The 115,343-nt window shown below is 56.5% G+C and carries 114 protein-coding genes (1 of these 114 only partly in view); 67 read left to right on the top strand and 47 right to left on the bottom strand.

Annotation, left to right across the window (positions count from 1 at the left end; genetic code table 11):
• Positions 1 to 57: 57 nt before the first annotated feature.
• The 3 genes from P0119_01645 to hypD form a co-directional block, all read right to left on the bottom strand.
• Positions 58 to 195, bottom strand: a complete 138-nt coding sequence (locus P0119_01645) for a hypothetical protein (GenBank protein MDF0664756.1) — start codon at positions 193 to 195, stop codon at positions 58 to 60.
• A 265-nt stretch (positions 196 to 460) separates the two neighbouring features.
• On the bottom strand, positions 461 to 1,516 hold the full coding sequence (gene hypE / locus P0119_01640; protein MDF0664755.1) for a hydrogenase expression/formation protein HypE: 1,056 nt from the start codon (positions 1,514 to 1,516) through the stop codon (positions 461 to 463).
• 23 nt (positions 1,517 to 1,539) lie between these two features.
• Positions 1,540 to 2,649 (bottom strand): hydrogenase formation protein HypD, encoded by a 1,110-nt coding sequence (hypD, locus tag P0119_01635; GenBank protein ID MDF0664754.1) that lies wholly within the window; start codon positions 2,647 to 2,649, stop codon positions 1,540 to 1,542.
• Positions 2,650 to 3,446: 797 nt separating this feature from the next.
• On the opposite strand from hypD, the gene P0119_01630 reads away from it, so the two are divergent.
• The 3 genes from P0119_01630 (at position 3,447) to P0119_01620 (ending at position 4,336) form a co-directional block, all read left to right on the top strand.
• Positions 3,447 to 3,698 carry a type II toxin-antitoxin system prevent-host-death family antitoxin gene (locus P0119_01630; protein ID MDF0664753.1) on the top strand — a complete coding sequence of 84 codons (252 nt, stop codon included), beginning with the start codon at positions 3,447 to 3,449 and terminating at the stop codon, positions 3,696 to 3,698.
• The gene (locus tag P0119_01625; GenBank protein MDF0664752.1) at positions 3,695 to 3,949 is read left to right on the top strand and encodes a Txe/YoeB family addiction module toxin; all 255 of its coding nucleotides are present in this window, start codon (positions 3,695 to 3,697) and stop codon (positions 3,947 to 3,949) included. The genes P0119_01630 and P0119_01625 overlap by 4 nt, the downstream gene beginning before the upstream one ends.
• An 81-nt stretch (positions 3,950 to 4,030) precedes the next feature.
• Positions 4,031 to 4,336 carry a hypothetical protein gene (locus tag P0119_01620; protein ID MDF0664751.1) on the top strand — a complete coding sequence of 102 codons (306 nt, stop codon included), beginning with the start codon at positions 4,031 to 4,033 and terminating at the stop codon, positions 4,334 to 4,336.
• A gap of 170 nt (positions 4,337 to 4,506) precedes the next feature.
• Here the strand turns inward: P0119_01620 and P0119_01615 are convergent, their stop codons facing one another.
• The 11 genes from P0119_01615 to treZ all read right to left on the bottom strand — a co-directional run bounded on the left by P0119_01615 (position 4,507) and on the right by treZ (position 17,465).
• Positions 4,507 to 4,830 (bottom strand): hypothetical protein, encoded by a 324-nt coding sequence (locus P0119_01615; GenBank protein MDF0664750.1) that lies wholly within the window; start codon positions 4,828 to 4,830, stop codon positions 4,507 to 4,509.
• A 67-nt stretch (positions 4,831 to 4,897) separates the two neighbouring features.
• Positions 4,898 to 5,146, bottom strand: a complete 249-nt coding sequence (locus P0119_01610) for a HypC/HybG/HupF family hydrogenase formation chaperone (GenBank protein MDF0664749.1) — start codon at positions 5,144 to 5,146, stop codon at positions 4,898 to 4,900.
• Between the two features lie 18 nt (positions 5,147 to 5,164).
• Positions 5,165 to 7,543 carry a carbamoyltransferase HypF gene (hypF, locus tag P0119_01605; GenBank protein MDF0664748.1) on the bottom strand — a complete coding sequence of 793 codons (2,379 nt, stop codon included), beginning with the start codon at positions 7,541 to 7,543 and terminating at the stop codon, positions 5,165 to 5,167.
• Positions 7,540 to 7,893 (bottom strand): hydrogenase maturation nickel metallochaperone HypA, encoded by a 354-nt coding sequence (locus P0119_01600; GenBank protein MDF0664747.1) that lies wholly within the window; start codon positions 7,891 to 7,893, stop codon positions 7,540 to 7,542. Before P0119_01600 ends, hypF begins: the two co-directional genes overlap by 4 nt.
• Positions 7,886 to 8,365: a hydrogenase maturation protease gene (locus P0119_01595; GenBank protein MDF0664746.1), complete on the bottom strand. Its 480-nt coding sequence runs from the start codon at positions 8,363 to 8,365 to the stop codon at positions 7,886 to 7,888. Before P0119_01595 ends, P0119_01600 begins: the two co-directional genes overlap by 8 nt.
• On the bottom strand, positions 8,362 to 9,672 hold the full coding sequence (locus tag P0119_01590; GenBank protein MDF0664745.1) for a Ni/Fe hydrogenase subunit alpha: 1,311 nt from the start codon (positions 9,670 to 9,672) through the stop codon (positions 8,362 to 8,364). The genes P0119_01595 and P0119_01590 overlap by 4 nt, the downstream gene beginning before the upstream one ends.
• Positions 9,673 to 9,711: 39 nt before the next feature.
• Positions 9,712 to 10,533: a hypothetical protein gene (locus tag P0119_01585; protein ID MDF0664744.1), complete on the bottom strand. Its 822-nt coding sequence runs from the start codon at positions 10,531 to 10,533 to the stop codon at positions 9,712 to 9,714.
• Positions 10,534 to 10,542: 9 nt separating this feature from the next.
• Positions 10,543 to 11,376, bottom strand: a complete 834-nt coding sequence (locus P0119_01580) for an FAD/NAD(P)-binding protein (GenBank protein ID MDF0664743.1) — start codon at positions 11,374 to 11,376, stop codon at positions 10,543 to 10,545.
• Positions 11,377 to 11,399: 23 nt separating this feature from the next.
• Positions 11,400 to 12,542 carry a 4Fe-4S dicluster domain-containing protein gene (locus P0119_01575; protein ID MDF0664742.1) on the bottom strand — a complete coding sequence of 381 codons (1,143 nt, stop codon included), beginning with the start codon at positions 12,540 to 12,542 and terminating at the stop codon, positions 11,400 to 11,402.
• A gap of 134 nt (positions 12,543 to 12,676) precedes the next feature.
• Entirely contained in the window at positions 12,677 to 15,565 is a 2,889-nt protein-coding gene (gene treY, locus P0119_01570; protein MDF0664741.1) for a malto-oligosyltrehalose synthase, read from the bottom strand.
• Positions 15,566 to 15,587: 22 nt separating this feature from the next.
• A complete protein-coding gene (treZ, locus tag P0119_01565) occupies positions 15,588 to 17,465 on the bottom strand; it encodes a malto-oligosyltrehalose trehalohydrolase (protein ID MDF0664740.1) in 1,878 nt (625 codons plus the stop codon).
• Positions 17,466 to 17,623: 158 nt separating this feature from the next.
• Between treZ and glgX the strand changes: the two genes are divergently transcribed.
• Positions 17,624 to 19,777 (top strand): glycogen debranching protein GlgX, encoded by a 2,154-nt coding sequence (glgX, locus tag P0119_01560; GenBank protein MDF0664739.1) that lies wholly within the window; start codon positions 17,624 to 17,626, stop codon positions 19,775 to 19,777.
• On the opposite strand, the gene P0119_01555 is transcribed toward glgX, so the two are convergent.
• From P0119_01555 to P0119_01525, 7 genes are all read right to left on the bottom strand, one after another.
• A complete protein-coding gene (locus P0119_01555) occupies positions 19,778 to 20,026 on the bottom strand; it encodes a DUF2934 domain-containing protein (protein MDF0664738.1) in 249 nt (82 codons plus the stop codon).
• Between the two features lie 542 nt (positions 20,027 to 20,568).
• Positions 20,569 to 20,748, bottom strand: coding sequence for a hypothetical protein (locus P0119_01550; GenBank protein ID MDF0664737.1), 180 nt, complete (start codon positions 20,746 to 20,748; stop codon positions 20,569 to 20,571).
• 166 nt (positions 20,749 to 20,914) lie between these two features.
• Positions 20,915 to 21,157: a hypothetical protein gene (locus P0119_01545; GenBank protein MDF0664736.1), complete on the bottom strand. Its 243-nt coding sequence runs from the start codon at positions 21,155 to 21,157 to the stop codon at positions 20,915 to 20,917.
• 145 nt (positions 21,158 to 21,302) lie between these two features.
• Positions 21,303 to 21,950, bottom strand: coding sequence for a response regulator transcription factor (locus P0119_01540; protein ID MDF0664735.1), 648 nt, complete (start codon positions 21,948 to 21,950; stop codon positions 21,303 to 21,305).
• Between the two features lie 204 nt (positions 21,951 to 22,154).
• Positions 22,155 to 22,937, bottom strand: coding sequence for an IS21-like element helper ATPase IstB (gene istB / locus P0119_01535; GenBank protein MDF0664734.1), 783 nt, complete (start codon positions 22,935 to 22,937; stop codon positions 22,155 to 22,157).
• The gene (gene istA / locus P0119_01530; protein ID MDF0664733.1) at positions 22,934 to 24,202 is read right to left on the bottom strand and encodes an IS21 family transposase; all 1,269 of its coding nucleotides are present in this window, start codon (positions 24,200 to 24,202) and stop codon (positions 22,934 to 22,936) included. The genes istB and istA overlap by 4 nt, the downstream gene beginning before the upstream one ends.
• 123 nt (positions 24,203 to 24,325) lie before the next feature.
• On the bottom strand, positions 24,326 to 25,369 hold the full coding sequence (locus P0119_01525) for a PAS domain S-box protein (GenBank protein MDF0664732.1): 1,044 nt from the start codon (positions 25,367 to 25,369) through the stop codon (positions 24,326 to 24,328).
• Between the two features lie 888 nt (positions 25,370 to 26,257).
• On the opposite strand from P0119_01525, the gene P0119_01520 reads away from it, so the two are divergent.
• The 7 genes from P0119_01520 to P0119_01490 all read left to right on the top strand — a co-directional run bounded on the left by P0119_01520 (position 26,258) and on the right by P0119_01490 (position 32,825).
• Positions 26,258 to 26,728, top strand: coding sequence for an Hsp20/alpha crystallin family protein (locus tag P0119_01520; GenBank protein ID MDF0664731.1), 471 nt, complete (start codon positions 26,258 to 26,260; stop codon positions 26,726 to 26,728).
• Between the two features lie 40 nt (positions 26,729 to 26,768).
• Positions 26,769 to 26,921, top strand: coding sequence for a hypothetical protein (locus P0119_01515; protein ID MDF0664730.1), 153 nt, complete (start codon positions 26,769 to 26,771; stop codon positions 26,919 to 26,921).
• Positions 26,922 to 26,954: 33 nt separating this feature from the next.
• Entirely contained in the window at positions 26,955 to 27,623 is a 669-nt protein-coding gene (locus tag P0119_01510) for a phosphoribosyltransferase (protein ID MDF0664729.1), read from the top strand.
• 24 nt (positions 27,624 to 27,647) lie between these two features.
• Positions 27,648 to 28,505: a universal stress protein gene (locus P0119_01505; protein ID MDF0664728.1), complete on the top strand. Its 858-nt coding sequence runs from the start codon at positions 27,648 to 27,650 to the stop codon at positions 28,503 to 28,505.
• 11 nt (positions 28,506 to 28,516) lie between these two features.
• Complete coding sequence (locus tag P0119_01500) at positions 28,517 to 28,876, top strand: cytochrome c (GenBank protein ID MDF0664727.1); 360 nt, start codon at positions 28,517 to 28,519, stop codon at positions 28,874 to 28,876.
• Positions 28,877 to 29,001: 125 nt separating this feature from the next.
• Complete coding sequence (locus P0119_01495; GenBank protein MDF0664726.1) at positions 29,002 to 30,039, top strand: NrdH-redoxin; 1,038 nt, start codon at positions 29,002 to 29,004, stop codon at positions 30,037 to 30,039.
• An 8-nt stretch (positions 30,040 to 30,047) separates the two neighbouring features.
• Positions 30,048 to 32,825 (top strand): GNAT family N-acetyltransferase, encoded by a 2,778-nt coding sequence (locus tag P0119_01490; GenBank protein MDF0664725.1) that lies wholly within the window; start codon positions 30,048 to 30,050, stop codon positions 32,823 to 32,825.
• On the opposite strand, the gene P0119_01485 is transcribed toward P0119_01490, so the two are convergent.
• Positions 32,819 to 33,391, bottom strand: coding sequence for an IS630 family transposase (locus P0119_01485; protein MDF0664724.1), 573 nt, complete (start codon positions 33,389 to 33,391; stop codon positions 32,819 to 32,821). The two genes, P0119_01490 and P0119_01485, sit on opposite strands and share 7 nt — an antisense overlap.
• A 453-nt stretch (positions 33,392 to 33,844) precedes the next feature.
• On the opposite strand from P0119_01485, the gene P0119_01480 reads away from it, so the two are divergent.
• From P0119_01480 to P0119_01470, 3 genes are all read left to right on the top strand, one after another.
• A complete protein-coding gene (locus tag P0119_01480; protein ID MDF0664723.1) occupies positions 33,845 to 34,390 on the top strand; it encodes a hypothetical protein in 546 nt (181 codons plus the stop codon).
• A 7-nt stretch (positions 34,391 to 34,397) separates the two neighbouring features.
• Positions 34,398 to 34,577: a transposase gene (locus P0119_01475; protein MDF0664722.1), complete on the top strand. Its 180-nt coding sequence runs from the start codon at positions 34,398 to 34,400 to the stop codon at positions 34,575 to 34,577.
• Between the two features lie 180 nt (positions 34,578 to 34,757).
• Positions 34,758 to 35,915, top strand: a complete 1,158-nt coding sequence (locus P0119_01470; GenBank protein ID MDF0664721.1) for an aminotransferase class I/II-fold pyridoxal phosphate-dependent enzyme — start codon at positions 34,758 to 34,760, stop codon at positions 35,913 to 35,915.
• On the opposite strand, the gene P0119_01465 is transcribed toward P0119_01470, so the two are convergent.
• Positions 35,912 to 36,727, bottom strand: coding sequence for a 3'(2'),5'-bisphosphate nucleotidase CysQ (locus tag P0119_01465; protein ID MDF0664720.1), 816 nt, complete (start codon positions 36,725 to 36,727; stop codon positions 35,912 to 35,914). The genes P0119_01470 and P0119_01465 overlap by 4 nt on opposite strands.
• Positions 36,728 to 36,819: 92 nt before the next feature.
• Between P0119_01465 and corA the strand changes: the two genes are divergently transcribed.
• Positions 36,820 to 37,875, top strand: a complete 1,056-nt coding sequence (gene corA / locus P0119_01460; protein MDF0664719.1) for a magnesium/cobalt transporter CorA — start codon at positions 36,820 to 36,822, stop codon at positions 37,873 to 37,875.
• A 13-nt stretch (positions 37,876 to 37,888) separates the two neighbouring features.
• Here the strand turns inward: corA and P0119_01455 are convergent, their stop codons facing one another.
• From P0119_01455 to leuC, 3 genes are read right to left on the bottom strand one after another with little or no spacing between them, the layout of a single operon-like run.
• Positions 37,889 to 38,236: a hypothetical protein gene (locus tag P0119_01455; GenBank protein ID MDF0664718.1), complete on the bottom strand. Its 348-nt coding sequence runs from the start codon at positions 38,234 to 38,236 to the stop codon at positions 37,889 to 37,891.
• Positions 38,237 to 38,247: 11 nt separating this feature from the next.
• Positions 38,248 to 38,871, bottom strand: a complete 624-nt coding sequence (gene leuD, locus P0119_01450) for a 3-isopropylmalate dehydratase small subunit (GenBank protein MDF0664717.1) — start codon at positions 38,869 to 38,871, stop codon at positions 38,248 to 38,250.
• 7 nt (positions 38,872 to 38,878) lie between these two features.
• Entirely contained in the window at positions 38,879 to 40,282 is a 1,404-nt protein-coding gene (gene leuC / locus P0119_01445) for a 3-isopropylmalate dehydratase large subunit (protein MDF0664716.1), read from the bottom strand.
• Between the two features lie 236 nt (positions 40,283 to 40,518).
• Here leuC and P0119_01440 point away from each other — a divergent pair, with 236 nt between their 5' ends.
• Positions 40,519 to 40,998, top strand: a complete 480-nt coding sequence (locus tag P0119_01440; GenBank protein ID MDF0664715.1) for an MEKHLA domain-containing protein — start codon at positions 40,519 to 40,521, stop codon at positions 40,996 to 40,998.
• A gap of 35 nt (positions 40,999 to 41,033) precedes the next feature.
• On the opposite strand, the gene P0119_01435 is transcribed toward P0119_01440, so the two are convergent.
• Positions 41,034 to 41,648 carry a CBS domain-containing protein gene (locus P0119_01435; GenBank protein MDF0664714.1) on the bottom strand — a complete coding sequence of 205 codons (615 nt, stop codon included), beginning with the start codon at positions 41,646 to 41,648 and terminating at the stop codon, positions 41,034 to 41,036.
• Between the two features lie 393 nt (positions 41,649 to 42,041).
• Between P0119_01435 and P0119_01430 the strand changes: the two genes are divergently transcribed.
• On the top strand, positions 42,042 to 42,518 hold the full coding sequence (locus P0119_01430; protein ID MDF0664713.1) for a hypothetical protein: 477 nt from the start codon (positions 42,042 to 42,044) through the stop codon (positions 42,516 to 42,518).
• A gap of 144 nt (positions 42,519 to 42,662) precedes the next feature.
• Here the strand turns inward: P0119_01430 and P0119_01425 are convergent, their stop codons facing one another.
• Positions 42,663 to 43,010 (bottom strand): 4Fe-4S dicluster domain-containing protein, encoded by a 348-nt coding sequence (locus P0119_01425; protein MDF0664712.1) that lies wholly within the window; start codon positions 43,008 to 43,010, stop codon positions 42,663 to 42,665.
• A 223-nt stretch (positions 43,011 to 43,233) separates the two neighbouring features.
• Here P0119_01425 and P0119_01420 point away from each other — a divergent pair, with 223 nt between their 5' ends.
• The 18 genes from P0119_01420 (at position 43,234) to P0119_01335 (ending at position 60,124) form a co-directional block, all read left to right on the top strand.
• Entirely contained in the window at positions 43,234 to 43,734 is a 501-nt protein-coding gene (locus tag P0119_01420; protein MDF0664711.1) for a DUF192 domain-containing protein, read from the top strand.
• A 32-nt stretch (positions 43,735 to 43,766) separates the two neighbouring features.
• Entirely contained in the window at positions 43,767 to 44,084 is a 318-nt protein-coding gene (locus tag P0119_01415) for a Rieske 2Fe-2S domain-containing protein (protein ID MDF0664710.1), read from the top strand.
• 54 nt (positions 44,085 to 44,138) lie between these two features.
• Positions 44,139 to 44,477 (top strand): protease inhibitor I42 family protein, encoded by a 339-nt coding sequence (locus tag P0119_01410; GenBank protein ID MDF0664709.1) that lies wholly within the window; start codon positions 44,139 to 44,141, stop codon positions 44,475 to 44,477.
• A gap of 4 nt (positions 44,478 to 44,481) precedes the next feature.
• On the top strand, positions 44,482 to 45,321 hold the full coding sequence (gene dat / locus P0119_01405) for a D-amino-acid transaminase (GenBank protein ID MDF0664708.1): 840 nt from the start codon (positions 44,482 to 44,484) through the stop codon (positions 45,319 to 45,321).
• A 55-nt stretch (positions 45,322 to 45,376) separates the two neighbouring features.
• A complete protein-coding gene (locus P0119_01400) occupies positions 45,377 to 45,907 on the top strand; it encodes a ribosome maturation factor RimP (GenBank protein ID MDF0664707.1) in 531 nt (176 codons plus the stop codon).
• Between the two features lie 52 nt (positions 45,908 to 45,959).
• Positions 45,960 to 47,111, top strand: a complete 1,152-nt coding sequence (nusA, locus tag P0119_01395; protein ID MDF0664706.1) for a transcription termination factor NusA — start codon at positions 45,960 to 45,962, stop codon at positions 47,109 to 47,111.
• A 16-nt stretch (positions 47,112 to 47,127) separates the two neighbouring features.
• The gene (gene infB / locus P0119_01390; GenBank protein ID MDF0664705.1) at positions 47,128 to 49,698 is read left to right on the top strand and encodes a translation initiation factor IF-2; all 2,571 of its coding nucleotides are present in this window, start codon (positions 47,128 to 47,130) and stop codon (positions 49,696 to 49,698) included.
• Between the two features lie 104 nt (positions 49,699 to 49,802).
• Positions 49,803 to 50,084 carry a DUF503 domain-containing protein gene (locus tag P0119_01385; GenBank protein ID MDF0664704.1) on the top strand — a complete coding sequence of 94 codons (282 nt, stop codon included), beginning with the start codon at positions 49,803 to 49,805 and terminating at the stop codon, positions 50,082 to 50,084.
• 180 nt (positions 50,085 to 50,264) lie between these two features.
• Complete coding sequence (gene rbfA / locus P0119_01380; protein MDF0664703.1) at positions 50,265 to 50,675, top strand: 30S ribosome-binding factor RbfA; 411 nt, start codon at positions 50,265 to 50,267, stop codon at positions 50,673 to 50,675.
• Between the two features lie 3 nt (positions 50,676 to 50,678).
• Positions 50,679 to 51,629, top strand: a complete 951-nt coding sequence (gene truB, locus P0119_01375) for a tRNA pseudouridine(55) synthase TruB (protein ID MDF0664702.1) — start codon at positions 50,679 to 50,681, stop codon at positions 51,627 to 51,629.
• Positions 51,630 to 51,645: 16 nt separating this feature from the next.
• Positions 51,646 to 51,915 (top strand): 30S ribosomal protein S15, encoded by a 270-nt coding sequence (rpsO, locus tag P0119_01370; GenBank protein MDF0664701.1) that lies wholly within the window; start codon positions 51,646 to 51,648, stop codon positions 51,913 to 51,915.
• 213 nt (positions 51,916 to 52,128) lie between these two features.
• Positions 52,129 to 54,246, top strand: a complete 2,118-nt coding sequence (pnp, locus tag P0119_01365; GenBank protein MDF0664700.1) for a polyribonucleotide nucleotidyltransferase — start codon at positions 52,129 to 52,131, stop codon at positions 54,244 to 54,246.
• Between the two features lie 3 nt (positions 54,247 to 54,249).
• The gene (locus P0119_01360) at positions 54,250 to 55,515 is read left to right on the top strand and encodes a pitrilysin family protein (GenBank protein ID MDF0664699.1); all 1,266 of its coding nucleotides are present in this window, start codon (positions 54,250 to 54,252) and stop codon (positions 55,513 to 55,515) included.
• 301 nt (positions 55,516 to 55,816) lie between these two features.
• Positions 55,817 to 56,329 carry a hypothetical protein gene (locus P0119_01355; GenBank protein ID MDF0664698.1) on the top strand — a complete coding sequence of 171 codons (513 nt, stop codon included), beginning with the start codon at positions 55,817 to 55,819 and terminating at the stop codon, positions 56,327 to 56,329.
• 42 nt (positions 56,330 to 56,371) lie between these two features.
• Positions 56,372 to 57,034 (top strand): hypothetical protein, encoded by a 663-nt coding sequence (locus P0119_01350; protein ID MDF0664697.1) that lies wholly within the window; start codon positions 56,372 to 56,374, stop codon positions 57,032 to 57,034.
• A gap of 318 nt (positions 57,035 to 57,352) precedes the next feature.
• On the top strand, positions 57,353 to 57,514 hold the full coding sequence (locus P0119_01345; protein MDF0664696.1) for a DUF4062 domain-containing protein: 162 nt from the start codon (positions 57,353 to 57,355) through the stop codon (positions 57,512 to 57,514).
• A gap of 19 nt (positions 57,515 to 57,533) precedes the next feature.
• Entirely contained in the window at positions 57,534 to 58,169 is a 636-nt protein-coding gene (locus tag P0119_01340; protein MDF0664695.1) for a toll/interleukin-1 receptor domain-containing protein, read from the top strand.
• The gene (locus tag P0119_01335) at positions 58,166 to 60,124 is read left to right on the top strand and encodes an SUMF1/EgtB/PvdO family nonheme iron enzyme (GenBank protein MDF0664694.1); all 1,959 of its coding nucleotides are present in this window, start codon (positions 58,166 to 58,168) and stop codon (positions 60,122 to 60,124) included. The genes P0119_01340 and P0119_01335 overlap by 4 nt, the downstream gene beginning before the upstream one ends.
• Positions 60,125 to 60,326: 202 nt before the next feature.
• Here the strand turns inward: P0119_01335 and P0119_01330 are convergent, their stop codons facing one another.
• The 8 genes from P0119_01330 to P0119_01295 form a co-directional block, all read right to left on the bottom strand.
• Positions 60,327 to 60,593 (bottom strand): BrnA antitoxin family protein, encoded by a 267-nt coding sequence (locus P0119_01330; GenBank protein MDF0664693.1) that lies wholly within the window; start codon positions 60,591 to 60,593, stop codon positions 60,327 to 60,329.
• 272 nt (positions 60,594 to 60,865) lie between these two features.
• Positions 60,866 to 61,213, bottom strand: a complete 348-nt coding sequence (locus P0119_01325) for a type II toxin-antitoxin system PemK/MazF family toxin (protein MDF0664692.1) — start codon at positions 61,211 to 61,213, stop codon at positions 60,866 to 60,868.
• The gene (locus tag P0119_01320; GenBank protein ID MDF0664691.1) at positions 61,201 to 61,428 is read right to left on the bottom strand and encodes a hypothetical protein; all 228 of its coding nucleotides are present in this window, start codon (positions 61,426 to 61,428) and stop codon (positions 61,201 to 61,203) included. Before P0119_01320 ends, P0119_01325 begins: the two co-directional genes overlap by 13 nt.
• A gap of 295 nt (positions 61,429 to 61,723) precedes the next feature.
• Positions 61,724 to 64,366: a DNA mismatch repair protein MutS gene (gene mutS / locus P0119_01315; protein ID MDF0664690.1), complete on the bottom strand. Its 2,643-nt coding sequence runs from the start codon at positions 64,364 to 64,366 to the stop codon at positions 61,724 to 61,726.
• On the bottom strand, positions 64,359 to 64,703 hold the full coding sequence (locus P0119_01310) for a LapA family protein (protein MDF0664689.1): 345 nt from the start codon (positions 64,701 to 64,703) through the stop codon (positions 64,359 to 64,361). Before P0119_01310 ends, mutS begins: the two co-directional genes overlap by 8 nt.
• A complete protein-coding gene (gene tsaE / locus P0119_01305) occupies positions 64,700 to 65,242 on the bottom strand; it encodes a tRNA (adenosine(37)-N6)-threonylcarbamoyltransferase complex ATPase subunit type 1 TsaE (GenBank protein MDF0664688.1) in 543 nt (180 codons plus the stop codon). Before tsaE ends, P0119_01310 begins: the two co-directional genes overlap by 4 nt.
• A gap of 10 nt (positions 65,243 to 65,252) precedes the next feature.
• Positions 65,253 to 66,848 (bottom strand): NAD(P)H-hydrate dehydratase, encoded by a 1,596-nt coding sequence (locus tag P0119_01300; protein MDF0664687.1) that lies wholly within the window; start codon positions 66,846 to 66,848, stop codon positions 65,253 to 65,255.
• 50 nt (positions 66,849 to 66,898) lie between these two features.
• Positions 66,899 to 67,612: a pyridoxine 5'-phosphate synthase gene (locus P0119_01295; GenBank protein ID MDF0664686.1), complete on the bottom strand. Its 714-nt coding sequence runs from the start codon at positions 67,610 to 67,612 to the stop codon at positions 66,899 to 66,901.
• A 290-nt stretch (positions 67,613 to 67,902) separates the two neighbouring features.
• Here P0119_01295 and alaC point away from each other — a divergent pair, with 290 nt between their 5' ends.
• From alaC to P0119_01255, 8 genes are all read left to right on the top strand, one after another.
• Positions 67,903 to 69,099, top strand: coding sequence for an alanine transaminase (gene alaC, locus P0119_01290; GenBank protein ID MDF0664685.1), 1,197 nt, complete (start codon positions 67,903 to 67,905; stop codon positions 69,097 to 69,099).
• A complete protein-coding gene (locus P0119_01285) occupies positions 69,096 to 70,409 on the top strand; it encodes a homoserine dehydrogenase (GenBank protein ID MDF0664684.1) in 1,314 nt (437 codons plus the stop codon). Before alaC ends, P0119_01285 begins: the two co-directional genes overlap by 4 nt.
• Before the next feature lie 3 nt (positions 70,410 to 70,412).
• Positions 70,413 to 71,471 (top strand): threonine synthase, encoded by a 1,059-nt coding sequence (gene thrC, locus P0119_01280; protein ID MDF0664683.1) that lies wholly within the window; start codon positions 70,413 to 70,415, stop codon positions 71,469 to 71,471.
• 16 nt (positions 71,472 to 71,487) lie between these two features.
• Positions 71,488 to 72,696: a 2,3-bisphosphoglycerate-independent phosphoglycerate mutase gene (apgM, locus tag P0119_01275; protein ID MDF0664682.1), complete on the top strand. Its 1,209-nt coding sequence runs from the start codon at positions 71,488 to 71,490 to the stop codon at positions 72,694 to 72,696.
• A gap of 5 nt (positions 72,697 to 72,701) precedes the next feature.
• The gene (locus tag P0119_01270) at positions 72,702 to 73,925 is read left to right on the top strand and encodes an aspartate kinase (GenBank protein ID MDF0664681.1); all 1,224 of its coding nucleotides are present in this window, start codon (positions 72,702 to 72,704) and stop codon (positions 73,923 to 73,925) included.
• Between the two features lie 172 nt (positions 73,926 to 74,097).
• The gene (locus tag P0119_01265; protein MDF0664680.1) at positions 74,098 to 74,664 is read left to right on the top strand and encodes a hemerythrin domain-containing protein; all 567 of its coding nucleotides are present in this window, start codon (positions 74,098 to 74,100) and stop codon (positions 74,662 to 74,664) included.
• Positions 74,665 to 74,691: 27 nt separating this feature from the next.
• On the top strand, positions 74,692 to 75,195 hold the full coding sequence (locus tag P0119_01260; GenBank protein MDF0664679.1) for a cytochrome c: 504 nt from the start codon (positions 74,692 to 74,694) through the stop codon (positions 75,193 to 75,195).
• A gap of 337 nt (positions 75,196 to 75,532) precedes the next feature.
• Entirely contained in the window at positions 75,533 to 76,558 is a 1,026-nt protein-coding gene (locus tag P0119_01255) for a medium chain dehydrogenase/reductase family protein (GenBank protein ID MDF0664678.1), read from the top strand.
• Between the two features lie 339 nt (positions 76,559 to 76,897).
• On the opposite strand, the gene P0119_01250 is transcribed toward P0119_01255, so the two are convergent.
• Positions 76,898 to 77,524 (bottom strand): transposase, encoded by a 627-nt coding sequence (locus P0119_01250; GenBank protein MDF0664677.1) that lies wholly within the window; start codon positions 77,522 to 77,524, stop codon positions 76,898 to 76,900.
• Positions 77,525 to 77,637: 113 nt separating this feature from the next.
• On the opposite strand from P0119_01250, the gene P0119_01245 reads away from it, so the two are divergent.
• Positions 77,638 to 78,105 carry a hypothetical protein gene (locus tag P0119_01245; GenBank protein MDF0664676.1) on the top strand — a complete coding sequence of 156 codons (468 nt, stop codon included), beginning with the start codon at positions 77,638 to 77,640 and terminating at the stop codon, positions 78,103 to 78,105.
• Positions 78,106 to 78,110: 5 nt separating this feature from the next.
• On the opposite strand, the gene P0119_01240 is transcribed toward P0119_01245, so the two are convergent.
• Positions 78,111 to 78,575, bottom strand: coding sequence for a hypothetical protein (locus P0119_01240; protein MDF0664675.1), 465 nt, complete (start codon positions 78,573 to 78,575; stop codon positions 78,111 to 78,113).
• Between the two features lie 196 nt (positions 78,576 to 78,771).
• Here P0119_01240 and P0119_01235 point away from each other — a divergent pair, with 196 nt between their 5' ends.
• The 6 genes from P0119_01235 to P0119_01210 all read left to right on the top strand — a co-directional run bounded on the left by P0119_01235 (position 78,772) and on the right by P0119_01210 (position 84,332).
• The gene (locus P0119_01235) at positions 78,772 to 79,044 is read left to right on the top strand and encodes a hypothetical protein (protein MDF0664674.1); all 273 of its coding nucleotides are present in this window, start codon (positions 78,772 to 78,774) and stop codon (positions 79,042 to 79,044) included.
• Positions 79,045 to 79,539: 495 nt separating this feature from the next.
• Positions 79,540 to 79,728: a hypothetical protein gene (locus P0119_01230; GenBank protein ID MDF0664673.1), complete on the top strand. Its 189-nt coding sequence runs from the start codon at positions 79,540 to 79,542 to the stop codon at positions 79,726 to 79,728.
• Between the two features lie 671 nt (positions 79,729 to 80,399).
• Positions 80,400 to 80,540 carry a hypothetical protein gene (locus P0119_01225; GenBank protein ID MDF0664672.1) on the top strand — a complete coding sequence of 47 codons (141 nt, stop codon included), beginning with the start codon at positions 80,400 to 80,402 and terminating at the stop codon, positions 80,538 to 80,540.
• A 115-nt stretch (positions 80,541 to 80,655) separates the two neighbouring features.
• Positions 80,656 to 81,006 carry a hypothetical protein gene (locus P0119_01220; GenBank protein MDF0664671.1) on the top strand — a complete coding sequence of 117 codons (351 nt, stop codon included), beginning with the start codon at positions 80,656 to 80,658 and terminating at the stop codon, positions 81,004 to 81,006.
• Positions 81,007 to 81,223: 217 nt separating this feature from the next.
• On the top strand, positions 81,224 to 81,508 hold the full coding sequence (locus P0119_01215; protein MDF0664670.1) for a hypothetical protein: 285 nt from the start codon (positions 81,224 to 81,226) through the stop codon (positions 81,506 to 81,508).
• 49 nt (positions 81,509 to 81,557) lie between these two features.
• Positions 81,558 to 84,332 (top strand): cation-translocating P-type ATPase, encoded by a 2,775-nt coding sequence (locus tag P0119_01210; protein MDF0664669.1) that lies wholly within the window; start codon positions 81,558 to 81,560, stop codon positions 84,330 to 84,332.
• On the opposite strand, the gene lpdA is transcribed toward P0119_01210, so the two are convergent.
• From lpdA to aceE, 3 genes are all read right to left on the bottom strand, one after another.
• On the bottom strand, positions 84,322 to 85,734 hold the full coding sequence (gene lpdA, locus P0119_01205) for a dihydrolipoyl dehydrogenase (GenBank protein MDF0664668.1): 1,413 nt from the start codon (positions 85,732 to 85,734) through the stop codon (positions 84,322 to 84,324). The two genes, P0119_01210 and lpdA, sit on opposite strands and share 11 nt — an antisense overlap.
• A gap of 86 nt (positions 85,735 to 85,820) precedes the next feature.
• Complete coding sequence (locus P0119_01200) at positions 85,821 to 87,176, bottom strand: dihydrolipoamide acetyltransferase family protein (GenBank protein ID MDF0664667.1); 1,356 nt, start codon at positions 87,174 to 87,176, stop codon at positions 85,821 to 85,823.
• A gap of 102 nt (positions 87,177 to 87,278) precedes the next feature.
• Positions 87,279 to 89,963, bottom strand: a complete 2,685-nt coding sequence (gene aceE, locus P0119_01195; protein MDF0664666.1) for a pyruvate dehydrogenase (acetyl-transferring), homodimeric type — start codon at positions 89,961 to 89,963, stop codon at positions 87,279 to 87,281.
• A 735-nt stretch (positions 89,964 to 90,698) separates the two neighbouring features.
• Here aceE and P0119_01190 point away from each other — a divergent pair.
• The 7 genes from P0119_01190 to P0119_01160 all read left to right on the top strand — a co-directional run bounded on the left by P0119_01190 (position 90,699) and on the right by P0119_01160 (position 100,288).
• A complete protein-coding gene (locus tag P0119_01190; protein MDF0664665.1) occupies positions 90,699 to 91,535 on the top strand; it encodes a hypothetical protein in 837 nt (278 codons plus the stop codon).
• Between the two features lie 90 nt (positions 91,536 to 91,625).
• Positions 91,626 to 92,906 carry a hypothetical protein gene (locus P0119_01185; protein ID MDF0664664.1) on the top strand — a complete coding sequence of 427 codons (1,281 nt, stop codon included), beginning with the start codon at positions 91,626 to 91,628 and terminating at the stop codon, positions 92,904 to 92,906.
• Between the two features lie 473 nt (positions 92,907 to 93,379).
• Positions 93,380 to 94,474, top strand: coding sequence for a glycosyltransferase family 4 protein (locus P0119_01180; GenBank protein MDF0664663.1), 1,095 nt, complete (start codon positions 93,380 to 93,382; stop codon positions 94,472 to 94,474).
• The gene (locus P0119_01175; GenBank protein MDF0664662.1) at positions 94,467 to 95,786 is read left to right on the top strand and encodes an MFS transporter; all 1,320 of its coding nucleotides are present in this window, start codon (positions 94,467 to 94,469) and stop codon (positions 95,784 to 95,786) included. Before P0119_01180 ends, P0119_01175 begins: the two co-directional genes overlap by 8 nt.
• A 153-nt stretch (positions 95,787 to 95,939) precedes the next feature.
• Entirely contained in the window at positions 95,940 to 96,821 is an 882-nt protein-coding gene (locus P0119_01170; protein MDF0664661.1) for a BON domain-containing protein, read from the top strand.
• Positions 96,821 to 98,110, top strand: coding sequence for an MFS transporter (locus tag P0119_01165; GenBank protein MDF0664660.1), 1,290 nt, complete (start codon positions 96,821 to 96,823; stop codon positions 98,108 to 98,110). Before P0119_01170 ends, P0119_01165 begins: the two co-directional genes overlap by 1 nt.
• A 12-nt stretch (positions 98,111 to 98,122) precedes the next feature.
• Positions 98,123 to 100,288: an amylo-alpha-1,6-glucosidase gene (locus tag P0119_01160; GenBank protein MDF0664659.1), complete on the top strand. Its 2,166-nt coding sequence runs from the start codon at positions 98,123 to 98,125 to the stop codon at positions 100,286 to 100,288.
• A 268-nt stretch (positions 100,289 to 100,556) separates the two neighbouring features.
• On the opposite strand, the gene P0119_01155 is transcribed toward P0119_01160, so the two are convergent.
• Positions 100,557 to 101,396 (bottom strand): CBS domain-containing protein, encoded by an 840-nt coding sequence (locus P0119_01155; GenBank protein ID MDF0664658.1) that lies wholly within the window; start codon positions 101,394 to 101,396, stop codon positions 100,557 to 100,559.
• Between the two features lie 561 nt (positions 101,397 to 101,957).
• On the opposite strand from P0119_01155, the gene P0119_01150 reads away from it, so the two are divergent.
• From P0119_01150 to P0119_01140, 3 genes are all read left to right on the top strand, one after another.
• Positions 101,958 to 102,278, top strand: coding sequence for a hypothetical protein (locus P0119_01150; protein MDF0664657.1), 321 nt, complete (start codon positions 101,958 to 101,960; stop codon positions 102,276 to 102,278).
• A complete protein-coding gene (locus tag P0119_01145) occupies positions 102,275 to 102,481 on the top strand; it encodes a hypothetical protein (GenBank protein MDF0664656.1) in 207 nt (68 codons plus the stop codon). Before P0119_01150 ends, P0119_01145 begins: the two co-directional genes overlap by 4 nt.
• 181 nt (positions 102,482 to 102,662) lie before the next feature.
• On the top strand, positions 102,663 to 103,115 hold the full coding sequence (locus P0119_01140) for a GNAT family N-acetyltransferase (GenBank protein MDF0664655.1): 453 nt from the start codon (positions 102,663 to 102,665) through the stop codon (positions 103,113 to 103,115).
• An 85-nt stretch (positions 103,116 to 103,200) separates the two neighbouring features.
• On the opposite strand, the gene P0119_01135 is transcribed toward P0119_01140, so the two are convergent.
• From P0119_01135 to P0119_01120, 4 genes are all read right to left on the bottom strand, one after another.
• A complete protein-coding gene (locus P0119_01135; GenBank protein ID MDF0664654.1) occupies positions 103,201 to 104,469 on the bottom strand; it encodes an SUMF1/EgtB/PvdO family nonheme iron enzyme in 1,269 nt (422 codons plus the stop codon).
• Between the two features lie 89 nt (positions 104,470 to 104,558).
• A complete protein-coding gene (locus P0119_01130; GenBank protein MDF0664653.1) occupies positions 104,559 to 104,900 on the bottom strand; it encodes an efflux RND transporter permease subunit in 342 nt (113 codons plus the stop codon).
• Complete coding sequence (locus P0119_01125) at positions 104,830 to 105,540, bottom strand: efflux RND transporter permease subunit (GenBank protein ID MDF0664652.1); 711 nt, start codon at positions 105,538 to 105,540, stop codon at positions 104,830 to 104,832. Before P0119_01125 ends, P0119_01130 begins: the two co-directional genes overlap by 71 nt.
• Positions 105,531 to 105,848: a hypothetical protein gene (locus P0119_01120; protein ID MDF0664651.1), complete on the bottom strand. Its 318-nt coding sequence runs from the start codon at positions 105,846 to 105,848 to the stop codon at positions 105,531 to 105,533. Before P0119_01120 ends, P0119_01125 begins: the two co-directional genes overlap by 10 nt.
• A gap of 287 nt (positions 105,849 to 106,135) precedes the next feature.
• Between P0119_01120 and P0119_01115 the strand changes: the two genes are divergently transcribed.
• Positions 106,136 to 107,080 carry a glutathione S-transferase family protein gene (locus tag P0119_01115; protein MDF0664650.1) on the top strand — a complete coding sequence of 315 codons (945 nt, stop codon included), beginning with the start codon at positions 106,136 to 106,138 and terminating at the stop codon, positions 107,078 to 107,080.
• A gap of 470 nt (positions 107,081 to 107,550) precedes the next feature.
• Here P0119_01115 and P0119_01110 read toward each other — a convergent pair whose 3' ends face one another.
• Positions 107,551 to 109,110 carry an OmpA family protein gene (locus P0119_01110; GenBank protein MDF0664649.1) on the bottom strand — a complete coding sequence of 520 codons (1,560 nt, stop codon included), beginning with the start codon at positions 109,108 to 109,110 and terminating at the stop codon, positions 107,551 to 107,553.
• A 562-nt stretch (positions 109,111 to 109,672) separates the two neighbouring features.
• Here P0119_01110 and ndhC point away from each other — a divergent pair.
• The 6 genes from ndhC to nuoI all read left to right on the top strand — a co-directional run.
• Entirely contained in the window at positions 109,673 to 110,056 is a 384-nt protein-coding gene (gene ndhC, locus P0119_01105) for an NADH-quinone oxidoreductase subunit A (GenBank protein ID MDF0664648.1), read from the top strand.
• A gap of 7 nt (positions 110,057 to 110,063) precedes the next feature.
• Entirely contained in the window at positions 110,064 to 110,591 is a 528-nt protein-coding gene (locus P0119_01100; protein MDF0664647.1) for an NADH-quinone oxidoreductase subunit B, read from the top strand.
• 9 nt (positions 110,592 to 110,600) lie between these two features.
• Positions 110,601 to 111,098, top strand: coding sequence for an NADH-quinone oxidoreductase subunit C (locus tag P0119_01095; GenBank protein MDF0664646.1), 498 nt, complete (start codon positions 110,601 to 110,603; stop codon positions 111,096 to 111,098).
• Positions 111,099 to 111,112: 14 nt separating this feature from the next.
• On the top strand, positions 111,113 to 112,357 hold the full coding sequence (gene nuoD / locus P0119_01090) for an NADH dehydrogenase (quinone) subunit D (protein ID MDF0664645.1): 1,245 nt from the start codon (positions 111,113 to 111,115) through the stop codon (positions 112,355 to 112,357).
• 88 nt (positions 112,358 to 112,445) lie between these two features.
• Positions 112,446 to 115,139 (top strand): molybdopterin-dependent oxidoreductase, encoded by a 2,694-nt coding sequence (locus P0119_01085; GenBank protein MDF0664644.1) that lies wholly within the window; start codon positions 112,446 to 112,448, stop codon positions 115,137 to 115,139.
• A 33-nt stretch (positions 115,140 to 115,172) separates the two neighbouring features.
• A protein-coding gene (gene nuoI / locus P0119_01080; GenBank protein ID MDF0664643.1) for an NADH-quinone oxidoreductase subunit NuoI crosses the window boundary here: on the top strand, positions 115,173 to 115,343 show its 5' portion. 417 nt of this gene lie beyond the right edge of the window; the window shows 171 of its 588 coding nt (coding positions 1-171); the start codon lies at positions 115,173 to 115,175; the stop codon falls past the right edge of the window.

The raw sequence follows: 115,343 nt of genomic DNA, 5'->3' as shown, positions 1-115,343 counted from the left end.
GGGCAGGGTCGCTGTCCATAATCACCCTTGCAGGTGGCAAGGATGCTCAAGCTTTCCTCAGTTTTGACTCGGAACGGAAGGGGCACCGGTCACGGCCTTCTGTCGCATCGATGAGCCACCCAGCCGTACCAGCGAGGCAGTGACGACCCCAACGTTGTGATCGTGCAGCAGTCCCTGCTCTCCTCCATGAATCATCTCGCCACCTGAGAAACTATAGATCGTGACGGCATAACTCTTCCACTGCTGATAACCCTAGGAGTACTAACGAGCAGCCATTGCTGTCAAGTCTGAGCGTGGTAAAAGTGCTGGTCTTCGTAGCGTCTACAGTTCGGCCTTTGTCGGAGATCGTGAAAAACTCCACGATAGACTCGCTGAATACTGTCGCGGAATGCTACAGCTGAAGAAGACGGCTGGCAGTTAGTGCGAGCACAGGGACCGATTTCTTAGATCACTTCCCGGCTCAACAGATTCGCGGCAGTTGCTCGCCCGATAACAGATCGAGTACACGATGCGTCTCGACAACAGTCTTTAAGATGACCATCGAAGGATCGCGATCTGTCACGACGCCGATGTGGGCCGCCTGGCTCGCCTTTTCATGCCGGCGCATCACTACCACCGCCGCTTCGGCCTGCTGAGCCGGCACCATCGCAACGAAGCGACCCTCATTCGCCACATACAATGGATCGAGCCCTAAGAGCTCACAGGCTCCCCGCACCGGCTCGCTCACCGGAATGTCCGCCTCGTCCACAGTCATCCCAACTTTCGCCTCTACGGCCAGTTCGTTCAACACGCTGGCCAATCCACCACGAGTGAGGTCACGCAGACAATGGATTTCGATATCGCTTTGGATCAAATCACTCACGATGCGATGCAATGGCGCGGTATCGCTCTTGATATTACCAGCGAACGTTAGCCCTTCCCGTACGCTGAGGACCGCCACTCCGTGTAAACCGAGATCGCCGCTCACAAGAATCGCATCACCCGGTTGGATTAATGTCGGCAACACGCGAACCCCAGGCGGCACCAGACCAACGCCGGCGGTGTTGATGAAAATTCCGTCACCTTTGCCCCGATCCACGACCTTTGTATCGCCGGTGACAATAGACACGCCCGCTTCCCGCGCGGCCTCGGCCATCGAGTTCACGACTCGCTGTAGCACTTCCATGCTAAGCCCTTCTTCCAAGATGAATCCTGCGCTCAGATAGAGCGGCTTCGCGCCGCACATGGCAAGATCGTTGATCGTGCCGTTCACCGCCAGACTCCCGATGTCACCGCCGGGAAAAAACAACGGCCGCACCACGTACGAATCGGTGGTGAAGGCGAGCGTCCCTTTCTCCACTGGCCAGGTCGCGCCGTCATGCAGGGATTCCAGCATAGAATTTTGAAAAGCCCGCACGAATACGTTTTGAATCAACTCCTGCATGAGTCGGCCACCACCGCCATGCGCAAGCTGTATGGTCTTTCTTGAATCGATCGGCAATGGACAAGCCGGCTCAAAGGCTTTGTTGTCACGCACAGTCGTTCACTCTCTCTTCCCGTCTAGGCTTTAGCTGTGGCGCGGGAACGGTATCGATAGTAGGCGGCACAGGCCCCTTCGCTCGACACCATCGGCGCGCCTAACGGTCGTTCCGGCGTGCAACGGGTCCCGAAGGCTGGACAGTCTGTCGGCTTGAGCAAACCCTGGAGAACCAGCCCACTTTGGCATTCTGGATCCTCTTTCCCTTCAGCAAGTTGCCCGAGTTCCCGCTGAAACTTCAGCTCAGCGTCGTAGGCGCTGTAAGGAGATTTGAGGCGCAAGCCGCTTGCTGGAATCTCGCCGATGCCACGCCAGGCCCTCGGAGCTGGTTCAAAGGCTTCCCTGACGATGGTCCTCGCTTGTCGATTTCCCTCCCTGCTGACCGACCGCACATACTGATTCTCGACCTCGACCCGTCCCTCCTCCAACTGCCCAACCAACATGGCCACGCCTTGGAGAATATCCAGCGGCTCGAACCCGGTCACGACGATCGGAACTTGATATCGCTGCGCGATGGCTTCGTACTCCTCATATCCCATCACAGTGCAAACATGACCCGCAGCAAGAAACCCTTGGATCCGATTTTGAGGAGATGACAGGATTGCTTCCATCGCCGGAGGAACTAGCACGTGAGCAATCAGCAGACTGAAGTTCGTGATTCTCAACTGCTTCGCCCGCGTGACTGCCATGGCCCAGGCCGGTGCAGTGGTCTCGAATCCTACAGCAAAACAGACGACCTCGTGGTCTGGATTTTTGTGAGCCAGCTCCAGTGCATCTAAGGGCGAATAGATGATCCGGACATCCCCGCCTGCCGCCTTTACTCCGAACAAATCGCCACGAGAACCGGGAACACGCAGCATGTCGCCGAACGAGCAGAAGATTACTCTGGGCAAGGATGCGATGCAGACGGCCTGATCGATCAGCGACACCGAAGTCACGCAAACCGGACAGCCCGGCCCATGAACAAGCGTGAGGCTTTGCGGCAACAAACTATCGAGCCCGAATCGCACAATCGCATGGGTCTGCCCCCCGCAGACCTCCATAATGGTCCAAGGCCGGCGCACCGTCTTCTTGATCCGTCCTGCCAATGCCATCGCCACTGCGCGATCGCGAAATTCGTCCACGTACTTCATGACCGAGATCTAACGCAACCTCATTAGTTCGACCTCATTCTCACGATCCTGTGAAGGTCAATCGGGGTCTGTGTGGAAAGAGCCGACCTCGAACGAGTGGACTCTGCCTTGCTGATCTGGCGCAGTCTCATCCGACGAATCCCAGTATCAACGCACGGAAACGCCATAGGATTTGTAGATCAAAATGATGCCACTGCCGAGCAGCGCGGCAAGTGAACCGTACGACGCAGGAGGGCTTTGCACAGTCCATTGTGAGGACAGTGGGGCAAACATTCTGACCAAACCGACAATGATTGCAAACCAACCCACGAGCGTTATCAACACAGGCCACTGATGAGACCATACGTTATGAGCTCGGACGATCGCCAGTCCAGCGACGAAAAGGAGCGTCCCATTTAGGTAGACCTGGGTGGCATACGTTGGACCAGCGGCGGCAGCGAAAACGTCCAGATTAATCCACTCGCTAACCGCGATAACGATCAGCGCGGGTCCGATCAACCTGCCTATGCACGCGGAATCTGACACTACCGATTCTTCCGATGTGGGCGCGTAACACTATTTAGGTCGTCCGCATAAGAGTCGGATATCCCATGGACCGTTCGTCTAACACGCCACCGACTGTTCCGAGCATAACGCCATGATTGTTGGCGTTTCAATGAGATGCGGCTGTGGGACCGGTTATCACGCGTGCATCTGGAACACAACGAACTGGTGAGATGTGGAGTTGAGCGTTGTGGTGATACTGGACATTTCCCGCATTCATCTGTACAGTAACACGTACATTCCAGGAGGCTGCCATGGATACGCTGACCTACACCACCGTTCGTGCCAATCTCGCTCGTGCAATGGATCGGGTGTGTGACGACCACGAAGCTTTAATTATTACTCGCAACGGCGAACAGTCCGTCGTGATGTTGTCGCTCGAAGACTACAAGGCGCTGGAAGAAACCGCTTATCTTCTACGAACGCCCGCCAACGCCAAGAGACTTCTCTCGGCCGTCGCGCAACTGAACGCAGGCAAAGGCGTTGAGCGAAAGCTGGCCAAGTGAAGCTGGTATTCGCAGACGAGGCCTGGGAAGACTACCTGTATTGGCAGAAGCACGACAAACGTATGGTAGAACGGATCAACAAGCTCATCCGCGACACACAACGCGAGCCCTTCGCTGGCGTCGGCAAACCAGAACCATTGAAACATGCACTATCGGGGTTTTGGTCGCGGCGGATTACAGATGAACATCGCATGGTCTATCGCGTGGTGAATGATGTGCTAGAAATTGCGCAGCTTCGATTCCACTACTGATTCAAGACGCCTCGTGATGCGCGCCTCCTCGATCGCGCCGGAACCTGGTATAGTGCCAGCCCACCCGCTTGGAGGTCACTCATGGACATGTTGATGATCGTCTTTCGCGCCTCGCTGCAAGTTCGCGTACACGAGATCTTACGGAGTTGCGACGTATTGGCTTTTACGGAAATCCCAGAAACAGTCGGAACAGGGCAGTCCGGACCAGCCGAAGGGATCTCGTATTATCCCGGGACCAACAGCGTGATCCTGGTCGCTCTCGAACCAGCGCAGCGCGATCAGGTGGCCACTGCGATTAAAGAGTGGTGCGCTGAGACCTTGAAGCACTCAGTGTGGGTGAAACCCGCGATCCGTGTCTTTGCCTGGCCCTGTGCGCAGCTCGCTTAGTGGTGGAATTGTCAGCCCGCCTGCCGTTTTTCTCCACTTTCGCGCCCGCCACAGACCAGATCCCTTGCCCTTTCTATTTCGTCTCTCAACACCTACCGGATCACATTGGGCGCCATACCTGATGACGACCCACAAACGTGGAATCCCAGGTTCGATGGGCGGAGAGCCACTCAGCACGTTCTCTTCGGATCAATGTGCTTCGTCCATTCATCCATCGTCGTCACCGGATGAATTGCGCCGGTTTGGGTCGGGGCCAACGGTTCGAAAAACTCCAAGAGGGATTGATAGTCCTTGGCCTGAACGGTGATGTAGTAGGTATGTTCCGTGGCGGCGACATAGGCACTCAGGATCTTCACTCCTTTCTTGGCGGCAAGGTCCCGCTTGGCCCAGAACTCATTGAGCATCGTGGCTCCCTCTTTACTTCTTCCCGGGCAATTCTCAGGCGTGTGCGTCCAATGAGCTACAAACAACATCCCGTCGTTATCATTCATCATTCACCTTCCTTGTTGATCATAGGTCTTTCGATATCGGACGAATCAGTGTCCGGATGATAGTCGAGCTTCATGACTTGAACCCTCGATCGGGATCAGAAGCCGCCAGGTCGGCGTAGGTCTCCAACGTTCGTCGTGCCGCTTCCTCATCCAATCGGCTGATCGCAAAGCCGACATGGACGATGACATAGTCACCCACTTCAGCCTCGGGCACCAGTGCCAATGAGACGGATTTCGTCACGCCACCGAACGATACGGTCGCGGTGCGAAGCGCATCATCCTCGATGCTCAAGACTTGTCCTGGGACTGCGAGACACATCCTTTGCTCTACCTTCTGTTACTGAACGTCTTTCAAGCGGCACACAGCAACCACTGCTTGCCCGAGGGACAGCCCCCCGTCGTTGGGCGGAACCAGCACGTGGCTATAGACAGTGAACCCCGCCCTCTCCAAACGTTGTCTCACCAGTGACAGAAGCAGCCGATTCTGAAAACAGCCGCCGGTCAGGACGACGCGAGGCAGACCGGCCTCTTGAGCCAAGCCGACAGTTGCAACGGCAAGACCCGCATGAAACCGGGCGGCAATCTTATCAGGATTAATGCCTCTACGAAGGTCATCGAGTAAGGCACTGATCATGGGACGCCAATCGACCATCCGCTTGGTATGAGGACTATCACTGGGTACCACATCCATCGGATACCCTTCCATGCTCATTATGCCTTCATCTGTTTCTCGCTCCGCGGCAAACTGCACTGTCATCGCCGCCTGCCCTTCAAAAGACGCCTGTGGGCACAATCCAGTTAGTGATGCCACTGTGTCGAAGAGTCGCCCCATGCTCGTCGTCCATGGCGACGAAAAGCTGGACCTGAGCAAACTCTCCAACTGCGCACGCTGATTTTCCGTCACCTTCCAGGAAGGCAGACGATGTACCGGCATCTCTTCTCCCATGAGTTCCCACAGTACCGCTGCGGCAGACCGGTTTGGCTCTCGCATGGCGGCTTCGCCGCCTGGCAATCGAAAGGGCCGGAGATGCGCAAACCGGGTGAACTGCCGGTAGCTCGCAACCAAGAACTCTCCGCCCCAAATCTGGCCGTCTCCTCCGTACCCTGCCCCGTCCCAGGCGATACCCAGCACCTCACCGTCAAGTCTGTGCTCCGCCATGCAGGAGGCCACATGGGCGTGGTGATGCTGCACGGGAACCAGAGGCACTAGAAGGGCTTCGCTCAACATTCTTGCAAAGACCGTCGATCGATAATCCGGATGAAAATCGCAAGCGACAGCCTCAGGTGTGACCTGGAGCATCAGCTGGAGATCCTCGATGGCTTGCCGGAAGGCTCTGTCCGACTCGACGGTAGAAAGGTCACCGAGATGCTGGCTGAGCACGACGCGATTGCCTGAAAGAAGGGCAACTGTGTTCTTGAGCTGCCCTCCGACAGCAAGGATCGGACCCTGCGCCTTTCCATTTGACGGGCCATCACTCCATCTAGTTGCCTGGGGTGCATAGCCTCGCGCTCGACGAAGGATCATCATTCCGGCCTTCAGCTTGCCTGCCTCACCCATGCCGTTGCTCACCGGCTTGCCGCCGACCACCAACACGACCGAATCGTCGACCGGCCTTGCGATCAGCCGGTCATGCACGAGCAGCGCGTCGGCAATGCCTTGGAGTCGGACCAGTGCTTCACGCTCATCAGTCACGATCGGTTCTTCGGAACGATTCCCACTCGTAGCGACCATGGGCCGCTGGAGCGACGCCATCAAGAGATCATGGAGTGGCGTCGAAGGCAACATCACACCGAGACAGGAATTGCCCGGCGCCACAGCTTCAGCAAGGACTGTATCCTGCCGCTTGCGCGCTAAGACGATCGGCGCCTGCGGTGAGCAGAGCAACGCCTCCTCATCTGAAGACAACAGGCAATAGTCTCTGACCGCATCGACGGAAGGGAACAATAGGGCGAAGGGTTTCTCCGGTCTTCGTTTCCGATCGCGCAATCGCCGAACGGCCTCCTCCGATTTCGCATCCACCCAGAGCTGGAAACCGCCCAATCCTTTCACCGCGACGATGCGTCCTTGGTCGAGCAGAGCAGTCACTTGCTGTAAAGCTTCCTCGCGACCCGCGACTTCGTGACCCTGCTCATCCCACAGACACAAGCGTGGCCCGCAGGTCGGACAGGCGATCGGCTCAGCATGAAAACGCCGATCGGCTTCAGCTTCATACTCGGTGCGACAGACAGGGCAGAGGTCGAACCCGGCCATGGTTGTATTGGAGCGTTCGTAAGGAATCGCTGTGAGCAGACTATAGCGTGGGCCGCATTGTGTGCAGGTGAGGAACGGATACCGAAAGCGACGGTCATGTGGGTCGTTGAGCTCGCGCCGGCAATCGGCGCATGTGGCCAAGTCCGGTGGGATGACAAGAGCTCGCTGACCCGACTCAGTGCACTGACCGATTGAAAAGCTCTCGTCGTCGAGCGTCGGAATGGCGCTGGTGCTTATTACCTCGACAGCGGCTGAGGCCGGCGCGTCGGATCTCATCCGCTGGAGAAACGTTTCCACAACCGATACTGAACCTTCTACTTCGATCGCCACGCCGTTTCTTGTGTTCTTGATCCACCCAGTCAACCCCAACTCGGATGCCAGCCGATAGATGAAGGGACGGAACCCCACACCCTGCACCGTTCCTTCCACCTCGACCTGCATGCGCTGAACAAGGGTCTCGTTCATTCCTTGACCACCAACTCATGGATCACTGCCTCCGGCCCTTCTGATCCCATGACTAATAATCCGCCACAGGCGGAACAGGTCGCTTGCGATTGTGTAACCACAATATCTCGCCGACATTGCGGGCACCAGGCATCACTCGGGACAGAGATGATCTCCAATGTCGCGCCTTCGGCTTTGGTGCCGCGGGCGGCCAACATAAATGCCGTCTGCAACGCCGACCGATCGTGAGCCAAGAGGTGAGACAACGCACTGACTTTCAGTCGTATAACGGACAGCTTACCGTCCACAGTTTCACCCAACTTAGTTTCCACAGCCTTTACGACTTGTTCCATGAGATGGAGTTCATGCATGACGACCTTCATATTCGTGGACGATCTGTTCCACGACCTGGTCCAATGCCTTGGCCACCGGGGGCGACAGTTTTTGTCCTGCTTCCGTGTTGTCTGCTTCAACCCCGTAGACGATAACCGTAGCAGGAAGGACGCCCATGACGCGGGCCAGTTCGATGGCATCCACCGTGCCGATGGCATGGCTCGAGCGAGGGAAGATCTGGCCAGTGATCGGACCTGCCGAGGCATCGAGTCGGTGGACAGTGCCCGGAGCCTGTCCGCTGCGCGCTGCATCGATGAGGATCGTGACGCGCGCCCCTTTCATCAATTCCATGAGGTCAACTCCTGCCATCTCCGCCTCGATCACCTCTGCGCGGTTGCCTACGGCTTGTCGAAGTCGACGGGCAGCTAGAAGGCCGATCGCATCATCTCCTCTTAACTCATTGCCGAGACCGATGATTCGAATGGAGGAGCTGGAACCGTCACTCTTCACGCAATGCTCTCCCGCTTGATCTCCAGATTCAGAAAATGTGTCGCGCATGAAATACAAGGATCGTAGCAACGGATGATTCGTTCACAGGCGAGCGCCGCTCCCTTATCAGGAAGGCGCAGGAGGCGCGGCATGAACAGGCGCAAGTCTTGTTCGATACGAGCTTGATTCTGCGAGGTCGGGGGAACGATTTTGACGTCACGGATCACCCCATCGACGTCTACCTCGTACCGATGATAGAGGATTCCCCTGGGCGCTTCCGTGCAAGCCATACCGGTGCCTGGTCGAACGACAACCGGCAGCGCCGGCTCAGACGGAGATTCATACAGCTCGATAAGCCGCAATGACTCCTCCAACGCATAGAGAATTTCGACGGACCGAGCGATGATCCCCTGGAACGGATTACGCAGGGGCAGCTCGATCCGCCTATCTGCCAGGACCTGTCTAGCCAATGGCGTGAGATGCTCCTGATTCAAGTTCAGGCGCGCGAGGGGACCGACCAAATAGGATGAACCTTGCAGCTTGCAGTGAAGGGCGTTGGAATAGTCCACCTGGTGCTCGATGAAATGCTGTTCGAATTCGCTCGCAGAAATTTGCAGACCACTCGAGGCGACGACCCGCCCTTCATTGAACGGATACTCATTTGGGTGCCGGAGCGCGACGTAATTGTAATCCAGCGCAAATTCCGGATAGTCGAAATCTGCCACCCAATGCACGGTTTCCACCGCCGCATCGCGCGCCCACAGCAGCTCGTCTTTTAGGCCTTCCAGCTCACGCCGCAGCGGCACCCGCGAGAAGCCGCCGACCTTCACGGAGACCGGATGTACTGACCGACCTCCGAGCAACGTCATGATCGCGTTGCCAGCCTTCTTGAGCCGTAAGCCTCGCGTTACCACGGCCGCCTGGTCCTTTGCCATGGCGAGACCACTCTCATACCCAAGAAAGTCCGGTGCCTGGAGCATATAGACATGCAGTGCGTGGCTTTCGATCCATTCTCCACAATAGAGAAGCCGGCGCAGGTCGCGTAGTCCGCCATCGATGCGCAGACCGAATACCCACTCGAGTGCATGAACCGCGCTCATTTGATATGCCACAGGGCAAATGCCGCAGATGCGCGCGACAATGTCCGGCACTTCCTCGTAATGTCGTCCCCGCAGGAATGCCTCGAAAAACCTCGGCGGCTCGAAGATCCTGAGTTCCACATCTTGGACGGTTTCGCCTTTCACCGTGACCCGGAGTGCGCCTTCGCCTTCCACGCGCGCCACCATGTCGACAGCGATGGTTCTCGTCTGCGCTGTTTCTTCAGACATTGTGCGCTCAATCCTCGTCGGCAGGATACCTTGTGTGCATCACGATTTGTTCTCCCAGATATCGCTTTCCGCACGAAACGGCGACACATAGCCGTTGATGCCACGAAATCGGCGCATGACCTCGATCGGAACAAGCTGCAGTTCGCTGTGGAAGTGCCTGGCAAGCGAGGTCGTGTTGGGCGGAAGGCCTGGTCCTTTGCGTGCACCTTCACTGGGTCCAAAGCAGCCGTAACAATCACGGCCCATGCCTGGACAGATCGCTCCACAGCCGGTTCTGGTGACCGGCCCGAGACAAGGCAGCCCCTTCGCGACCAGCACGCAAACATTTCCTCGTCGCTTACACTCCAGACATACGCTGTCGGCCGGTAGGCGAGGTTGGACCCCGACCAACAGATCTGTAATGACGCGCAGGAGTTGGCCCTTATCGATCGGACAGCCCCATAGTTCGAAATCCACATGGACATGTTCCGAGATAGGCGTGGATGTACTGAGGCTCTGTATATATGCGGGGCTCGGATAGACTGCGCGCTTGAACGATTCGACATCGGCCCAGTTCCGCAATGCTTGAATGCCGCCTGCCGTCGCACAGGCTCCGATCGTGATCAACACCTTCGTCTGTTGTCTCAAGGCGAGAATGCGATGGGCGTCCTCAGCGGTCGTGATCGATCCTTCCACCAGAGCGATATCATACGGGCCCGGCCTCATGTCGCTGGAAGCCTCAGGGAAATAAGCGATGTCCAGCATCCGACCTAAAGCAAGCAGGTCTTCCTCAAGATTCAAGATGCTGAGCTGGCACCCATCGCAGGAAGCGAACTTGACTACGGCCAGTCTTGGCCGCTGTCGCTCATCAGGGTCGAACATCGCTTCGCCTCACACTCCTGCCCGCCCTAACCAGGGCTCGACTCGGTCATACCGCATGACCGGACCGTCTTTGCATACAAAGTACGGACCCAACTGGCAATGGCCGCAGAGGCCGATCCCACACTCCATATGGCGTTCCAGCGAGACATAGACAGCCGTCTCCGAAATACCGCGCCTCATGAGGATTGGCACGCCCAGACGCATCATGATCTCAGGTCCGCACAGCAGGACGATGGTCTTCCGCGGGTCGATCGATACCAGCTCGAACAGTTCTGTCACCACGCCGATGTGATACCTCCAACTCTTGTCCGGTTGGTCGCTGGTCAGCAACACCTCTGTATCGGGAGAGCGCCGCCATGCATCGAAGCGCTCGCGATAGAGGAGATCGTGCGGCGTCTTGACGCCGTGCAGGATTTTGACGGACCCATATTGCGCTCGCCGACGGAAGATGTACTCGATGGCCCCTACCACCGGAGCGCAACCCAGGCCGCCTGTGACGATCACGACGTCGCGACCGCGCGCCTCCTCCAGCGGCCAACCTTGTCCGAACGGGCCTCGGACGCCCAAGGTGTCCCCCGGTTGGAGACCGGCGATCGCATTGGTGATTCGACCGACAGCTCGGATGGTATGGTCCAAAAACTCCGGCTCATCCGGGTCCGAAACGATGGAAATCGCCACCTCGCCGACTCCGAACACATAAACCATATTGAACTGGCCGGCCTTGAATCGAAAGCGGCGCTGCATCTGCTCGTCGACAAACTGCAAGCGGTAGGTGTTGATGTCTTCGGCTTCCCGAATCTTCTCGACAATAGTCGCCGGATGGATGACATAGGGGTTTACCATTGCATCAGCCTTCAACACGCCGGCTACGATCCTTCTCCCTGTGGGCTGGTCCACGACGACCGGCTGCTCGATGTCAGCAAAGCCGACAACTCCTCCGTCAAATCGATTCCGACCGGGCACCATGTGATGCATCGGCCGCAGCCAACGCAGCCGGACATGCCGAATTGATCGATCCATGAGGCGAGCTTATGGGTCAGCCACATCCGGTAGCGATCCTTGATCGTGGGGCGAATGTTCTTGCCGTGGATATAGCCATGTTCCTGGGTGAAGCAGGAATCCCACAATCTGGCCTGTGCGGTTTGTTGGTGCGAAAGGTCCGGCGTCTCTTCGACTGTATGACAAAAGCAGGTCGGGCAGACCATCGTGCAATTCGTGCAAGCGAGGCAGCGCCCAGCGACATCCTCCCATCGTGGATGTTCATGGGCATCGTAGAGCGCTTGCGGCAAGCGATCGTGATCCAGTCGGCGGATCTGGCTATGGGCGCAGGCTTCTATATGCCTCGCTGCCTCGTCGATTAGGTTTTCGTGGGCAGGAGATAGGGAGAGATCAAAGAGCAAACCAGATCCGGCCTCGCTGCCCGCTTCGATCAGCAGCATGTCGTCCACTTCCGTCAACGCGAGATCGAAGCCGGTTTGTGCGTGAGGGCCGGTCTCCATGGATGCACACAAACAAGTGCTCAATGTTCTGGTGCAATTCACAGCGATCACGAAGAGTCCTTCACGGCGAGCCGCGTAGCAAAGATCTCGGTAGGCATCGTTTAGAAAAATCCGATCTTGGATGGCCAGTCCGGCAAGATCGCAGGCACGAGCCCCGATGACCGCAATTTTTTCTGACTGGGGAAGCGCTGGATGAGCGGCGAATCCGCCCTTGCTCCGCTTGATTTGCAAGAGAGGCTCGCGCGGCGCAAAGACGAACGGTTTAAGCGATTGCGGCCCGTGAACGACACCGAAGATGTCTTGGGATCCAGTCTGTTCAAGCCGATAGCGACCTGGTTCTTGGTGATCACGCCAGCCTATCGGCAAGTCCGACACGAACCGGATCGTCTCCCACACGACAGACCCGTCACGCACAGTGGGCCCGACAACTCGATATCCCTCCGCGCTCAAGGCATCGAGCAATCGTTGGAGGTGAGCTGCCGGTAGGACTCTGTGAATGTCGCCAGCCACAAATCCCTGCCTATCATCTGATCGATGGTCGGACCATAGTACGAACTCCTATCCTCTCGCGCAAGGCAGGAACATCGCGTCCGCGTCATCACCACACCCTCGTGAATGCAAGCTGCATGGACGCTCTCCCGCTCCTACGTCAAGCGCTCCAACAGGGCAACAGGAAATTCACGCAGCACATCCGCCATCGGCAACATTTGGCGATCACCGACCGTCTGAGTCGACAGCCTCTCGCCGGTGAAGAGATTGCGATAGACCGAATCCGGCCTCCAGGATGGCACGGCCACATAGGTGTCTCCCCACACATCCGATCCGACCGGAAATCTCATGGCGTCGCCGGTCAGCGAGACCACGAGGCGCGGGACGACGGTCACCACCGCCCGCTCCAGGTGGAGACGGGCAAACGCGCAACAATGCTCCTGCTTGGTTCCGTAACCCTCGAGCGGGATGTAGTCCCCCTGATGAAACAGTGAGCGGTTGTCTCGACGGAAGTGCAGAGTACTCCTCGTCGTGTAGAGCTTGATCCTTCCGTCGATGCGTTCCGCGAGCAGGGTGCGAACCAACGGCCGCAGATCTGAGCCGCACTCCGCGAGACTGCACTGCAACTCGTTCAGCATGGCCGCGCGCATTTCATAGTCCACCGGTCGACGATTGTCCGGGTCGACGAGGCTGAAATCCCAGAGTTCGGACCCTTGATAGAAATCCGGAATGCCGGGAGCCGTTGTTTTGAGCACCACTTGGGACAGCGCATTCCACATCCCCCACTGAGCGATCCGTCGCTGAAACGGAAGGAATTCGTCAAGAAAGGCATTGGGCCTACCCCGGTCGAGGATCTCATCGACGAATTGCCGCACCGCGTCCTCGTAGGCCTGGTCGGGATTGACCCAACTCGTATGGGTCTTGCCTTCCCTCAGTGCTTTGTTCATATAGCCCTGCACTCTCGCGCAGAACGCACGGTACTGTGCGTCGTCGAGGGGGCTGAGGGGCCAGATGCCGACGAGTGTTTGGTAGAGTAAGTACTCTTCATTACGATCAGGGGCGAGTTGTCCCTCCACGTCGACTTTGCACTTCCGGGTGAGCTTCGCCCACCGATTCACACAGGTCCGCCACTCGCGAGGCATCTCCGACAACACATTGATGCGCCCCCGCACATCCTCACTCCGCTTCGTATCGTGGGTGGAAGTGGCCGAGAGCGAGAAGGGCCAGCGCGCCTGACGCTCCCGGAGATGTTTCTGAAAGGTCGCGACCGTCACGCCGAACGATTCGGGATGGCCTCCCACCTCGTTCAACGACACCAGCCGGTTGTACAGGTAGTAGGCTGTGTCTTCAATGCCTTTCGCCGTCACGGGACTGGTCATTTGCTGGAACTTCATCACGAACCGGAGCTGTTCCCGGCGATCCTGACTGGTCCGCTCATCCCATTCCTTCAGCAGTAGTGATCGGACGAAGTCGAAGACACGCCCGCTGAGTGCGGGGTTTCGTCGCTTGGCCCTGGCCACAGCCAAACGGATATAGGCGCGGTCTCGATCCAACAGAGGCTCGGGACCCTCCGCGATATAAGTCCGGTACACGGGGAAGCAGGCGATGATCTCGCGGATGGCGTTGGTGAGGCTGTTCAGTGTGAAGTCCCGCGATCGGCGATCTCGTTCGGACAGCTGGTTTAATCGGTGTCCGAGCACATTGATTTCGCTGGCCATGGATGCCTGCATGATCAGCTTCTTCGATCCATAGACCAGGTCCTCAAACGAGATGCGGCGGCGGATGAACCGGACATAGGTCTCGTTCATCGCCCGCTCGTGGCTCGTCTGTACGAAGAGGCCGTTGATCAGATTCAGGAATTCGTAGCCGGTCGTGCCGGAGACCGGCCAGGTTTCAGGCAGCGGCTCGTCCTTGCCGAGAATCTTTTCCACCACGACGAACAGAGAACGGCCGAACTCGCGCTGAGCCCACGTCTGCCACTCACGCAGATACCGACCGGGATCAGAAAGGCCGTCCACGTGATCAATACGGAGCCCCGTCACCGTACCCTCTTTCACAAGCCGGAACACCAGCACGTGCGACACCTGGAGGACCGCATCGTCCTCCATCCGGACGGCGGCCAATTCGTTGATGTCGAAGAACCGCCGGTAGTTGATTTCTTCCGCCGCCACCCGCCAGTCGGCCAGTCGGTACACCTGCTCGTTGAGCAAGGCATCGAGCAGGTCGAAACTGCGCGGATCGCCCTTCGTCCCGTTGAAGATCCGGACGTTGTCGTCGAGAAATCTCGCGATGGTCGCTCCGTCCCGCACCAACGTGGCGAGACGCTGCCTGATGATGTCCCGCTCCCGGTTCCGCTCCTCCACACGCTCCGGATCCGTTTCCGTGCTGGCGGGTAGATTGCGGAGAGCCGTCACGATGCTTTGCAACTCCTGCACATGGGGGAACGAGGCTCCGGCCTCGGCGATCAGTTCATCGAGCCGGTGCGTGAGCACCATCGCCGCCGATTTCGGCCCGACAGGCAGCCGATGGTCATAGTACTTGATGAAGAACCGTCCCTCCTCGTACAGCAGGGCAATTTCCTGATTCTCCAGGACCGTTCCATAGAGATCGCCGAGGATCGGCAGGAGCACCTTGTTCTCCAATTCTCGTTTGACCGGGTGCCAGTCGATGTCGAACAGATGCGCAAAGCGCGAGCTGGGTCCGTTCTCGAGCACGTCCAACCACCAGGCATTCGCCGACCGTCCGATTCCCATATGATTCGGTACGACGTCGAGGAGGTGGCCCATCTGATGGGCCTGCAGCGAGCGGATGAATTCGTGATACTCGTCTTCGGTGCCAAGTTCAGGATTCAGCGCGGTGGGATCCACCACATCGTAGCCGTGCTGACTACCAGGTGTCGCCTTCAAATAAGGCGAGGGATAGCAGTCCGTAATACCCAAGGCAGACAGATACGGGACGATCGCGGTCGCCGCCTTGAACGGAAACGCTCGATTGAGCTGCAGCCGGTACGTGGATACCGGCACGGAGGGCTCGCTTGTGGACATGTCCGTCATAAGGGTACGAGCGTCACGTATTCCGCAGAAACACCGCGACCGTGTAGGCCTGAAGAAGAAGGGTCACGCCCGCCGGCACGATGACCAGCTCCGGTGGAAGGCGTTCCTGCCCGTCGCCGCCGAACTCCTGTGCCGTGGACTCTAACCGAAGAAGCCAGCGCCCCTCAGGCTCCCGCAAAAGCACTGACACCGGTGCGTTGTTGAAACTCAGGACCACCAAGGCGTCGGGCCCTTGTACTCCCCGACGATGTGCGACCAACACGTTTTCTTCTTCATGATCCAGGACATGATCCCTGGAGTCGGCGCCGCCCGCACCCAGTGATGGAATCGCCTTTCTGAGACTGATCAGCTCCCTGGTCCACTTCAGCATGGCAGCCCGACAAGGATTCAACGGACCGTCGATTTTGACGCGCGACCGTTCGTATGTGAGAGGATCCTGGGGATCCGGAATCTTCCCCTCCCATGCGAAGGATGCAAATTCCGCCCGTCGCCCCCGACGCACGGCTTCGACCAACGCCGAGTCGCCATGATCGATGAAGTAAAGGAACGGCGCCGTCTCGCCCGACTCCTCGCCCATGAAGAGCAACGGAATGTTGGGGGACAACAGGACGGCCGCAGCCGCGACCTTGAGCGCCGTGAAGGGAACCTGGGTGCTCAGGCGGTCACCGATCGCCCGATTCCCGATCTGATCATGGTTTTGTGAGAACACAATGAAGCGCGACGGAGCACAGGATGTCGACGAATTTCCGTGACGACGCCGGTGGTACCGGGAATATTGCCCAGAGTAGATGAACCCGTCCCGCAAGGCTGTCGCAAAATGTTTGAGCCCGTCGTAATCTTGATAGTATCCGGCCCGTTCCTTCGTCAGCACGGTCCGGAGTGCGTGGTGGAAGTCGTCATTCCATTGAGCATCCATTCCATACCCCCCCTGCTCGGGAAGCGTGACGACCCGCGCGTCGTTGAGCGCACTTTCCGCCGTCACGAAGATTCGCCGCCCCAGCCGAGCGGCTTGATCGTGCACCGCCGCGGCCAGGTCTTGGAGGATATGGGTGGCGCTGAAATCGTAAATCCCATGGATTGCGTCCAGACGGAGCGCATCAATATGGTATTCGGTGACCCAGTACAGCGCATTGCTGATGATGAAGTGCCGGACTTCGTCACTGTCGGCTCCATCATAGTTGATCGCGTCGCCCCAGGGTGTGCGGTAACGATCGGTGAAGTAGGGACCGAAAGCGGCCAGATAGTTTCCTTCGGGCCCAAGATGATTGTAGACCACGTCGAGAATCACTGCTAACCCGGCGGCATGGCAAGCATCGACGAGTGTCTTGAGGCCTTGCGGCCCGCCGTAGGTTGACTGAGGTGCATACAGGTAGGTCCCGTCATAGCCCCAGTTCCGTGTGCCCGGAAACTGCGCGACCGGCATGAGTTCGATGGCCGTGATCCCCACATCCTGCTTGAGATAGTCCAGGTGAGGGATGATCGCCTCGAATGTGCCGGTCGGTGTAAATGTTCCGGTATGGAGTTCGTAGATGATCAGGTCTTTGAACGCGACCCCTCTCCAGCCCCGATCTGTCCAAGCAAACGCATCGGGATCGATCACGGCGGAAGCCTCATGGACTCCGTCGGGCTGGAACCGCGAGGCCGGATCAGGCAGGGCTTTCTCGCCGTCCAAGACGTACCGGTAGCGATCCCCCGCCCGTACACCCTCGACCGTGAGGTCGAAATAGCCCTGCTCGCGCGGCTCCATTGGAATCGGCTGATGTCCTCGATCAAGCACGTGCACGGAGACATGCTTCGCGCGAGCAGCCCACAGTCGAAACCGGACCGCCGACGGACCGATGAGGTTCGCGCCCAGATCCAGTCGCCACGCGCTGCAGATCTGTGAATCCATCAGACCACCTCTTTTTCAGTTTGCCTGAACGAGGCTCCTTAATCCAAGAGCGATCCGTAACATTGAGTCCACGGTAAAGAAACCGCACTTGCGCAAGCGCGTCCGGTTCATTAAGGTTAGTCTGTGGTGGCTGGATCCCCGAGCCACAAAGAGACGAGATGACGGAACGACGATCCGTGAGAACCTGGCCTGGACACCCCTACCCCCTTGGGGCGACCTGGGACGGTGAGGGGATCAACTTCGCGCTCTTTTCCGAGAACGCGACGGCCGTGGAACTCTGTCTCTTCGACGGGCCGGACGCCCCAAAAGAATCCCATAGGATTCGCCTCGAGGAACGCACCGACCAGATCTGGCATGTGTATGTGCCGGGGCTTTGGCCGGGCCAACACTACGGCTATCGGGTGCAGGGCCCATATGAGCCAGAGGAAGGACACCGGTTCAATCCCAACAAGATGGTGGTCGATCCTTATGCCAAATCCATCACCGGCAGGATCGATTGGTCGGACGCCATGTTCGGGTACCGCATCGGCGACCCTCAAGCCGACCTCTCATTCGATGATCGCGACAATGCGGCGAATATGCCCAAGTGCGTTGTGATCGATTCGGCCTTCACATGGGGGGGGGACAGCCAGCTCAAAACACCCTGGGAAAAAACCATCATCTATGAGGTCCACGTCAAGAGCATCACAGCTCAGCATCCGGACGTGCCGGAACGGATGCGCGGGACCTATGCCGCCCTGACCACTCCGGCCGTGCTTGATCACTTGGTCGACCTTGGCATTACGGCAGTCGAGTTGATGCCGGTGCATCGGTTTGTCCGCGATCGGAACTTGGATGATCGTGGTTTGACCAACTATTGGGGGTATAACACGCTCGGCTTCTTCGCACCGGATGTTCGATATGCCGTGTCTCCCGTGCGGGGACGTCACGTGCGCGAGTTCAAGACGATGGTCAAAACCCTCCACAGCGCGGGAATCGAGGTCATCCTGGACGTCGTCTACAACCACACCGCCGAGGGCAGTCACCTCGGACCGACCCTCTGTTTTCGAGGCATCGACAACGCTTGCTACTATAAGCTGGTGCCCGGTGACGAGCGTTATTACGTCGACTATACCGGTTGCGGGAACACATTGAACGTCAGACACCCGCGCACGCTGCAACTGATCATGGACAGTTTGCGGTACTGGGTGATTGAGATGCACGTCGACGGCTTCCGATTCGATCTTGCGTCGGCACTGGCGCGGGAACTGCACGAGGTCGACCGGCTGAGCGCCTTCTTCGACATCCTGCATCAGGATCCTGTTCTGTCTCAGGTCAAACTGATCGCCGAACCGTGGGATGTCGGCGAGGGGGGCTATCAGGTCGGCAACTTCCCCGTCGGCTGGGCCGAGTGGAACGGCAAATATCGCGACAGCATCCGGCGCTATGTCAAAGGGGACGGGGGCCAGGTCGCTGAATTGGCCTACCGGTTGACGGGCAGCAGTGATCTGTATGAAGGGAGCGGCAGACGTCCATTCGCCAGCGTGAATTTCGTCACCGCGCACGATGGATTCACGTTGCACGATCTCGTCTCCTACAACTCGAAGCACAATGAAGCCAATCGGGAGGAGAACCGCGACGGGACCGACGATAATCTCAGTTGGAATTGCGGGACGGAAGGGCCCACAAGCGATCCTGCCGTCACCCAGCTCCGTGAACGGCAAAAACGGAACCTCGTGGCGTTGCTGTTGCTCTCGCAAGGTGTGCCGATGATCTCCGGGGGCGACGAGATCAGTCGGACACAGCAAGGCAATAACAACGCTTACTGCCAGGATAATGAGATCAGTTGGTACGACTGGAAGGTGGACCAGGCCAAGCGCGATCTCCTGTCCTTCGTTCGCGACATGATCGCATTCCGCAAACAACATCCGGTCCTGCGACGCCGGCGTTTTTTCCAGGGCCGCCGCCTTCGCGGGTCGATGGTCAAGGATCTGGCTTGGTTCCGACCGGACGGGAAAGAGATGAGCGACCAGGACTGGGACGCTGGATATGTCAGGTCACTGGCCTTACGTCTGGCCGGTGACGCGATCGCCGAGACCGACGAGAAGGGCCGGCCCATCATCGACGATACGCTCCTCATCCTCCTGAACGCCCACCACAGGCCGCTCACCTTTACTCTTCCGGCACACAAGCGCGGCGTGCGCTGGCAGCCCTTGTTCGACACGTCCTCAACTAGCTTTCATCCCGAGAAGGCCCGCCTCATCAGGGGAGGCAAGCACTACGAGATCGAGGCGCGGTCCCTTGCCGTCCTTCGATTGCTGCCTCACGACTAACTAGGCGTTGCAGGCGAGACGGAGGATTTCCCGCTCAGCCTCCAACCAATCATCGAGAGCATAGCCCTGCCGGTAGCCACGCTCGGCGTAGAGTTCATAAGCGCGATCGGTGATGCGAGCTTGTACATCATCGCGAGAAGAAACCGATTGGCTATGGACCGGTTCCTTCTGAGACACAGCCGCCCCCCCACTTTGAATAGATTCAGAGCTCTTCCGTCTTTTGGGTTCTTTTGCGGCCTGTGGTTGCATGATGCCATCTCTCCTTTCGTGTTTTATTATGAGGGGTTGGACGTGGTTGTGTTCGACAACGCATAGAGGCCAGGACCTTTCGTCGTCAGTCGGACTTGTCCTGCGCGGTTCATGCGGTCTAACTCACAAAACACCTGGTTCCAGGTCAGGTCTGGACACTCGATCACTACCTCTTCTAGCTGGCCACCCGGAGAACGAATGATGACTTCCATGTGTCCTCTCTCTTCTTGTTCATGGGTTCTCCGGTTATCTTGGAACGGAGAAGCTCCTCGCGCATCTTGGATGCCAATCACGCTCGTCGGCGGAAATGACGGCTCCAGGCATCATTGAACATGATGCCTGTGTGAATGTGTGCCGCCCCGGTCAGCAGCCGAGACGCAGAGACTCCCTTTTATGGGTGGGCACTTCGCGGTAATGCTGTAGGAAATCCTGTGGCTGAATACCGCCCAAGCCACGCTCTAGGTATCGCTTATGTCAGATGCATCCTCTTGGAAGGATGCACCACACGAGCGCGGCAAGTATCCTGCGTTCACCCGGTCACGTCACTTCAAACCTTGGTAGGGATCGTCGAAGATGGCCCTACACTCAAGACATCGAACCTTGCCGGTCCGCTTGCCACCCCTGGTCAGGACGTCGTCAATGAGTCGTTGGTGTGTGCAATACACGTTCGCACCGGTGCGGTTGGGCTTCCAACCGGTTTCTTGAATCATCTGGGTTTCCATAGACTCCTCCACTCCTTCGAGGCTCATAGGCTCCCGACACTTGGGGAGGTTATTTGATCGAGATACGCCCGCCACTATCTCGTGAGACTGTGAAATTGGTGCATCTTAGCACAATCCTCGCTATTAACGACCTAGTGGACTCCCGAGTCGCTTGTAGAAATATTTACTAGGGAGCTGGTGACGCAGGAATGGTCGCGCCTGTGACGACGTGATAGACCTTCACCCTATAAGTCTTGTCGCCGGCCAGGATCATACGAATCTGCCCGCTTCGACTCAAGTAATCGATCGCGAGGAACACTTGGTTCCACGTGAGCTCAGGACAGAGGGTCACCAACTCTTCCATGGAACAATCGGTACCGAGCTGCTCCAACACACAGTGCACGCGCACAATGATCGCCGCGAGCGTCATAGGACACCTCACTCTTTAGGAAGTCCACGTCCCATACGGTGCATCGTAAATGACCGTATCGAGGAGGGGTACTAGGCAAAGCCTAGATGCGTGATGAAATATTGCTGAGGTGAGTGCATCGAAACGTGACGAACGATGGAGCTGTTCAGAGACTCACCAAGCCTGCGCTCACGGCATACCTGGTAAGCTCGGCAACCGAATGGAGATTCAGCTCCTCCATAAGGCGCGTCCTATGGAATTCAACGGTCTTGACGGAGATGTGCAAGAGTGAGGCGATCGACTTGGTGCTTTTCCCCTCTGCGATGTGTTGCAGCACTTCCCGCTGGCGCGGTGTGAGGGCGGTCACTGGTTGTTTACAGACAGGCCTCCGGGATGGATGGAGCGTCATCCCTACCGTATCCTTGGTCACGAACGGTGTCATGTAGTGCTGACCTCGTCGAACCGCCTCGATGGCCCGCGTGAGCTCCTCCGCCGCAGACTGTTTGACCAAATAGCCTGCCGCCCCTGCCTCAAAGGCCTGGGTCACGTAGGTGGGTGTGGCATGCATGGTCACGAAAATCAGCTTGCTATCCGGCACCAGTTTCGTGAGCTGTCGCGCTGCGTCCAGGCCGTTGAGCAGCGGCATGGAAATGTCCAAGAGAATAATGTCCGGCCGCAGCCTTTGCGCCTGCTCGATCAAGGCTCGGCCATCTTCGACGGTGCCGACCACGTCTCCTAGCTCTTCAACCAGTCTTCGGAGACCGGCCAGCACGAGCGAATGGTCATCCGCCATGAGGATGCGAGGACGAGTCAAGGCCTATTCTCCAGGAAGGGAATCCAGGCACAGACCTTTGTTCTATCCGCCGGCCTGGAATGGATGTTGAGAAATCCGTTCACCAACCGCAGCCGTTCCCGCATGCTGGTCAGCCCCAGTCCCTTCTGGTGATTGCTTTCGTCATGGAGTGTCAAGGGTCATCCAAATTGCCCCAGTTATGGTCATCGAAAATTCCCCACCCCGTTAGGTTGTCGTTGACGCTTCTTCGACCCGCACAAGTCCGGCTTTGAGTTTCTCCTTCAGCCGGTAGGAATGGCCCCGGATGTTGATGGTGATCGCGTGGTGGAGCACCCGATCCAGGATCGCAGTCGCCAGCACCCGGTCGCCAAACACCTCGCCCCAAGCCCCGAAACTCTGGTTACTGGTCAAAATCATCGGCCCCTTCTCATAGCGGCGTGAGATGAGCTGAAAGAACAAGTTGGCCCCGGTGCGGTCAATGGGCAGATAGCCGATCTCATCAATGATCAGCAACCGGGGAATGGTATAGAGCTTCAGCTTGTCCTCCAGCCGATTCTCCGTGAGCGCCCGAGTCAGCGTAGCGATCATGGCGGCGGCTGTCGTGAACAACACCCGATAGCCCTGGGCAATGGCTTGCAGCCCTAGCCCGATGGCCAGGTGGCTTTTGCCCACACCGGGCGGCCCCAAGATCACGACATTCTCGCCGTGCTCGATGAAGTGGCAGGTCGCCACCTGCTGAATCTGCTTCTTATCCAACGAAGGCTGGTAGCTGAAGTCGAAGACCTCCAGACTCTTGACGAATGGAAATCGCGCCAAACTCGTCCGCATCGCAATGTTCTTCGCGGTCTTGGACGCGACTTCTTCGCCGAGCACCTGGTCGAGGAAGTCGGCATAGGGCAGCTCCTTGACGGCCGCTTCTTGTAAGAGGGCCTCCAGCCGCTCCCGACTCTTCAAGAGCCGTAGGCGCGTGAGTTGGTCACGGAGCCGTTCCAGTTGCGCCGCGTTCATGGCCGCCCCTCCTGCGACGCCGTGCGCTCACACACCGCCTCGTACCAGGCCAGATCCCGCACTTCGACCTCCGGCAAGGCATCGGGGCGAGGGGACCGATCGCTCACCGTGGACCGACGGTGGCGGGCGAGACGCGCACTGGCTCCAGGGCCGTGCTCGGGCTGGATTCGGAATTGGTGCTGGCCCGGGAGCACCGGGTGCGTCGCGATCTCTTGGTCACGGTGAAAGATGTGGACCGTGTCCCCCCGTCGTTGCACTTCAACCCGCTGACCAATGAGCCGGAAGGGCACGGAGTAGCGGTTCGTCGCCAGGCTGACCAAATAGTCCTCGGCCACGATCCGTGAGACGCGCGCCTCCTGCTGGAAGGCGCGCTGGTCCGCCAGCGGGACCAGGTGGTTGCGTTCTCGCGCAAACCGGACGAGTGGCTCCTCATGCGTCGTGCCATGGATGCGGCGGTCGGCAATTGTCGCGGTCCATTCGTCAAGTTGGGTTTGAAAGTCCACCAGATCGACAAACGTTCGTCCCGGCAGAAAGTTCCGTTTCAGATATTTCACGCCGGATTCGACCTTACCCTTGGTCTGGGCCCGATAGGGCCGACACACGCGCGGCTCAAAGCCCCAATAGTCGGCGAAGGCTTTGAAGGTGGGATTCCAGAGCCGCCGCCCCGTCTCATCCGCATAACAGACGGTTCGCGGTCGGTCATACAGATGCTCTCGCGTGTGGCCACCGAAATGCGCAAAAGCCCGTTCATGGGCCTCGAGAAACTGCGCCAGCCGCTCATCGGCACAGGCGTAATAGAACCCACGTCGGCTGAACCCCAACGTCAACACGAACACGTGCACCACCGTCGGGCCGGCGCGGAAGGGCACGGTGGCTTGGCCCCAATCAATCTGACTCTGCTGGCCCGGCGGTGTCTCAAAGCGGAGGAGGGCCCGCTCCGCCTGCAGCTGACCCTCACGCAGCGGCGCCACCCCTCGCTTCACCGTCTCATAACTGCCGATGTACTCGTGGCTCGCTCGCAGTTCCTGATAGAGAATCCGCGCCGAATAATTAACCTGCGACGCACGGGTCCGCACAAAGTCGGCATGGGCGGTCAGCAGCGTCTCCGTCATCGCCGCTCGGCGATAGGGTTGCCACGTCGTCTGCTGCAGACTGCGCCGCACGGTCTTCCGATCCAGGTCCAACCGCCGCGCAATCCCTGAAATGGATCCCCGCTCTTCATGACGCAACCGTCGAATCTCCGCCCACCGCTCTTGATCCACCATACATACCTCCCGAGTGTGGTCTACCTGGGACGGTATGATCGTTGTCTCCTTGCTATCGTCAAGTTCCATCACATCCCTCCTTCGGTGAGAGGGTGGGGAGAATTCATTGACCACATCTGGGGATTATTGCATGACCGCTGACACATGGAGATCGAAGCCCCTTCCATTGTCCGTCACCGAGAGGCCGATCCCCTTCGACGAGCCGCTCAATTTGACGAGGACTTCCGTTGCATTCGCATGCTTCACCACATTCTGAAGACTTTCCTGACACACCCGGAACAGGCAGGTCGCGCTGTCGAGCGGGAGCGACTCGGGCACGTTGCCGACTTTCAGCGTAATGCGCAGCTCCGTTCGTTTCATGGCCTGCTGAATATGTTCTTCAAGTGCCGCCCGGAGTCCTGCATGTTTCAACAAGGACGGGTGCAGACGATGGGCTAACCGGCGCAGGTCATCGGAGAGCTGAGCCAGTTCTTCGCGCACCGGCTCCAGGGCTTTGCCGAGCGACTCTGGCGAGAGCGAGGGCTGGCGATCGAGTGCCGCTAGATCGAGCGTCAGGGCGACCAGCCGCTGGCTGAAATCATCGTGCAGGTCGCGCGCGATCCGCTGACGCTCACTATCCTGTGCCGTGAGGAGCTTTGACGCTAGGTCTTGGAGTTGTGCTTGTGACTGCTGTAACTCAAGTTGCTTCTGATGGAGTGCCTCTTCCGCCTGCTTGCGCTCGGTGATATCGTTGTCGATCGTCAATAGGCACCGGTTTCCCCTGAGCGTGATCCAGTCAGTTGAAATAATAAATCGGCGCAGTGCTCCATCTCTCACTCGCATGGACACTTCGAGATTTCGGACTTTTCCTTCAGCCCTCAACCGATCGATGAGCCGGACCCGCTCTTGAGGATCAGGCCAAATCCCCAACATCAGCGTCGTTTTCCCGATGACCTCGTGCCGTTGAAACCCAAAGATCTCTAGACAGGCGTCGTTGACTCCGAGACAGCGCCCCGTTTCCATCTCGATAATCCCGATCGGGTGCGGACTCAAACGGAAGGCCTTGGCAAACAGCTCTTCTACAGACGGCGGTACGAGACCAGACCGCGAGGTTGTGCCGGTCGTTCGCGCGCGCCTGGGTGACTTTCTCTTGGTTAATGATGCCTTCTTGATCGTTTTCGACGTCATGGCAGGGGGTACAATGGTAGACCCTCGGGTAAACGCCTAGCAAGAGCAGCGCGCCGCTGAAGGGCTTGCTTAGTGAGGAGTCCGTACAATTGAAACGCCAACATGATGATCAAATCACCTACTGTTGCAATCCAATACCCCGCCTCTCGCACAGTATTGAGGACTTTATCCTTAACACGCTGTTGAGTGCCCATCCTGCTTGCAACGAAGACAGCCTCACCCTCATTATCTTCAAATGGTTCTTGAGCGTCGCTGATTGCGGCACATCCGTTGCTCATCGCTCTCAAAAAGATAGGAACGATCTGTCAGCCGTGCAAACCATGGCGCTGTCAAACAGCTCTCGTGCAGATCACAACACAGGCGTCGGTGATCAGACGATCGGCTATTGATTATTCATAGAAGACGGTTACCTTAGAAGTGAGCGGAGGCCTCGGTGAGAGGAACAGTCGAGAGAATCGAGGTCAAGTGTGGGGGTGGTGAGCAAGCCCGCCGGTACGGAGCGGGAAGCCTAAAACCCCTCCAAGACCTCCACCTTTCACAAGCAGCTCTCTGGACCTACCTCCGCTCTCGTTTTGTTTCTCGTGTGATTTGATCTTCGCCGAATGAAGCAGCGATATGGTCTTAGGAAGATCTATTGTTGAAATGGTCGGGAAGACTTTGAACAAGTTCACTCTCAGTGATGTAGAAAGAAGCAACAGATGTCCCCAAGTACTTGACCCGTAATGCCACAGATCCCGCTCCTTTCCATGGGAGCGAGACGTGCACCAACCATCTCACGTATCGGTTTTCAAGAGGGCCCTGTACGAGCGTGAGATCTTGGCACCATCGATGCAGCGGCATCGGATTGACGACAGGCTTCAGAAACTACAGAAGAAGGAGGCACTGGTTATGAGCGGATTGACAAGATGGGAACCGACGACTCGATGGAACCCGTTCAAGGAACTCGAAGAGATGGAGAAACGACTCTCAAGCTTCTTCGGTCGTACACCGGTTTCTACCGGGGACAAGAAGGAAGCCATCACTGTCGCGGAGTGGTCGCCGCTGGTGGATATCTTGGAAGACGAGAAGGAGTATGTCATCAAAGCGGAAGTGCCCGAAATGACGAAAGAAGAGATCAAGATCAACGTCCATGACGATGTCCTTGCCATCAGCGGCGAACGGAAATACGAGAAGGAAGAAAAGGGCAAGAAGTATCATCGCGTGGAACGGGCGTACGGCAGCTTTATGCGGAGCTTTGTCCTTCCCGAAGACGCCGATGGGTCCAAGGTCAATGCCGAATACAAAGATGGCGTGTTGAAAGTCCATCTTCCAAAGTCGGAGAAGGCCAAGCCCAAAGCGATCGAAGTGAAAGTTGCCTGAACCTTCAACCCCCGGCTTTCATCGGGAAAAGGAGGGCATTATGTTTCGTCATCCGCGTTACCTCGAAATTCCATGGGAAGTCCATTGGAATCAGAATGAGGCAAGGCCGCAGCACCACCTGCTCCTCACGGCCATCCTGATCGTTTTGACGATGTTCTTGATCGGAGTGAGCGTAACAAGCGGTTTGATGTAGGCCTATGAACTTCAATGAGTGGAAAAGAGACACATGGCATTTAGGAATCGCGAAGAAGCGGGTCGGCGGCTCGTCGAACGATTGATTCGGTATCGTGACGAGCCGGCAGCCATTATCTTAGCGCTTCCAAGCGGCGGTGTGGCAGTCGGGTATCAACTGAGCGTAGGACTGCATCTTCCGTTGGACGTCTTTATCGCTCGAAAGCTGGGAGCACCTGATAATCCCGAGTATGCATTAGGGGCGGTGGCAGAGACAGGGACTGTGTTCTTGAATCCCGAGGCGATGGCCGCGTTTCACCTCTCACGACCTGACATCCAGACGTCTATTCAGGTGCAGCAGCAGGAGATCGTTCGGCGGGAGCACCTCTATCGACAAGGCCGGCGATTACCCACGCTCACCGACCGTATCGTGATTCTCGTGGATGATGGAATCGCGACCGGGTCCACGTTCTTTGCGTCCGTTCAATCCATCAGACATCTCAAACCAGGCCGCCTGATTGGAGCCATTCCGGTTGGTCCGGTAGAGACCATCCGAGAGGCCCGCACGCAAGTGGATGAGTTAGTCGTCCTTGTCACACCGGACCCGTTTTTGGCTGTGGGTACCCACTATATCGACTTTGCTCAGGTCAGCGATCACGATGTGGTGGAGTACTTGAACTTGGCAGAGGAAGGGATGCGCGAGAGGTCGCGGTCCTCCGTATAGCGCTTGGGCTGGGAGGATCATGCCATGAGAGTCGTCATCGGCGTCGATTGGTCGGATCAGGCGTTCGCTGCAGTCACCCAGACGTTTCAACTCTATCATCCGACCGACGTCACAATAGTCCATGGCGTCGATTTGGGGATTTTGAAGCATCCGTTCGTGGCCCAAGCGAGCAACGTGCAAGGGTACGACGATTTCCGCAATGCGATGGTCGATTCGGGACGCCAACTACTGGAACGCGCCGCAGCTATGGTACCGGCCGAGGTGACGCCGATCAGGAAGGTGAACGAAATCGGCAGTCCCGCTCAGCTCATCCTCGACAGCGCCGACAACCTCTCAGCCGACTTGATTGTCGTAGGCGTGCGTGGACGAAGTCGTCTTTCCGAGGTTGTGCTTGGAAGCGTGTCTCATCGTGTGCTTCTCCATGGCTCCAGACCTGTCCTGATCGTGCGAGGAGCTGCTCGCAAGGTTCAGCGGGTGCTCGTCGCGATCGAGGACCGAGACGACGCCGACCGAATCGCGAAATGGCTTACACAACATCCCTTTGCCGATCCCACGGAGCTCTGTGTGCTTCATGCCCTCACTCCGATCGGAGTAAACGATCCATATGACGCGCTGGGAACCGGAACATGGTGGGAGGGCGCGGAGCGCTATGCGGAGGAACTCGTCAATTCGACCGCCGCCAAACTCTTCAACCCTCGCTATACGGTGAGCACGAAGGTCGCCACGGGTAATCCGGCATCGGTGATTGAACAGGAGGCGAAGGGTAGGGATTTGGTGGTCGTGACCTCCCATGGGCGCAAGGGGATTTCTCGTTTCCTCTTGGGGAGTGTGTCCCATGCCGTCGTGCATCACGTGACTTGTCCGGTCCTCGTCTTGAGATGAAAGGATTGAACATGGAAAAGATACTGATCGCTGCGTTCATGCTCATATCCGCGCTGACCTCGGTCGTCTTTGCTCAAGTGATCCGAGGGGATTCGAAAACCGGACAGATCGTCTATGAGCAACAGTGTCTCCGTTGCCATGGGGCCAAACTGGATGGAAATGGCCCGGACAGCCAGGATCTCATTGTCCGGCCGGCCAACCTTCGATCTCAGAGCAGTCGTTCGAAGACGGATTGGGAACTGCTTGTGGCCATTTCGAACGGAGTGTTGTTCAGCCCCATGCACAGCTTTCGCGGCAAACTGACTGATCAACAAATGCTGGATGTGCTGTCGTATATCCGATCCGTGTCACCACCGGATATTATCAGTTAGAGTAGGTGTCTTCTCAGCGTACAGCTTGGCTGCGGTTCCTTCGTCGACTTGCTACTCATTTCTTCGTCATTCTTCTCTGCGGAGGGGCAAGCGCTTGGTCTGAGGAAAGGAACCCGGACATTGCGGTGTTCATTCGAGCCGGATGTCCCCATTGCGAAGCCGCGAAGGTCTTTCTCGACGACCTTCGGCGTGAGCGCCCGTCGCTTCACATTGCCCTCTACGACATCGCTACGGACTCGGCTGGACGGCAGCGACTGGCAGCATTGGCGAAGGACCGAGGCATCACCACCATCGGTGTGCCGACATTTCTCATCGGCACAGAGGTGATCGTCGGATTTCACTCATCCGACACGACTGGAACTGAGATTCGCGCCAAGCTGGACCAGAATGCAGCAGGCGTCATCTCGCATCCATCTGTCGAGGGTATTGAGACGGGATGGTTCGGCCGACTTCGCGTTCACGAGCTGGGTCTTCCCCTATTCACCGTTCTCATCGGCCTACTTGACGGCTTCAATCCTTGCGCCATGTGGGTCCTGCTTTTTCTCCTGTCGCTGCTGGTCAATCTACGAGATCGACGGAAGATGGCGCTCATCGCGGGCATATTCGTCGCTGTGAGTGGGTTGTTCTACTTCGCCTTCATGGCCGCTTGGCTCAATATGTTTCTTCTGATCGGCCTCTCACGGGCCGTGCAAATTGGACTGGGGGGCATCGCATTCTTCATGGGAGTGGTGAATGTAAAAGATTTCTTTGCTCTCCATCGAGGCATTTCGCTGAGTATCCCCGAGTCCGCGAAGCCCGGACTCTACGCCCACATCCGGCGCATCCTTCAAGCCGAACACCTCACCGGTGCAATAGCAGGTGTCATTGTCCTGGCCTGCCTGGTGAATACGATTGAATTGCTCTGTACAGCCGGATTCCCTGCGCTCTACACACAGATTCTCACGATGCAGCAGTTGCCGACATGGGAATACTATGGTTATCTCGGGTTGTATAACCTGGCCTATATTCTTGATGATAGCCTCATGGTGACGATTGCGGTGGTCACGTTGAGTCGAAGAAAGTTGCAGGAACGTGCCGGTCGTTGGTTGAAACTGACCGGTGGCGCGGTGATGCTAAGTTTGGGCCTCGTTTTGATACTGAAACCCCAATGGTTGGGGTTTTAGATACACGTATGATGAGATCCGTTCGCCCTCTCTACATTCCGCCTTTGAAGGCCGATCATGTCGTGTCCGGCTCGCTCATCCTGCGCGATGGAACGACCGCCGCCATCCGGACGGCTGAGCCGGCTGATGCGACGCTGTTGCAACAGTTCGTCTACCGCTTGTCACCCGAGTCGAGACGTCACCGGTTCTTTTCGGAAAGCATGCCGTCAGCCGACGCTGTCGCAAGCCTGTGTGATTCCTCCAATCCCCGTTCCCAGCTCACGTTGATCGTGACACGAGCATGGGAGGGAGAACCACGCATTATTGCCGCAGGTTCCTACTGGGCGAAGGACGAGCACACGGCAGAGGTGGCCATGGCCGTGGATGATGCTTTCCATGGAAAAGGCCTAGGCACTCTGCTTCTCGAACGGCTTGCCCTGTCGGCCATCCGCTATGGATTTACCCACCTTTGGGCCGTAACCCATGCTGAAAATCTGGCCATGCGAGAAGTCTTTCGTGAATCGGGGTTTGCCACTCATGAAGGCTACGAAGGCGAAGATATGGAAGTGGAATTGTCGCTGATTCCAACGGAAGTCACTGTGGCCCGCGCGGAAGTACGAGAACGCATCGCCACGACCGCCTCCCTCCGACCGTTTTTCCACCCGCAGTCGGTAGCGGTGATCGGGGCCTCACGCGATCCAACAAGTATCGGGTATCGTCTCCTCGAAGCGCTGACGACCAATCGGTTTCGAGGTGCCGTATATCCTGTGAACCCTCACGCGACCGAAATCGCCGGAATCAACGTCTTCCCCTCATTGCACGCGATCACCGAACCAATCGAGCTTGCCGTCATTGCCGTCCCGCGAGACTCCGTATCGTCTGTGATCGATGAGTGCGCCGCAAAAGGAATCAGGGCCTGCGTCGTCATTACGGCTGGATTCGCGGAAGTGGGTTCAGAGGGATCGACCCTTCAGCGGCAGTTGGTCGCGAAAGTCCGACAGCACGGCATGCGCATGATCGGCCCCAATTGTTTCGGAATATTGAACACGGATCCGACCGTCAGGCTCAATGCCACTTTTACCTCGCTGTTTCCGCCTCAAGGCCGAGTAGCGATGTCGTCGCAAAGCGGCGCGTTGGGCCTTGCCACCCTCGCCGGAGCGCGTCGCGTCCAGCTCGGCATTTCATCGTTCGTCAGCGTCGGCAATAAGGCCGATGTTTCGACCAACGATCTCCTCCAATATTGGGAGGAAGACCCTGCGACCGATGTGATCCTCTTGTACGTAGAATCATTCGGCAACCCTCGCCGCTTCGCCCGCATCGCACGGAGGGTGAGTCACCGTAAGCCTATCGTTGCAGTCAAAGCGGGACGCACCCAATCAGGGAGACGTGCCGCCAGTTCACATACGGCGGCCCTTGCGGCGAGTGATGTGGCCGTTGAAGCGTTGTTTCGCCAAGCCGGTGTCATTCGCGCCGAGACGCTCGATGACATGTTGGTGCTGGCAACCGGACTCGCGGCTCAACCGCTCCCGCCTGGACGCCGAGTCGGCATCATCACGAATGCCGGAGGACCCGCCATCCTCTGCACGGACGCCTGTGAGGCAGGCACCTTGGTGGTTCCGGAACTATCGGCCCGGACCAAAGCGTCTCTCGCCTCCTTTCTTCCGGCCGCCGCCGCCCTAAACAATCCTGTGGATCTCATCGCATCGGCCACACCGGATCAGTACGCGAAGGCGATCGAAACCGTGCTCTCGGCAGACGAGGTCGACGCGTTGATCATCCTGTATGTGTCCGTGACTGTGGCGGACACAGCCGGCATCGCCCACGGCATTCTGGCTGGAATTGATACGGGTCGCAGAGCAGGCGCGGAGGCCAAGCCCGTGCTGCTCAGTTGGATGGCGGAAGGTGATATGGAGCGTACGTTTCATTGCCAAACTGAAACCATTCCGACCTACCACTTGCCGGAGATCCCTGCACTGGTGCTCAGCAAAGCGGCTTCTTACGTGGAATGGCGGCAACGACGGCCTGGGATGGTGCCCGACTTCGATGATCTTGATCTTTCAGTCGCACGAAAAATCTGTGCGACCGGTCTTGCGCGCCGCGGAGCCGGCTGGTTGACGACAGAAGAAACACGAAACGTCCTGAGTGCGATGAGACTCCCTGTTCAGCCTGGCGGAGTGGCGAGGACGGCCGACGAAGCAGCAGCCTTGGCAAGGCAGGCCGGCTATCCGGTCGCCGTCAAACTAGCCTCACATCAGATCGTGCACAAAACTGAGATCGACGGCGTGCAGTTGAATCTCACGAACGAAGAGGCGGTTCGCAGAGCGTTTGACTCGATGAAAACGCGACTCGCCGAGACCGGCCGGCTCGATGCCATGGAAGGAGCACTCGTGCAGCCGATGGTCACCGGTGGCGTGGAAGTGATGATCGGAGTCACTGACGATCCCCTATTCGGCCCCTTGATCGCGTTCGGTCTCGGTGGGATCCACGTAGAGATTCTTGGCGATGTCCAGTTCCGCATCACGCCGCTCACCGACCGTGACGCCGTAGAGATGATCCGTGGAATCAAAGGCTATCGGCTGCTTACCGGCTATCGAGGACATCCATCGGCCGATCTTGAAGCCTTGGAAGAGACGTTGCTGCGGGTATCTCGTCTCGTTGAAGAAATTCCGGAGATCAGCGGGCTCGACTTGAATCCGATCTTCGCCCTTCCACCGGGCCAAGGCTGCCGCATCGTGGATGCGAGGATACGAATCAATCATGCCGACTCACCTCTACCGAAGCTCTATGGCCAAGCCGATAATCATTGATAGGCCTTCACAATCTGGTCGATGGAAGCGGTTTCCTGATATTCCCGGTGTTTCTTGAGCGCGGCGAAGTCGTGCTCGATGGGGTTCAGGTCGGGCGAATAGGGTGGCAAAAACAGCAGCGTGGCGCCGGTATGCTCGATGAGTTGCGCCGTTTCCGAAGATTTGTGAAAGGCCGCGTTGTCCATGATGATCAGGTGCTCGCGGGTCAGCCGCGGGCACAGCCTTGTTTTGAGCCAGGCGTTGAACACCGCGGCATCGCACGTGCCTTCGAAGAGGCAGGGTTCTGCAAAATCTGGCCCGATGCGGGCGGCGATCTGCGAGGTGCGAGGTCTTCTATGCCCTGACGTCAGGCCGTACACGCGCTGTCCCCTGGGTGCATACCCATAGCGGCGAGTCACGGAAGGCGCGAAGCCGCACTCATCGACAGGCACGAGCTGCAGGCCGCGACGAATGTACCGCTCCCGAAGACGCAGAAACCTTCTTCGTTGCAGCGGGCTACGTTCTTTGTAGCCGGTCGTTTTTTTTCCGGGTCCATCCCATCTTGTGGAGCGCGTGCCAGATGCAATGGCGCGAGACCCCGAAATGCCGAGCCGCTTCCGCCTGTGTCAGGTCCTCATGTGTGGTAACATGACGCCGCATGGCCTCCCAATCCAGTTTGTGAGCAGTTTTGGGCCCAGGGCGCTTATGTGTCAGCCCACCGGGTTTGAGCCACCGGTACACGCTCGCCTCGCCCACCTGGAGCCGCCTCCGCCTTGCTGCCACCACGTCGTACAAAATCCACCACCCGTTGGCGCACATCTACTGAGCATCTCATGCGCACAGGATCGCCCAGACGTGCACCCCGTGTCTATCAGTAACTGTAGGCTTAGCTATAACGCCCTGAGCGCGATGAAATCCGTTTACCCCCTCTACATCCGCCTTTGAACCCATAAACGGCAGTTGAAGCATCGGCCTGCTCCGGGATAGCCTTGCTGGCAGCGGATAGGCAGCACATTGCCTGGTACGAAGGGAGTCACCCAATGGGTGAAGCACCACGCAAGGCCTTGGCAGGACCGAACGGGGCGATCGCACTCGGTACGTTCGGGGGGGGGCGAATCCACGTCGAGTGGGATCCGGCCGCAGCCGTCACGCCGCTCGGCCAGTTGCCATTCTTCATCGAATTTCTCAAAGTGAGCGGCGTATTCGAGGCGTGGGTGGCCGATTGCCCGCTGGCCTACCAGAGCACCCACGCGTCGGATAAACGCGCGCTGCTCGCGACCTTGCTGCTGTCGATCCTGGCCGGCCACCATCGGTATGCGCATATCACGGCGATTCGCTATGACGGGATTCACCCCGAGTTGTTGGGCGTGTCGAGACTCGTCGAAGAACGTGAAGGCCCTCATCAAAACGTGGTTCCGCTCCACCGCGTGGGAAGAGGCAGGTCAAGGATGGGAAGGGGTCGAAGATACGCTGCTGCTGTCAGGCTGGAGCCGGACCCGGCGCGTCATCGTACTGCGCCGAGCACTCACCGGCGAGATGCTGCTCACCGGGAAGGACGACGATCAGGAGCTGCTCGCCTTCATTGAGAGCGACGTGCGGGTCACCTCGACCCCATACGAGATCCTCGCACTCGCCCAGCTCTATCGCGATCGGGCCGATGCCGAACGCACCTTCGACGAGCTGAAGCATCAATGGGGCTGGGGCGGCTTTACGACGCAGGATCTTGCGCGCTGCCGGCTCATGGCACGGATGGTGGCGCTGGTCTACAATTGATGGACGCTGTTCGTGCGGCTCGCCCAGCCGCACAAGCACTTCGAGGCGCTCTCCAGTCGGCCGCTGTTGCTGCATTGCGTCGCCTCCTATCGCGCTCAGAATCGTGACCCGTCTTGACGTGGTCATAATCCTCTGCCACAAAGGACACCGAGCCAGGAAGGCTCAAGAAGGAGTTTGGTGATGCGAACGGTCAGTCGGCGGATGGTGGACCTCGCCCAATCCGAGATTCGAGCGATGACACAGGCTTGTGCGAGCGTGAAGGGCCTCAATATGGCACAAGGAGTCTGTGACACACCGGTCCCTTCGATCGTTCTCGAAGGGGCAGAGAAAGGCATCAGGGATGGTCACAATGTCTACACCCGCTTCGATGGGTTAGGGGAGTTACGCGAAGCAATAGCCGACAAGCTGGTGCACTATAACGATATTAGAGCCGATCCAGAAACACAGATCACCGTCAGCGCCGGGGCCACCGGCGCCTTTCACTGTGCCTGCGCGGCACTCCTCAACCCCGGAGACGAAGTCATCCTGTTTGAGCCGTACTATCAATACCATGTCAGCGCACTCGTGGCCGTCGAAGCCGTTCCTGTAGTCGTCAAAATGCAGCCGCCGGCATGGACGTATTCCCTGACCGAGCTCGAGCAGGTCCTGACGTCGAATACGAAGGCCATTATCGTCAATTCGCCCGGCAACCCATCAGGCAAGATATTCAGCAGAACGGAACTTGAGGCGCTGGCTGATTATGCCTGCCGGCACGATCTATTCGTCATGACGGATGAAATCTACGAATACTTTCTCTATGACGGGCGGCGTCATGTGAGCCTGGCCTCCTTGCCTGATATGGCCGAACGGACTGTGACCGTCGGAGGGTACTCCAAGACGTTCAGCGTCACAGGGTGGCGCATCGGGTACAGTGTGGCTGCGCAGCGATGGACAAAAGCGATCGGCGCGATGAATGATCTCCTCTACGTCTGTGCTCCGGCGCCGCTCCAAATGGGCGTGGCTCGCGGTATCAGAGAATTGCCCGACGATTTCTATGGAACCCTGGCTCGAGAATATCAGCATAAGCGCGACAAATTTTGCGGCGCACTGACCAAGGCGGGCCTCACGCCATCAATCCCAGAAGGCGCCTATTACGTGTTGGCGGATGTGTCTCGACTTCCAGGCGACACAGGGAAAGCTCGTGCTCTGCATCTGTTGGAGCAGACCGGTGTGGCCGGTGTGCCAGGAGAGGCATTTTTTGCCGGACGGAAAGGCGCCGACTTCATCCGTTTCAGTTATGCGAAGACTGAGTCGGATCTCGATGAAGCCTGTCGGCGGCTGACTCAAGCCGATTTCTAAAAAGGCTGCTCGTTCTCTGCAGAGACCGGCCGAGCGAGGAGCTTGAGTTGTTGTGCGAGGGCATCAGGACAGTGCGGGCTGGTCGCGATGATTCCGCGATACCGAGGCTCGGGCCGGTTAAAGGTCAGGTTATGCCCGCGGCCATCGGAGATGGTTCCATCCGCTTCGGCGATGAGAAGAGTTCCCGCCGCAACATCCCATTCATTTTCCGGTTCGAGCGTCGCGGCGGCATGAATGCGCCCGCTCGCAGTGAGGGCGATGGCCCAGGCGATTGAACGTATGGTACGGCTGTTGGCATACGGCTCAAGTGATGCGAAGCGACCGATTTGGAGCTCCCATGGGCTGAGTGCCACGATCGGGAGCTGGTCTTCCCACAGTCCTGGTGAGGTAACCTGCTTGTCATTGAGATGAAGACCTCCACCTCGTGTGGCCGTGAATAACTCGTCAGTCGAGGGGTTGAAGATGGCTGCCACGACAGGTTGGCCCCGTTCAACGAGGGCGACGGAGATGCAGAACTCCGGTTCCCCACTGATGAAGGCCTTCGTCCCATCTATCGGATCGACGACCCAGACCCTGGTTTTACGGAGCCTTTCCAGATCATCCGGCGATTCCTCCGACAGCCAACCATCCAGAGGAAAGGCCGACTGTAGGCGAGATAGGAGAATCCGATTCACGGCCAGGTCCGCCGAGGTCACCGGCGAGTGGTCAGGCTTCTGAATCGTCTCAAATCCCTCGACCATCAACCGCAAGGCTTCCTCTCCAGCCTTCCGGATCACATCGATGAGAACGTCACGTTCGTAGTCCCATGCCATGACGGAAGAGTAGCAGCCTCGGTGCCAGATGAAAAGCAACGACCCTGTGCCGGCTTGACCTGGTCATAGAATCATCGTACAAGCACGATATCATGAAATTGATCCAGAAACGGTCAAGGAAGTCGGGACTGTCGCCCGGAACGCTCGTCCACATCGGCGAGACGCGAACCGAGGCCGTGACGATGACCCTGTTCAATTATGCCGGTACCCGATGCGAAGAACAGGTCGTCAAAGACGCGAAGGAGCTTCGACTGCCTGCCGACGAAACGGTCACCTGGGTCGATGTCGGCGGCGTGCACAAGATCGACATCCTGGAAGCCTTCGGGAAACAGTTCAATCTCCACCCGCTTCTGCTGGAAGACATCGCGAATACCGATCAGCGCCCCAAGCTCGATGACTATGAGGCATATTTCTTTCTTGTCATGAAGATGCTCACGACCTCCGACCGCGGAGACATACTGGTCGAACAAGTCAGTTTCGTCCTTGGGCGAAACTACGTCCTCTCGTTCCAAGAGAATGGAACCGATGTTTTTCAACCGGTGAGGGATCGCCTCCGAAGTGGTAAGGGGCGGCTTCGTCAAAGTGGATCGGACTATCTGCTCCATGCACTCGTTGATGCCGTGGTCGACCGATATTTCGCTGTTCTCGAAATGCTCGGGGAGCGGATTGAGTTGCTGCAAGAGCGCGTGATAGCCGATCCGAAGCCGGATACACTCAAAGACATTCATGCGCTCAAACAGCAGCTCCTGTTCGTGCGGCGCGCCGTTTGGCCCCTGCGGGAAGCGATCAACAACCTGTCTCGATCGGACTGTCCATTTTTGCATGAACCCACCAAGGTATTTTTTCGAGACGTCTACGACCATGTGGTGCAGATCGTCGACACCATCGAGACGTTGCGAGAAATGGTCTCCGCGAGTCTCGATATTTACCTATCAAGTGTCAGCTATCGGCTGAACGCCGTCATGCGTGTCCTGACGGTGATCACGACGATTTTCATGCCACTCACCTTTATTGCGGGCATCTACGGCATGAATTTTGAGCATATGCCGGAGTTGAAATGGCCCTGGGGTTACGCGATGGCGTTGGGCTTAATGGGAATTGTGGCAACCGCTATGCTGATCGGGTTCCGTCGAAAGAAATGGTTGTAGATGGCGAGGCAGGCTACTCTTCCTGAACTTCCACCTTATCCACGAAATAGGCGGTCTCACCGAAGCAGTTGGTTGGAATATGGCGATACTCTTTGTAATGCAAGATCACCCGTTTCCCCATCACTTCCGATAATTCCACAGCGACGTTATCGTTCCAGATCGTAAATTGCCAGAGAACGGGCGCCGTTCCCGGCACGGTCGTCATTGCCAACTCCCCTTCATGTGTCTTACACAACCAGCCTCTCGTAGAAAATTGTTGGATGTACCCAGCCCGGTCTCCATCCGAATAGGTCCAGTTGAACACGACGATCAAGTAGGCAGCGCCTACAAAGAAAAGGAGCACCAAAACCACCTTCACCAAGATCTCCTCATTTACGAATGAACGTCACTGAACAGCCACGGCGCTTCAGCCTTTCGTCGAATTTCATAGGTTTTGATTGCGCCTTCATGTTGGAGGGTGAGACCGATCGCATCAAGCCCTCGATAGAGACAGTCTTTGCGGAAGGGGTCGATCTCGAAGCGATAGGTGGTTCCCTTCGGAGTGGTCATTGTTTGCTGGTACAGGTCTACCGTGAGACGGTAACCGTCGGTGTCGATCACGTCCTTCATGAGCTGCTGCACCTCTTCAGCTCTCAACACCACAGGGAGGATGCCGTTCTGAAAACAATTGTTGTAGAAAATGTCAGCAAAGCCGGGAGCAATGAGGCACCGGAACCCTTGATCCAGGAGAGCCCAAGGCGCATGCTCACGCGAGGAGCCACAGCCGAAATTGTCTCTGGTTAAGAGGATCGTTGCGCCCTGATACCGTGACTGGTTCAAAAAGAACGATGGATCAGGCGAGCCGTCTTTTCGTTTTCGCCAATCAAAGAACAGACCTTCGCGCAGCCCGGTGCGCTTGATGGTCTTTAGAAATTGCTTCGGAATCACCTGATCAGTATCGACGTTCACGCGATCCAGGGGAGCGACGAGACCGGTTAGTGTCGTGAAAGGTTCCATTGCGGATTCAGCTCCAATGTCGGATATCAACAAAGTGGCCTTCAATGGCCGCGGCAACTGCCATGGCAGGCGACACCAGGTGGGTGCGACCTCCGGCTCCCTGGCGGCCCTCGAAATTCCGATTGCTCGTAGAGGCACAGCGCTCACCCGGCTTCAGCACATCGGCATTCATCGCAAGACACATGCTGCACCCAGCCTCGCGCCACTCAAACCCTGCATCGAGGAACACCCGGTCCAGTCCTTCAGTCTCCGCCTGTTGCTTGATGAGCCCCGATCCAGGAACCACCATCGCATGGACGGTTTTTGCGACCTTCTTGCCCTTCGCGAAGCCGGCGGCGAGCCGAAGATCTTCGATCCGGGAGTTCGTACAGGAGCCGATGAAAACCTTGTCGATTGTGATATCAGTAATCGGCATATTGGGTGAAAGCCCCATGTAGGCTAATGCCCGTTCGGCAGCATTCCTCGTTTTCTCGTCCGGCATCGTTCGAGGATCCGGGACATTCTGATCCACACCAAGTACCATACCGGGGTTGGTGCCCCAGCTGACCTGCGGCGCAATCTGTTCTGCCTGCAATGTTACGGTTGCATCATACTTGGCGTCAGCATCAGTCTTGAGCTGCCGCCATGCCTGAGTCGCCTGCGCGAATAGTTCTCCCTTTGGCGCTAACGGCCGGCCCTTGATGTAGGCAATTGTCTTGTCGTCAGGGGCGACCATGCCGGCACGAGCGCCACCCTCGATCGACATATTACAGAGGGTCATACGACCCTCCATGCTGAGGGAACGAATAGCGGGGCCGGTATATTCAATCACATAGCCGGTCCCCCCGGCTGTCCCGATCTTCCCAATAATCGCAAGGATAATATCCTTGGCCGAGCAACGGTCGGACAGCCTTCCATCAACGCGCATTTCCATCGTCCTGGGACGCTTCTGCAACAAACATTGAGTGGCCAATACGTGCTCCACCTCGCTAGTTCCAATGCCGAAGGCCAGGGCGCCAAATGCCCCATGGGTGGAGGTGTGGGAGTCGCCACAGACGATCGTTGTACCAGGAAGGGTGAAGCCCTGTTCCGGGCCGATGACATGAACGATACCCTGGCGTATGTCGCTCATGTTGAAAAGGGTGATGCCGAAATCCTTGCAGTTGTCATCGAGCGTTTGGATCTGAAGGGCGCTCACTTGATCGGCGATCCCAAGCCGCCGGTCCGTAGTGGGAACATTATGATCCGGCACGGCGAGTGTTGCGGCAGGTCGTCGTGGACGGCGTCCTGTAAGCCTTAACCCTTCGAAGGCTTGAGGGGATGTCACTTCATGAACCAATTGTCGATCGATGTACAGCAGCGTCGTTCCGTCCGGTTCTGACCGGACGACATGCGAATCCCAAATCTTGTCGAATAAGGTCTTGCCTGCCATCCCAACTCCTCAGTCATCCAAGCGCCAACTACGCCATTATACAGAGAAGTCCCATAGCTTTGACAAGGTGCCTGTGCGCCCTCTGTTAGTTCTCCGGCGACACCTCGCCGAAGCGCGTCCGTCTTCGCCAAGGTTTGAAGAATGCACACTCATTCATCCATGGCTTCACCACTTGGCTTCTGGCATAGGCGGGTGCAACTTGCTCCTTCTCGCGAGACCTGGTACCACTCACGTCTGTGAAGACTGCGCAGTGGAACGAGCCATGTATTGTAGAGTGGAGTCAGCTGTTGTTGGACAGCTATCGTCATTGGATTGGAAAGGAGCTGATCGAGCGGGCGGGCGATATGAACCAGCAAGCCCGAACATTGTTCGAAGCCTCCTTTGTCGTGGTGTCGCATGGTGTCGAACCGGACCCGATCTTGAATTATGGCAATCAAGCGGCGTTGGGTCTCTGGGAGATGTCCTGGGCGCACTTCGTCAAAACACCGTCGCGACTCACGGCCGAGCCGGATGACCGTACCGAGCGGGCCAAGATGTTAGAACGAGCCAAGCTCTACGGTTACTTCGATGGATATCGAGGAATCAGAATTTCTTCGACGGGGCAACGCTTCCTTGTCGAGCAGGCACTGATTTGGAATGTTCTCGATTCGGCTGGGGCACCTCTCGGACAAGCAGCGACATTCTCACGATGGTCGAACATGCAGATACCTAGATGAAAAGAGGAGGATAGTTTCGCAAAAATTGTGGGCAGTCAGGTCCAGAGTTCGAGGGGGCCGTGGTTCGCGATACCCTGCAGCAGGTCTCGGATGGCAAGGATGCCTACGACGCGGCGATTGTGATCCAAGATTGGAACAGCATGAATCTGTTCGTCGAGCATGACGCGAGCAATGTCACGGATCTCTGTCACAGGCGTGGCCGAGATAACGCGGGAGGTCATGATTTCGGCCAATCGCCGCCCGGAAGGCTGTCGCTGATTGGCGGCGGTGATAAGTTCTGGAACATGGTGGAGTAGGTCCTGATAGGACACCATTCCGACGAGGGTGTCGTGCATCGATGTGACGGGGATATGGTGGAATCCTTTGTGTGACATGCTCGTCCAGGCGTCCAGCAAGGTGCTGTCGGATGGAAGGGAGAGAACCGGAGTGCTCATCAAGTCTCGCGCCAGGATTGCAGGTTTCAGGTGGGTCCGTTCGATACTCTGCTGCTGATAAGCCGTTTGTGCTGCCAAGGCTGAGCGATCCAATGAAGAGGAATGTTGCCCATGGTGCCCTCGCTCTCCAGGGGATTCGGCACGGCCGTTCCGTGGGCCAACCGGCTTGATCGGATACGTCTCCACGATTCCATTGACCGACAGAATGATGGGCATGCTGTAGTTCCTCACCTGCCATATCGGAATCACCGGAAAATACTTAAACTGGGGATCTTGCAAGATCGCTCAAGCGACATGCTTCTCGCGAGACGCCTCTCGGCAACACTTTAGAAAGCCGGATTTTCGAGTGCAATATTGCAATATGTTGGTTCTCGCAATCTCGGCGTTCCAAATCGGTTGCTTCCGTTTTAAGCCATATGCTATAAGGCAAGAAGGTTAGTCGTGTAATGTGGTGAATGTTGATAGTTTGGTGATTGAGAACCGGTGCATAGACAATAGACGAAAGGCACACATTACCAAATCTTGCACGTCCTCCAAGTTTGACATCGTACATATAATTTAATTCACAAGACTCTATTTATCTCTTCTTTTATCTTAAGGGGGGTAGTCATGAGCAAGACATTGTGGGCGGTCTTTCTCGGCCTTGGGATGGTCTTGGCTGGGGTTTCAGGGGCCTATGCTCTTCAAGCAGGTGGCGTTGAGACCGGTGATCTGGAAACCGGTTCTGTCGTCGGACAGCCGTTTAAGGAGCTGAACGTGGATGCTTCGTTCTACTCGATCGACATCGGCAATATGAAGACCTGGTATCCTCCCACGACGGTCATCGATTTTAAGGGGCGTCCTGGGGCACCGGTTCTGATAAAAGTGACGAATAATTCCACTACCGAACATGGTTTTCAGCTGAGTGCTGCTGCCAATCAATCGGGGCCGTTTGTCTTGGATGCCAAGTTAGTGCTCAAGCCAGGGGAGACGCGTTACATCGGTGTTCCAACCAGTGATTTGTTTTATGTAGTGGGAAGCGTCCTCGAATATCGCTGCCATCTGCATCCGGCCCATGTCGGCGGCAAGTTGGTTATGCTCAAGTAACTTATTTCGATTCGGACGATAAAAAAGGCCTCGGTGAAAGCCACCGAGGCCTTTTTTTCTATCCCAATCACCAAATGCCAAAAACAAAGGGCCCTGGCTCTCGATGGACCCAGAGCCCTCACATCATAAAGTTAATGGACGGGATCAGTTTCTAACCCCGCTCCATACCTTGGCGGCATCTATTCCTTTATCTGGATTCAACGTCTTCGCCCTTTCCAGAAGTAAGGCGGTCGTTTCCGGATAGAGAGGGTCAGAAATACAACAATTATCGACGGGGCACACAGCGGCACACTGGGGCTCGTCAAAGTGCCCGACACACTCAGTGCAGCGGTCATGTGCGATCACATAAATATTATCTCCGACTCCTTGCCCATCACCGACGTGATTGCCCTTGGCTTCTGCGTCGCTCCTGGTTTCGAAGATCGCTTCATTTGGACATTCCGGTAGGCATGCTCCACAAGAGATGCATTCATCCGTGATCAATAAAGCCATGACCCAAGCCTCCTTCTCACCACGTAAGACTATTAGAATATTGACAAGTTCACGCGGCTCACACCATAGTGCTTTGTCGGCCCATGGCGAGTAGGCACGCGAAGGCATTCTATTCCCTGATTCTTTTCTAAGTCAACTGAACGAGGTCCGTTCAGAGGACCTAGGTCTTCATTGTGTCTGGGCCATTGGGCTCAACAGAGAAAGAAACCGCTGGTCATCATCAATGGCACCTGATCAACCTCAGACGAGCAATCGAGAACAGCGGAAGAAGCGGATCATCATGATGGCTCTGCTCGCCCTTCTCCTGATGAGCGCATCGGTTTTCCTCGTCGAGCGCAAGGAATCGAGCATCATCGTCGTCAGGTTCCCGAGCGGTGTCGAGTTGGAAGCTGAAGTGGCGGACACGCCGGAGAAGCTGCTCTTCGGGCTTGCCTTTCGCGATGCATTGCCTCCGAACGGCGGCATGCTCTATATCTTTGAGGAAAACGGAATGCATCGCGTGACCACCAAGGAATATCGATTCCCGATCGACATTCTGTGGGTGGACGAGAGTCATCATGTGGTGTATATGCTGGAACATGCAGAGCCATGTACCAAAGATCCCTGCCCTCTTTTCGGGCCACCGCCCGAGGCTGTTCGCTATGTGATACAGGCAGTATCGGGGTTCATTCAGAAGGCCGGAGTTGCAAAGAGCGACGAACTCACATTCGCCCTTCGTATGTAGAGACTGGGAGATCGCAAGAGGACATACGCACGATGAATGGTTTTCAAAAGGTTGCACAGATCGATGAGTTGCCTCCAGGAAACTCAAAGATCGTCAAGATCGATGACCGTCCGATCGCATTGTTCAATGTCGAGGGAAAGTTGTACGCCATCCATAATAGTTGTCCCCATGAGGGGGGGCCGCTTATTGAGGGCAGACTCAAAGGATATGTCATTGCCTGTCCCTGGCATGATCTGGCGTTCGATATCAGAAATGGGCAAGGTATCGACGGCGGCGGGTACTGTGTAGGAAGTTACGAAGTCCGGGTGGATGGGAACGATATTCTGATCGGCCCTCGGCGGAAAATATAAAAACGGACATCCGACTGAACCGTTTGTCTTTGCGACACGCATCAGGATATCGATGTGAGTATTTCCAGCAGCGATCACAACCCTACTTTGGACGGCAGTGACCGCCGCCAAGTCACGGTCGACCAGTCCTTCTTTATCCATCTCTGGGAAGATCGCACCAGAGGTGAGCAGTGGGTGCCGTCTTACGACACCAAAGGACTCGCTCTTCTCAGCGATGAGTTCCTCCGCATCGCGAGCAATAACGCCGTGGAAAACGGCCAGCGCATCTTCGAGTTTAAGGCCGTGCAGTCAGGGCTGTATCAGCTGATTTTTGAAAAGCGCATGGGGTGGAAATTTACTGCCGAAGATCGGCGCTTGTTCAGCATCGAGGCAGCGCCGTCATCCAGGAATTGAGCCGATGCCCGATATCGCGTTCATCAACGGCCGCTTTCTTCCTTGGGAAGAAGCGACCATTTCCATCGATGATCGGGGGTTCCAATTCGGAGATGCCGTCTACGAAGTCATTCGGACCTATCGTGGAAGCCCGTTCGAACTCGCGGCGCACCTTGCTCGATTGGACCGGAGTGCAAGAGAACTGTCGCTCCGCCAACCGTACACCAGCGACCAATGGACAGGGTGGATTCAACAAGGACTCAGCCTGGCCGGATATCGCGATGCCAAGATCTATATTCAGCTTACCAGGGGGGCGGCTCCCCGGGAGCATGGTTTCCCAGTCGAGAGTCACCCAACGGTCGTGATGACCGTCAGGGAGTTTCATCCCCTGGGACCGGAACTCCGCCGGACCGGCGTAAGCGCATGCACCAGGGAGGATCTTCGATGGGGGCGTTGTGATATCAAGAGCGTCAATCTCCTGGCCAACGTCCTAGCCCGCGAAGAAGCGAAGAAGGCCGGCGTCTTCGAAACAATCTTGGTCAGAGATGGCCTCGTCATGGAAGGTGCGCTGAGCAATGTCATGGCTGTGCAAAGCGGCGTTCTCATGACGGCCCCGGAGGGTCCGCGAATTCTATCCGGCGTCACGCGAACCGTCGTGTTACAGTTGGCGAAAAAGGACGACATCGAGGTCGAGGAACGATTCATACCGGTCGACTTCCTGTACCGAGCCGATGAGGTATTTCTGACCGGCACCACGCTCGAAGTACTTGGGGTTGTCCAGATCGATGGGAAAATCATCGGCTCCGGCCAACCGGGTCCTATCACACGAACGTTGGCTGCTCGCTGGGCGCTGTTGACCGGCTAGTACTCTTGCTTTGAACAGAGGTGCATGGTATGGTGCTCCCTCTGTAAGTGGGCTCATGCCCACTTTTTTGTTTGGATACATGGCAAAGGGAAATGGGTTGAGCATACCGGGCAATGGTCCGCAGCCGGTTGCCGACCGGTTGCGCGAAGTCATTTCGCCGATCCTATGGACGCTCGGGCTTGAGTTGGTTGATGTCCTGTGCGTGGGGCAAGGTCCTCGCTCGATCGTTCGAGTTTTGATCGATAAATCAGGTGGAGTCAGCATCGCAGACTGTGAGCAGGCACATAAGTTCCTTGGACCGGCCCTCGACGTGGCCGATCCCTTCCCCCATGCCTATACGCTTGAAGTCTCTTCCCCGGGTCTTGATCGGCCCTTCAAGGGATCTCAAGATTATCAACGGGCAATTGGAAAAGAGGTGAGCCTCAAACTTCGACAACCCCTCGAAGGCCAGTGGAGGATCACCGGCGAGCTGGTGCAAGCGGATGAGCAGGTCGTAGTCATGGCGGTGGCCGCGAGGCCGACATCACGGACGGTGAGATTGAATCGAGACTTGATTGCTGAGGCAAAACTGGTCGTGAAAATTTAAGAATGGGAGAGTCGGTGATTGTAAGCGGTAACCCGATGCAGGAGCGAGGCGTATGAACCGAGAACTGATCTCAGTGATTGACGAAATCGGGCGTCAGAAAGGAATCGACAAGGCCCGAGTCATCGGGGCCGTTGAATCCGCCCTGCAGACAGCCGCAAAGAAACGCTTCGGCCAGGCTGAAAACATCCAAGTGGAAATCGACCCAAAGACCGGGGAAATTTCCGTCGTTTCCAAGAAGATCATCGTTGAAACGGTCAGTAATCCCAAAGCAGAGATTTCTCTTCAAGAAGCTCGCCAATATGATAGTGAAGCGGAGGTCGGCGACGAAATCGGCTCGCTGATTGAAATGAACGAATTGGGGAGGATTGCCGCGCAAACAGCGAAGCAGGTCATCTTCCAGAAGGTGCGCGAGGCGGAATGGGAAGCGGTTCAAAAGGAATACTCGACGCGTCAGGGAGATCTCGTGACGGGGATCATTCTCGGAATGGAACGTCGGAATTACCTGGTGGATCTCGGAAAAACGGAAGCCATCCTGCCGATCCAAGAACAGATTCCGCGTGAAACGTACCGGCGCGGTGATCGCGTGAAGGCGATGTTGCTGGAGGTGCGTCGTACGCCGAAGGATGTACAGGTCATTCTGTCTCGTAGCCATCCGCAGTTCGTCGCGAAGCTCTTTGAACTCGAAGTGCCGGAAGTCATGGAAAAGATCATCGAAATCAGATCGGTCGTGCGCGAGCCTGGCGATCGGACAAAGATCGCCGTCACGTCACGTGAAAAGGCCGTGGATCCGGTGGGGGCCTGTGTCGGTATCAAAGGTTCACGCGTGCAAGCGGTCGTTCGGGAGTTGCGCGGCGAAAAGATCGACATCATTACCTGGACCCAGGACCCGCGGGTCTTTATTGCCGAAGCCTTGAATCCTGCGACGATTGAAAAGGTTGGGATCGACGAAGAGAAGAAGTCGGCGCTCGTGGTCGCCGCCGACTCGCAATTATCGTTGGCTATCGGCAAAAACGGTCAGAATGTCCGGCTTGCGGCACGTTTGACGGGCTGGAAGATCGATATCATCAGCGCAACGGAATACGAAAAAGAAAAAGTGGAGCGCGATAAAGAAATTAAAGCCGCGCTCGCAGAGGAAGCCGAGGCTCAGCGATTGCAGGAAGAAGCTCGGCAGGCAGCCAGAGCCGAGGAAGCAACGAGCGGATAGAATACGGAATCGTCCCATGTCTATGCGTGTATACGAACTCGCAAAGCAGTTAGGAATGGAGAATCGAGTGCTCATCCCAGAGCTCAAGAAGATGGGAGCAACGGTTTCTTCCCACAGCAGCACCCTCGACGACGAGCTCGTTCAGAGGGCGTTGGATAAACTGGCATCACGATCGAAAGGTCACGTGACAGGAATCGAAGGAGAGGCCGGTGCAAGGCCGGTGGAGCATGCGAGTCACGGTAAAGCCGCTGCGGCAAGGAGTCACGTCGTCGAAGAACCGCCCAAGCCGGACAAGCGCCGTATACTGATCAAGCGAAAAAAAGAGGATGAACCGGTCGAGGTCCTTGCATCAGCTCCGATTGTTGAGACTGAGCATCAGCCGCAACCGGCGCCCTCGATCACTGTGCCGACGCCGCTTCCAGTCGATGAGCAGCCCAGCAGTGGTGGACAAGTGGATCGCGACCTTCCAGCGGAAGAAGTTCCGGACGAGATTTCCCCACCCGTGCCGACGCCGCTCGTTGCGAAGCAGGAAGAGATACCGGCAAAGCCGACCGTCGCTCCGTCAACGATCGTGGCGCCGACTCCGGAACCGGTGACGGGCAAGAAGAAGAGCATGGCATTTGAGGCCATTGAGGCCGAAGCGCAAAAAGACAAGCTTAAGAGAGCACGAAAACCAGGCCGCCCCAGAGATGGTCAGCAACAAGATGTGAAATTCCGCGAGGATGCCGCCCGCTGGCAAGACCTTCGTGCAATTCCGCTGCAACGACGGGATGACCGATCCAAGCATGTGCACCATAGCACCCTGGCAGAAATTACCAAACCGCGCCGAAAGAGCGTGAAAGTCACCCCACGGACGACGGTCAAAGAATTCGCCGAGTTGATCGGTCAACGGCCGGCGGACATCGTCCGCAAACTGATGGACATGGGGCAAATGCTGACGCTTCACCAGCCTATGAACCTGGATGCTGCGTCGATTTTCGCAGAGGAAACCGGAGTCAAGGTTGACATATCGGTCGAAAAAGTGGGGGACGAGTTGCTGCAAGATGTTGTTGAAACGGGCGGTGATGAACGGCCGGAACCTCGACCGCCGGTCGTGACCATTATGGGACACGTCGATCACGGGAAAACGTCTCTTCTTGATGCGATTCGCCAAACGAACGTGGCGGAAGGAGAGGCCGGCGGCATTACCCAACATATCGGCGCTTATACCGTCTCGGTGCGTGGTAAACAGGTGACGTTTCTGGATACTCCCGGCCACGAGGCCTTCACGGCCATGCGAGCTCGTGGTGCCAAGGTCACGGACATCGTCATTTTGGTTGTCGCAGCAGACGACGGAGTGATGCCGCAAACCATCGAAGCGATCCACCATGCCAAGGCAGCCGGAGTGCCGCTGATCGTGGCGATGAACAAGATCGATAAACCGACCGCCAATCCTGATCGGGTAAAAAACGCCCTCTCTGAACATGGACTGATCTCCGAGGCATGGGGCGGCGATACCATTATGGTCGAGGTATCCGCCAAACAAAAAACGGGGCTCGATACGCTCCTCGAGATGATTTTGCTTCAGGCGGAGGTGCTTGAGCTCAAGGCTGATCCACACAGACAGGCCAAGGGCACCGTCATCGAAGCCAAGATTGAGCGCGGGAGAGGCCCTGTTGCGACAGTGCTGGTTCAGAGCGGAACATTACGGGTGGGAGACGCCTATGTCGTGGGAGCATTCAGCGGGCGTGTTCGAGCCCTCATTAATGATCGTGGCGAAAAAGCGCAGCAGGCAGGGCCGTCCATTCCGGTCGAAGTGATCGGGTTGCCGGGTGTTCCGTCGGCGGGAGATGTCTTCCATGTCGTCTCCAATGAAAGAGTCGCCCGGGAGATAGCCGAAGAACGAGCTCAAAAGCGACGGGCGGCGGAGTTGACCGGTCCATCGAAAGTGTCGTTGGATGATCTGTTCGCGAAGATCCAAGAAGGATCCGTGAAGGAATTGGCCATTGTCATCAAGGCCGATGTACAAGGATCGTCCGAAGCATTGGCAGGCGCGGTCGAAAAGCTGTCGACCGAGGCCGTCAAGCTTCGTGTGATTCATAATGGAGTCGGCGGAGTCATGGAATCCGATGTGCTGCTCGCCGCCGCATCACGAGCCATCATCATCGGCTTCAATATCAGGCCCGAGCCGAAGGCCACCGCGTTAGCCGAGCAGCAGGGCGTCGATATCAGGCTCTACACGATCATTTATGACGCCATTGCCGACATCAAGGCAGCGATGGAGGGATTGCTGGAGCCTACCCTGAAAGAACGTGTGCTGGGGCGAGCAGAAGTTCGGCAGGTATTTACGATTCCGAAGGTCGGAGCCGTGGCAGGGTCTTATATCATCGACGGGACGATCGCTCGGTCAAGTGCCGGGGTACGCGTGATTCGGGACAATGTGGTGGTCTATCAGGGGAAACTCGGTTCCTTGCGGCGTTTCAAGGACGATGTCCGTGAAGTGCAGCAAGGATACGAATGTGGCTTGAGCATCGAGAATTTCAACGATGTCAAAGCCGGCGATATCATCGAGGCCTATGCCATCGATAAGATCGCGGCAAAACTCTAGCTTTCTCTGAAATTTGGCTCCGACCCCTTGCCCAAAGGCCGGCACGCGTATTAAGCGAAATCATAGAGATTCTATCAAGAGCCTGCTTGAACTGAACCTTGGCCATGGTCGTGGGTGTATGCACGGTAGAATTATTCATCTCGGGGAGTCAATCGCTTAAAGACAAGCGGCAGGTCATTCATGGGCTCAAGGACAGGCTTCGAGGCAGGTTCAACCTCTCCGTCGCCGAAGTGGACGCTCAGGACCTCTGGCAGAAGGCCGTCTTTGGAATGGCTTGCGTCTCAAATGAGGGTAGTCACGCGAACCAGGTGCTTGAACAAGCGTTGAATGTGATCAAGAGCATGCCCGAAGTCGAAGTGGTCCGAACCCAATTAGAATTGCTCTAAGGATGTTGCGAAAGCCTTCCACCGTCGTTCTCGCATCGCTCAAGGTCTCAACGTACCAACCGCGTACGCCTCGACCTTTCGCTCGCTGCGGCCTTGCTGGAAGGGATTTTTCAGCATCCTCTGCGGTCTTACTCCCAAGGGTCGCACGATATTTGTGATTAGCGACGTCGGAATACCAACATGTCGAAGACGACCTATAAAAGAGCAGACCGGGTGGCCGACCAGATCAGGATGGAAGTGGCGGATATTCTCATGCGAAAAATCAAGGATCCCAGGGTTCATGATGTGACGGTCACCGATGTCGAGCTCACAGGGGATTTACGCATCGCTCATATTTTTGTCACGACCATGGAAACGGGCGAGGCTGAACGAGATGTCTTTGCCGGCCTCTCGAAAGCCAGTGGGTTTGTGCGATCGGAATTAGGTCGGCGGCTCTCGCTCCGCTACCTTCCGGATGTAATTTTCAAGAAGGATGTCAGTGGAGCTCGTGGTGACCGCATCATGAAGCTCTTGGAAGAATTGCACGGGGAGTCTGGACAACATGAGATCCAGGACTCTCCAAGCAGCGGGCAGAGGATCGCGGATTCCTAGGGTATGGACCGGACAGGCATCACAACCAACCACGGGGACGATCTGGAGGGAGTCCTCGTTGTCCACAAGGAAGCGGGCTGGACTTCACACGATGTTGTGGCCAAAGTCCGTAGCATATTGCGGGGCGGCAAAGTCGGTCATGCCGGCACGCTGGACCCTGATGCCACTGGTGTCTTGCCCATCCTAGTCGGGCGAGCCACGAGAATCGCTGAATACTTGATCAATTGGGATAAGGAGTATCGCGCTGTCTTGCGGTTAGGCGAAACGACCGACACCCAGGATGCAACCGGGCAGGTTTTGACCAGAGTCGATCCATGTGAGGTGCCTGAGGACGCCCTCCAGGCGGTGATCGCCCGATTCCGAGGAGTACAACAGCAACTACCGCCGATGTATTCAGCCGTGAAAGTGGATGGACAGCCGCTCTACAAAGCGGCGAGAGCAGGAAGAACAATCCCTCGGGCAGAGCGGTCGATCGCGATTCATCAGCTGGAGATCGTAGGGTTTCACGGCCGCGACGTGGTCCTGCGCATTGTGTGCTCAAAAGGCACCTATGTACGCACCCTCTGTGCCGATATCGGACAGGCCTTAGGGGTAGGTGGGCATCTCCTTACCCTCGAACGTCGCCGTGTAGGACCATTGTTGATCGAACAGGCAATGACGATCGATCAAGTTAACGGCCATCTGGCGGCGGGAACGCTCAGAAAACAATTCATTTCGTTGGACCAACTCCTGTACCAACTCCCGGCGGTGGTGGTGAACGCTGAGCAAGCGCAGCGTGTCCTGCATGGCTCGCCTATTTTTCCGGTGGGAGCCGGGCAACTGTCCTCTTCTTCCTCCGCTATTTCCGTGCGTCTGAAGAATGAAGCAGGTCAGTTGTTGGCCATCGGAACTCACGATGTCGGCCGTGTGGGGCCGATTAGAATTCGCAAGGTCCTGAGTCTCTTGAGTCATTAATGCGGAAGGAGCAGGTATGGCATTACTGAAAGAAGCAAAGGGTGAACTCATCAAGCAATATCGGCAGCATGACAAGGATTCCGGATCGCCGGAGGTGCAGATTGCCGTGTTGACCACCCGGATTACGTATCTCACCGAGCATTTCAAGAGCCATAAAAAGGATCACCACTCGCGGCGTGGGTTGTTGCAACTGGTCGGACGCAGACGACGGTTGCTGGACTATCTCCGCGATGTCGATGACGCTCGTTACCGAACGGTGATCGATCGACTCGGCATTCGCAAATAACCGGTCGTACCAACAGCGGCATTTTCCGCCGACACAGCATCATTCGGATGTGCCACAGATGAACACCGACATGCGCTCACGCGCACCGCGCCGTGTGAAAGTGAAAAGTTATCAAGTTCCCCAGGAGCCTCTGACCTTCAACTTTTTAACTTGTCGCTTGCGGTTGAGCGTATCTCAGTGGGCATCTGTGGATCTAACCAGAGGAGACCATAGATGATACAGGTCGTAGAAATCGATATTGCAGGTCGGACACTCCGTCTCGAAACCGGTCGTGTCGCCAAACAAGCTGATGGATCAATTTGGGCCTCGTACGGCGACACCGTCGTCCTGGCGACGGCCGTGGCCGCGCAAACTGCCAAGCCGGGTATAGATTTTCTTCCGTTGACCGTCGACTACCAGGAAAAGGCCTATGCTGCCGGGAAAATTCCCGGGGGGTACTTCAAACGCGAAGGTCGACCGGCTGAGAAAGAAGTTCTGACGAGCCGCTTGATCGATCGCCCGCTTCGTCCACTCTTTCCGGAAGGCTATTACTTCGAAACACAGGTCATTGCCTCGGTCCTCTCGGCGGATAAGACCGGTTCTTCCGATGTCATCGGCATCACGGCGGCATCAGCCGCCCTCGCTGTGTCGAACATTCCTTTTAATGGGCCCGTCGCGGGAGTGAGGATCGGTCGGGTCAACGGCCGGCTTGTCGTCAATCCTGACCTCGAAACCATGGAGCAGAGTGAGCTGCATCTGGTAGTGGCAGGTACGGCGGACGCGGTGATGATGGTGGAGGCAGGAGCCAATGAATTGCCCGAGCAGACGATGCTCGAGGCTCTGGAATTGGCTCACGTCGAGATTAAGAAGATCGTGCAGAAGATCGATGAATTGGCCAAGAAAGTCGGGAGGGCGAAACGGGAGGTTATTGCGGAGTCGATCGACTCTGCGCTGCAAGCCGAGATCAAGACGTTGGTGGCACAACCGATTCGCGACGCCATCATGATTGCCAATAAGACAGCCAGACAGGAGCGGTTGGACCACGTTCTGGCCGACGCGATTGAAAAGCTGAAGAAGCCGGATGATCCCTCGAGGGAGCGGCATATCAAGATTGTGTTCCATCAATTGGAATATACGGAAGTCCGGAAGATGATTTTAGAAAATCGTACACGCGCCGACGGCCGCGGCCCAGCCGACATCAGGCCGATCACCTGCGAGGTCGGTGCCCTGCCGCGCGCGCATGGTTCCGCGATCTTTACCAGGGGCGAAACACAGAGCTTGGCAGTGGTGACGCTCGGGACGACCGACGATGAGCAGCGCATCGACGCCTTGGAAGGCGAGTACACCAGGACATTCATGCTGCACTACAATTTCCCGCCCTTCAGCGTTGGTGAGGCGCGGCCGCTCCGCTCTCCAGGAAGGCGTGAGGTCGGGCACGGAGCCTTGGCTGAACGGGCGTTGAAGCCTGTGATTCCGAACAAAGATGTGTTTCCTTACACCTTACGGATTGTTTCTGAAATTCTGGAATCAAATGGGTCTTCATCGATGGCAACCGTGTGTGGTGGAACGCTGGCCATGATGGACGCCGGAGTGCCTATCAAGGAACCGGTCGCCGGCATCGCCATGGGGTTGATCAAAGAAGGGGACGACGTCATTATCCTGTCGGACATACTTGGCCTTGAAGATCATCTTGGCGATATGGACTTTAAGGTATGCGGAACCAAGAACGGCGTGACGGCGCTTCAAATGGACATCAAGATCGGCGGCATCACCACGGCGTTGATGCAACAGGCCTTGGAACAGGCCCGCACGGGGCGCCTCCACATTCTCGACCGCATGTCCAAAGGGCTTGCGGGTCCCCGCACCGACCTGTCGGCGTTCGCGCCTCGCATCTACACGATGAAGGTCAAGCAGGATAAGATTCGGGACATTATCGGTCAGGGCGGAAAAACCATTCGAGGGATCCAGGCCGACTGTGGCGTCAAAATCAACGTTGAGGACACCGGTATTGTGACCATCGCCTCTGCGGATGGCGAGTCGTTGCAAAAAGCCAAGGAAATCATCAACCGCTTGACCGAGGAAGTTGAAGTCGGGAAGGTCTATATGGGGACGGTGAGAAAGATTATGGACTTTGGGGCATTCGTGGAAGTGTTGCCTGGTACGGATGGATTAGTTCACATCTCGCAATTGGCGCATCACCGCGTGAAAGCCGTAGCCGACGAGGTGGCCGAGGGCGATCAGATTCTCGTGAAAGTGCTGGAGATCGACAAGCAAGGCAAGATCCGGCTCAGCCGGAAGGAAACCATCCCTGCGCCGACGGGAAGCGGCGCAAAAGATTCAGCGAGCGGATAAGACTTGTACCGCAAGCTCATCCTCGATAACGGAATTCGCTTGGTCACTGAGCGCATTCCGACCCTTAAATCCGTGACGATCGGTATCTGGGTCAATACGGGCTCTCGCGATGAAAGTCCCGCAGAGGCCGGGTATTCGCACTTCATTGAACACATGTTCTTCAAGGGAACGGCTACCCGTTCGGCGACGGATATCTCGCGAGAAATCGATTCGTTGGGAGGCGAGATGAACGCCTTCACGACACGTGAAACGACGACGTTCTACGTCAAGGTCTTGGATCAGCACTTGCCCAAGGCGTTGGATCTGCTGTCGGATCTGTTCCTGCGATCTCGTCTGGGTCGGAACGAAATGGAAAAAGAGAAGCAGGTGGTGCTTGAAGAAATCCGCATGGTTCAAGATGACCCGGAGGATCTGGTCCAGGAACTTCATACCAAGTTGGTGATGGGGCGACATCCCTTGAGCCGGCCTATCTTGGGGTACGAATCCACCATCGTTCGGATGAACCGGTCGAATCTCCTCGACTATATCGACGCCCATTACCGTCCGGAAGAAATCGTGGTGGCGGTCGCGGGGAATTTTGATCCATATCAGCTTGAAAAAACCATGGCTCGTACCTTTGGTCGGTATCGCAAGTCCTCAAGCTACCTGCATCGCAAACGGTGGCCTCCTGAACTCCAGGGTGGCGTGATGATGAAACAGAAGCCGTTGGAACAGGTTCACCTCTGTGTGGGATTCGAGGGCGTTGAAGCGGGTCATAAGGACCGCTATGCGGTCTATGCGCTGAACGCGGTGCTCGGCGGCAGCGTCAGTTCCCGGCTTTTTCAAGAGGTCCGAGAGAAACGAGGCTTGTCCTATTCGATTTACTCCTTTCTGTCCGGCTATTCCGACGGCGGTACCATTACGGTCTACGTTGGAATTCGAGCACGAGAGGTTGAGCGCGTCCTGGATTTGGTCCACCGTGAAATTCGAAAACTGACCAGACATGGTCTCGATGGTCACGAACTCAAACGCACGAAGGATCAGATGAAAGGCAGCCTCATGCTGAGTCTGGAAAGCTCACATAGTCGGATGAACAAGCTTGCCAAGGATGAGCTGATTGCCGGGACCCATACGACGCTGGAGGATCTGATGATGGAGATCGACGGCGTGACCGAGCAGCAAGTATTTCACACCGCCCAGCGCTTGTTCGTCCATGACCGCATCGCGTTGACCGGATTGGGTCCTCTTTCCTCCCGGCAAGTGCGGGAGTTGAACGCAAGCTTTTCGTAACCGTCTTTGATGCCCATAGGCTCCGTTTCATGGGCATTTCACGACGGATTCATATTCATTGACATCGTGACGCGAATTTCTTTACATTAGAATCCATCGAACATGTCCTTGACAGGACATCGCCGTTTCAGTACCGTTCCCGTGCCGGTTGGACAGCTTCCCGTTTCTGTTTGGGTGGAGGCTAGTGGAGAACGTGAATTCCCCAAAAGCTTTGCAAAATCTTTGATTGAGCGACTTCAGAATCGAGGACGGATAACGTCTCAGACTATCGGGCTCAAATTTGATGCAAGGAGGGAAACGTATGAAAAGGGCTGTCATTCTAGCTGCCGTGACGGTGTTTTCGGGGTTCGGCTTGCTAGCGACCGGGGTCTCCCTAGCTGCCGACATAGAGCACTTAGGCCTCGCCGACGCAGTGGTTGGAGGAAAACCGCTGAAGGCTGAAGCCGCGGCCAAGACGCTGCAAGGTCGTGTCTGGTCGCAGTGGGCGGATAACCCGGATGGAGAACTCCTGTTCGGGATTCAATATTGGAATACTGGAGAGCCGGGATCGGGCACGCCTGCGGGCCGATCATCAACGACCTTCGACGTGAAGCCACCTGACCCGTTGTTCAGCTGTTGTGCCTGGGGTTTTACCGGTGGCAGTGAGAAAAATTCAACCTATTCAGGCTGGTACCATGCGGCCTCGACGGTCCGTCTGGCGGTCAAGGATAAGGCGCTGATGGACCAAATCATCAAGGCCTCTCAAGAATTGGTCGCCATGGAGGTCACGCTGGACGGCAGAACCATCACCGGCTTCAAGGTGATTAAGGAATAGCCACTCTCAATGTCGAAGATGTTGTTGAAGGAGGACGTGATCATGATGTTGCAGAAGCGAGGTGCAGCCGTTCTGGCAGCCGTTGCGCTGGTCGTCGGTATGGGTTCGACTGCCTCGGCCATTGAATCATTTCAAGAGCGATTCGAGTGGGGCGATATGAGCAAACCGACCACGCTTCAAGGTCGGGTGATCGTGCTTGATCCCTACGATGAAGCAGTGTGGATCAACATCGCCGTATTCGGCGGGAATGCCGAGAGCGGCTTGTTCTGGCAAAAAGTTCATCCGGGGAAAAATGTGAAGTTCTATGCCGATAAGTCCGCATGGCAAGAGTTGAAGAAGATGGGCCGGTCTCATGCCGGGCCGGCAGCAGCAAAAGAAGTTCCCCCAGGCAGTACGACGGATTTGATCGAATTCGTTGTGACAGAGACTGAGCAGAATCATCGGGTGATTTCATCGGTGAAGAAGATTCCCGAGGTGTCCGGCTCAATGGGCAAGCCGGTGAGCATGTCCGCGCTTCGGCTCAAGGATTGTGTCGGGAAGAGTGAATACGATAAGCCTTGCGCAGCAGCCAAGCAAGATCTTAACACGTCGCCGGTTTCTCCCGATGGGAGTAACGTCGGGATGCAGTACGATGTGATGCTTCCGGGAGGGAAAACTCTCGGCGGTCTCGTTCCATGGACCGCTCAGTATAATCGACCGCACTGAAGGCATCTCCCAGATGCAAACGGGCGGCCTCCCGAAAGGGACGCCGCCCGTTTTGTTTTCACCAGCCTGCGCAGAAAGCCATGTGGTCATGCAGTGCGTAGACTAGCATGGAATGTCCTACCTATGGTATCTCTACGGATACATTTCTGTATCTGATCTGATACCAATTATGGCGATCACCCTTCCCATCGCCGTTGTCTCCACATCATCAATCCATCTCCGTTCACTCTGTGGCCATCGACTTTGCGTGAGTCGCGCTCCTGTGTTCCGGTTTTTGCATGGCAGGCATTGGCATTGCTGTGGTTGAGGAGACGACCAATGGTTACGATCTATCTCTCCTCAACTTACGATGACCTCATAGACTACAGAACTGTGGTCTACGAGGCGCTGCGCAAGGCCGGTCATCAGGTCACTGCGATGGAAGAGTATATCGCGGCGGATCAGCGACCGGTGGATAAATGTCTAAACGAATACAGGTGAGTCTCACCGGAGGAAAGCCATGTACGCCTGCTTCATCAGCTACTGTCACGGACAGCACGACTTAACGAAGGCTTTTATCAGCCAGCTCAAGCAAGCCTTAAAGAGCTATCTCGAACCGTACATGGACGAGGAGGTCTATATCGACGAGGACCGCTTAAAGCCGGGCTACCAGTACAACGAGGAGTTGGCATCGGTGATTTGCAAGAGTGTATGCATGATCGTCGTGTACTCCCCGAGGTATGAGCGGCACAGTTACTGTGTACGGGAGTTTGAAGGCATGAGGCTGGTTGAGCAAGAGCGCAGAGCCAAATTGGGCAGTGCGTGGTCGCCGGCACACGGGATGATCATTCCGATCATTTTCAGAGGCGATCCAGCCAAACTCCCAGACGAGATTAAGGCGCATCGGCACTATTGTGACTTCACTCGGTTCACCACTGCTGACACGGACATCAGCAAGAACCCACAATACATAACGGAGATTGAGAAGATCGCCAAGGCTATTTACGAACACGTGTCCTCATTTGAGGCATCGGGTATTGAACTGTGTAGCGACTGCATCAATTTCCGCCTTCCTTCCGAAAACGAGATCCCGACGTGGAGGTCGCCTGCCCAACGGCCTCGGGCTGTCTTTCCAGGACGTGAGCCACAGTCATGAGCAAGAAAGACGGCTCAGGCGAGATCATCACGTTTTACTCTTATAAGGGCGGCACCGGTCGGTCCATGGCTCTTGCTAATGTTGCGTGCTTGTTGGCTTCCCAACAAACACAGGGCAAGGGCATCCTGATGGTCGATTGGGACTTGGAGGCTCCAGGACTGCACCGCTTCTTTCAGGGCAGATTCTCCGAAGAGGTGGCGGAGTCGAAGAACATCAGGCGTCCGTTTGACGAATTGCCTGGCCTGATTGATCTCTTTATGACGTTTGATCAGCAAACTCCCGATGGGCCGCCGGAGACTGACGAAGAGGCGACCGAGAGAGCAATTCGTTGCCTGAAGGGCGTTCAGCTCGATGACTATGTGGTTCATACTAGCATTCCGTACTTGAGCCTGATGAGGGCCGGTCGCTTCGATCCCGAATATTCAACGCGGGTCAACACGTTCGATTGGGAAAACATCTTTAACCGATCGCCCCTGCTAATCCAACTCTTTGCCGAGCACCTGGCGGGGCGCTACCGGTATGTCTTGATTGACTCCCGCACCGGCCTCACCGACATCAGCGGCATCTGTACCACGCTCATGCCGGAGAAACTGGTTGTGGTCTTTACGCCTAACCGACAAAGTCTGACCGGAGTCATTGATCAGGTGAGAAGGGCGACCCGCTACCGACGCCAGTCTGATGATCTAAGACCCCTGCTAGTGTTTCCACTTCCTTCCAGGATTGACATCTCGGAGCCGAGGCGTCGTGATGCATGGCGCTTCGGCGATCTTCGGGCCGGCATCGAGGGTTACCAGCCGCTTTTTGAGAAGCTATTTAAAGAGGTGTACCACCTATCGCAATGTGATCTATCCGGGTATTTCGACGAAATCCAGGTACCGCATGTACCTGCCTACGCATATGGGGAAGAAATTGGTGCCTTGGTCGAGCGCAGTGGAGATGCTCTATCGATTACGCGCAGCTACCAGTCGTTGTGCGAAAGGGCGATCAATGGCGACAATCCTTGGAGTGAACCGCCGCAAGCAGCAAGCGTGGCGAAGATTGCGGAGGCCAAGACTCAAGCAGCCGAAAGCAGCAGGGCCGCGGATATTCAAGCAAAGGAAGCTCATAGGGCAAAACGCATTGCCCAAGTGAGCCTATTGGTTGCAGGGTTGTTGATCCTTCTGGCGGGTGCCATCGGCGCCTGGTTGTGGAAGGAAGCCTTGACGGTCGAAGGTGGGATACTGATGGCGCAATCAACGTTCATGAGCATCCATATGACCCCGCAGATGGAAACTGTTCCCGGCGGCACAGTTGAACAGGGTGACACGCATGGACGAGGCAGGAACGACGAGCAACCAGTCCACAAGGTGACAGTCAAACCGTTTGCGATGGGGAAATCTGAGGTCACGTTTGACGAATACAAGCGGTTCGCCTTGACCGCCAAGCGGCCGGTGCCCCATGATGAATATTGGGGCCGTGGCCGGCGGCCGGTGATCAGTGTGTCGTGGCTGGACGCGAAGGACTATGCGGACTGGTTGTCCAAGCAAACCGGCAAACGGTACCGCCTGCCGACGGAATCGGAATGGGAATATGCAGCTCGTAGCATCGCCAAGAAGGAGGACCATATTTGGGCAGGAACCTCCGAGGAGACGCAGTTACCTGATTATGCAGTGTATAACGCAGCGAAAACAGAGCCAGTCGGTACCAAGAAGCCCAACGCGCTGGGGCTCTATGACATGAGCGGGAATGTATGGGAATGGGTGGAAGATTGCTGGCACAACTCTTACAAGAACGCACCGACTGATGGATCGGCCCGGTTAGGGACGAATGGCGGCGACTGCGGCCGGCGCGTGATCCGTGGCGGTTCCTGGGGCAACGAACCGGAGAGCCTGCGTGCGTCGAACCGGAGCAGGGACAATGCCGGCGGCCGGAGCAACAGCATTGGCTTCCGTCTTGCCCAGGACCTTGAGCCCTAACCCTTTGCGCTTTGTTCTTTGACCCTTTGCTCTCCCTATTCTCCGTGACACTCATGTCCGAAAGGGCCATAGGCTTAGTCGAGCGCAACTGGAATAGATAAGAGGGTGCCGATGTCTGCTTCCACCGTGCCCCAGGCGGTGCAATCGTGTCATGAGCTGCTGCTGTGGCTGATTCCGCAGATCGACAAGTTTCCCGAGCCCATCACGTCTTATGCGCTTCCATATAGGCTCGGAGCAGCGCGTTGATGCGAGTTTGGTAGCCACGTCCCTGCGCTTTGAACCAATCCAATACTTTCCGATCCACGCGCATGGTCACGGTGGCTTTCGGCTCGGGCAGGACAAGGGTTGCATGCTTGAAAAACGCTTTCCCGAGTTCGGGAATATCAGAGTAGTCGATGTCATGGTCGGACATCGCGTCAATTTTTTCCCAGTTGGTCTTTGAGCGTTTCTTGGAAGAGGACTTTTTCACGACGATTTGCCTTCCTTAATGAGATGATTCGGATCCTGTCCGAACCTCGCCTTGTATAGGCTACGACCATCAGCCGACCTTGAACCAAGCCTAAGCCCTGCCAGCGTGGGGTTGAGCGATGCCTCCAACGGTCCCCCAGCCTGTGCAATCGTGCCACGAGCTGTTGCTGTGGCTGATTCCGCAGCTCGATAAATTCCGCGCTCGCGCCGCTTCACCTTGGGCGAGCGCCTCGAAATACGGTCGTGGAGGTTTTTGGGAAAAGCCCTCGCCGTTCAAGGCTGCAAGGCGAGCGTGATGCGGATCGCCTCTTCGACGGCGGCCAGCTCTTCTTGGCTCAATGTGTCGATTTTCGATTGCACTCGTGATTTATCCAACGATCGGATCTGATCGCCCAACACACGAGCCGACTTGCCGTTGACGACGACCATGGCTTCACCGGGATACAAGGAATCGACATTGCTGGTAAGCGGCAGGACAACCACGCGAGAGCCGAAGGTGTTGCAGGAATCGTTAGAAACGATCACCGCTGGTCTGGTCTTCTTGATCTCTGACCCAACCGTCGGATCCAGCGCAACCCAGTAGACATCTCCTCGACGGGGTAGCTTCCTCAGTTTGGCCACCCTTCGCCCTCCGTGCTCTTCCAGTCATGCTCCAGTTCTTTCCGCCAACGTTCTTTCCGGGCGGCACGGTAGGCTTCATCGAGGGTCTTCTTGTCCGGATGAAGTTTCGCCCGAACAGCGGAGGAGATGAACGCGCTGATCTTCTTCGGAGGCACTTCCTGCTTGAGTCTTGTGTAAATATCCTCATCCATCGTGATGTTCAATCTGACGGCCATTGTTCCTCCACCAAGACATGAATGCTGTATTGTATACAGGATGTATTTTTCTGGCAAGACAACTGATTGCGGCGATCGAGTGGCTGGAACTAACCGTAATCCGAAATAATTTTGACAACAGATCGCATAAACACCGCGGGTGACGTGGCGAACGGGGCGCCCCACCGCGCGCAACGGAAGGGCCCCACTGGGGGATGGGTGGAGTGAGCACGGTGGGGCTGTTCGCCATGACAGGACCCGCGGAATAAACCAACAGACGAGTTTTCGTTTTCGGATTAGGGTTAACTAATGATCGTCAGCGATCGGAAGGAATGTTGCGGTCCAAACTCACCATGCGCTGCAATTCGGCAAGGCGATTCAGCGCATCGAGCGGGGTCATCGAGAAGAGGTCAATCTGCTTGACCTCCTCGATAATCGGATGGGGCTGGGGAAGGGGATCAGATGTCAACGGGAGTTGCTCCTGGATCAACTCGGAACGAGTCTCCGGCTGTTCAAGTTGTAACAACACCGCTTTGGCGCGATCGATCACGTTGGGAGGGAGCCCTGCAAGTTTCGCAACGTGGATACCGTAACTCCGGTCGGCTTTGCCTGCCACGATTTTTCGAAGAAACACGACGTCTCCGCCGCGCTCCTGCACGGCCACGCGATAATTCTTGATTCCGGTCCGCTGCTGCTCCAGCTGTGTCATCTCATGGTAATGGGTGGCGAACAACGTGCGCGCGCCTAATCGAGCTCGGTCATGGATATGTTCCGCAATCGCCCAGGCGATGCTCAAGCCATCGTAAGTGCTTGTACCTCGCCCGATTTCGTCCAGTAGAATCAGACTGCGTTGAGTCGCATTCTGAAGAATGTTGGCCGTCTCGACCATTTCCACCATGAACGTACTCTGGCCTCCCGCCAGATTATCCGAGGCTCCCACTCTGGTGAAGATGCGATCGGTCAACCCGATAGACGCTTCTGTGGCGGGAACGAAGCTGCCGATCTGAGCCATCAGCACGATCAGCGCGACTTGGCGAAGATACGTGCTCTTTCCCGCCATGTTCGGTCCGGTAATGATCAGCAGCCTGTTCGTTTCCAAATCCAGGACCGTGTCGTTCGGGACGAATCCCGAATCGGTACAGAGTCCTTCGACCACGGGGTGGCGACCATCTCGTATTGTGATGTCACCCCCTTCCGTGACTGTGGGTTTGCTGTATCGGTGCAAGGCGGCCGCCTCCGCCAATGCGGCTATGACATCAATGAGCGAAAGGTGGATCGCCATGGCGTCCAATCGATGGGCTTCTTTCGCCAATCGTGAGCGAAGCTCACCAAAGACCTCTTGCTCACGAGCGAGCAGCTTGACATCGGCCCCTGTGACACGTTCTTCCAGTTCCTTCAATTCTGCGGTCATAAATCGTTCGGCATTGACCAGGGTTTGCTTGCGAACATAGTCGGCGGGAACACGAGCAAGATTGGCTTTGGTGATCTCGATATAATAGCCGAACACCTGGTTGTAACGGACCTTCAACGATTCTATGCCGGTTCGCTCACGCTCTCGAACCTCGATGCCCGCGATCCAGCTTTTCCCTTCCTTGCTGGCTTTACGCAGTTCGTCGATTGCCGGGTCATAGCCGTCCTTGATGATATTCCCATCGCGAAGGGAGAGCGGAGCATCAGGTCGGATGGCTTCCTCGATCAGGTTGTAGAGATCCTGGCCGTTATCCCATGACGCCCTTGCATCGCAGAGTAGCTGGCTCTGGAGCGGCGTCAACTGAACAAGAATCTCGGGCAAAACCGAGAGAGACTGTTTGAGGGCAAGCAGTTCTCGTGGGCCGGCCAAACCGAGGACGATGCGGCTGCCGAGTCGTGCAATATCCTGGATCTCTCGCAAGCCTGTACGTAATGCAGTCCGCACCTGCATGTGGCTCTTCAGTTCTTCCACGGCGTCGAGGCGAGCGCTGATCTGGTCGCAACGGAGCAACGGTCGTACCAGCCACTGGCGAAGGAGTCGACTTCCCATCGCGGTGGCGGTCCGATCCAACCGGCTCAGAAGAGTCGTAGATTTCAAACCAGACGTTGTCTCGCTCGACATGAATGGTTTAAGAAGTTCCAGGTTACGGATGGTCGTTCCATCCAGATGCATGTACTCGCTATTCTGCCGGACAGTGAATCGGCGAATGTGATCCGGAGGAACCGCCGGTTGGGTCTCGCGGAAGTACGACAAGACGGCTCCTGCAGCGCTACTGGCAGCCGGGACATCGGCACAGCCTAGGGCTTCCAAGGTTTGCACGCGGAAGTGTTCAGTCAAGGTGCGAGCAGCCGATTGATGGCTGAACGACGCTGGTGGTCGTTCACACAGGCGCGCCCCTGCTATTTGCTCAATCCAAGGGGAGCGGTGGTCTGCGGGGAAAAGAACTTCCCGAGGGTCCAGTCGAGCGAGCTCGTTCAACACTTGCGTGGACGCCTGGGGACTGTGAAACTCCATGCCCCAAAATTCACCCGTTGACACCTCCAGGACCGCTAGGCCGATCGGTGATCCTCGGTCTGGGTCTGGTCCAACGGAGAGGGCAGCCAGATAGTTCAGCTCGGAAGGGGCAAGAAATTCCGTGTCTACGAGCGTACCGGGAGTATACAGCCTGACGACTTCACGCCGTACCAGGCCTTTGGCCGCTTTTGGATCTTCAACTTGCTCACATAAGGCGACGAGACGGCCGGCCTTCAAGAGCTTTGCGATATAGCCTGTTGCTGCATGATAGGGAACGCCACAGAGTGGAACAGGATGGGGGCTGTTCTTGTCGCGAGACGTGAGGGCGATCGATAAGAGTCGAGACGCCTCCTGCGCATCCTCGTAAAACATCTCATAAAAATCTCCGACGCGAAAAAACAGGATGGCTTCAGGGTATCCCTGTTTGATGTCCCGATACTGCCGCATGAGCGGGCTCGAGGTTGAGTCACTCATCACCGAAGTCCCTCGAAGATTCCATTTGAGCGGGACTCTGAGTCCGTCCGGATAGCTTCTCAAGAGATTGCCTGAGTCGCTCCAAGTTCACTTCGGCTTCCTGCAAGGCCTTCGTCTTTCGTCGAAGGTCGATACGCGCACGGACCCAGGGAGGAAAAAGCAGAATGACCGCGACCAACAGGCCGATGACAAAACCGGCCATGATGGGCTTGTAAATGGGTGTTGAAGCTTGAAGTAATCCAAAAAAATAGCGGAGCGTGACTTCCTGTTCTTGATTTTGAAGGAAGAAGGCCAACGAAAGGAGCAGAAGGATGCCGACCAGGATCAATCGAGTCATCGCGACGAAGTCTTTCTACCAGCCTGGAGGCTTGCTCTGACTGATCGTGCAGCTGGACGCTCTCTGTTCTTGATTTGAGCGAGAAGTGTGCGAGAGCGTGAACCTCTTGCTTCCAGCCGCACTGCTCTGGTCGTCCTGGTCCGATGGGTAATGCTCACTTCCAATCGGTCCTCCGGAAGCAATCGGGGAAATCGGTCCGCCCACTCAATGGCGACGACCACATCGTCGGTGAAATAGTCCAATAGTCCAATCGAATCAGCTTCATCCGGTTTCTGCAACCGGTATAAGTCGATATGAATGATCGGAAGACGCCCCTGGTATTCATGTACGATCACGAACGTCGGGCTTGTGACGGAATCAGCCGGTACGTCGAGGCCGACAACGATCCCACGGACCAGTGCCGTCTTCCCAACGCCTAATTCACCGATCAAGGCGAGTACCTCCCCCCCCTGAAGCAGCCTGCCAATGGCATATCCCAACGATTCTGTTTCGCCGGGAGACGAGAGGATAAGGTCCAGACAGGTGATGGATGTCGCCATGGGAACGTCTTCACGAGGGATCGTTCCATCGCTCGTTGGGCTTATTAGATGGAACTTGGTGGATAAGCTTGAGGGCATAGGGAATCTCCTCGATCACGTCCCCCGCAATTAATCCGGCCTGCCCCATCTTGGCTGCGGCCAAATCGCCTGCGGCTCCATGCAGGTATGTGGCAGCACAGGCAGCCTCCCAGGAGGGTACGCCTTGGGCTAAGAGTCCCACCACCATGCCGGTTAACACATCCCCTGTTCCTGCAGTCGCCATCCCCGGATTTCCGGTAGGGCAAATCGCAACGGCTCCGTCCGGACGGGCGACGACGGTCCTGGCACCTTTCAACACAACGAACAGGCCTCGCTCTCTGGCGAAGCGGGAGGCAAAACCGATCCGATCGCTATTGACGGTCTGCGGCGTGGCGTCTGCCTCCAGTCGCGCCATCTCTCCGGGATGCGGGGTGATAATCGGCGGTGTCTTGCAAGATGCCAGGAGAGCGGTCCGTCCAGTCAACGCGTTCAGGGCGTCTGCATCCAAAACAGCCGGTCGATCAAGTTGTTTCGTCAAGCCCTGGACGAGTTCAACCGTTTCCGGATGGGTGGATAATCCTGGACCGATGGCGATAGCGGTTCTCGCCGCCATGAAGGAGACAAGCCGATCCAATGCGGTCCTAGCAAAGGTGCGCGCTTTGGTCTCAGGCATCGGAGCCGTCATCGCCTCCAGCAGCTTTGCTTCCAATATATCGTTGACACTGGTAGGGATTGCGACGGTTACGAGCCCCGCGCCGACACGAAGCGCCGCTCGCGCGGCCATGGCAGCCGCTCCGGTTTTTCCAACGGACCCGGCAATAATGCCGGCATGACCAAAGGAACCTTTGTGATTCGATGGTTGCCGACTCGGCAGGTACGTTCGCACATCGTGTTCTGTCATCAATGTCGTTCGGCTCTCGACCGAATCAATGTAAGCCGGCGGAATTCCGATGTCCACAATGGCCACCTCGCCGACCAGATCGATCCCATCGTTCTGATAGAGGCCTAACTTAGGCAGACCAAAGGTCACGGTAAGGGAGGCACGAACGGCTCGACCCAGGATCATGCCGCTATCAGCATGGAGGCCCGACGGTAGATCGACAGCCACCACGGGGCGGCCGGTTTCGTTGATGCTGTCGATGGCCTCAGCATAACGTCCGGTTACAGCAGAGGAGAGTCCTGTCCCGAGGAGCGCATCGACGAGGATATCGCTGCCTTGAAAAAGTGATTCTGTCTGAGTCTTGGATGTGTAAAGACGCACGGAAGATTTCCCCGCGCCACGGACGAATTGCTTATGCATCGTTGCCGCATCACGGCTCAGTTCGGAGATGGGTGCCATGGCGAGCACGCGCACGTTCGCCTGGCGTCGGCGAAGTAGGCGAGCGGCGACGAATCCATCCCCCCCATTGTTACCTTTGCCGCATACAACGGTGACCGTCTTGCCCCGCAGGGGTCCCAACCGTTGTTCAAGACAAGCTACGACGCCGGAGCCGGCGCGTTCCATCAACGTGGTCGCTGGGATATGAGCCTCCGAGATAGTTCGGCGGTCGAGCTCCTGCATCTGTGCAGCGGTAATGATCTTGGTCATGCGGACTTGGGATATTGAACGGACCGACCCAGCGGGTCGACGACATTAGATCAACCGAGCAAGGTCTTCATCTCTTTCACGGCTTGTACGAGCCCGACGAGAACCGCCCGTGCGACGATACTGTGCCCGATGTTGTACTCGACGATTTCGGGAACATGCGTCAGGCGTTTGATGTTGCGGTAATTCAGCCCATGGCCGGCATTCACTCCGATTCCGAGCTTGTAGGCCAACTTGGCGGCGTGGGTAATGGACTCAAATTCCGCATCGGCTTCCTTGGAGCGTGTGGCATTTGCGTAACGACCGGTATGCAACTCCACGAAATCAGCCGCAATCTTGTGCGCAGCCTTGATCTGATTCAGATCAGGCTCGACGAAGACGCTGACGGGAATCCCCCCGTTATGTAACAGAGTCACAATGCCTTGAATTCGGTCGCGTTGTCCAACAACATCAAGGCCACCTTCAGTGGTGAGTTCCTGTCGCTTTTCCGGCACCAACGTGACGAGGTCAGGCTTGATGCTCAGGGCGATCTTCGCCATTTCGCCGTCGGCCGCCATTTCAAGGTCGAGCTTTGTGCGGGCAATCTCGCGAAGGAGTTGAAGGTCTCGGTCTTGGATATGGCGTCTGTCTTCCCGCAGATGAACGACCAGGCCATCGGCTCCTGCCAGTTCGACAAGAACAGCCGCCGCCAAGGGATCCGGATCGACTCCTCCCCGTGCCTGCCGCAACGTCGCCACATGGTCGATATTTACACCAAGACGGGCCATCTCCTCTCCTTCATTCAATCAGCTTGGTCAGCGCCTGCGAAAAAGGCCTGATCAGGCAATGAAACGGTATTAGTAGCAGAAAGGAACGAGAGGGGGCAAGGACGGGTTCGCCGATAGGCGAGGGACTGGATGAAAGGCCTCTGTTCTTGGTAACTTCGGCACCACATGGACATGCGGCAAATTGACTCGACCAAAGCCCTCAATTACAATATCCGCTTTCCACATCCCTTCGCTCATGTCGCGGTGATGAGTTAGTTTGAGAAACGTCTAGAAACAGTCAAAGGAAGTTCATGGGGTTGGGCGAAGGTTTTTATCGAATCAAGCGACTCCCGCCGTATGTCTTCGCGCAGGTTCAATCCCTCAAGCTTGAGGCGCGGCAACGTGGCGAAGACATCATCGATTTTGGGATGGGCAATCCCGATCAACCGACGCCGCCTCATATCGTCGAGAAGATGATCGAGGCTGCCCGCAAGGGGAAGAATCATCGTTATTCTGCATCGCGCGGCATCACGAAACTGCGGCACGCGATTTGTGCGTGGTACAAGCGCAATTACGATGTTGCCCTGGATCCGGAGACCGAAGCCATCGTCACCATCGGATCAAAAGAGGGTCTGGCTCACCTGGCATTGGCCTTGATCGGCCCGGGCGATGTGGTCCTGACCCCGACGCCGACCTATCCCATCCACATGTACAGCTTCATCATTGCCGGCGGTGAGGTCCGTGGCATCGAACTCCGCCAGGATAGCGATTTCTTCGAGGATCTGACGCGTGTCTATCGGCAGACGTTTCCGAGACCGAAGATCCTCGTGATCAATTTTCCCCACAATCCCACCACGGCCGTGGTTAATTTGGAGTTTTTCAAGAAGATCGTGGCGTTTGCCAAGGAGCACAATGTCATCGTCATCCACGACCTCGCCTACGCCGACCTCGTGTTCGACGGCTATAAGGCACCGAGCTTTCTACAGATCCCAGGAGCCAAAGATTGTGGAGTGGAGTTCTATACCTTGTCTAAAGCCTACAACATGCCCGGCTGGCGGGTGGGATTTTGTGTGGGAAATCGAGAGGTCGTCGGAGCATTGGCGAAGATTAAAAGTTACCTCGACTATGGAATTTTTCAGCCGCTTCAGATCGCCAGCGTCATTGCGTTGAACGGGCCTCAGGACTGCGTTAAGGAGACGGTTCTGCGTTACCAGAAAAGGAGAGATACGCTGGTGGGTGGGCTGAATCGGATCGGATGGCAAGTAGCAAAACCGTTGGCCACGATGTTTGTGTGGGCACACATTCCCTTGCCCTACCGACACATGGGTTCGCTGGAGTTCTCGAAGCTCCTACTCAAAGAGGCGAAAGTCGCCGTTTCTCCAGGGATCGGATTCGGTGAAGGCGGTGATGAATACGTACGATTTGGACTTGTGGAGAATGAACATCGAACCAGGCAAGCCGTTCGAGGCATTCGCAAAGCCCTCAAGCTTGACGGGGACGAAGAATGAGGTCGCGCATTGGAGTCGGAATTGTAGGATTCGGCACAGTCGGCACGGGTGTCGCCAAGGTCCTCCTCAACAATGCCGCCATCATCAGCCGTCGCATCGGAGTGCCGATCGAACTTCTCCGGGTCGCAGATTTGGACGTGGCGAAGGATCGCGGCGTGACATTGGCTCCAGGGGTCCTCACCACCGCGGTCGATCGTGTCCTTACCGATCCGGACATCGATATCGTCGTCGAACTGATCGGTGGATACGAGACAGCGAAGCGGCTCATCTTGGATGCGATCGCCGCCGGGAAGCATGTCGTGACGGCGAACAAAGCGCTGCTAGCCCTTCACGGAGAGGAAATTTTTGAAGCCGCCACGCGCAAGGGTGTGGACCTAGGGTTTGAGGCCAGCGTCGGCGGCGGTATCCCTGTGATTCGGTCGTTGACCGAGGGGCTCGCTGGGAATACGATCGAGTCCATCTACGGAATCATCAATGGAACGTCTAACTATATATTGTCCAGAATGACCCATGAGGGACACAGTTTCCACGAGGTCCTCCGGGATGCACAACAGGCCGGGTATGCCGAAGCCGATCCGGCTTTTGATGTCGCCGGGACCGATTCGGCGCACAAGCTTGCCATACTTGTCAGTCTGGCCTATGGAACGCCCGTCAATTTCAAGGACATCTACACGGAAGGGATTACGAACATCACGCCGACCGATATTGCCTACGCAAAGCAGTTCGGCTATACGATCAAATCGCTCGGCATCGCAAAGCTCGTGGACGGGGAAATTGAGGCTCGGGTTCATCCCACCATGCTTCCCGCCACGTCACCCATCGCCCAAGTCGAAGATGTGTACAATGCCATCCAACTTGTCGGTGATGCTGTCGGTGATGTAGTGCAGTACGGCCGGGGAGCCGGAGCCATGCCGACCGGGAGTGCCGTGGTGAGCGACGTGATCTCGATCGGTCGGAATTTGCTCAAGGGCGCCGTCGGTCGCGTACCGGTGGCGTCGTTTCAGCAGAATCAGCGACGACCGCTCCGGCTGAGATCGATGGAGGAGATCAGCTCGATCTATTACCTCCGGTTTACGGTGGTCGATCGCCCGGGTGTCTTGGCACAGATCGCGGGTGAGTTAGGACGTTGTGGAATCAGTATTTCATCGATGGTGCAACAGGGACGCCGCGAAGGGCAGACGGTGCCGGTGGTCATCAAGACACATACCGCGAAAGAACGCGATGTGCAAACCGCGCTTCGTGAAATCAACCGGAGGCCCTTCGTCTCCGAACCGACCACGCTCATTCGCGTCGAAGGCAAGGATGAGTGATCGATGACCCGCTGGCGTGGAGTGATTGAAGAATACCGAAAATTCCTCCCTGTCGCCGAGAAGACACCGGTTATCAGCCTGGGAGAGGGTAATACCCCCCTGATCAGAGCCACAAGGTTGGCGAAGGCGATTGCGCCGGGAGTCGAACTCTACCTGAAGTTTGAGGGCGTCAACCCCACCGGCTCGTTCAAAGACCGCGGTATGACACTCGCCATTTCGAAGGCAGTGGAGAGCGGCGCGCGGGCCGTCATGTGCGCGTCGACCGGCAATACCTCCGCATCGGCTGCCGCCTACGGGGCTCGTGCCGGGTTGTCCGTGTACGTGTTGATTCCTGCCGGTAAGATCGCCATGGGGAAGCTCTCTCAAGCGATGATGCATCAGGCGACGGTTATTCAGATCGAAGGAAACTTTGATCAGGCTCTGGCGCTCGTCAAGGACTTTTCGGCGTCGCTCCACATCGAATTGGTGAACTCGGTGAATCCGTACAGGATTGAGGGTCAGAAGACCGCTGCCTTCGAGGTCTGCGATCAACTCGGCGACGCTCCGACATTTCATGTCCTACCGGTCGGGAATGCGGGAAATATCACCGCCTATTGGAAAGGGTACCAGGAGTATCGTGCGGCGAATCAGATCACGCGGGTGCCACGCATGATGGGTTTTCAGGCTGCGGGTGCGGCGCCCATTGTGTTGGGCAAAATCGTCGAACAGCCCCAGACTGTCGCGACCGCCATTCGAATCGGCAACCCTGCCAGCTGGTCCGGCGCGTTGAGAGCGATGGAGGAATCGACGGGTGCGATCGATATGGTCACAGATGAAGAAATTCTCCAGGCCTACAGGACAGTGGCGGCCACGGAAGGCGTCTTTTGTGAGCCTGCTTCCGCTGCGTCCGTCGCCGGGGTCACCAAGCTGCATCGAACCAAGATTCTACGGGAGGGAGTAACAGTCGTATGCACGCTTACAGGGCATGGTTTGAAGGATGCCGATACGGCGATCAGTGTGTCGAAGCAACCGGTGACCGTCAAGGCAACGCGCGAGGACGTTGCCCGTCTCTTGAATGTCTGAAGGACGTGTGGGTCTCATGAGATATGTGATGGTGCACGCCGGCGGGATGGCGGACCGTCCGAGACCGGAACTCGGGGGACGCACGCCACTGCAAGCGTCATCGACACCTAACCTCGACCGCCTCGCGCAAGTCGGAGAACTCGGTCGGCTGCTGACTCCCATGGACGGCGTTCGTCACGGGAGCGGGCTGATCGGGGCCGCGATTCTTGGGTACGACCCCAGAAAGTTCTATCAGGGCCCTGGGCCGCTGGAAGCGGCGAGCCTGGGTGTGTCCGTAACAGAGCATGATGTGGTGTATCGCTGTACGATGGTGACCCTGCGACCCGAAGGTGGCAAGGGCGGTGAGATCAAGAAGCTAGGGCCGCACGTGATCATGGACGACGCGACGGCCGGGTTGATTGAAACCGCAGAAGCGCGCGAATTGATCGAAGCCATCAACGAGCAAGTCGGCTCCGAAACCATCCAGTTTTATCCGGGAACAGGTCATCGTCACCTGATGGTATGGGTGAACGGAAAGCCGCGAGCCGTTTGCATCGATCCACAGACGATAGTCGGTCGATCTATCGCCGATGCCCTACCCACGGGAGATGGTGCGGATATTCTCCGGAGATTGATGGATACCGCCCACGTGATCCTGCGTGATCATCCCGTGAACGATGACCGGGTAGCAGCGGGGAACAAATCGGCAAACTGTGTCTGGTTGTGGGGTGAAGGGCGAGCGGTGAGATGGCCGAGCTTGATGGAAAAATATGACATCGTCGGGGCGGTTGTGGCGACCAGCGACGTCTATCGTGGTGTAGGCATTAGCGCGGGGCTCGAAGCGGTGGATCCCGAGAGGCTGGCCGAGGGGGATCTCCGCACCAAGGCGGCGGTGGCGCTGGAGGAATTAGCCAAGAAAGATTTTGTGTATGTGCATGCTGAATTAACGGACGAGGTGATACACGGGACTGATATCAAGGCGAAGGTCCATGGCATTGAAGAGTTTGATCGCAACCTGGTAGGACCGTTGGTCCACGGTCTGACCGAACAAGGTCCCTATCGTTTCCTTGTCATCTGTGATCACTCGGAAGATCCGCAGAGTCCGGCGTTCTATACGTTTGGTGAGGAGGGTGTGAAAGGATCGGAAACAGCCGGTCGTCGCTTCACCGAGGCCGATGCGCTTGCCGCGAACATGCCGGCTCGTGATGCAACCAAGTTCGTGAACAAGTTCTTTTCCAAAAGCTGAGACCCATGGCGCTGGTCGTTCAAAAGTACGGAGGGACTTCCGTTGGAACGATTGAGCGCATCCACTTGGTTGCCGACCGGGTGGCGCACACGCAGCGGGAAGGGAATCAGGTCGTCGTCGTCCTCTCGGCGATGAGTGGGGAGACGGATCGGCTGATCAAACTCGCACATGAAGTCACCACTGTTCCTGACGAACGCGAATTGGACATGCTGCTCTCGACAGGAGAGCGGATCACCATCGCGCTTCTGTCGATGGAATTGCGTGGACGAGGGATCAATGCCAGATCCTTTACGGGACGTCAGGTCGGCATCATTACCGATAGTGCCCATACCAAAGCACGGATCGCACGAGTCACCGCTGATCGCATCAAGGAGGCGTTGAAGCAGGGTGTCTTACCGGTCGTGGCAGGATTCCAAGGAATCAATGAACAATCCGACGTGACCACCCTCGGCCGCGGTGGGTCCGATCTCTCTGCCGTTGCGCTGGCGGCAGCATTAAAGGCCGATCGGTGCATCATCTTCACCGACGTCGACGGTGTCTATACGGCCGACCCAAATATTGTGCCGGCAGCAAGACGGATCGATAAGATTGCGTATGAAGAGATGCTTGAAATGGCGAGCCTCGGCGCAAAAGTTCTGCAAACCAGATCCGTCGAGTTTGCGGCCAAGTTCAATGTCCCGGTCGAGGTCAATTCCAGCTTCAAAGCAGGAAAGGGAACGCTCGTGACGAAAGAAGATACGGATATGGAATCGGCAGCCATCGCCGGCGTGACCGGAGACCGCAATCAAGCGAAGATTACCGTCGTTGGAGTGCCGGATAAACCAGGGATCGCTGCGAGAATTTTTGGTCCTGTCGCGCAAGCCCATATCAATGTCGATATGATCATTCAGAACATGAGCCAGGCCGCCCTGACGGACCTCTCCTTCACTGTGCCGCGCGCCGACCTCAAGAAGGCCGTGCCGATCATTCAATCTGTGGCGAACGAGATCGAGGCAAAATCGGTTTCTGTGACTGAGGCGATTGCCAAAGTCTCGCTTATCGGGGTGGGCATGCGGTCGCACTCAGGCGTAGCAGCGAAAATGTTTGAGGTGTTGTCCAGCGAGGGAATCAATATCATGATGATCAGTACCTCGGAAATCAAGATCTCCTGTGTGATCGATGAGAAGTATCTCGAACTGGCCATGCGCTCTCTGCATTCGGCATTCGATCTCGATCAAGCCCAGTCCTGAAACGGTCAGGCGAAGATCTGAGACTCGACAAGCAGCGCTCGGTTGTCAAGCCATTGGAGTGCGGTCCTCCAGCCCTAAGCCATCAGAGAGGCCATCAAAGGAAAAGTAACCTCCACTTACCTGCCCAAGTACGGGCGGGCCTCGAATCTCCGAGATTGCATGCTGGACGACCATGAAAGATGTCACAGACCTGAGGTTGGCCTGGCTTGTGTCACATGCTATGCAGTATCGACTCTTTATTTCATCAAGGGGGTTCCGAGTGACTGAACAGAAGAAGATCGCAGCATATTATAAACAAGATCATGATCAGTTGGATGAGTTGTTCAAAATCTTTCAATCTTCCAAACGCTCGGACTTTGCCAAAGCCAAGCAATCCTTCAAGGAATTCAAAGTCGGTCTCCAGCGGCATATCCTGTGGGAAGAGGAGCTGCTGTTTCCGATGTGGGAAAAGAAAACCGGCATGATCGAGGAGGGGCCGACGCCCATGATGCGCTTTGAGCACAGCCAGATCAAGCAGCTGCTTGACGCGATTCACCAAAAGGTGGAGCGAGAGAATCTTGATGTCGATCAAGACGAGCAGGCGCTGGTAAACCTATTGAGCTCTCATAATAGGAAGGAAGAACGGGCGCTCTATCCCGCCATCGATAACGTCACCAGCAGGGACGAACGCGCAACCGTCTTCGGCAACATGAACAGCATTCCAGAAGACCGATACAATGCTTGTTGTAATGAGCACTGACAATCATCTCGCAGAAGGGAGAGGGATGTGAGATGGGCTAGGAGTGAAACTTGGTCAAGCTCTCGAACGTTTCTCAACAGTGATCTGCTCGTCAAACTGACGGTCTCGTTCGGTCTGCTCTTCGCAAGCAGCCTGGGAATGGAGCTTGTCTCTCCATCCGATTACGCCCGTGCCGAGTCCTCGGCCTCACAACTGACCGACAAGGTGAAAGGCAATGTGATGCGAGGCCGTGAGATTTTCAACGGCAAGGGTGTGTGCTACTACTGCCATGGCATCGATGGGTATCTGTATCGGACACCACGACTGGAAGCCGAGACAGCGGCGCTCATCGCGAAGCTGAATCCTCCGCCTTCCGATTTACGGAATCCTGAGGAGTTGCGCCTGAAAACCGACAAGGAGCGAGCTCGCGCCATTCGTGAAGGCCATCCAGGCACCGGCATGTTTCCCGATCACACCATGACCGATCAAGACCTCGCCGATATGCTGCTCTACCTGGGGCTCATTCGAAAAGATCCCCACCCTGAGCAGTAAACTAAGGGCTTGATACGCGCCATGCGCAAGAAACTATTGTCACCTCCTATCCATCAGGGGAAGATCCTGAGAGAGGAGTTCGTGAAGCCTTTGAATCTGTCGGCCAAACGCGCAAGGCGCGAATTGGGCGGGGGGTATGCGTGGAGTTTGCACTCTGAGAGAAGCAAGACTACTGCATATCAAACTGAAGGATGACGCCTCACCAGTGCTTCGAGCGGAACCGTCCCGCAAGCTACTTCACCAGGTTTCGGCCAGTCCCTCAAGCCCAACGTGACGCCGCACAAGCTGTAGCATCAGACGAGAGAGGACGTGACCCCTGAAACACACACGCATCATCGTGACCCACTACGGCGGGCCCGATGCACTGGAAGTGCTCGAAGAAGACTGCCCCGAGCCGAACCACGGTGAAGTGCGGGTGAGAGTGTTGGCCGCCGGGGTTTCCTTGCCGGACCTGATGATGCGGGAAGGCATCCACCCTGAGACGCCCCGGCTGCCCTTCACACCAGGGTGGGATCTGGTCGGCGTGGTGGATCAACTCGGTGCCGGCGTCTCCGGGCTCGAACCGGGCCAGATCGTGGCAGCGCTGCCGATCCACGGCGCCTACGCGGAATTCGTCTGTCTGCCGCAAGGTGAACTGGTGCCGGTGCCATCCGGGCTGGAGGCAGCCGAGGCTGTCAGTCTTGTGCTGAACTACGTCACGGCGTACCAGATGCTGCATCGTTCGGCCAAGATCAGACCGGGCCAACGCCTGTTGATTCACGGCGCAGCAGGTGGAGTCGGCTCGGCCCTCTTACAGCTTGGGCGCCTCGCCGGGCTGGAGCTATACGGGACCTGTTCAGCACGCGGGGCGTCGGCCGTTTCCGATCTCGGTGCGGTCCCCATTGATTACGAGCATCAAGACTTCGTAAAGGAGATCCACCGGCTGACGGGTGAGGGCGCAGACGTTGTCTTCGACGGCATCGGTGGCACGCATATCTGGCGTTCCCGCAAGGCTCTGCGTGCTGGAGGGACGGTCGTGGCCTATGGCCTGACTGGCTCGCTCCGTGGCGGCCGCTTGGCGTCCGGTCGTTCAGGCGGTCGTCATCGGTTTCGCGCGATCGCCATTTTCGGCTTGTACATTGCCGGTGGCTGGTTTCTCCCGGGTCGGAAACGGATTGTCCCCTATAGTATCCAATGGCTCAAACGGCTGAAATCGTCATGGTCTCGACAGGACTTGATCGCCCTGTTCGACCTCCTCCAACAGCAGAAAATCAAGCCGATCATCGCACAGCGATTTCCTCTTGCCGAGGCAAGACAGGCGCAGGAGTTGCTCGGGAGAGGAGGCGTGACGGGCAAGATCGTCCTCGTCCACAATGGGGCGTAGCTTGAATCGTAAACGACGTAACCACTGCACGCAGTGATGCGTGTTTCATGCCAGCGAAGATGCCAAGCAGTGGCCACGTTGAAAGACCAAGGAGAAACTTTGTTCGCTGGGCACATCGGAGTGGCATTAGTGATCGGGCGCATTGAGCGGCGCGTGAATGTCGGTCTTTTTGGGCGTGTCAAGTTTTGTGTGTGACTGATTGTGAATTACGCTCTTGTCGGCACTCGATCTCCTAACAACATTGCGAATTGATTCAGGGCACGTTTCCATTCGGGAATGGGTACGGTCCATTGCTTCGCAATCCCCTGCATCCTGAGAGAGAGCACTTTGACGATGGCTTCATCCGTCGGAAACGCCCCGCGGCGTGAGCTCCGTAAAGACGGCCAACCACAATTGCGCCCCGTCCGTTTCACTCACCCAGAGGCCTACCAAGTCCTTTTCCCCAGTGAGTGTGACGCCGAGGGCGACATGGACGGCGTTCGTCTTGACGGCTCCTTCGTGCCGAGACTTCACGAAGAAACACTCAAAATAGAGAATGGGATAGACGGTCTCCAAGGGCCGGCTTTGCCACAGACGCACATCCTCCAACACCGCATCCGTGATCGTGGAAATGAGCGTGGGGGAGACCTCCGTCCCATACCATTCTTCCAGATGGTGTTGAATCTCACGCGTGGTCATTCCCTGCGCAGAGAGAGCCAACACCTTGTCGTCCACACCGTCCAGCCGCCGGTGCCGTGCCTTGACCACCGTGGGTTCAAACGTACCCGCTCGATCGCGTGGCACGGCCAGCTCCATAGGCCCGTGATCTGTCTCGACCGTTTTGGCACTCGTGCCATTACGGACAGTGCCGTGCTGGGCCTGCTGACGGGCATGCGGAACATACCCGAGATGATTGGTCGGTTCCGTCGCCAGCGCACGTTCCACCAACCGTTTCGTTAACCCCTTCAAGAACCCCTGTTCCCCCAGAATAGCTTCCGGAGACTCACAGTCCTTTCATAAGTCATCAAGTACAGCATCGGGTTTTGTGTTGGGCTTGGTCATCATTCCTCCTTCAGAAACTAACTCCGTGATGATAATCGTTGATCTTACAAGCCCGATCACCGGGCCAGGGCCGCTTGCTGGGCCATCCGGTTGTGAGAGGGTTAGTCGCGTCGTTTGAACGTGCGGAATCGGCGCTGAAAAAAGCGGATATCGATGCACTCATGCAGTTTTATGCGCCATCTTACGACTACCATGGGTTGAAACAAGAGGACGTGCGACGGGTATGGGGCGAGGTCTTCGAGCATTACAAGGCCGTGGAGTCGCTCCATTTATTTTCCGCCTTCAAAGTCTCGCGAGTGAACGATGGGCTTCGTGCGGAAGCGACCTGCACAGGAGGATTGTACGGCATCGACGAACGCTCGGGAGATCGAGCCACCCTCGACAGTTGGTTTCGTGAAGTCCACTATCTGGTGAAAGAAGGGGATGTCTGGCGGTTTCTGGGCAATGCCGGAGAGGTGCCGGCCGCCGCCCCTTTCGCATCTGCCCCGCACCATCCGCTGTTCTGACGAGTCTAGATCTGCCGAAGGCGATGGATAACGGCCGGCATGACGGCGAAGAACAATAGACTCGCATAGTAGGCAGCGCCCGAGACTGGATCGCGATCGAAAAGAACTTCTGTTGCCGACATCCCTCGGAGCCACATTCCGACGGACAGGTCGGCGACCAAAACCATTCCGACAGCGATGAGGCCCACGGCGAGCGCCGAAGACCGGCCGCCATCGTCTAATCTTTGGCATACGATCCATCGGGCCGCAGCGACGATGATGAGCATCAGAGGCATTTCCAAGAGTTCTGCGGTGTTCTCACCGAGCAGCGGAACAACCATGAGGACTCGCCCGATTCCCAGGACGAACCCCGCACCGAACACCAAGAGAAAGTAGAGGGCTGCCGCTTGCAGGACCTGCATGCCATGACAGGAGCCGCGGTCGGCGTAGGCGCGATGGACTTTCAGGCGGACCTCTGAAAGTCCATTCATGATAGGCCTCCTCTTCGATATATCATGGAGGGTGAGGCGTGCGAACTTGGTGTGGCACAGGCTCATTATATCGGAACCGACGGTGGGATAATCGAGAGGGCGGCGCGATGTGCTTCAAGTCACTGCGGAAATCTGGGAGACGAGCAGCGTTCTTTTCTGGTAGACTCACCCGGTCACCATGACGGAGGAATCACGAGTGGAATACGATCTTCCCATCAAAGCCCTGGAGGCGCTGTCGCAAGGCGACCGCACCAAAGCAATCGAACTGGTTCAGCTGGAACGAAACATGAGCCGTGAGGAGGCGAGGGAGGTAGTTGCCTCGTTTATCCTCTCCCAACCTTCTCTGCAAGCGAAAATGAGGCTGGAGGAAAGCCGCGCGAGGACGCCATGGGGTCTCATGCGCTGGCTGATCCTGTTCCAAGCGATCGCGGTCGCAATCGGATACTTCTTCCTTTTTCGAGATCAATGATCAGGCTCGACAAGCTTGCTTCGGTTGCGAGCGGCTGTCAAGGTAGGTTCAACCCATATTTAGTCGAGTTCCTCTGCAATTCATTACACTGGTAATTTCTTTCGTCCTCTGTCAGGTGAGCGGGACGATGTGTGTCTTGCCCGATCTCTCTGAAGCAGAAGAAACAGCTATCCTTACGGAATAGAGTATGGCCTGTCCGATGGACGGGACCATCATGTGTCCGGCGTCGCTCGCCGCGTCTCCTGGACAGCAAATAAAGAACAATACGGTTGTGAGTCTTGATCCTGTGTTGTCTCAGGTCAGTCCTCACGAAGTTCCTGCCGAGATCTCCGTTGAGAGAACATGGTCTCGAAATAGTGCGTATTCTTTTGTTCCCATCTCCGTAAGCTCTTCCTCAGTGCTCCGAATCTGATCCTATACCTCCGATTTTGTCGACCGCTGCTTGGCTGCGGAGGCAGAGCGCGCGGTGAAGCTAATTACCGTCGGAGGTGGATCATGAAACAAACTTGCATCTTTCTTTTATTCTCGCGATGGCGGGCTGCGTGGCTCACTGCGCTGACGCTGCTTCTGCCCTTGCCGGTCTGCGCGACCGACGAGGCTGCTGAACCCAGCTTGGAACTTTCCGGTCTCATTCGAGAACTGGATGCCGCTAATCCTGAGGTAAAGGCAGCCTGCCAACGATGAGAAATGGCTCAGGCCTTGGTGCCGCAGGTTCAGACACTCCCGGATCCTACCCTTCAGCTCGGCCATCAAAAAATGCCTGTGGCGGAACCGTTCCAGGGAGCCATGTATGGGGTCTGACAGGAGATTCCGTTTCCAGGAATGCTCTGATTGAAGGGAAAGGTGGCGCAACGTGACACCGACCGACGCCCAAGTACCGCTGCCCTAACTCGCGACACTGCGATTCGTCAAGGGGCGCGGATGTGATTAAGCGGATCGCCGCGCCACAGGTCGGCGGCGTATTCTCCGCCATGATGCTGACGTTGTTCCTAATTCCGTCTACCCATGTCATGTGGCGGTGGTGGAGCGAGAGCACACGCGGATATATGAGGAAAACTGTGCATAAAACAGGAGGAGCATTGAACCCATGATATTCTCGGCGCATCGTTGTACAGAGCAGTGAATCAGCCCCTTATTTAGGGTATCATAGGTTCTACGCAATCGTGTCATCGCGTAATGCCACAATCTTCTATTGTGGCATTACGCAACTGCCGGATCGGTCCTCTGCCCTTTCTTGCCACCATGCTTCAAGAGGCTGCGAGAGCGTCGGTCAGAATCCGACCAGACAGTGGATGATGTGAGCAGAAATTTCATCTGACAGATAGACCATCCATTTGTCCACATGGACGACAGTCATGACGGCTGAGCGGAAGCTCATCAGGATGAAGTTGGGATTGTTGGAACTAGCGAAGCAACAGGCAATCCGTCAAAAGGGGCGACACAATGCCCGACGATCCAGCGAGAACACACTGGCTGTCTGTGCGGTCAGGATTTAATGAATGCGACCGAAATCGGCCGAAGGCCATCATCGTTGGTACTTAGGTACAACAGTTGCAGACATGCCACTATAGGTAGTAAAATGAGTCACGGCTACTCAAAGGAGGATTTATTATGATGACGCAGGGTCTGAGGTTGGCTGCTGTTTTCATCATGTTCTCAGTAGTCCTTGTGATGCAGGGCTGCACAACGATGGGTCCTACCGAAGGGATTCACAAGGGCGATCATCAGAAACTTGCCAAGGACTACGCCGATCAGGCTCAGGAGTTCAGGGAGAAAGCGCAGTTCTGGGACAATCAGGCCGAGGCCTATGAGCATCACCCGGAGATCTATAATTCGACCCACATAGCCGAACAAGCAGCACATTGCCGGGAGGTTGCTCAAAACTACCGGAAAATGGCCGACGAGGCAGCAGCCCTGGCGAGCACACATGAGAACCTGACACGTCGTGGCCAAGGCCCATAGACAGCACGTCGGGAACAAACGGCTGTCCCTGTGAGCAGAGCAAAATAGGCTATGCCGAGGCCACCTATAGCCACAACTGATACAAAGGGATGCCTCGGCGGTGCTCTGGAGCTGGGATTGTCGATTAGGCAGAAGACCCTTTCCTCAGAGGAGGGAGGCATCTACGAAGATCCCCTGGCTACCGACATGGTTCGTCCTGTTGTTCCTCATGACGGTCATGGCCTGTTCGACGGGTTCACCACGCGAACTCATTGAACGCAACGATCACAGTGGACTGGCGACGTGGTACGAGCACGGGGCCCTGCGCCTGCGCAATAAGGCAGAGGAAATCCGCCAGATGGCTGAACTCTACGCAAAGCCTTCATATCGGCCTGCGCCGAGAGAGTCCAAAAGCGATTTGATCTTTCATTGCCGCCCTTTTATGGACTATTACACGAAAGCCTCCGACGAGGCGGAGGCTCTCGCCAAGCTTCATCGCGAACAGGAGCCGTCCATTCCTTGAGGATGGAATCCTGACATTCACCCAAGCCCATCTGGTTGATAAAAGATAAATGAGAAGAGACTGGTACAGGCTCCCGTCGGAGACCGTGGCGCATGACCTCGAGTCCAGCCCTGACCATGGCTTGACGGAGCCTGAAGTGGCTAGACGCCGAGCAGATGAAGGACCCAACGAATTACCTGAAGCCCCTCCTCCCTCGCTGCTAAGACTCTTTCTCGCACAATTCTCAAGTCTGATCGTTTGGGTGCTGATCGGGGCAGCCATTGTGTCTGGTTTGTTGGAAGACTGGATCGATGCGGCGGCGATTCTAGCCATCGTATTTCTCAATGGCCTGTTGGGGTTTGTGCAGGAATTTCGCGCCGAGCAATCGCTCGCGGCTCTGCGCAAGATGTCGGTCGCGAGGGCACACGTCCTTCGCGAGGGCACGCTCCAGTCGATACCGGCACGAGAACTGGTCAGAGGAGACCTGATCACCCTCGAAGCGGGCGACCGGATTCCAGCCGATGCACGCTTGCTTTACACAGCCAATTTCCAAGCTCAAGAAGCCTCACTCACCGGCGAATCGACACCAGTACAAAAGCGGGCGGAGCTGCTCGATACCACCCAGGTACCACTCGCCGATCAACGCAACATGGTCTTCATGGGCACCGTTGTCGTCTCCGGCAAGGCGCGTGGAATTGTCGTGGCGACAGGCCTTGCCACGGAGTTGGGCCGAATCGCCGCCATGATCCAGAAGGCCGCTGAGGCGGAGCGTGACGAAACACCGCTGCAACGACGGTTGGAACAATTCGGCTATACACTCCTGTGGCTGGCGCTCGGGGTGGTCACAGTTGTGTTCGCTCTCGGCTATCTCCGAGGCGAACCACTGGTTGAGATGTTTCTGATATCGGTGAGCCTCGCTGTGGCAGCTGTGCCAGAGAGCCTTCCGGCTGTCGTCACGATTACACTGGCCTTGGGCGTCACCAGGATGGCCAAGCGACATGCATTGATTCGCAAACTCCCCGCCGTCGAAACGCTGGGTTCTGCCACTGTGATCTGTACTGACAAGACCGGCACCTTGACGAAGAACGAGATGACGGTGACGAGGTTGTTTATCGACAACGACCACTTCGAAGTGACCGGCGAGGGATATGAGCCTAAGGGGGAGATTCGGAAAATCCCTGGTGGCTCAAACGTTCTGAGTGCTGAGTTTCCAAGCCAGGGATTCGACCATCACTCTGATGACTTATCACTCATGACTCAGCACTCGGCACTGTTTCCGGGCCTGCAGCAGCTGCTTACCGCCGCGGTGTTGTGCAACGGCGCGAGATTGCACCAGGAGAAAGGGGCTTGGCGGATCATCGGCGATCCGACGGAAGGCGCGCTGCTCATGGTGGCGGCGAAGGCCGGTCTCAGGAAGGCTGAGTTGGAGCTGCGAGCGCCTCTGGACAGAGAAGTGCCGTTCGATGCCGAGCGGAAAATGATGACCATCATCCGTCGAACAGAGCAGGTCCGCACAGCCTACTCCAAAGGAGCGCCCGATGTCTTGCTGAAACGTTGCATCGCACGTGTCACGCTGGATGGCTGGACCGAAGCCCTGGATGAACAGCATCGGCATTTGATCGATGAGGCCAATGCTTCGTTGGCACAACAAGCCCTTCGCGTACTGGGTGTCGCGTATAGGCCCCTTGGCCGACCGCCGAGTTCGGACGAAGAGATTGAGCGCGATTTGATCTTTCTCGGTCTCATCGCGATGAAGGATCCCTTGCGGCCCGAAGCGGCAGATGCGGTACGGCTCTGCCGGGATGCGGGCATCCGTACGGTCATGATCACTGGTGATCACAAGGAGACAGCGATCGCAATTGCTCGTGAATTAGGCCTGCATTCCTATGACGCGGTGGCGCTGTCCGGGTTAGAGCTGGACGGCTTAACCGACGAGCAATTGAGGCAACGTGTAGAGCGAATCAGCGTGTATGCCCGTGTATCGGCCGAGCACAAGCTCCGGATCGTTCAGGCCTGGAAGCGAAATGGGGCCGTTGTCGCCATGACCGGTGACGGGGTCAACGACGCGCCGGCGATCAAGGCGGCAGACATCGGTGTGGCCATGGGGATAGCCGGCACCGACGTGACAAAAGAAGCTTCGGATATGGTGGTGACAGACGATAACTTTGCTTCGATCGCCGCCGCTGTCGAGGAGGGCAGGGGCATCTTCGACAACATCAGAAAGACGGTGCATTTTCTGCTGTCGTGCAATGTGAGCGAGGTGCTCGTCATGCTGTTCGCAACTCTGTTCGGCTTGCCGCTTCCGCTCCTGCCGATACAGATTTTGTGGATGAACCTTGTGACGGACGGATTTCCTGCCCTCGCACTGGCAGTCGACCCGAAAGCGCCGGATCTGATGCAGCAGCCGCCGCGACAGACTCAGGCACGCTTGCTGGACGGTGGAAGGCTTTGGACCATCGCGGGTGAAGGCTTGATGTTGGCGGTTATCGCCCTGGGCGCGTTTTCGTACAGCCTGTTTGTCTGGCAACAGTCGATCGAACAGGCGCGGACGGTGGCGTTCGCTGTGATGGTTGCCGCTCAGTTGGTGCACGCCTTTAATTGCCGGAGTGATCGTTGGTCGCTGGTTCAAGTGGGAGTAATGACGAATCGTGCGCTTATTTGGGCTGTGCTCGTTTCTCTTGCCCTGCAAATTGCCATTCTCACGACCCCGTTTCTGCAGCCTATCTTCAAGGTCGCGCCTTTGCCGATGGAGGACTGGGAACTGCTGGTGGCTATGACGCTGATCCCATTGGTCATCATGGAGACGATCAAATGGGTCCGAAGTTGGCGGGCAATCACCGTTTAGATGGATAAAAGTGCGTGGTTCGTCCATGGAAGAGCTCCGCTGCCTCCATGACGGTCTCGCTCAGCGTAGGATGTGGGTGGATTGAGGCAGCCAGGTCTTCGGCGACGGCTCCCATTTCCACTGCCAGAACGCCTTCGGCGATCAGCTCTCCCGCACCGACTCCGCAGAGCCCTACCCCGAGGATTCTTCCGGACTCGGGATCGCAGACCAATTTGGTCAGGCCATCGTTGCGACCCACGGTGGTAGCTCGACCTGAAGCCGCCCAGGGAAAGCGCGTCACTTTTACTGCTTGTCCCGCTGCCTTGGCGGCTTCTTCGGTCAGGCCGCACCAGGCGATTTCGGGATCGGTGAAGACGACCGCCGGAATAGCGGCAGGGTCGAACGTCGCCTCTTTTCCTGCAATCACCCTGGCCGCGACCAGCCCTTCATGGGTAGCCTTGTGCGCCAGCATCGGTTCCCCGATCACGTCGCCGATTGCAAAGACGGTTGGCTCGGCCGTGCGAAGCTGTCGATCGACCTGTACGAAGCCTTTTTCAGAGACGGCGACTTTGGTATGTTCGAGTCCGAGCTGCTCCGTGTTCGCCTTGCGCCCCACGGCAACGAGGACGCGATCGAAGACCTCTAGGTTGGTTCCCTCAGGGCCCTCCAGGGTCGCAGCGATACCGTCCTCACGAACCTCTAGTGAGGCCACCTTCGTGTCCAGCTTGATGGCCTTGAATCGCCGTTGCAGTCGTTGCTGCAGAGGCCTCACGAGGTCCGGATCGGCGCCGGTGAGCAGGCGCGGCAGCATCTCAACGACCGTCACTTCTGATCCAAGGGCTTCGTACACGGTCCCCAATTCCAGTCCGATGTATCCACCGCCCACGACGAGCAATCGCCCTGGAACATCGGGCAAATCGAGCGCGCTCGTGGAATCCATCACTCGCGGATCATCGAGCTTGAGAGAATTTGGAACGACAGGACGTGAGCCGGTGGCGAGGATCGTGTGGGAACAGGAGAGCGTTCGCGTCCCGTCAGATCCGGACAACGTCAGTGTCGTCGGATTCGTGAATGTCGCTCGTGCTTGAAACACATCCACTTTACGACTGTTTGCCAACGTCCGCACACCCTTGGTCAGTTTACCGATGACGCTCCTTGTCCGATCACGGAGGGTCGCAAGCTCTATCCGAGGTTTCTCGAAACGAATTCCCCATGCTTCCCCGTCTGCTGCGTCGGTCACCAGCTTGGCTGCATGCAGCAAGGCTTTCGAGGGGATACAGCCCCGTAGTAAGCAGACGCCTCCAAGTTGCGGTTCTTGATCGATCAATGCGGTGCGGAGGCCGATATCAGCCGCGTGGAAGGCCGCGGTGTAGCCGCCGGGGCCTGCGCCGATCACCGCCACATCGTACTGCGATCCAGCCATGGAATCCTCGCATCGCTAAGTTTCGGGTGTCGAGTTTCGAATTTCGCACTTCTCGAAACTCATAACTCGAAACTGGAAACTGTTCTTCACAGTCCCAGAAACATCCCCTGGAAGTCTTCCAGCACCTTGACGATCTCGATGGTAAATCGAGCCCCGACCGCTCCATCCACCAGCCGATGATCGTAGGCCACGCAAAGTTGCAGCACACGGCGAGGCACGAATTGCCCGTCACGATACACCGGCGTCATCCTGGCCTTCCCGATGCCCAAGATACCTACTTGTGGTGTGTTGATGATTGGGGTGAACGGACCGGCGCCGAGCCCACCCATATTGCTCACGGTAAAGGTGGCGCCGCGCAACTCTTCCAGCTTGACCCCACGTGCCCGCGTGCGCTCAGCCAGATCGGCGAGCTCCAAAGAAATTTGAAACAAGTCTTTACGATCGACGTCGTGGACGACCGGCACGATCAATCCTGCCGGCGTATCCACGGCGACGCCGATATTGTAATAATCCTTGTAGATCACTTCGCCGCTGGTGAGATCGAGGGTGGCGTTCAACAGAGGATATCGCTTCAGCGCGTGGACGACGGCTTTGAGGATGAGACTGGTGAGCGTCAGCGTCGCGCCTTTCTTCTTGAATTCGAGCGCGTACCGTTTCTGCAGCTCCATCAACTCAGTGATGTCGGCCTCCTGGAACTGATGGACGTGAGGAATGGTCGTCCAAGACTGCGTCATGTTCGCCGCAATCTTCCGTCGCAGTGACGGGAGAGGCTCGCGACGCTCGTTGCCGTACGTCGTGGTGAAGACGCCGCCCGATTTAGAGGCCCCTGCGACAGAGGCAACGTCGGTACGTCTGGTTCGTTCACGAACAAACGCTTTCACATCCTCGGCGGTGATCCGGCCTCCGGCTTCCGTACCCTTCACCTGTGTCAGATCTACGGCCAATTCGCGGGCGAGCCGCCGCACCGACGGAGGCGCAGGGATGGTGGGGCCGATCGACGATGAGGGTGCCGCAGCAGTCTTGTCCTCAGGCCGTGTGAGAGACGGTTGCTCTGTTTCAGGCTGAGCTGTTGCGGATGATGCGGCCGACGGCGATTCACCCGGTTCCACGGCCTCCCCATGAGCCGATTCGACGGGCGGCGGAGGTTGCGAAGCCGGAGCAATCGCAGGCTTCTCGGACGCCGGCGACTGGGCCGACTGTTCCGCGCCATGTGCGCCCTCCAACTCGACGAGCGCTTGCCCAACCTTGACGTGATCTCCCTCCCGCACAAGCAGACGGACGACCTTTCCAGCTGCCGACGACGGCACCGGGACCGTGGCCTTGTCGGTTTCCAATTCGACCAACGATTGGCCTTCGCTGACCTGGTCGCCTTCCTGGACCAGAACCAGGACCACATCGCCGCCCTCGATCCCTTCCGCGAGAAATGGCAACTCGACTTTCATGGCTCCTTTATCGGCTGACTGTTCGGACAGTAGGCGCTCATGCCAGTCCTCAGCCCTACATCCTCCGCACCCGGTCCTCAGGACTCAACACTCAGCACTACCTCAATGTTGCCAGGGCGCTCTGTCATCCGATCGGATGCCCAGGTCTTTTGCGGCTTGGTTGACGGTCTTCGCCTCGATGGATCGATCTCGACGATGGAGAGCGTAGAGTGTCGCCACGACTAAGTGTTCGGCATCAATCTCGAAGAACCGACGCAAGGTCTTGCGGGTATCACTCCGGCCAAATCCGTCGGTACCGAGCGCAAGCAGGCCGCCCGGTATCCATGGAGCGATCTGCTCGCTGACCAAACGCACATAGTCGCTCACTGCCACGCAGGGACCATGGAACGTTTCGACAGTCTGCTGAAGATAGCTCTTTCGTTGCGGCTCTTCGGGATGCAACATGTTCCACCGCTCGGCCTCGAGCGCCCGCATCCGCAACGCCTTGTAGCTGGTGACGCTCCATACGTCTGCCGCGACACCGTAGCGTTCCAGCAGCAACACTTGTGCTTTGATCGCTTCGTTGACGAGCGGACCACTCGCCAATATCTGTGCTCGATGCCTGGCCCCCTCGGGCGCCGGTCGGAAGCGGTACATGCCTTCCAGTATGCCCTCTTCTGCGTCAGGCGGCATGGCTGGCATCGGATAGGGTTCGTTGTAGAGCGCGATGTAATACAGCCCCTCTTCCTGACTCTGGTACATGCGCCTGAGCCCATCCTGCAGGATGACGGCAAGCTCGAACATGAAAGCTGGATCGTAGACGGCGATGGTCGGATACACACCGGCCAACAGATGGCTATGTCCATCTTGATGTTGCAGGCCTTCGCCCTCCAAGGTCGTACGTCCCGCTGTGGCCCCCAGCAGAAAGCCACGAGCGCGCATGTCTGAAGCGGCCCACATCAAGTCTCCGACTCGTTGGAACCCGAACATCGAGTAATAGATGAACAAAGGGATCGTGTTGATCCCATGCGTCGCATAGGCCGTGCCGGCAGCGATGAAGGATGACATGGCACCGGCTTCGGTGATGCCTTCTTCGAGAATCTGACCGTTCGTCGCTTCGAAGTAATGGAGCAGCGAACTCTTGTCCGCCGGTTCATACAGCTGGCCGACATGCGAATAGATGCCGTATTGGCGGAAGAGCGCCTCGAGACCGAACGTGCGTGCCTCGTCTGGAATGATGGGCACGAGATTTTTCCCGAATGGCTTGTGGCCCAACAGGCGACCCAGCATGCGGGCAAAGCCCATCGTCGTGGAGAACGCCCGATCATTCGACCCTTCGAGGAACTCCTTGAACCGATCGAGGCCCGGTGTCTGCAACGGTTCAATTTTCACCTGGCGCTTCGGTAGCGAACCACCCATGGCCTTTACCCGCTCGGCGAGATAGGTCGCTTCGGGACTGCCGACCGGCGGCCGAAAAAACGGCGTCGAAGCGACTTGTTCATCCGACAGGGGCACACTGAATCGGGTACGGAACTCGCGCAACTCCTGCTCATTCATCTTTTTTTGCTGATGGGTGACGTTGCGCCCTTCCCCTGTCTCTCCCAAGCCATACCCTTTGATCGTCTTGGCGAGAATCACGGTCGGTCGGCCTCGGTGCTCCACGGCGGCTTTGTAAGCCGCGTACACTTTTCGAGGATCATGTCCGCCGCGCAGCAGTTTGTGGATTTGCTCGTCCGAATAGGATGCCACCATCTTGAGCAGCCGGGGATCGGCGCCGAAGAAATGTTTCCGGGCGAAGGCGCCACCCTCCACCGTATACTTTTGATACCAGCCGTCGACGACTTCGCCCATCCGCCTCACAAGCAGCCCTTCATCATCCTGCGCCAGCAATGGATCCCAATCGCCGCCCCAAATCACCTTGATGACGTTCCAGCCGGCGCCGTGGAAGATCGCTTCCAGTTCTTGGATGATCTTGCCGTTGCCGCGGACTGGGCCGTCCAGACGCTGAAGATTGCAATTGACGACCCACGTGAGATTGTCCAGCTGCTCGCGAGCGGCGAGCGTCAGCGCGGCGAAGCTTTCCGGCTCATCCATTTCACCGTCCCCGACGAAGGCCCATACGCGCTGGAGGCTCGTATCCTTCAGGCTGCGATCCCGCAGGTACCGGTTGAATCGCGCCTGATAGATTGACATGATCGGGCCGAGTCCCATTGACACCGTCGGAAATTCCCAGTAGTCCGGCATGAGCCAGGGATGGGGGTAGGACGACAAGCCTTTTCCGTCCGCCTCGATCTCGCGCCGGAAGTGATGGAGCGCGTCTTCCGAAAAACGACCCTCGACATAGCCACGCGCGTAGATCCCCGGGCTGGCATGGCCTTGGAAATAGACAAGGTCTCCGCGATCGGGTGAATCCTTGCCGCGCAGAAAATGGTTGAAGGCAACCTCGTACAGGGTGGCCGCCGAGGCATAGGTCGAAATATGTCCCCCGATGCCGGAATGTTCTTTATTCGCTTTGACGACCATCGCCAGGGCGTTCCACCGAACGAGGCTGCGGATGCGACGTTCAAGCTCAAGGTTGCCGGGATAAGCCGGTTCCTGGGCGACAGGAATCGTGTTCACATATGGCGTATTGAAAGGGTTGGAAATCCGTGCTCCCCGCTGGGCAAGTCGATCGCGGAGTCGCTCAAAGAGATAGGCCGCCCGCTCCACGCCGCCTGTCTCGATGACATACTCAAGCGAGTCCAGCCATTCGTGGGTTTCCTGTGGATCGCTGTCATTCTGCGGCTGCGGAGTGCAGTGGTCGCTCACTATCCAACAATCCTCTGAAATCGAGGCCCGTTAGCACGCGTTGAGCATAAGCAGGCGGATCTCTCTGATGCGACGGACAGATGTCGATAAAGCATTTTGTTATCGTGGCATTATGGTGACTATCAAGCTGATCAACGACTAGGAAATGCCCCAGAAACGCAGTCAAGAAAAGAGCCGGTCACTTCGCGAATCTTGTTCCCGCAGAAAGGATTTCTGATTGCAGTATAGTGTCATGGAGGCACTTGAATCCAGAGTCTTTTGGACGGGGAATTTCCAGGAATTGTTGCCCGGCACAAGTTCCGTCCGACAGCATGATGGCGTTTTCGTCTATTTCAGGAAAGTCTCTGCAATGTCGTCAAACATGCGAATGCAAAGCCCATCGCGGTGACTTTGGTCAAAACCGGTCCGCGGTAACGGATCCCTTTGCCAATGCATTCGCAATCCTAATTAGTGTTCCTCGATCCGATGTAAACCACGGTTAAGCCACTGGTAATTGCCCAGGAAAATCTGGTTAATTAGTCTGTCGTGTCCGCCTTTGAAGTTCTGCTCAGGATAAGCCGTCGGTGGAGGGAAATGGTCCTTTCCTTTTCCGGGTGTCACTGGCAAAGTTGTGGTGGGCACACAACGGACAAAATCAGCAAGTGAGAGGAAGTATTTGTCCAATGCGCTCTCGATGTTCACGGAGGCAGAATACCGGTGACGAGAAGGCAAAACACGGTCAGTAAGAGTCAGAGTATGGCTGATCGTACGGTAACCGTGAGCCGCCTCGAAGAGGTGGTATCGACCTCAGACGAATTCGATCAGGTCGTGTCTCAAGCGCTGCCGATGCTGCTGGATCGAGCCACGAGTGCGACGAAACGGTTCTTGCGGGAGACCGGGCAATGGAATGATGACATCGAGCATGAGAAGTTTGCGTTACGTTGGGGTTCTGAATACCTTGAACGGTTTCTGATCTGTGGGCGGACTGAGGTGCCATGTAGGCCGCTGTTTCTGCTCGACTCACTGGTAGCCAAACAGCACAGTAAACCGGATCCGTTTTGCTATCATCCGGATTTACTGAGGCCACTGGGTCGTTTTCTGGATGGGCTTACGGCGCGGGCGGTCATCAGCCGCGACGCGCTCATCGCGCTGTATCGCCACTGCTATGGATGGGGCGCGGGGGAGGTGATCGCGGCGACCGGACTCAATGGGTTGGAGAGCCAACGCATCTATAAAAATTTTCGCCGGTGGCGTGAGAGCGGCTGGCAACGCACCATTGACGAAATGGGCATGACTGAAGGCGAACTCAAAGAACTCGGCAACCGGCAGCAGCGTCAGACGCAACGATTCAACGACGAGGCGGAGCGGCTGATCCGAGTTGCTCAGGCTCACTACCGAAAGAGTGAACCGGACCATTATCCTTGTCTTTCGCGATCTCAATGGGGGGAGATGTTTGCCGAAGGCTATGGCTGCGATTATCGGATTTGGCATCTGGCGCTTTGCCTCGATTGCATGCAAACGGCCTGGGGGTTGGGATCCAGCGGATCGGCGATCGGCGAGAAGCCGCGTCTTGAATTGCAGGTGCGACCCTAAAGATGGTCAAGCGCGTAATGGACGTATTGGATACGTGAATCGTGCGCTTGTAAGAACAAGAGAAACTAAGGGGGGATTTAGGGAGGATATATGGGTCAGGTAGGGGATCTGGAACGATATCGATCGCGACTCCTTGAATCATTGAAGGACCGATCCAGCCGCGCTCTGCGGGCGTCATCGGACCCCATTCAGGTTTATGTCAACGAACGTCGGGTCGGAGAGCTTGAAGGAACGGGAGTCGGTGCGATGTTGCACGTTCAGTGTCTCGATCACATCGAGACGGTACAACTTCGCACCGAAGACGGAACTCTCCTGGGAGGGCTCGCTGCCCCCGAGTATGGATTTAGAAAGGATCGTGTCCGGCTTTCCGCTGCTACGGTCGAGCTCTCTGTTCACAATATGGCACAAGGGGCAGCGCTCAGTGCGCTGTTCATGCCTGCACCGAGTTTTTGGAGTCGAGCCTGGAGGGGCCTCGCTGAGGCTGCCGACAAATTGGTAGCCAGCCGTCCGGATACAGCGTTCGCACATGGGATCCGAACGGTCGCCTTCACACAAGCGTTATTGGCAGTTGCTGTCGTAGGATTGGTCGCCGACCGAATGACGACGTGGATGATGCCTAATCCCATGCCGCCTCCGGTTGTCGAGTCCGAAGCTCTCCCTGCCTCCCAGACGGTTGAAACCGCAAAACTCGAGCAGCAGCTGGACGAGGTTGCGCGGATGCAGGAGAAGCTCGGAGAGGCATTGGGGTCACAGCAGAAAGGCATGGCGCAACTGCAGCAAGCCATGGCCAAACTGTCGTCGACGCAGGAATCCGTCGAGACGAGTGTGCAGACCGTCAGGCAAGAGCTGGAAAAGCAGCAGGCAGTGGTGGCTAACCGGGAAGTTGAACGAACGGTGAACCAACCATCGAACAAGGCCTCGTTGAGGCATGGACAGATCGAAACAGCGATCCATAGCCTCACCGTGGACAACGATCGAATGTCTAAAGAGATCGCCGGACTGGAACAGTACAATCAAGACCTGAAGAATAAGTTGCTTGCGGCCGGTCTCAACCCCTCGAAAGGTGTCGATTCGCAAGAGGACAGGCTACTGGCACGGCCAGCAGCGGTGATGCAACCGGCTCAACAGTCGCAGGTGGCTCAGGGGTCGCAGAATGGTCAAGCCCAACCTTTTCTCTTCTGGGTTACGTTCAGCGATGGGACGAGCCAAGAGCGTATCGACCAATGGGTACATGAAATGAAGGGGCATAAGGGGGCACTCAACGAAGGCTGGCAGGAAGTGGAGATTGTTCCTCCAGCGGTCCCGCCCGATCGTTTCTTGGAGCAGATCAAAGAAGACAAAATCATAAAGGCCGCGCGAATGGGCCAGTAGGAGTACCCCCAGAAGAGAGCCTTTCCTATTCTCGTCGGTTCGCACCCGATACGTCGCAGGAACAGACGAACAGGAAGGTGGGCCGTCTGATCTGGAAGGGACTAGCACGCAATCTCTATCGGCAAAATGCATCGGGTCACGTCAAGTCGGCTGGGCGACGCACATTTATCCGAGTGAGTGCCGGCCATGAAGCTCAATGTCCAGTCAAGCAGCCTCAAGTGGACATATGTTGCTCCAGTCACGGGAGTTTTGTCCGTTGAGTCGAACGCGAGTGAATGAGTAGCATGAGGATTGTGAGCGAGAGCACGATTAGGTATCGGATAACCGTGGGTCGAAACACCCCAGCAATTGTTTCACTTCCAGCCGATCAGCGGACAGTTGTTTTCAAACCGGTCCGCATAGTGCATTAACCATCACAAGCCGACGACTGAACCAAGCAGTCGATCTGCAAAGGGAAGAGAAAGGAATGCTCAATGAGAATCGCACAAGTGGCCCCGCTGTGGGAGAGTGTCCCGCCCAAACTTTACGGGGGAACCGAACGAATCGTTTCGTACATTACGGAGGAGTTGGTTGCCCTGGGGCATGACGTCACGCTGTTTGCCAGCGGTGATTCAGAGACGACCGCGCGGCTTGAAGCAATCTGCCCACAAGCTCTCCGCTTGAATACCGGTATCTTCAACCGGGACGCTCCGTTGATGATGCTGCAGGAACGAGGCCTTGGCGCGGCGAGGGGATTCGACATTATTCATTCACACTTGGATTTCATCGGATTCCCGCTGGCACGGAGAAACAGCATCCCGGTGGTAACCACCCTGCACGGACGTCAGGATCTTCCGGAATTGGAGCCGGTCTTCCGTGAATTTTCTGAAATGCCCTTGGTGTCCATTTCGGACGCTCAACGTAAACCTCTGCCTTGGGCCAACTGGGCGGGAACTGTCCACCATGGCCTCCCTCGCAATCTCTACAGGTTTCATCCAAAGCATCAAGGATATCTGGCCTTTCTAGGTCGCATCTCCCCGGAAAAGCGTCCGGACCAAGCGATTGAAATCGCTAAACGCACCGGCCTTCCCCTGCGGATTGCGGCGAAGGTCGATCCTGCGGACCGAACCTATTTCGAAGCCGAGATCGAACCGTTGCTCAACCACCCCTTGATTGAGTTCCTCGGAGAGATCTCCGATGCCGAGAAGAATGAATTTCTCGGCAATGCGATGGCCTTGGTGTGTCCCTACGATTGGCCGGAGCCTTTCGGATTGGTGTTGATCGAAGCCCTGGCATGCGGAACCCCGGTACTGGCCTACCGACGTGGATCGATTCCTGAAATCCTCGATCATGGTGTCACCGGCTTTATTTGTGAGACTGTAGCCGAGCTGGAGGATGCAGTCGGACAGATTCCACTCATCGATCGGCGCCTCTGCCGCGCTGCCTTTGACGAGCGGTTTACTGCTGATCGGATGGCGCGCGACTATGTCGCGCTGTATGAACGGCTCCTCGAAGATGAGGCTGTTCAAGCCACGCAAGCCTTCGCCTCCGAGCAACACAAGATTTTTGGGCGAGGCAGACATGTCTGACGTACTTGCTGATTCAAAAGAGACCGGTTCCACTCCAAGCCGTGCTCGAGGCTGGGAGTTAGTCAGAAGCAGGGACTTCGGATTTTTGTTCGCCGGCCAGACGATCTCTCAGATCGGCGACAGTCTCAATAAGGTAGCGTTGCTCTGGTTTGTGTACGAGATGACCGGGTCGGCGCTCAAGATGACGATGGTTGGACTGCTTCAAACGCTGCCGCCCTTGCTGTTTGGACCACTGATCGGTGTGTATCTGGATCGCGTTCGAAAAAAACCGGTGATGATCGGGGTCGATCTGCTTCGGACCTTGATGGTTCTACTGATCCCGTTGCTCTATACCATGGGAGCCTTGACGCTCGATCGGCTCTATTTCCTCGTGTTTGCCACCGCCATCTTTTCCACGGTCTTCGGTCCTGCCTTGACCTCGGCGGTTCCTCTCATTGTGCCAAAGGATCGGCTTATTGCCGCCAATGCGCTCATGCAGACGACAACCAATGTTGGGCTTCTTGTGGGTCCCGCCGTCAGCGGCCTCGGCATCGCGCTCATCGGCGCCCACAATGTGCTCTACGTAAACGCAGTCACGTTTTTCATCTCGGCCCTCTGCTTGTTCCCCATTCGGATGCACGAAACGCTCAAGGGCGGGCGCACAGAGGGTAAAGGATTGACGGAAGACATCACAAGTGACTTGCTGGCGGGTTTTCGCTTCGTCTTCGTCGAGCAGAAGACCGTCCTGCTCCTCATGTTGACGGCCACCCTCTATAGCGTCGGCATCAGTGCCTTTATCTTTCTGCTGCCGGTCTTTGCCAAAGACGTGCTTGGAGTTGGTCCAATCCAACTCGGGTGGCTGTGGTCGGCGCTCGGAGTCGGGATGCTGCTTGCCTCCCTTAGCCTGACATCGATCACGCAGGGAGATGTGTCTTGGCGTTTGCGGTTCATGTCCGGGGCATTGGCCATCGGTGGTCTTGCCATCGCAGCGCTCGGTTTCCTCGAAGCTCCTGTCGTGGCCGGTGCCCTGATCGCGGTGATCGGAGGAAGCACGGCCATGTTTACTCCGTTGGTATGGACGATGCTCCAAGAATTGACCCCGGCCCATCTCCTAGGCCGAGTCTTCACGAGCTTCGCCACGGGAGGAATGGCATCATCCATGGCCGGTATGGCTGGTTTTGGATGGGCTGCCGATACGATCGGTCCGGCAGCGAGCCTAGGTGGAATCAGCCTCATTCTTCTTATGACGGCTGCTACTGCATGGTTGTTCAGCTTTTACAAGTCGCCCACAGGGAGCTTGGTCGTTTCTACACCCGGTTCCTTTGCCTCCTGACCTACCACCGTCCAATTCGTAGCAACACTGACGCATCGAAGCGGGAGCGGCCCCTTGGATTTCAAGGGGCCATCTCGGTTCGTGGATATCCGTGGATAGATGACACGAAGGCCGTCGCGAGCTAGAATGACCGTTCACGAGGAGGTCTCTTGGATGACCAAGCCCCCACGAGCGCTGATCATACTGAGTATGAGTCTGTTCTTGCTTGAGCTGGTTAGTGCTGGTTCGACTGCGGCGGAGCCACAAGAAAAGGAAGCTGCACCCGAGAAACATGCACCACGTCCACAACCGCCCCCGGCCGCTTCCGACAGTCAGCCGTTGCCTGCAAAGCCATCGGCGGAAGGGAAGCCGCAGTCCCAGCCCGGTCCCCCCGCCAAGTCGGACCCAGCCGAGCACAAAGAAGCACCGCCGGAGAAGGCCGTGCCACGTCTCCAACAGGCCCCAGCCACTTCCGAGGGGCAGCCTGCGCCGCACAAGCCATCAGGCGACACGAAGCCGCAGTCCCAACCCAGTCCCCCCGCCAAGTCGGACTTACCGTCGGTTGAGTCCGAGAGCAAAGAGAAGGAACCGGTCGTCAAGAAGCCCCTGGGTTCACTGATCTTGTCGGTTAAGCTTGCGCTGATGGGGGATTCACGGCTTTTCCACTACGAGATTGAAGTTGAAGACGATCAGCAAACCGTGACCCTGACAGGACGTGTCTCGACCGAAGAAGAAAAAACAACCGCGACAGAAATTGCGCAAGTCGTCCCAGGCGTCAAGACCGTGGTCAACAAGCTTGCCGTCGAGAAAGACCTCGCGAAAGCGCTGTTGAAAAAACAGGATGAAATCCTCACCACCTTGATCAAAGAACGTTTCTCCAAAAGCGCCACCTTAAAAGCAGCCAACTTCGAGGTGAAGACTGAGGACGGTGTCGTCCAGCTCAACGGAACGGTCCGTTTCCAGGTCATCGTCCTGGAAGCTGCGGAGGCTGCCCGTCAAGTGCCCGGCGTTCGTGCCGTGAACACCGAGAGGATACGGCTGGAGGGCGAGAGCTGATGCAAGGCCGATCCGGCCGCTTGCCTTACGCTGCCTCTGTAGTGGAGAACGCAGACCACATCGCAGCCCAGGATCGTCCGCTGCTTCTGACTCGCGATTTTGGGCTTGTCTGGTCTGGGCAACTTATCTCGCAGATCGGCGACGGGGTCTCCAAGCTGGCGCTTCTGTGGTTTGTCTATGCCGTCACCGGATCGCCGCTCAAGACATCTGTAATCGGTCTGCTACAGACGATCCCCCCGATCGTGCTGGGTCCGATCATCGGTGTGTATGTCGATCGACTCCCGAAGAAGCTCCTGCTGATCACCAGCGATGTGCTACGTGCCGTATTGATTGGGTTGATTCCCTGCCTGATCCCAGTGGAATCCTTTACGGTATCTGTCCTCTACGCGTTGGTCCTCCTCCACGCGATTGCCACGGCGGTGTTCGGCCCGGCTCTCACCGCCGCCATCCCAGGGTTTGTCCCTAAAACGCAGTTCACGGCCGCCAACGCGCTCCTCCAAAGCACGACCAGCCTTGGCATTGTTTTTGGTCCTGCGCTGAGCGGCTTAGGCATTGCCGCCTACGGGTCACAAGAAGTCTTATGCCTCAACGCAGCGACCTACTTGATATCGGCTGCGTGCCTGACGTTGGTCCGTTTTGCCAAACCTATCGCAAGTTCCACGTCACCCGCTTCTACCCCGACCATGCTGCAGGATCTGATCGAAGGCTTTCGTTATGGAGTCGTTACCCAGCCGAGACTGTTGCTCTTGACCGGTACGGCAGTCCTGTATACCTTCGGCACTAGTGCGTTGACCGCTCTCTTGCCGGTGTTCGCGCGGAAAATGCTTGGATTGGGTCCGGTCGAGGTCGGCTATTTATGGTCGGCGCTCGGCGTTGGATTGCTACTGACGTCGATCGGGCTTTTGTGGGTGACTGATTGGATGGTTAAAGATCGGATGCATCTGATTGTGGGCGCCAGTGTGTTGAGCGGCGCCGCACTCTGTGCGCTGACGCAGACGCTCGACCCATACCTCGCCGGTGTCTTCATGGGAATAGTCGGCTGCGGTATGGGTGCATTTACTCCGATAGCCTGGGGTATTATCCAAGAGCTTTCGCCGACTCAGATGATCGGACGGCTGTTGGGACTCTATGGGACCGGAGCCATGACTGCTGCCATTGGGGGAATCTCGGCCTTCGGATGGATCACGGAACGACAGGGCCCTGAGACAGGCTTACTCGGGATCGCTCTAGTGCTGTTGATCACAGCGTTGGCCGCCACACGAATGAGTCGAGCAAGTGCCGGAGGATAAAGGAAACGATTCATGAACGATGTGATCCGATTGAAAGATCAATATTACATCCTCGCCTCATCATCACTGGCCGACGGTCGGACGGAAGTGTTGAAGCAGGGTGAGACCTTCGCGTTGTTCGATCGGTACGGTGACTTTCATCAAGTGCTACCTGGGCCGCAAGGTCTCTATCATGAGGGCACGCGCTTCCTATCCCGATTCGAGCTTTCGCTCGGTGGGCAGCGCCCGATGTTCCTTAGCGCTGTGGTAAAGGAAGACAATGCGCTCATTCGTATTGATCTTACCAACCCAGACTTGATCGACGGACAACGGCGGGTGCCGCGAGGCACGCTCCATCTATGCCGCACGCGGTTTCTCTGGCAAGGGACCTGTTACGAACGCATCCGCGTTCAGAATTACGGAGATAGGAAATTTCCGCTCTTGCTCGCGATGGCAATGGATACGGATTTCGCCGACCTCTTCGAAGCGAGAGGCCATCGGCGACCCCGTCGCGGACGGCGGCTCAACACCATTCGATCGAAGGCGGGGCTGGTGCTTGGGTACAAAGGACTCGATGAGACCATCCGCCGAACCTCTATCCGGTGCTCTCCATCGCCTAAACGGGTCGCGCCTGATGGATTCACGATCGAGGCGAACGTTCCTCCGCACGCCAACATGACGTGGGAGATCTCGATTTCATGTGAAATCACCCAGCGACGGACTCAGGTATTTCTCTCCTACGACCGTGCCAACCGTGAGGCGGATCGTTCGTTACAGAGAGCCAAGGCCTCTGATGCCCACATCTACACGTCGAATGAGCAATTCAATCATTGGTTGAACCGGTCGATGGCCGACCTCCACATGCTGATCTCGGAGACAGCACAGGGATTTTATCCCTATGCCGGTGTTCCTTGGTTCAGCGTCCCGTTCGGACGGGACGGTATTATTACGGCGTTGCAGATGCTGTGGATGAATCCTGGTCTCGCTCGAGGAGTTCTTGGCTTTCTGGCCTCGACTCAGGCAACGGAGAATCGATCGGAACAAGACGCAGAGGTCGGGAAGATTTTGCATGAGACACGTCAGGGGGAGATGGCGGCTCTCGGGGAAGTTCCATTCGGCAGATATTACGGGAGCGTCGACGCCACGCCGTTGTTCATCGTTCTCGCTGGCGCGTACTACGAACGAAGCGGCGACCGGCGGTTTCTCGCAACTCTCTGGCCGCATATTCGGCTAGCCCTGCAGTGGATCGATCAGTACGGTGATCCAACCAGCATGGGGTTCACAACCTATGCTCGGCGGACCGACAAGGGACTGGTGCACCAAGGATGGAAAGACTCCCACGATGCCATTTTTCACGCCGACGGGGCAGCTGTAGACGGGCCGATTGCGCTGTGTGAGGTCCAGGCTTACGTATATCGAGCCAAACGAACGGCGGCGGACTTGGCTCGGCTTCTGGGAGATCTCGACCATGCCGATCGATTGCTGAAAGAAGCGGACTCCCTTCGAGATCGATTCGAGCGGGCGTTCTGGTGCGAGGAGCTGGACTCGTATGCACTTGCTTTGGACGGACGGGGGCAGCCTTGCCGTACACGATCATCAAACGCTGGTCACTGCCTCTATGGCGGCATTGCCGGGGAAGAACGTGGGGCACGTACGGCACGCTCACTGTTGAGTGAGGAGTTTTTCAGTGGATGGGGCATCCGCACGATCGCGACCTCGGAGGCGCGGTACAACCCGATGTCCTACCATAACGGGTCGGTGTGGCCTCACGACAACGCCATCATCGCAGCCGGCATGGCGGCTTACGGCTATAAGCAAGGCGCGATGAAGGTCTTGACCGGCATCTTCGACGCCAGCCTCTTTCTCGAACTGCATCGGTTGCCGGAATTGTTCTGCGGCTTCCCTCGGCGGCCTGGGGAAAGCCCCACACTCTATCCGACTGCCTGTTCTCCGCAAGCCTGGGCCGCCGGTTCCGGCTTCCTGCTGCTTCAAGCCTGTCTGGGCTTACAAATCGACGCACCGCATCGGCTGGTGAGTTTCGTCCGTCCTGTGTTACCGCCGTTCCTTGAGCGAGTGGAGATTCGGAACCTCTCCGTCGGAACCGCGCGTCTCGACCTCGTGCTCGATCGCTATGAGAATGAAGTGGCCTTGAGAGTGGCCCGTCGCATCGGTGAGGTAGAAGTCGTCATCACGATATAGATGAGCCTTCGATTGGCTCCCTTCAAAAGCGCAAGACAGACCCTTGGTAGGGCTCATGGACCAACGGTTGTAATTCACCGATGAATGCGCCACGCCACGAGCTCAGCGTCAGGTATAGATGCGACCGATCGCCGGCCCCCATCGCTTGTCTCTGGCGGCAACATCTTTGATTCCAGGCTGTGGCCACCTCCATCTGCCTCGTCGTGGCGATACTTCCCTGGCTGCACCAGCTGGCCTCCACTCCGCTGATACGGTATGCGCCAGCATCCTACGATGTCCTGCCGAGAAACCTGGGCCGATCCCTGACGGAGACCATCTTCACTAGGTCTCGTATGGAGAGCACCCCGACGATCTTTCCCTTCTCCGTTACAGTCAGGTGACGCACTCCCTGTTCTGCCATGACTTTACTGGCATCGCGTACAGTGCGATTGACATCGATGCTCAGTAGAGGGGAGCTCATCACGGCGCTGACGTGAGTGCTGCCTGCATCCCGATTGGCGGCAAGTCCTTTCCGGACCACATCGCGCTCGGTCACTATCCCGACGATTTCGCCCGCTTCGATCGTCAGCAGTGACCCGATCCGTTTCTCGCTCATCAGCTGAGCTGCATCGAGAACAGACGCGTCACTAGGGATCGTCACGAATGTGGTCGCCATCAAGACGCTCAGCGGGCGGTACACCTTGTCGAGTTCGCAGACGGGACCGCTCTCCGCATCCACAAACGATCGCACCAGGTCCCGCACCGACATGATCCCGACGATCTCACCAGCCTCCACCACACAGAGGTGACGTACATGATTGGTTTCCATCAAATGGCTGGCATCCAACATAGGGCGATCTCCTTGGATCGTCAAAATTGGGCTGGCCATCACGCGATCCACCATCGTAACTGTGGGGTCTAATCCCCTCGCAAGCACTTTCCGCACAAGATCCGTTTCCGTCATGATCCCGAACGGTCCTCGTTTGGGATCATCCGATTCCACTAACAGGCAGCCGATCCCCTTGACACGCATGCGCTCAGCAGCACCCGCTGTCGTCGTCTCTTGTGGAATCACCTCTAGATAGCGATGCATAAAATCTTTAACGGCCCCACCCCCAAACTCACTCATTGCACCTCCTTGTTCCATGAATTGGTTGTATGTTCGTTCAAGGAATGCTCCTGTCCTCCTCCGCTCAGAATCGATTGCGACCACTATACCCGATTACAAGGGAGCCCGCACAGACAGAAGTGTGCCGCCATGAGGGAAGTCGCCAATCGAAGGCCAAAGACGTAAGCTCTGGCCCATCAACCTGATGGGCGGGAAGGCGTGCCGTTCATTGACACTGCGTTGCACATGACATCAGATGCCAGGCGTCGCATCGACCGCAGGATTGCACCAGACGCCTCACATGCCCTCTTCAGTTACAGATATTTGTCCTAGGGCTGTTCCTAGTATCATTAGGAAACAGTAGATCCTATATCCTTCACATTCTACAGTTCATCGAATGCTCTGCTATCCACACTGTTTGTGAGCAACGATATTGCCAATACGGATAAGCCATTAAAAACATGTCACTACCAGATCAGTTGTGCAGAACCAAGAAACAACAGGTTCCCATTCCCCTCCTGGCACTCAACTTGCTGTAGCCTATGTTTGGATTACTGAGTTGCATTATTAAGAGGGTGAAACATGAAACAACCGACTGATCCCATCAACCTTCGGATTGACTGGTGTCAAAGTCAATCTGCCCAAGCTCGCACCGAACCAGAGGTGGATGGCTGGCGTGCAGAAACAGATGGGCTGCGAGATGCCCTGATGAATACCGACCGCTCCGACAGCTATCGCCTATGCCCTCCTGAGATTCTCATGCGGTACGCACAGGGCTTCCAAGACGGGACAGCGTTGCTGCGGGCTGCACGAGCGCAGTATCTGATTCATATCGCCACTCACATGACTCCGCAGCCGGAGACGTTGATGGGAGGGCAGCTTCTACTGGGAGGTGATCAGTGAATTGCTTACGATGCAACGGCCTTGCCGTCAGCGACGACAGCATCGCGGTGCAGACTGGCTCGTCATCAGATTTTCATGGTTGGCGCTGTGTCAATTGTGGAATGATCGTTGACGATGTCATCAATAAGAATCGGCTAGTGATCTCGCGGGAGACCGTATCGTCCGGCTCCGGACGTCGCCGGTACGAAAGCGAAGCTGCGTGACGGGTGTACGGCCTGCCGCAGGCCATACGCACCTTACCGACCTAACTTCATCTACTGGGGTAGCTCTCTTTGGTAGGACAGCTCATCGCCTGTTCTCAATGACCGGGGAAGCATGCTTGCGAAGCTCCTTACTCTTCCGCTATGAAGGTACGGAGTCCTTCCCTCATCAAGGATCTGCATTGTGGTTCACATTCGAGCTGCGACCGAGGTTGATTTTCCGGCCCTCCTTCAGGTGCAACAGGCTGCCTTCGGTGAGTATGCCGGCATCTACAAAGTCAGTGGCTGGACGACCGAAACGCTTGAGAGTCTGAAAGAGGATGCGAGAGAGAAGCACATTTTCGTGGCGGAAGAAGGAGGAGCGATTGTCGGTTCCCTACGCTTCTGGACGGTAGCAGGTGTTAGTGTGATCCGATTGCTTTCCGTGAGCCCCACCCATCGACGTCAAGGCCTTGGGAAAGCCCTGGTCCGCGAAGTCGAGCGCGTGACGACCGATGCCCACAAATTTTATGCCTGCACCATGCTGCGCACGGCGAGAAACATTCAGTTCTTCATGGACCTCGGCTACAAGGCCGAAACGATTCTTCCCAATCATTACGACCATCTCGACCTGATCTGCTTCGCGAAATATCGATGAGCCGCCTCTCTTGAGGCACGGCATACACACCGGCAGCGCCCAAGCAGCCATGTCTCCGGTTTAACGACTACCTATGGCACGAACACTATGGCGTCTTTGCGCAACGAAACCCATACCCAAAGAGTCGGTTCGTCGGTTGCGCGTCGAACCGATGCGCGGAACGCAGAAACTCCGGAACATACAACCAAGACCCACCCCGTACCACTTTCCCTTCACCCTTTGCCGGCCCGATGGGGTTCTTTTTCGGGCCTTTCTTGTAATAGTCATGGTCGTACCAATCGAAGACCCATTCCCAAGCATTGCCGGCCATGTCATAGATGCCATAGGGACTCTTTCCCGCTTCGAAGGACCCAACGGGGGTTAAGGCCTGATGGTTGTCCAATTCCTTTCTCCCGTAATTCGCGTGGAGGCGAGTCGGGGCCTCATTGCCCCAGGGGTAGATGCGCCCATCCGTTCCCCGAGCCGCTTTTTCCCACTCCGCTTCTGTCGGCAGACGCTTGCCGGCCCATTTGCAGTACTTCACGGCATCCTCCCAATCCACGTTGACGACTGGGCTTCTCTGACGCTGGGGTTGATTCATCATGGCCCAGTCAGGAGGCTCTTCCATGTCTGTCACCTCCAGATACCTGGCATACTGCCCCACCGTGACTTCAAATCTATCCATATAGAAGGCATTCAGGTAAACACGCCGCACGGGCTTTTCATCTTCTCCCAGATTGCTTCCCATCGTAAATTCCCCCGCCGGCACCAGCGCCATAGGCATATCCTGCGTCTCGGCCGAGGCTCCTCCGACGGACAACCCGCCTGACGGTAGTTTGTTCGATACAGCAACGGTTCGCTGCCGTGGAAGTTTCATCTGCAGTTGTTGATAGAGGGCTAGTTGGTCATTGTTGAGCCCCAACTCATTGGCACTGTCCAAAGCCTCCCCGGCTTGTCTCATCTTTTCAGGAGAAACTTTCCCGCCGCTCAGCAGCTCCTTCGCATCGTTGAGCAACCTCCACGCCGTCACTTCCTCGAGCGACCGCCACACAGTCGCTTTACGCAAACGTGGTTGCGTCGATCCGGTTGCACCTGCCTTGGCGTCCAACTGCAACGCCGTCTCGTAATGTTCCTCTGCACAGGCCCAGGCTTCTAAACTTCGGCAGGCCTCAGCCAGGCTCAAATGAGCCTGAACATTCGTAGGATCCTTCTGTATTCCGGCCTCCAGGGATGTGCGCGCCTCCATATACTGCTTGCCCTTCAATAGGTCTTCCCCTTTGGAAATATCATGATCCCCGGCACCGGCAGCATGCACCCATCCCCTCGGAGCTAAGAAAAGGCACAACAAGGTTATGCTCACCCATACATATCTCATAGACCCCCCTTCCCTCTTCTGACTGATCATCCTGTGAATTCGGCGTCGTCTGCCAGCGAAGGAATCAAATCTGGACCGGCCTCGCTGACTTACCAACAAGCATGTACAAGTTTAGTGCCTGACCTTACCGGGAACGGATATAGAGCGTGCAACGCCATTACGCCTGACCCGATATAGATGGGGCGCTTCACATGCTCGCGGCTGATGGGAGCCGCGCCCTCGCGCATCTCGATCGTGGTAAGACCGCTCATCGGGATCAGCGCACTGGAAGCTGATTTCACGCGAATTCCTCCGATGGTCGTGACGCTGTTGCGTGGTTGTTCCGGAAACGGAACGGTCAACTGAAACCGCCGTTCGCCTTCATAGACACGGGTCGCCACCTTGCCTCCGAGGAGGATGGCGATGATCTCTTGCACATCGGTCGCGTTGATACCGAAGCAAGTGATCTTTTGCCGGTTGATGTCGATGATGAGATAGGGCTGGGTTCTTGCCGATGGTATCGATCAACCCCGACTGGGTGCAGAGCGTCCAGTGCAATCTCCGGAAATAACGCTGTTTCATCCAAAACATCAGGCGCATCTCCTGTGGATGGTCTCCCCGCAGGAACAGCGCCGCGAGCACCGGCGACAGAGTTAGCGTCATCACGACCGAGGCCAAGAGCGCAATCGCCAACCCGGCGAGCGTCATCAGCTTGGCCGAGCGCCGGAACCGCTCTATCACGATAAAGTTCCCAAGTGGCGTGACGATCAACGTAACCGTCACGATGCCGGCGCCGCGAACAGGGCTCAGGAGGTTAAAGAAGCCGAAGCCCACCAACACAGTTCCTTCGATCAACGTGCCGCGTACCGTCTGAATGGTGGGATTCATGAGTTCGATGCGATCATAGAAGAGGATCAGCTTTGTGCCTGCAGGGATGATCGTACTCTGTTGCAGGCCTTGCACCTCGGCCTTAGCCACCTCGACGACTTGAGGGGCATTGCCTCCGCGGAGGGTTAACACCATCCCAATCACGACCTCTTGCTCCCCATTGATGACCAGGACACCATGGCGGACAGTGTGACCTATGCGCACCTCCGCAACATCGCGCACAAAGATCGGCGTGCCACGGCCTTGATCGTCAGGTCTCGATCAAGCCTGCCGATCTCCTCTGGCGGCACTCCAGGCAGTTTGAGACGGTTTTTCGCCTCCTGCAGTTCGGTTCGCGCCGTCTTCATAGCAGTCTCGCGTCGTTGGAGTCCTGCCAAGCAAACGGCCGTGTTGTCCTGCAGATCCTTGGTTCGGACATGCGCCGGTTCGGCTTCATGCAGCCTTGCCTCAGCCTTGAGATAATCTCCTTCAGCGACATCGAGGCCCACGCTATGGAGCCCCGCCAAGAGCACGCTTTATTCACGTCCTGCCCGACATCGGCATGGACTTTCACAAGCCGGCCATGAATCACACCTTCCTGGTCTACCCCTCGACCTCAGATTCATCCTGGCTCCCATCAAGCCTGTCGCATGGGACGTGCCTCGCGAACCTATTGCTTTTCTCGTGCGAAAACGGAGATCCGAGGCTTTTTGCCACCAGGAGAATCTCACGCCGTGGCGAAATGCGACAGTTATACGCTGAGACTTCCCAACATCCTCGGCTGTGGATATGAGATACTGGTTCGAGGAAGCGGCTCCGTATGAAAATTCAAGCCCAATTTCCAGATGAACAATCGCCGGCCGGTGAGTTCCAACGTCAGCCGGATGTGTTCCGACAATGGGTCACGGCGGACGGTGGCTCCGGCTATCCAGCTGAATGTGGTCGCTATCATCTCTATGTCTCATTGGCCTGTCCCTGGGCCCACCGCACGATCATCGTGCGCAAGTTAAAGCGGCTTGAAGATGTGGTCGGGATGACGGTCGTGGATCCTATTCGTGACGAGCAAGGATGGGCGTTTCGAGAAGGTGCTGGACATTCCATTGATCCTATCAATGGATTTCAGTTTCTCCATGAAGCGTATCATGCGACCGATCCAAACTATATCGGTCGCATGACGGTCCCAGTGCTCTGGGATTGCGTGACCAAACGAATCGTGACCAACTCCGATGATGATCTAATGAGAATCTTCAACGGTGAGTTCGATCGATTTACCAAAAGCCCGGTCGATTTGTACCCGGATGGCCTGCAGCAAGAGATCGACGAGCTCAACACATTCATTTACGAAGACGTGAACGACGGAGTCTATCGAGCAGGATTCGCGACATCACAACCCGCGTATGAACGGGCGGCACGGCGGTTGTTTGCCGCGCTGGATCAGCTCGAAACGCGCCTGGCAGGTCGGCGTTACCTCTTCGGGCTGGACTTCGTGGAAACCGACTGGCGACTGTTTGTCACGTTGGTTCGGTTCGATGCGGTCTACCACGGACATTTTAAGTGCAATGTCCGGCGGATCATCGATTATCCCAATCTCTTCGGGTATCTCAAAGACCTCTACCAAACCGACGGGATTGCCGATACCGTGAATTTCGACCATATTAAGCGGCATTACTACGTGACGCACGACGACATCAATCCCACCCGTATTGTCCCGATCGGCCCCAACCAAGATTTGACCACACCGCATGGGCGTGAGCATTTTGGCTAGCAGCCGCCTATCTGCCAATGGAGATCCTGACGGTTTCATCTGTCTAAGCAAATAGACAGTCTTGAGGATATTTACCCCCTCCCCGGTGAATCACTCACGCGGACGTGATGTGTGGTGCGTCTATTTTGGCCGAGTTCTGAGGCGGTCTCGTTGGAATGCGTTGAGCACAAGAGTTGCTCCTTTTGGATGACAAGATTTCACGTTGTCATTAACGACCTATTGAAAGGAGCCGTTATGGATATGATGTGGTTGTTCGCATTGGTGATGGGTGCACTCCTCATCGGTGGGCTAATCGTGTACAAAAAGAGTGTTTAGGCTACCGTCTAGCAGGCTGCGGACAAATTCGATTTGGTCGGTTTCGGTGAGCGCAGCACGATCTGGATCCCCAGTATATTCAGTGACCGCTCCGTTCGTCCTGAGGCTCTCGGAGGTACTGAGGGAGGGGTTTTCCGCAGCCTGCTAAGTCGATGCTATTCCGCCGGAGTCCCGGCGGTTGGCTGAGGCAGGGTATCCAGCTTATTACCGGCTGCGGAAAGGGCATCACTCGCATCGGGGTTATTGGCGGCACCTGATCCGTCCTTCACAGAAACCTGGGTGGAATCGCTGAGGGAGAGGGTTCCTCGCGCAGAGGAGCCAGCTGGGTCTGATGCAGCAGGTGGAAGGAAGGATGGGTCGTTGCCGTCTCGTGCACTCAAACTCGATGCATTGTGTTCGAGCCTTTGTACTTGAGTCTGTGCGTCAGGTTTAAGCGTCGGAGCATCAGGAGCATAGAGAAGGATTTCCACGCGTCGATTCCTCGCGCGGCCCTCCTCCGCCGTATTTGCGGCTGTTGGTTTGGTGTCTCCTAGTCCCACCGCACTGATCCGTCCCGGCTCCACGCCACCTTTTTCCATGAGATAGCGGAGGACGCCGTTAGCGCGCACTTTGGACAACTCCCAATTGCTTGGATACCGCGACTTGAGCGAAGGGCCGATCTCCACGTTATCCGTATGACCCTCGATTCGGATCATCCTCATGTCGCCGCTCCCGCGCAGGTATTCGATCAACTGATCGAGCACTTGGTAATTTTCTGTCTTGATAGCCGCATCCCCTGAGTCGTAGCGCAGGAACTTCGCGAGGTCCCCAAGGTTGACCCGGCTTTGTCCGGATGCATCCTGCATTTTCAGCTTGCTGGATACCGGATCAGCCTGGACCGTTTGACCGGCCTGAGTGGTGGGCAACTCCGGGCTTGCGCCTACAGGCTTGGTGAGGGGTGCGGCGTATCCAACTCGTTTGAACCGGTCTCCTGTGATGACGCGGGTGTTGGCCTTAAATACGAGAGCTGCTGCTGTATGAGCTTCTACCGATAGGACCTTGAGTTGGCCGATCTTTCGTGGAGGAAGCCCGGCGCTGTGCCGATGGATATCGAGGAATTCGCCGGTCTTTAGTCCATCTTCCCTCCCTCGATCCAAGTACACAACGTTTGACTGTGAGACCAGCGTCATCGTCCGGTCGGCCTGGAGCTCAATGATCATACCCTCGATGTCGGGGATGTTCGACGCGGGGCTCGCCTCGATATCTGGAGCCAGAGGCGCAAAGCGCATGACAGGGTCACCAGGGGAAATCGATCCGTAGCTCAGCACGGCCTCAGCGGTCGTGAGAGCGTGGTCGGCAGCGGTCACCCTCACGACCGCTGAGCGATTCATCACAAAGCCGAGATATTCCTTCGTCACAGGATGGAACACTTTCCGAACCCGCCGGTAGACGGTGAAGAGGTCACCCACTGCCACGTCGGTTGGGTTGTTGAGTTTGAGATAGAGTGAATCTCGCTTGCCAAGAAGCATGCGATTACCTGTTGACTGATTATCGCCGGTTATCAAGTTTACGGTTCCGTCGATCGGGGATGTTTTCTGGATGGCGCCACTGGAAAAGGCGAGTGCCGCCTGCGAAAACCGAATAGAATCGATCTCTGGTGTCTCTGCCAGCACTGCCTCAAGTGAGAGGCCGGCTCCTGAACAGAGGACTAAGACGAGGGACGCCAGGGTTTTCATAGATTAGGTTCCTTCTGAGGCCAGGGTTGCTTGAAAAAACATAGCAAAAGACGCTGTGTTGTCAAGAATTTGAACTGGATCGGTCGAGTTTGACGGGCCGTTCGCTCCGATGATAACGTGGAAGCAATGTTGTCATCCCTTGTCTCTCCGGGGAGGGGCGTGACCGACGATGAATGGTGATGAACAAAAGGATCAGCGTCTCTCGATGGGCTCTCGCCAGGAGAAACGAATCGAAACACAGATCCATCGGCGGCGAAAGGTCAAGGCGTTTTCTCCTCTCGAATCGGAATGGGAGAGTTCTCACGCTGGACCATCCTCCTGCGGGATGGACGATGAACAACGCGAAAGAGATTAGGCGGTTGATGCCTGAGTTTTGTTGCAGCAAGAACCTAATCCTTCAACCTATCTCTCCACTCACAGACTGCCATTCCTAGGACTTTCGGGTCCGCCCGGAATTAGGTCCTTTGTTCGCTTGCTATCCCCGAGATCCGGGCACTAAAATTTCACGCATCAGATCTCTAATACCCTTTCAAGGTCAATACTTTGTGAGAGCAGAAACTAAATGACTGGAACCGAAGCTCTTCTTGAATATCTGACGAAGTTTTTTCCGGTCTTTCTCTTTATCGTGGTAACGCTGATTTTTGGGGTAGTGACTTTGCTCGTCAGTTATTTTGTGCAGCCCAGGTATCCGGAACCGGAAAAATTGTCGACCTACGAGTGTGGAGCGGAACCATTTTCCGATGCCCGTATGCCGTTTCCGGTCAGGTATTACATTTTTGCGATGTTGTTCGTCATCTTCGACATTGAAGTGATCTTTCTCTATCCTTGGGCCGTCGTATTTACCAAGATCGGGGTGATTGGGTTGATTGAAATGATGATTTTTATAGGATTGTTCATTGTGGCTTACGTGTATGCCTGGCGAAAAGGCGCGCTGGAGTGGGACTGAGGGTTGTATGGGACTAATCCAGCTGGGACGTCAGGAGAAAGACGGAGCTCCGGATGTCATCACGGGGTCTCTCGAAAAAGCCGTCAACTGGGCGAGGAAGGGTTCTCTCTGGCCGATGACCTTTGGACTGGCTTGCTGCGCTATCGAGATGATGGCCGCCGTTTCTTCTCGGTACGATATGGATCGGTTCGGGGCAGGAGTGTTTCGTGGTTCACCGCGACAGTCGGATTTGATGATCGTCGCCGGAACCGTGTGCCGGCGCATGGCGCCGGTGATCCGAAAAATTTACGACCAAATGCCCGAACCTAAATATGTGATTGCGATGGGGTCCTGTGCCACCTCGGGAAACATCTATGACAGTTACAGTGTCGTGCAGGGAGTCGATCGATTTATTCCCGTTGACATTTATGTGCCCGGTTGCCCTCCGACTCCGGAGGCCCTCTTGGACGGCATTCTAAAACTGCAGGAGCGCATCATGCAAAAACGTGTGTTTGTGACTCAACCGGAGCAGGTCAAGGCCAGTTTGAAGGCGTAAGGCGCCGTTATGCATCCACTGCTCCAGCGAATGCAGCAGACGTTTTCGGTCGAGATCACCGGGCTGGTTGAGTGGCGCGGTGACGCGGCAGTGACCGTCTCCCGAGACAAACTTCATGAAGTTGCTCAGTTTCTGCGAAACGATCCTGGGATGGATTTCGATTATATCGTTCATGTGAGTTCCGTGGATTGGCCTGATGACGAAGCGCGATTCGAAGTCGTGTGGGAGATCTACTCGATTAGGAAGCGACATCGCCTTCGACTCAAGACACGGGTGCCTGAATCGGATTGTGTCGTGGATTCCTTGACGGATCTTTGGAAAGGTGCCGATTTCATGGAACGCGAAGTCTTCGACATGATGGGTATCCGGTTTCGAAACCATCCCGACCTTCGTCGGATTTTAATGCCTGATGATTATGCGGAAGGTTATCCGCTGCGTAAGGATTTTCCACTCCGTGGAAAGGGCTGGCGGGACACGTTTGATTTTCTAGATGAAGTGCCTCGATAGGAGCCTCCACCGGCATGGCATTCGAAGACCAAAGAACCACCGTCTATAAGATCAACCCGGAACATCCGGAGAGCGAGACGCTTCCGACACTGCGAACCGAGGAACTCCTGCTCAACATGGGACCTCAACACCCGAGTACGCACGGTGTGCTGAAGGTCATTCTAGAGCTGGAAGGGGAGCGCTTGGTGAAATCTACTCCGGTAATGGGGTACCTCCACCGAGGAGTAGAAAAGCTTGCTGAGGACGGCACGTATCATCAGTTCATTCCTCATACGGACCGGCTCGACTATGTCTGCGCGATGTACAACAACTTTGCCTATTGCCGTGCCGTTGAAAAACTCTTGAATTTACAAGTTCCAGAGCGGGCGGAATATCTCAGGACGATCGTGGCGGAGGTTCAGCGGATCATTGGACACCAATTTTGGCTGAGCGCCCAGGCGCTTGACATCGGGGCTATGACCGTCTTTTTTTATTGTTTTCGGGATCGGGAAATCCTGCTCGATTGGTTCGACGAGCTGTGCGGAGCTCGGCTTACGACCAGCTGGTACCGAATCGGCGGGGTTGAGCGGGACTTGACTTCGTCATTGATCGACAAGCTCAAACAGTTCTTGGACTATTTCCCGCCGAAGATCGACGAATATCAGGTGTTTCTCGAGAGAAACCGCATTTGGCTCGGGCGCACCAAGGGGGTCGCCGTGATCTCCGCCGAAGATGCGGTCAGTTTTGGTCTGAGCGGCCCGGTTCTTCGCGGGTCCGGTGTGGACTACGATCTTCGTAAATACGAGCCCTATAGCGCCTATCCAAAGTGCGAGTTCAGCGTGCCAGTCGGAAAAAATGGGGATACGTACGATCGTTACTGGATTCGAGTGATGGAGCTCTACGAAAGCGTCAAGATCATTCGCCAATGTCTGGAGCAGATGCAGGACGGGCCCATCATGGCGGATGTTCCCAGCGTGACGCTGCCGCCGAAAGAACGGGTTTTTACAAACCTAGAGGCAATGATCCAACAGTTCAAACTCTTCTCGCAGGGGTTTGATGCTCCGCCAGGAGAAATCTACTGCGGCACTGAGGCCCACAAGGGAGAATTGGGTTTCTACATCGTCAGTACCGGGGGAGGAAAGCCCTATCGACTCAAGATTCGCGCCCCTTCGTTTGTGCACATGGGCGCGTTCGATCATATGGCCAGAGGCTATATGATCTCTGATGCCTGTACCATCTTCGGTACGTACGATATCGTGATGGGTGAATGCGACCGCTAGGAAGCGTTAAACGTGAATCGTGAACCGTTACAGAACTGCTGCATCTCTTGCAATTACCGAGTAACGTTGAACGAATAACGAGGCAACAATGGGCCTGAAGCCGGCTACTAATCCAGACGTTGAAGCGACAACGATCGAATTGAGCATTGACGGGAAGTCCGTCACGGCAAAGGACGGGGTGTCGTTGTACGACGTCATCGCCATGACCGGCAAGATCATCCCGGCCATGTGCTATCACTACACCTTCGACCCCTTCGGCTCTTGCGGCATGTGTCTCGTCATGCAGGAGGGGAAGAAAGCTCCGGTTCGGTCCTGCACCGCCAAGGCAGCGGCGGGAATGGTGATCCGTACAGAGGGAGAGGATCTCTTTCTTGCGCGAAAGAAAGCCGTCGAGAAACACCTGTCGGTGCATCCGCTCGACTGCCCGGTGTGCGATGCGGACGGACATTGTGAACTACAAGATATGGCCTTCCAGCATGGCGTGACAAATCTGGCCAATGCGAAGCAGAAATTCATTCCGGAAGATACACGCAGTCCCGTGCTCGACTTCAACATGAATCGCTGCATCGCATGTGCGGAATGCATCAATGTTTGCAAGGATGTGTTGATGATCGATGCCTTGCAGTTCATGAAGAAGGGTGGATTCAACCAGGTCGTGGCAAAGGGCGACCTCGCCCTCGATTGTGAATTCTGCGGAGATTGTTTGGCAGTTTGTCCGGTCGGCGCCATCACGAACAAGTTTTCCAAGTATCTGTATAAGCCGTGGCAGATGAAGAAGACGACGACGACTTGCAACTACTGCGGAGACGGTTGCCAACTCTATCTGGAAACGAAAGATGAAGAGGTGGTCCGAATCACCTCCCCGTTATCCTGGAAGAACAAGTGGGGCGACCGATCGGAAACCGCCAAGGGGCACGGCGGGCTCTGCGTACGTGGACGTTTTGGGTTCGAATATCTCGACAGTAAGAGCCGCCTTACACAACCCCTTGTCCGCGAAGGGGGTCGGCTGGTGCAAAAGCCTTGGCTGGAAACGATGCACCTGCTCGTAGACCGATTGGCCGAAATTAAGGGGAAATCCGGTGCCGATGCCATCGGTGGCCTTGTTACGGCCCGCTGCACGAACGAAGAGCTGTATTTGTTTCAGAAGCTTATGCGCACTGGCTTTGGAACCAACCAGATCGATAGTAGCGCCCGCTACGGCCATATGAATTTTGTCCTAGCGTCCAAACGGGCCACGGGGCTGGGGAGAATGCCGAATGATTGGGAAGATCTGACGAAAGCGAAAGCCATCATGTTGTTCGGCTCTAATATTACCGAGACGAACCCCTTGACCGCCGTGCGAATCAAAGAAGCCATACGGGTCTACAAGGCTCAGGTGATGACGTTCGACAGCGCCATGACGAATATTGCAAAGTTGGCATCCCACCCGTTTTTAATCAAGCCCGGCACAGAGGGTGCCGTGATCGATGGGTTGGTCAAGACGACCATCGATCAGGATTTGGTGGATGAAGAGGTTGTTGAGAAACACCCCCAAGCGTTTGAGGCACTCAAAAACGCGGTGGGGAATGTTTCGTTGGAGCGCCTAGCGGCTCAGACCGGCTCTCCCGTCGAAGCCTTCCGAGAGGTTGCGGCTATTTTTGCCGAATCGTCGAGGTCGATCATCCTGTGTGCGGAAGGGATTGTCAGACGAACGAACGGCTATCAGAACGTCTTAAAACTGATGGATCTCGCCTGGATCACCGGCAAGCTCGGACGAGCGGGTTGCGGTGTGAACACCGTGACGGAGGAGCCGAATGAACAAGGGGCCGTTGATATGGGCGCAGTACCGGAGTTTCTCCCAGGTCAGGCTCGGTTTGATGATCCAGCAGTTCGGGACCGGTTCGCCAAAGCATGGGAAACGTCACTCCCCCCTGTCGGATCGGGAGCGCATCTCATCGAGATCTTGAAGCGATGCAAGAGTGGACGGATTAAAGCCCTGTACATTCTAGGGGAAAATCCGCTCGCCACCTTGCCGGCGTCGATGGAGGTGCGAGCCGCTCTTGAACGACTCGAACTGTTAATCGTGCAAGATCCTTTCTTGACTGAGACGGGGAAATTGGCTCATTTTGTGCTTCCTGCTTGCACCTATGCGGAGAAGGACGGCACCTTTACAAATCTTGAAGGTCGCGTGCTGCGCGTTCGTCAGGCGATGGATCCGCTTGGAGAGAGCCTGCCGGACTGGCACATCATGACAGCTCTTGCGAATGCCATGGGATGCCGATGGGAATACCAATCGGCGAATGATATTCAAGCTGAGATTATGAAGCTTTTGCCCGGATACTATAATCTCGGGCAACCCCGTAAAGTGATGCCTGTCCCTGACCAGTATTTGTCCAGCGACTACGCAGTGGAGGTCAAGGCTCGTTATCAACAGGGTCCGTCATCTGGAGAGAATACGCGCCCCTTTTCTCTATTGATGGGACAGTTATTGGTGCATTCGGGGAAATTGTCCACGCAAGCGCCAGGGCTTATGAAGATTGCTCCGAACACAGGGAAGCTGCGGATGAATATAGGGGACATGGAGCGTCTCGGATTGCAAGACGGTGCGAAGGTGCGTTTGACCTCCGATCGTGGTTCTCTTCAGCTCGCGGTGCAGGCGGATCAGTCCATCGCTCCAGGCACCTGTTTTTTTCCTGAGCATTTTAATGAACCTCCTGTGAAGGACTTAATGCCGGTGTCGGTTGATGCCGCGACCGGTGTCCCGTCGTTCAAACAGATCTGGGTCAGTGTTGAACAGGCGTAAGCGAGTAGCTAGATTCATGACGAGGAGCCTCCGATGAGTGTCGCCGCGTTGACCAAAAGAATCCTTCAGGCTGCGTTGTTCTACGAAATTGTGGACGCGATGAAGGTTACGTTTCGACACATGCTTCACCGCCCGATGACGTTTCAGTATCCGCGTGAGCAACGAACAATCCCTGATGCGCATCGCGGTGCGCTTGGCTTGCTT

Origin of the sequence: Nitrospira sp. (genome assembly GCA_029194665.1) — a bacterium.
GTDB lineage: Bacteria > Nitrospirota > Nitrospiria > Nitrospirales > Nitrospiraceae > Nitrospira_D.
The sequence above is the reverse complement of the archived record's forward strand: the minus strand, read 5'-3'. Positions and strand labels throughout refer to the sequence as shown.

Excerpts from the sequence above, each read along its gene's own strand:
- P0119_01645 (MDF0664756.1), bottom strand. The coding sequence starts at position 195 with ATGATTCATGGAGGAGAGCAGGGACTGCTGCACGATCACAACGTTGGG.
- hypD (MDF0664754.1), bottom strand. The coding sequence starts at position 2,649 with ATGAAGTACGTGGACGAATTTCGCGATCGCGCAGTGGCGATGGCATTG.
- P0119_01630 (MDF0664753.1), top strand. The coding sequence starts at position 3,447 with ATGGATACGCTGACCTACACCACCGTTCGTGCCAATCTCGCTCGTGCA.
- P0119_01620 (MDF0664751.1), top strand. The coding sequence starts at position 4,031 with ATGGACATGTTGATGATCGTCTTTCGCGCCTCGCTGCAAGTTCGCGTA.
- P0119_01615 (MDF0664750.1), bottom strand. The coding sequence starts at position 4,830 with ATGATGAATGATAACGACGGGATGTTGTTTGTAGCTCATTGGACGCAC.
- P0119_01610 (MDF0664749.1), bottom strand. The coding sequence starts at position 5,146 with ATGTGTCTCGCAGTCCCAGGACAAGTCTTGAGCATCGAGGATGATGCG.
- hypF (MDF0664748.1), bottom strand. The coding sequence starts at position 7,543 with ATGAACGAGACCCTTGTTCAGCGCATGCAGGTCGAGGTGGAAGGAACG.
- P0119_01600 (MDF0664747.1), bottom strand. The coding sequence starts at position 7,893 with ATGCATGAACTCCATCTCATGGAACAAGTCGTAAAGGCTGTGGAAACT.
- P0119_01590 (MDF0664745.1), bottom strand. The coding sequence starts at position 9,672 with ATGTCTGAAGAAACAGCGCAGACGAGAACCATCGCTGTCGACATGGTG.
- P0119_01585 (MDF0664744.1), bottom strand. The coding sequence starts at position 10,533 with ATGTTCGACCCTGATGAGCGACAGCGGCCAAGACTGGCCGTAGTCAAG.
- P0119_01580 (MDF0664743.1), bottom strand. The coding sequence starts at position 11,376 with ATGGTAAACCCCTATGTCATCCATCCGGCGACTATTGTCGAGAAGATT.
- treY (MDF0664741.1), bottom strand. The coding sequence starts at position 15,565 with ATGTCCACAAGCGAGCCCTCCGTGCCGGTATCCACGTACCGGCTGCAG.
- treZ (MDF0664740.1), bottom strand. The coding sequence starts at position 17,465 with ATGGATTCACAGATCTGCAGCGCGTGGCGACTGGATCTGGGCGCGAAC.
- glgX (MDF0664739.1), top strand. The coding sequence starts at position 17,624 with ATGACGGAACGACGATCCGTGAGAACCTGGCCTGGACACCCCTACCCC.
- P0119_01555 (MDF0664738.1), bottom strand. The coding sequence starts at position 20,026 with ATGCAACCACAGGCCGCAAAAGAACCCAAAAGACGGAAGAGCTCTGAA.
- P0119_01550 (MDF0664737.1), bottom strand. The coding sequence starts at position 20,748 with ATGGAAACCCAGATGATTCAAGAAACCGGTTGGAAGCCCAACCGCACC.
- P0119_01545 (MDF0664736.1), bottom strand. The coding sequence starts at position 21,157 with ATGACGCTCGCGGCGATCATTGTGCGCGTGCACTGTGTGTTGGAGCAG.
- istB (MDF0664734.1), bottom strand. The coding sequence starts at position 22,937 with ATGAACGCGGCGCAACTGGAACGGCTCCGTGACCAACTCACGCGCCTA.
- istA (MDF0664733.1), bottom strand. The coding sequence starts at position 24,202 with ATGGTGGATCAAGAGCGGTGGGCGGAGATTCGACGGTTGCGTCATGAA.
- P0119_01525 (MDF0664732.1), bottom strand. The coding sequence starts at position 25,369 with ATGACGTCGAAAACGATCAAGAAGGCATCATTAACCAAGAGAAAGTCA.
- P0119_01520 (MDF0664731.1), top strand. The coding sequence starts at position 26,258 with ATGAGCGGATTGACAAGATGGGAACCGACGACTCGATGGAACCCGTTC.
- P0119_01515 (MDF0664730.1), top strand. The coding sequence starts at position 26,769 with ATGTTTCGTCATCCGCGTTACCTCGAAATTCCATGGGAAGTCCATTGG.
- P0119_01510 (MDF0664729.1), top strand. The coding sequence starts at position 26,955 with ATGGCATTTAGGAATCGCGAAGAAGCGGGTCGGCGGCTCGTCGAACGA.
- P0119_01505 (MDF0664728.1), top strand. The coding sequence starts at position 27,648 with ATGAGAGTCGTCATCGGCGTCGATTGGTCGGATCAGGCGTTCGCTGCA.
- P0119_01500 (MDF0664727.1), top strand. The coding sequence starts at position 28,517 with ATGGAAAAGATACTGATCGCTGCGTTCATGCTCATATCCGCGCTGACC.
- P0119_01490 (MDF0664725.1), top strand. The coding sequence starts at position 30,048 with ATGATGAGATCCGTTCGCCCTCTCTACATTCCGCCTTTGAAGGCCGAT.
- P0119_01480 (MDF0664723.1), top strand. The coding sequence starts at position 33,845 with ATGGGTGAAGCACCACGCAAGGCCTTGGCAGGACCGAACGGGGCGATC.
- P0119_01470 (MDF0664721.1), top strand. The coding sequence starts at position 34,758 with ATGCGAACGGTCAGTCGGCGGATGGTGGACCTCGCCCAATCCGAGATT.
- P0119_01465 (MDF0664720.1), bottom strand. The coding sequence starts at position 36,727 with ATGGCATGGGACTACGAACGTGACGTTCTCATCGATGTGATCCGGAAG.
- corA (MDF0664719.1), top strand. The coding sequence starts at position 36,820 with ATGAAATTGATCCAGAAACGGTCAAGGAAGTCGGGACTGTCGCCCGGA.
- leuD (MDF0664717.1), bottom strand. The coding sequence starts at position 38,871 with ATGGAACCTTTCACGACACTAACCGGTCTCGTCGCTCCCCTGGATCGC.
- leuC (MDF0664716.1), bottom strand. The coding sequence starts at position 40,282 with ATGGCAGGCAAGACCTTATTCGACAAGATTTGGGATTCGCATGTCGTC.
- P0119_01435 (MDF0664714.1), bottom strand. The coding sequence starts at position 41,648 with ATGCCCATCATTCTGTCGGTCAATGGAATCGTGGAGACGTATCCGATC.
- P0119_01430 (MDF0664713.1), top strand. The coding sequence starts at position 42,042 with ATGAGCAAGACATTGTGGGCGGTCTTTCTCGGCCTTGGGATGGTCTTG.
- P0119_01425 (MDF0664712.1), bottom strand. The coding sequence starts at position 43,010 with ATGGCTTTATTGATCACGGATGAATGCATCTCTTGTGGAGCATGCCTA.
- P0119_01420 (MDF0664711.1), top strand. The coding sequence starts at position 43,234 with ATGGCACCTGATCAACCTCAGACGAGCAATCGAGAACAGCGGAAGAAG.
- P0119_01415 (MDF0664710.1), top strand. The coding sequence starts at position 43,767 with ATGAATGGTTTTCAAAAGGTTGCACAGATCGATGAGTTGCCTCCAGGA.
- dat (MDF0664708.1), top strand. The coding sequence starts at position 44,482 with ATGCCCGATATCGCGTTCATCAACGGCCGCTTTCTTCCTTGGGAAGAA.
- P0119_01400 (MDF0664707.1), top strand. The coding sequence starts at position 45,377 with ATGCCCACTTTTTTGTTTGGATACATGGCAAAGGGAAATGGGTTGAGC.
- nusA (MDF0664706.1), top strand. The coding sequence starts at position 45,960 with ATGAACCGAGAACTGATCTCAGTGATTGACGAAATCGGGCGTCAGAAA.
- infB (MDF0664705.1), top strand. The coding sequence starts at position 47,128 with ATGTCTATGCGTGTATACGAACTCGCAAAGCAGTTAGGAATGGAGAAT.
- P0119_01385 (MDF0664704.1), top strand. The coding sequence starts at position 49,803 with ATGGTCGTGGGTGTATGCACGGTAGAATTATTCATCTCGGGGAGTCAA.
- rbfA (MDF0664703.1), top strand. The coding sequence starts at position 50,265 with ATGTCGAAGACGACCTATAAAAGAGCAGACCGGGTGGCCGACCAGATC.
- truB (MDF0664702.1), top strand. The coding sequence starts at position 50,679 with ATGGACCGGACAGGCATCACAACCAACCACGGGGACGATCTGGAGGGA.
- rpsO (MDF0664701.1), top strand. The coding sequence starts at position 51,646 with ATGGCATTACTGAAAGAAGCAAAGGGTGAACTCATCAAGCAATATCGG.
- pnp (MDF0664700.1), top strand. The coding sequence starts at position 52,129 with ATGATACAGGTCGTAGAAATCGATATTGCAGGTCGGACACTCCGTCTC.
- P0119_01355 (MDF0664698.1), top strand. The coding sequence starts at position 55,817 with ATGAAAAGGGCTGTCATTCTAGCTGCCGTGACGGTGTTTTCGGGGTTC.
- P0119_01350 (MDF0664697.1), top strand. The coding sequence starts at position 56,372 with ATGATGTTGCAGAAGCGAGGTGCAGCCGTTCTGGCAGCCGTTGCGCTG.
- P0119_01345 (MDF0664696.1), top strand. The coding sequence starts at position 57,353 with ATGGTTACGATCTATCTCTCCTCAACTTACGATGACCTCATAGACTAC.
- P0119_01340 (MDF0664695.1), top strand. The coding sequence starts at position 57,534 with ATGTACGCCTGCTTCATCAGCTACTGTCACGGACAGCACGACTTAACG.
- P0119_01335 (MDF0664694.1), top strand. The coding sequence starts at position 58,166 with ATGAGCAAGAAAGACGGCTCAGGCGAGATCATCACGTTTTACTCTTAT.
- P0119_01320 (MDF0664691.1), bottom strand. The coding sequence starts at position 61,428 with ATGGCCGTCAGATTGAACATCACGATGGATGAGGATATTTACACAAGA.
- mutS (MDF0664690.1), bottom strand. The coding sequence starts at position 64,366 with ATGAGTGACTCAACCTCGAGCCCGCTCATGCGGCAGTATCGGGACATC.
- P0119_01310 (MDF0664689.1), bottom strand. The coding sequence starts at position 64,703 with ATGACTCGATTGATCCTGGTCGGCATCCTTCTGCTCCTTTCGTTGGCC.
- tsaE (MDF0664688.1), bottom strand. The coding sequence starts at position 65,242 with ATGGCGACATCCATCACCTGTCTGGACCTTATCCTCTCGTCTCCCGGC.
- P0119_01300 (MDF0664687.1), bottom strand. The coding sequence starts at position 66,848 with ATGACCAAGATCATTACCGCTGCACAGATGCAGGAGCTCGACCGCCGA.
- P0119_01295 (MDF0664686.1), bottom strand. The coding sequence starts at position 67,612 with ATGGCCCGTCTTGGTGTAAATATCGACCATGTGGCGACGTTGCGGCAG.
- alaC (MDF0664685.1), top strand. The coding sequence starts at position 67,903 with ATGGGGTTGGGCGAAGGTTTTTATCGAATCAAGCGACTCCCGCCGTAT.
- P0119_01285 (MDF0664684.1), top strand. The coding sequence starts at position 69,096 with ATGAGGTCGCGCATTGGAGTCGGAATTGTAGGATTCGGCACAGTCGGC.
- thrC (MDF0664683.1), top strand. The coding sequence starts at position 70,413 with ATGACCCGCTGGCGTGGAGTGATTGAAGAATACCGAAAATTCCTCCCT.
- apgM (MDF0664682.1), top strand. The coding sequence starts at position 71,488 with ATGAGATATGTGATGGTGCACGCCGGCGGGATGGCGGACCGTCCGAGA.
- P0119_01270 (MDF0664681.1), top strand. The coding sequence starts at position 72,702 with ATGGCGCTGGTCGTTCAAAAGTACGGAGGGACTTCCGTTGGAACGATT.
- P0119_01265 (MDF0664680.1), top strand. The coding sequence starts at position 74,098 with ATGAAAGATGTCACAGACCTGAGGTTGGCCTGGCTTGTGTCACATGCT.
- P0119_01240 (MDF0664675.1), bottom strand. The coding sequence starts at position 78,575 with ATGAATGGACTTTCAGAGGTCCGCCTGAAAGTCCATCGCGCCTACGCC.
- P0119_01230 (MDF0664673.1), top strand. The coding sequence starts at position 79,540 with ATGAAACAAACTTGCATCTTTCTTTTATTCTCGCGATGGCGGGCTGCG.
- P0119_01225 (MDF0664672.1), top strand. The coding sequence starts at position 80,400 with ATGACGGCTGAGCGGAAGCTCATCAGGATGAAGTTGGGATTGTTGGAA.
- P0119_01220 (MDF0664671.1), top strand. The coding sequence starts at position 80,656 with ATGATGACGCAGGGTCTGAGGTTGGCTGCTGTTTTCATCATGTTCTCA.
- P0119_01215 (MDF0664670.1), top strand. The coding sequence starts at position 81,224 with ATGGCCTGTTCGACGGGTTCACCACGCGAACTCATTGAACGCAACGAT.
- P0119_01210 (MDF0664669.1), top strand. The coding sequence starts at position 81,558 with ATGAGAAGAGACTGGTACAGGCTCCCGTCGGAGACCGTGGCGCATGAC.
- lpdA (MDF0664668.1), bottom strand. The coding sequence starts at position 85,734 with ATGGCTGGATCGCAGTACGATGTGGCGGTGATCGGCGCAGGCCCCGGC.
- P0119_01200 (MDF0664667.1), bottom strand. The coding sequence starts at position 87,176 with ATGAAAGTCGAGTTGCCATTTCTCGCGGAAGGGATCGAGGGCGGCGAT.
- P0119_01190 (MDF0664665.1), top strand. The coding sequence starts at position 90,699 with ATGGCTGATCGTACGGTAACCGTGAGCCGCCTCGAAGAGGTGGTATCG.
- P0119_01185 (MDF0664664.1), top strand. The coding sequence starts at position 91,626 with ATGGGTCAGGTAGGGGATCTGGAACGATATCGATCGCGACTCCTTGAA.
- P0119_01180 (MDF0664663.1), top strand. The coding sequence starts at position 93,380 with ATGAGAATCGCACAAGTGGCCCCGCTGTGGGAGAGTGTCCCGCCCAAA.
- P0119_01175 (MDF0664662.1), top strand. The coding sequence starts at position 94,467 with ATGTCTGACGTACTTGCTGATTCAAAAGAGACCGGTTCCACTCCAAGC.
- P0119_01170 (MDF0664661.1), top strand. The coding sequence starts at position 95,940 with ATGACCAAGCCCCCACGAGCGCTGATCATACTGAGTATGAGTCTGTTC.
- P0119_01165 (MDF0664660.1), top strand. The coding sequence starts at position 96,821 with ATGCAAGGCCGATCCGGCCGCTTGCCTTACGCTGCCTCTGTAGTGGAG.
- P0119_01160 (MDF0664659.1), top strand. The coding sequence starts at position 98,123 with ATGAACGATGTGATCCGATTGAAAGATCAATATTACATCCTCGCCTCA.
- P0119_01155 (MDF0664658.1), bottom strand. The coding sequence starts at position 101,396 with ATGAGTGAGTTTGGGGGTGGGGCCGTTAAAGATTTTATGCATCGCTAT.
- P0119_01150 (MDF0664657.1), top strand. The coding sequence starts at position 101,958 with ATGAAACAACCGACTGATCCCATCAACCTTCGGATTGACTGGTGTCAA.
- P0119_01135 (MDF0664654.1), bottom strand. The coding sequence starts at position 104,469 with ATGAGATATGTATGGGTGAGCATAACCTTGTTGTGCCTTTTCTTAGCT.
- P0119_01115 (MDF0664650.1), top strand. The coding sequence starts at position 106,136 with ATGAAAATTCAAGCCCAATTTCCAGATGAACAATCGCCGGCCGGTGAG.
- P0119_01110 (MDF0664649.1), bottom strand. The coding sequence starts at position 109,110 with ATGAAAACCCTGGCGTCCCTCGTCTTAGTCCTCTGTTCAGGAGCCGGC.
- ndhC (MDF0664648.1), top strand. The coding sequence starts at position 109,673 with ATGACTGGAACCGAAGCTCTTCTTGAATATCTGACGAAGTTTTTTCCG.
- P0119_01100 (MDF0664647.1), top strand. The coding sequence starts at position 110,064 with ATGGGACTAATCCAGCTGGGACGTCAGGAGAAAGACGGAGCTCCGGAT.
- P0119_01095 (MDF0664646.1), top strand. The coding sequence starts at position 110,601 with ATGCATCCACTGCTCCAGCGAATGCAGCAGACGTTTTCGGTCGAGATC.
- nuoD (MDF0664645.1), top strand. The coding sequence starts at position 111,113 with ATGGCATTCGAAGACCAAAGAACCACCGTCTATAAGATCAACCCGGAA.
- P0119_01085 (MDF0664644.1), top strand. The coding sequence starts at position 112,446 with ATGGGCCTGAAGCCGGCTACTAATCCAGACGTTGAAGCGACAACGATC.